This is a genomic window from Streptomyces sp. NPDC002838 (assembly GCF_040295365.1).
Classification (GTDB): domain Bacteria; phylum Actinomycetota; class Actinomycetes; order Streptomycetales; family Streptomycetaceae; genus Streptomyces.
The window spans coordinates 1-92,064 of the sequence record NZ_JBEOVF010000042.1 but is presented as its reverse complement, the minus strand read 5'-3'; the positions used below and the strand labels follow the sequence as shown (position 1 = coordinate 92,064).

General features: G+C 70.9%; 77 protein-coding genes and 1 pseudogene. 44 read left to right on the top strand and 34 right to left on the bottom strand.

Annotation, left to right across the window (positions count from 1 at the left end; all coding sequences use genetic code 11):
* Positions 1–163: 163 nt before the first annotated feature.
* Genes ABT063_RS38340 through ABT063_RS38325 form a run of 4 tightly spaced genes read left to right on the top strand, consistent with a single transcriptional unit; the run spans position 164 to position 2,758 of the window.
* Positions 164–445, top strand: coding sequence for a hypothetical protein (locus ABT063_RS38340; RefSeq protein WP_351065138.1), 282 nt, complete (start codon positions 164–166; stop codon positions 443–445).
* 8 nt (positions 446–453) lie between these two features.
* Positions 454–837: an MMPL family transporter gene (locus ABT063_RS38335; protein WP_351065136.1), complete on the top strand. Its 384-nt coding sequence runs from the start codon at positions 454–456 to the stop codon at positions 835–837.
* A gap of 35 nt (positions 838–872) precedes the next feature.
* Positions 873–2,096 (top strand): sensor histidine kinase, encoded by a 1,224-nt coding sequence (locus tag ABT063_RS38330; RefSeq protein ID WP_351065135.1) that lies wholly within the window; start codon positions 873–875, stop codon positions 2,094–2,096.
* Positions 2,093–2,758: a response regulator transcription factor gene (locus ABT063_RS38325; RefSeq protein ID WP_351065133.1), complete on the top strand. Its 666-nt coding sequence runs from the start codon at positions 2,093–2,095 to the stop codon at positions 2,756–2,758. The genes ABT063_RS38330 and ABT063_RS38325 overlap by 4 nt, the downstream gene beginning before the upstream one ends.
* On the opposite strand, the gene ABT063_RS38320 is transcribed toward ABT063_RS38325, so the two are convergent.
* Together ABT063_RS38320 and ABT063_RS38315 are read right to left on the bottom strand one after the other, a co-directional pair.
* On the bottom strand, positions 2,719–3,003 hold the full coding sequence (locus ABT063_RS38320) for a DUF6332 family protein (protein WP_351065131.1): 285 nt from the start codon (positions 3,001–3,003) through the stop codon (positions 2,719–2,721). The genes ABT063_RS38325 and ABT063_RS38320 overlap by 40 nt on opposite strands.
* A 74-nt stretch (positions 3,004–3,077) precedes the next feature.
* Positions 3,078–4,571: an MFS transporter gene (locus ABT063_RS38315; RefSeq protein WP_351065130.1), complete on the bottom strand. Its 1,494-nt coding sequence runs from the start codon at positions 4,569–4,571 to the stop codon at positions 3,078–3,080.
* Positions 4,572–4,657: 86 nt separating this feature from the next.
* Here ABT063_RS38315 and ABT063_RS38310 point away from each other — a divergent pair, with 86 nt between their 5' ends.
* Positions 4,658–5,050: a MarR family winged helix-turn-helix transcriptional regulator gene (locus ABT063_RS38310; protein ID WP_351065129.1), complete on the top strand. Its 393-nt coding sequence runs from the start codon at positions 4,658–4,660 to the stop codon at positions 5,048–5,050.
* 7 nt (positions 5,051–5,057) lie between these two features.
* On the opposite strand, the gene ABT063_RS38305 is transcribed toward ABT063_RS38310, so the two are convergent.
* Both ABT063_RS38305 and ABT063_RS52420 read right to left on the bottom strand, forming a co-directional pair.
* Positions 5,058–5,798 carry a maleylpyruvate isomerase family mycothiol-dependent enzyme gene (locus tag ABT063_RS38305; protein ID WP_351065127.1) on the bottom strand — a complete coding sequence of 247 codons (741 nt, stop codon included), beginning with the start codon at positions 5,796–5,798 and terminating at the stop codon, positions 5,058–5,060.
* Between the two features lie 160 nt (positions 5,799–5,958).
* Positions 5,959–6,624 carry a Pycsar system effector family protein gene (locus ABT063_RS52420; RefSeq protein WP_502990966.1) on the bottom strand — a complete coding sequence of 222 codons (666 nt, stop codon included), beginning with the start codon at positions 6,622–6,624 and terminating at the stop codon, positions 5,959–5,961.
* A gap of 262 nt (positions 6,625–6,886) precedes the next feature.
* Here ABT063_RS52420 and ABT063_RS38300 point away from each other — a divergent pair, with 262 nt between their 5' ends.
* The 3 genes from ABT063_RS38300 to ABT063_RS38290 all read left to right on the top strand — a co-directional run bounded on the left by ABT063_RS38300 (position 6,887) and on the right by ABT063_RS38290 (position 9,903).
* The gene (locus ABT063_RS38300; RefSeq protein WP_351065125.1) at positions 6,887–8,206 is read left to right on the top strand and encodes a hypothetical protein; all 1,320 of its coding nucleotides are present in this window, start codon (positions 6,887–6,889) and stop codon (positions 8,204–8,206) included.
* A gap of 487 nt (positions 8,207–8,693) precedes the next feature.
* Positions 8,694–9,545 (top strand): phosphotransferase enzyme family protein, encoded by an 852-nt coding sequence (locus tag ABT063_RS38295; RefSeq protein WP_351065123.1) that lies wholly within the window; start codon positions 8,694–8,696, stop codon positions 9,543–9,545.
* A 73-nt stretch (positions 9,546–9,618) separates the two neighbouring features.
* Complete coding sequence (locus tag ABT063_RS38290; protein ID WP_351065147.1) at positions 9,619–9,903, top strand: hypothetical protein; 285 nt, start codon at positions 9,619–9,621, stop codon at positions 9,901–9,903.
* On the opposite strand, the pseudogene ABT063_RS38285 reads toward ABT063_RS38290, so the two are convergent.
* Positions 9,899–10,249 (bottom strand): annotated as a pseudogene (locus ABT063_RS38285) (MFS transporter); the annotation flags it as partial. The gene ABT063_RS38290 and the pseudogene ABT063_RS38285 sit on opposite strands and share 5 nt — an antisense overlap.
* A 486-nt stretch (positions 10,250–10,735) precedes the next feature.
* Here ABT063_RS38285 and ABT063_RS38280 point away from each other — a divergent pair.
* Entirely contained in the window at positions 10,736–10,933 is a 198-nt protein-coding gene (locus ABT063_RS38280; protein WP_351065145.1) for a hypothetical protein, read from the top strand.
* A gap of 168 nt (positions 10,934–11,101) precedes the next feature.
* Entirely contained in the window at positions 11,102–12,580 is a 1,479-nt protein-coding gene (locus ABT063_RS38275) for a glutamate-cysteine ligase family protein (protein WP_351065121.1), read from the top strand.
* Positions 12,581–12,596: 16 nt separating this feature from the next.
* Here the strand turns inward: ABT063_RS38275 and ABT063_RS38270 are convergent, their stop codons facing one another.
* The 3 genes from ABT063_RS38270 to ABT063_RS38260 all read right to left on the bottom strand — a co-directional run bounded on the left by ABT063_RS38270 (position 12,597) and on the right by ABT063_RS38260 (position 16,437).
* Positions 12,597–13,703, bottom strand: coding sequence for a Gfo/Idh/MocA family protein (locus tag ABT063_RS38270; protein WP_351065119.1), 1,107 nt, complete (start codon positions 13,701–13,703; stop codon positions 12,597–12,599).
* Entirely contained in the window at positions 13,673–14,383 is a 711-nt protein-coding gene (locus tag ABT063_RS38265; protein ID WP_351065117.1) for a ThuA domain-containing protein, read from the bottom strand. Before ABT063_RS38265 ends, ABT063_RS38270 begins: the two co-directional genes overlap by 31 nt.
* Positions 14,384–14,529: 146 nt before the next feature.
* On the bottom strand, positions 14,530–16,437 hold the full coding sequence (locus tag ABT063_RS38260) for a helix-turn-helix domain-containing protein (RefSeq protein WP_351065115.1): 1,908 nt from the start codon (positions 16,435–16,437) through the stop codon (positions 14,530–14,532).
* Between the two features lie 150 nt (positions 16,438–16,587).
* Here ABT063_RS38260 and ABT063_RS38255 point away from each other — a divergent pair, with 150 nt between their 5' ends.
* From ABT063_RS38255 to ABT063_RS38240, 4 genes are read left to right on the top strand one after another with little or no spacing between them, the layout of a single operon-like run.
* Positions 16,588–18,345, top strand: a complete 1,758-nt coding sequence (locus tag ABT063_RS38255) for an FAD-dependent oxidoreductase (RefSeq protein ID WP_351065113.1) — start codon at positions 16,588–16,590, stop codon at positions 18,343–18,345.
* A gap of 18 nt (positions 18,346–18,363) precedes the next feature.
* Entirely contained in the window at positions 18,364–19,233 is an 870-nt protein-coding gene (locus tag ABT063_RS38250) for an intradiol ring-cleavage dioxygenase (protein WP_351065111.1), read from the top strand.
* A complete protein-coding gene (locus ABT063_RS38245) occupies positions 19,230–20,300 on the top strand; it encodes a maleylacetate reductase (protein ID WP_351065109.1) in 1,071 nt (356 codons plus the stop codon). Before ABT063_RS38250 ends, ABT063_RS38245 begins: the two co-directional genes overlap by 4 nt.
* 26 nt (positions 20,301–20,326) lie before the next feature.
* A complete protein-coding gene (locus ABT063_RS38240) occupies positions 20,327–21,238 on the top strand; it encodes a YceI family protein (protein WP_351065108.1) in 912 nt (303 codons plus the stop codon).
* Positions 21,239–21,295: 57 nt separating this feature from the next.
* Here the strand turns inward: ABT063_RS38240 and ABT063_RS38235 are convergent, their stop codons facing one another.
* The 7 genes from ABT063_RS38235 to ABT063_RS38205 form a co-directional block, all read right to left on the bottom strand.
* The gene (locus ABT063_RS38235) at positions 21,296–22,303 is read right to left on the bottom strand and encodes a LacI family DNA-binding transcriptional regulator (RefSeq protein ID WP_351065106.1); all 1,008 of its coding nucleotides are present in this window, start codon (positions 22,301–22,303) and stop codon (positions 21,296–21,298) included.
* A gap of 90 nt (positions 22,304–22,393) precedes the next feature.
* Positions 22,394–23,719 (bottom strand): glycoside hydrolase family 27 protein, encoded by a 1,326-nt coding sequence (locus ABT063_RS38230; RefSeq protein ID WP_351065104.1) that lies wholly within the window; start codon positions 23,717–23,719, stop codon positions 22,394–22,396.
* A gap of 35 nt (positions 23,720–23,754) precedes the next feature.
* Positions 23,755–25,284, bottom strand: coding sequence for an alpha-N-arabinofuranosidase (locus ABT063_RS38225; RefSeq protein ID WP_351065103.1), 1,530 nt, complete (start codon positions 25,282–25,284; stop codon positions 23,755–23,757).
* A gap of 87 nt (positions 25,285–25,371) precedes the next feature.
* Positions 25,372–28,425 (bottom strand): alpha-mannosidase, encoded by a 3,054-nt coding sequence (locus ABT063_RS38220; protein ID WP_351065102.1) that lies wholly within the window; start codon positions 28,423–28,425, stop codon positions 25,372–25,374.
* A gap of 27 nt (positions 28,426–28,452) precedes the next feature.
* Entirely contained in the window at positions 28,453–29,349 is an 897-nt protein-coding gene (locus ABT063_RS38215; protein WP_351065101.1) for a carbohydrate ABC transporter permease, read from the bottom strand.
* Positions 29,349–30,278 carry a carbohydrate ABC transporter permease gene (locus ABT063_RS38210; protein WP_351065100.1) on the bottom strand — a complete coding sequence of 310 codons (930 nt, stop codon included), beginning with the start codon at positions 30,276–30,278 and terminating at the stop codon, positions 29,349–29,351. Before ABT063_RS38210 ends, ABT063_RS38215 begins: the two co-directional genes overlap by 1 nt.
* Entirely contained in the window at positions 30,275–31,651 is a 1,377-nt protein-coding gene (locus ABT063_RS38205; protein WP_351065098.1) for an extracellular solute-binding protein, read from the bottom strand. Before ABT063_RS38205 ends, ABT063_RS38210 begins: the two co-directional genes overlap by 4 nt.
* A 306-nt stretch (positions 31,652–31,957) precedes the next feature.
* Here ABT063_RS38205 and ABT063_RS38200 point away from each other — a divergent pair, with 306 nt between their 5' ends.
* A complete protein-coding gene (locus ABT063_RS38200) occupies positions 31,958–33,196 on the top strand; it encodes an ROK family transcriptional regulator (protein ID WP_351065143.1) in 1,239 nt (412 codons plus the stop codon).
* Positions 33,197–33,325: 129 nt separating this feature from the next.
* On the opposite strand, the gene ABT063_RS38195 is transcribed toward ABT063_RS38200, so the two are convergent.
* On the bottom strand, positions 33,326–34,402 hold the full coding sequence (locus ABT063_RS38195) for a glycerophosphodiester phosphodiesterase family protein (protein WP_351065096.1): 1,077 nt from the start codon (positions 34,400–34,402) through the stop codon (positions 33,326–33,328).
* A gap of 393 nt (positions 34,403–34,795) precedes the next feature.
* On the opposite strand from ABT063_RS38195, the gene ABT063_RS52415 reads away from it, so the two are divergent.
* The 3 genes from ABT063_RS52415 (at position 34,796) to ABT063_RS38175 (ending at position 36,756) form a co-directional block, all read left to right on the top strand.
* Complete coding sequence (locus tag ABT063_RS52415; RefSeq protein ID WP_502990965.1) at positions 34,796–35,056, top strand: hypothetical protein; 261 nt, start codon at positions 34,796–34,798, stop codon at positions 35,054–35,056.
* 99 nt (positions 35,057–35,155) lie between these two features.
* Positions 35,156–35,887: an EboA domain-containing protein gene (locus ABT063_RS38180; protein ID WP_351065095.1), complete on the top strand. Its 732-nt coding sequence runs from the start codon at positions 35,156–35,158 to the stop codon at positions 35,885–35,887.
* A complete protein-coding gene (locus ABT063_RS38175) occupies positions 35,887–36,756 on the top strand; it encodes a TatD family hydrolase (protein ID WP_351065093.1) in 870 nt (289 codons plus the stop codon). Before ABT063_RS38180 ends, ABT063_RS38175 begins: the two co-directional genes overlap by 1 nt.
* On the opposite strand, the gene ABT063_RS38170 is transcribed toward ABT063_RS38175, so the two are convergent.
* The 3 genes from ABT063_RS38170 to ABT063_RS38160 all read right to left on the bottom strand — a co-directional run bounded on the left by ABT063_RS38170 (position 36,737) and on the right by ABT063_RS38160 (position 39,084).
* Positions 36,737–37,381, bottom strand: a complete 645-nt coding sequence (locus ABT063_RS38170; protein ID WP_351065091.1) for a four-carbon acid sugar kinase family protein — start codon at positions 37,379–37,381, stop codon at positions 36,737–36,739. The genes ABT063_RS38175 and ABT063_RS38170 overlap by 20 nt on opposite strands.
* 24 nt (positions 37,382–37,405) lie before the next feature.
* Complete coding sequence (locus ABT063_RS38165) at positions 37,406–37,543, bottom strand: hypothetical protein (protein WP_351065090.1); 138 nt, start codon at positions 37,541–37,543, stop codon at positions 37,406–37,408.
* Between the two features lie 320 nt (positions 37,544–37,863).
* On the bottom strand, positions 37,864–39,084 hold the full coding sequence (locus ABT063_RS38160; RefSeq protein ID WP_351065088.1) for an acyl-CoA dehydrogenase family protein: 1,221 nt from the start codon (positions 39,082–39,084) through the stop codon (positions 37,864–37,866).
* 157 nt (positions 39,085–39,241) lie between these two features.
* On the opposite strand from ABT063_RS38160, the gene ABT063_RS38155 reads away from it, so the two are divergent.
* From ABT063_RS38155 to ABT063_RS38125, 7 genes are all read left to right on the top strand, one after another.
* Positions 39,242–40,066, top strand: coding sequence for an enoyl-CoA hydratase/isomerase family protein (locus ABT063_RS38155; RefSeq protein ID WP_351065087.1), 825 nt, complete (start codon positions 39,242–39,244; stop codon positions 40,064–40,066).
* Positions 40,067–40,157: 91 nt separating this feature from the next.
* A complete protein-coding gene (locus tag ABT063_RS38150; RefSeq protein ID WP_351065085.1) occupies positions 40,158–40,790 on the top strand; it encodes a hypothetical protein in 633 nt (210 codons plus the stop codon).
* Positions 40,787–43,360 carry a putative PEP-binding protein gene (locus ABT063_RS38145; RefSeq protein ID WP_351065084.1) on the top strand — a complete coding sequence of 858 codons (2,574 nt, stop codon included), beginning with the start codon at positions 40,787–40,789 and terminating at the stop codon, positions 43,358–43,360. The genes ABT063_RS38150 and ABT063_RS38145 overlap by 4 nt, the downstream gene beginning before the upstream one ends.
* Positions 43,357–44,475: an acyl-CoA dehydrogenase family protein gene (locus ABT063_RS38140; protein ID WP_351065082.1), complete on the top strand. Its 1,119-nt coding sequence runs from the start codon at positions 43,357–43,359 to the stop codon at positions 44,473–44,475. Before ABT063_RS38145 ends, ABT063_RS38140 begins: the two co-directional genes overlap by 4 nt.
* Positions 44,476–44,533: 58 nt before the next feature.
* Positions 44,534–44,953 (top strand): Zn-ribbon domain-containing OB-fold protein, encoded by a 420-nt coding sequence (locus tag ABT063_RS38135; protein WP_351065081.1) that lies wholly within the window; start codon positions 44,534–44,536, stop codon positions 44,951–44,953.
* On the top strand, positions 44,950–46,110 hold the full coding sequence (locus ABT063_RS38130) for a thiolase family protein (RefSeq protein ID WP_351065079.1): 1,161 nt from the start codon (positions 44,950–44,952) through the stop codon (positions 46,108–46,110). Before ABT063_RS38135 ends, ABT063_RS38130 begins: the two co-directional genes overlap by 4 nt.
* Positions 46,111–46,147: 37 nt before the next feature.
* Entirely contained in the window at positions 46,148–46,852 is a 705-nt protein-coding gene (locus tag ABT063_RS38125) for an SDR family NAD(P)-dependent oxidoreductase (RefSeq protein ID WP_351065077.1), read from the top strand.
* Positions 46,853–46,866: 14 nt separating this feature from the next.
* Here ABT063_RS38125 and ABT063_RS38120 read toward each other — a convergent pair whose 3' ends face one another.
* Positions 46,867–47,520 (bottom strand): TetR/AcrR family transcriptional regulator, encoded by a 654-nt coding sequence (locus ABT063_RS38120; RefSeq protein ID WP_351065075.1) that lies wholly within the window; start codon positions 47,518–47,520, stop codon positions 46,867–46,869.
* A gap of 143 nt (positions 47,521–47,663) precedes the next feature.
* Between ABT063_RS38120 and ABT063_RS38115 the strand changes: the two genes are divergently transcribed.
* Positions 47,664–48,275 (top strand): TetR/AcrR family transcriptional regulator, encoded by a 612-nt coding sequence (locus ABT063_RS38115; RefSeq protein WP_351065073.1) that lies wholly within the window; start codon positions 47,664–47,666, stop codon positions 48,273–48,275.
* 16 nt (positions 48,276–48,291) lie between these two features.
* On the opposite strand, the gene ABT063_RS38110 is transcribed toward ABT063_RS38115, so the two are convergent.
* The 4 genes from ABT063_RS38110 to ABT063_RS38095 all read right to left on the bottom strand — a co-directional run bounded on the left by ABT063_RS38110 (position 48,292) and on the right by ABT063_RS38095 (position 52,508).
* Positions 48,292–49,797 carry a dihydrolipoamide acetyltransferase family protein gene (locus tag ABT063_RS38110; RefSeq protein ID WP_351065071.1) on the bottom strand — a complete coding sequence of 502 codons (1,506 nt, stop codon included), beginning with the start codon at positions 49,795–49,797 and terminating at the stop codon, positions 48,292–48,294.
* 4 nt (positions 49,798–49,801) lie between these two features.
* Complete coding sequence (locus tag ABT063_RS38105; RefSeq protein WP_351065070.1) at positions 49,802–50,827, bottom strand: alpha-ketoacid dehydrogenase subunit beta; 1,026 nt, start codon at positions 50,825–50,827, stop codon at positions 49,802–49,804.
* A 5-nt stretch (positions 50,828–50,832) separates the two neighbouring features.
* Positions 50,833–51,771 carry a thiamine pyrophosphate-dependent dehydrogenase E1 component subunit alpha gene (locus ABT063_RS38100; RefSeq protein WP_351065068.1) on the bottom strand — a complete coding sequence of 313 codons (939 nt, stop codon included), beginning with the start codon at positions 51,769–51,771 and terminating at the stop codon, positions 50,833–50,835.
* A gap of 191 nt (positions 51,772–51,962) precedes the next feature.
* Positions 51,963–52,508 carry a VOC family protein gene (locus ABT063_RS38095; protein ID WP_351065066.1) on the bottom strand — a complete coding sequence of 182 codons (546 nt, stop codon included), beginning with the start codon at positions 52,506–52,508 and terminating at the stop codon, positions 51,963–51,965.
* A gap of 245 nt (positions 52,509–52,753) precedes the next feature.
* Between ABT063_RS38095 and ABT063_RS38090 the strand changes: the two genes are divergently transcribed.
* From ABT063_RS38090 to ABT063_RS38075, 4 genes are all read left to right on the top strand, one after another.
* Positions 52,754–54,022 (top strand): aromatic ring-hydroxylating oxygenase subunit alpha, encoded by a 1,269-nt coding sequence (locus ABT063_RS38090; protein WP_351065064.1) that lies wholly within the window; start codon positions 52,754–52,756, stop codon positions 54,020–54,022.
* A complete protein-coding gene (locus ABT063_RS38085) occupies positions 54,019–54,843 on the top strand; it encodes an SDR family NAD(P)-dependent oxidoreductase (protein WP_351065063.1) in 825 nt (274 codons plus the stop codon). Before ABT063_RS38090 ends, ABT063_RS38085 begins: the two co-directional genes overlap by 4 nt.
* A gap of 32 nt (positions 54,844–54,875) precedes the next feature.
* Positions 54,876–56,612 carry a PEP-utilizing enzyme gene (locus ABT063_RS38080; RefSeq protein ID WP_351065062.1) on the top strand — a complete coding sequence of 579 codons (1,737 nt, stop codon included), beginning with the start codon at positions 54,876–54,878 and terminating at the stop codon, positions 56,610–56,612.
* A 73-nt stretch (positions 56,613–56,685) separates the two neighbouring features.
* Positions 56,686–57,000, top strand: coding sequence for a putative quinol monooxygenase (locus tag ABT063_RS38075; protein WP_351065061.1), 315 nt, complete (start codon positions 56,686–56,688; stop codon positions 56,998–57,000).
* An 18-nt stretch (positions 57,001–57,018) separates the two neighbouring features.
* Here the strand turns inward: ABT063_RS38075 and ABT063_RS38070 are convergent, their stop codons facing one another.
* The 4 genes from ABT063_RS38070 to ABT063_RS38055 are packed head-to-tail and all read right to left on the bottom strand — an operon-like array spanning position 57,019 to position 59,993.
* A complete protein-coding gene (locus ABT063_RS38070; RefSeq protein ID WP_351065060.1) occupies positions 57,019–58,050 on the bottom strand; it encodes an NADP-dependent oxidoreductase in 1,032 nt (343 codons plus the stop codon).
* Positions 58,051–58,054: 4 nt separating this feature from the next.
* Positions 58,055–58,270, bottom strand: a complete 216-nt coding sequence (locus tag ABT063_RS38065) for a transposase (protein WP_351065058.1) — start codon at positions 58,268–58,270, stop codon at positions 58,055–58,057.
* A 5-nt stretch (positions 58,271–58,275) separates the two neighbouring features.
* A complete protein-coding gene (locus ABT063_RS38060) occupies positions 58,276–58,602 on the bottom strand; it encodes a 2Fe-2S iron-sulfur cluster-binding protein (RefSeq protein ID WP_351065057.1) in 327 nt (108 codons plus the stop codon).
* A complete protein-coding gene (locus tag ABT063_RS38055; RefSeq protein ID WP_351065056.1) occupies positions 58,587–59,993 on the bottom strand; it encodes an aromatic ring-hydroxylating oxygenase subunit alpha in 1,407 nt (468 codons plus the stop codon). The genes ABT063_RS38060 and ABT063_RS38055 overlap by 16 nt, the downstream gene beginning before the upstream one ends.
* 336 nt (positions 59,994–60,329) lie before the next feature.
* Here ABT063_RS38055 and ABT063_RS38050 point away from each other — a divergent pair, with 336 nt between their 5' ends.
* The 4 genes from ABT063_RS38050 to ABT063_RS38035 are packed head-to-tail and all read left to right on the top strand — an operon-like array spanning position 60,330 to position 65,140.
* Entirely contained in the window at positions 60,330–61,475 is a 1,146-nt protein-coding gene (locus tag ABT063_RS38050) for a sugar ABC transporter substrate-binding protein (RefSeq protein WP_351065054.1), read from the top strand.
* A complete protein-coding gene (locus tag ABT063_RS38045; protein WP_351065052.1) occupies positions 61,472–62,983 on the top strand; it encodes a sugar ABC transporter ATP-binding protein in 1,512 nt (503 codons plus the stop codon). Before ABT063_RS38050 ends, ABT063_RS38045 begins: the two co-directional genes overlap by 4 nt.
* Before the next feature lies 1 nt (position 62,984).
* Positions 62,985–64,094, top strand: a complete 1,110-nt coding sequence (locus ABT063_RS38040) for an ABC transporter permease (protein ID WP_351065051.1) — start codon at positions 62,985–62,987, stop codon at positions 64,092–64,094.
* 2 nt (positions 64,095–64,096) lie between these two features.
* Positions 64,097–65,140 (top strand): NAD(P)-dependent alcohol dehydrogenase, encoded by a 1,044-nt coding sequence (locus ABT063_RS38035; RefSeq protein ID WP_351065142.1) that lies wholly within the window; start codon positions 64,097–64,099, stop codon positions 65,138–65,140.
* Positions 65,141–65,324: 184 nt separating this feature from the next.
* Here ABT063_RS38035 and ABT063_RS38030 read toward each other — a convergent pair whose 3' ends face one another.
* Genes ABT063_RS38030 through ABT063_RS38020 form a run of 3 tightly spaced genes read right to left on the bottom strand, consistent with a single transcriptional unit; the run spans position 65,325 to position 68,155 of the window.
* Positions 65,325–66,110 (bottom strand): ThuA domain-containing protein, encoded by a 786-nt coding sequence (locus ABT063_RS38030; RefSeq protein ID WP_351065049.1) that lies wholly within the window; start codon positions 66,108–66,110, stop codon positions 65,325–65,327.
* A 3-nt stretch (positions 66,111–66,113) separates the two neighbouring features.
* Positions 66,114–66,878: an SDR family NAD(P)-dependent oxidoreductase gene (locus ABT063_RS38025; protein WP_351065047.1), complete on the bottom strand. Its 765-nt coding sequence runs from the start codon at positions 66,876–66,878 to the stop codon at positions 66,114–66,116.
* A 47-nt stretch (positions 66,879–66,925) separates the two neighbouring features.
* Positions 66,926–68,155, bottom strand: coding sequence for an acyl-CoA dehydrogenase family protein (locus ABT063_RS38020; protein WP_351065045.1), 1,230 nt, complete (start codon positions 68,153–68,155; stop codon positions 66,926–66,928).
* A gap of 197 nt (positions 68,156–68,352) precedes the next feature.
* Between ABT063_RS38020 and ABT063_RS38015 the strand changes: the two genes are divergently transcribed.
* The 5 genes from ABT063_RS38015 to ABT063_RS37995 all read left to right on the top strand — a co-directional run bounded on the left by ABT063_RS38015 (position 68,353) and on the right by ABT063_RS37995 (position 81,330).
* Entirely contained in the window at positions 68,353–69,891 is a 1,539-nt protein-coding gene (locus tag ABT063_RS38015; RefSeq protein WP_351065043.1) for an AMP-binding protein, read from the top strand.
* Positions 69,892–69,938: 47 nt separating this feature from the next.
* On the top strand, positions 69,939–70,544 hold the full coding sequence (locus ABT063_RS38010) for a histidine phosphatase family protein (RefSeq protein ID WP_351065041.1): 606 nt from the start codon (positions 69,939–69,941) through the stop codon (positions 70,542–70,544).
* A gap of 38 nt (positions 70,545–70,582) precedes the next feature.
* On the top strand, positions 70,583–71,542 hold the full coding sequence (locus tag ABT063_RS38005) for a PDR/VanB family oxidoreductase (protein WP_351065039.1): 960 nt from the start codon (positions 70,583–70,585) through the stop codon (positions 71,540–71,542).
* 159 nt (positions 71,543–71,701) lie between these two features.
* Positions 71,702–79,840, top strand: coding sequence for a type I polyketide synthase (locus ABT063_RS38000; protein ID WP_351065037.1), 8,139 nt, complete (start codon positions 71,702–71,704; stop codon positions 79,838–79,840).
* Positions 79,841–79,854: 14 nt separating this feature from the next.
* A complete protein-coding gene (locus tag ABT063_RS37995; RefSeq protein WP_351065140.1) occupies positions 79,855–81,330 on the top strand; it encodes an FAD-dependent oxidoreductase in 1,476 nt (491 codons plus the stop codon).
* A gap of 526 nt (positions 81,331–81,856) precedes the next feature.
* On the opposite strand, the gene ABT063_RS37985 is transcribed toward ABT063_RS37995, so the two are convergent.
* On the bottom strand, positions 81,857–82,786 hold the full coding sequence (locus ABT063_RS37985; RefSeq protein ID WP_351065035.1) for an AraC-like ligand-binding domain-containing protein: 930 nt from the start codon (positions 82,784–82,786) through the stop codon (positions 81,857–81,859).
* 1,205 nt (positions 82,787–83,991) lie between these two features.
* On the opposite strand from ABT063_RS37985, the gene ABT063_RS37980 reads away from it, so the two are divergent.
* The 3 genes from ABT063_RS37980 (at position 83,992) to ABT063_RS37970 (ending at position 86,171) form a co-directional block, all read left to right on the top strand.
* A complete protein-coding gene (locus tag ABT063_RS37980) occupies positions 83,992–84,516 on the top strand; it encodes a peptidase inhibitor family I36 protein (protein WP_351065033.1) in 525 nt (174 codons plus the stop codon).
* Positions 84,517–84,576: 60 nt separating this feature from the next.
* On the top strand, positions 84,577–85,503 hold the full coding sequence (locus tag ABT063_RS37975; RefSeq protein ID WP_351065032.1) for a hypothetical protein: 927 nt from the start codon (positions 84,577–84,579) through the stop codon (positions 85,501–85,503).
* 254 nt (positions 85,504–85,757) lie between these two features.
* Entirely contained in the window at positions 85,758–86,171 is a 414-nt protein-coding gene (locus ABT063_RS37970) for a hypothetical protein (protein ID WP_351065030.1), read from the top strand.
* 80 nt (positions 86,172–86,251) lie between these two features.
* Here ABT063_RS37970 and ABT063_RS37965 read toward each other — a convergent pair whose 3' ends face one another.
* Positions 86,252–88,471, bottom strand: a complete 2,220-nt coding sequence (locus tag ABT063_RS37965) for a WD40/YVTN/BNR-like repeat-containing protein (protein WP_351065028.1) — start codon at positions 88,469–88,471, stop codon at positions 86,252–86,254.
* A gap of 189 nt (positions 88,472–88,660) precedes the next feature.
* Between ABT063_RS37965 and htpG the strand changes: the two genes are divergently transcribed.
* Both htpG and ABT063_RS37955 read left to right on the top strand, forming a co-directional pair.
* Entirely contained in the window at positions 88,661–90,559 is a 1,899-nt protein-coding gene (gene htpG, locus ABT063_RS37960) for a molecular chaperone HtpG (RefSeq protein ID WP_351065026.1), read from the top strand.
* Between the two features lie 250 nt (positions 90,560–90,809).
* Entirely contained in the window at positions 90,810–91,481 is a 672-nt protein-coding gene (locus ABT063_RS37955) for a lytic polysaccharide monooxygenase auxiliary activity family 9 protein (RefSeq protein ID WP_351065024.1), read from the top strand.
* Here ABT063_RS37955 and ABT063_RS37950 read toward each other — a convergent pair.
* The coding region (locus ABT063_RS37950; RefSeq protein ID WP_351065022.1) for a hypothetical protein at positions 91,386–92,064 on the bottom strand (679 nt) is incomplete at its 5' end. The genes ABT063_RS37955 and ABT063_RS37950 overlap by 96 nt on opposite strands.

Genomic DNA, 92,064 nt, shown 5'->3' with positions numbered 1-92,064 from the left:
AGTTGCCTACGCGTCACGACCGACTTCCTACCGGATCCGCCTTCCATGCGGATCCGGGTCAGCAAGATTGATCACGACGTCACACAGGCCCTAGGGCACCTACCGGGACGGCCGCCACACCCGAGCCCCCGGCCAGGACCGGCTCACGGCACCCGACGGGCGGGTGCGCCTGGCCGTCGTACCGACACGACAGGCCACGTACGGCGATGTCCCCGCATTCGTCGAACGTATCCGGGACACCCCGGCCCCCGCCGCCGTCCTCGTCGGCGGCTACCCGGGCGAGACCACCGACTTCCGCGCCACGCACCTCGACCGGCTGCCGCTCGCCGTCGGGTTCGTGCTGGTGTCGACGTACGTCATCCTCTTCTCTTCCAGGACGGCCACCTGTCCGGACCCCTCGGCTTCACCCCCACCGGCTCGATCGAGCCGAGCATCCCCGTGCTGATGTTCTGCGTGGCGTACGGACTGTCCATGGACTACGAGGTCTTCCTGCTGGCCCGCATCAAGGAGGAGCACGAGCGGACCGGCGACACCGAGCGCGCGGTCGGCGAGGGCATCCGACGCAGCGCCCCGCTGATCACCGCCGCGGCCGGGATCCTCGCGCTGTCCTTCCTCTCGTACGCCACCGGCGGCGTCGTCTTCCTCAAGGAACTCGGCATCGGCACCGCGCTCACCATCCTGGTCGACGTCACCCTCATCCGGGTCGTCCTGCTCCCGGCGACGATGCGGCTCGCGGGGGCGCGCGATCTGGTGGGCGCCGCAGCGGCTGCGCCGACTGCGCGTCAAGGAGACCGACGTACTTCGCGGGGAGTACGTGTGATCACCGCGCTCGGCTGACGCCGCCGGGGGCCGCGGCGTCTAGCGTGGCTGACATGGACGAGCAGCGCGTACGCGGGGGCCCACCTCACTGGTGGCGGCACGGGCCGCGGTGGTGGAACCGCTGGGACGAGGGGCAGCGCCCTCGGTGGCCTTGGCGCTCCACCGCGCTCCTCACGGTCTTCGTGCTCGTCGGCTCGAACTACGCGGCCGAGCAGCAGGTCGATGAGAAGGCCGCCCTCGACCCCTTCGCGCGCATGCTGCTGCTTGTGGCGGGTGTGGTGCTGCTGTGGCGGCTGCGGTATCCGGTGCCGGCGGTGTTCGGCACGGCGGCGGCCGCCATGCTCTACCTGGGCGCCGGGTACCCGTATGGGCCGATCTTCCTGACCGTGGCCCTGAGCTGCTTCAGCGCCATCGTCGCGGGGCACCGCAGGGCGGCCTGGGCGGCGCTGGGGATGCTCTGGGCCGGGCACGTCCTGGTGGCCCACTGGCTGTACCGGTGGCTGCCGCCGTCCGGGGACGAGGCCGCCGCCTGGGGGCAGGAGGTCGTCGTCGCCACCTGGATGGTGGCGATTCTCGCGGTGTCGGAGCTGGCCCGCACCCGGCGCGAGCAGTGGGCCCGTGAGCGGGCCGAGCGGGCGCAGGCGGCGCGGCGGCGCGCCGACGAGGAGCGGCTGCGCATCGCCCGGGAGCTGCACGACGTCCTGGCGCACAGCATCTCGGTGATCAATGTGCAGGCCGGCGTCGGCCTCGCCCTCCTCGACACCGACCCCGAGCAGGCGCGATCCGCCCTGACCACCATCAAGGCCGCCAGCAAGGAGGCGCTGGGCGAGGTCCGCCAGGTCCTCGACACGCTGCGCACGCCCGGTGACGCGCCGCGCGCGCCGGCGCCCGGCCTGGACCGGCTGCCCGAACTCGTGGAGCAGGCGGCGGGCGCGGGCCTCACGGTCGAGGTGGAGGGGGAGCCGCCCCGCCTGGCTCCCGGGACGGATCTCGCGGCCTTCCGCATCGTCCAGGAGGCGCTCACCAATGTCGTACGGCATTCCGGTTCGCGGCACGCGCGCGTGCACCTCGATCACGGCGACGGGACGACGCTACGGCTCCGTATCGACGACGACGGACCCGCGACCGGCGCCGACGCGGGTGGCAGCGGCAACGGTCTGGCTGGAATGCGGGAGCGGGCCGCCGCGCTGGGTGGCACGATCGAGGCGGGCCCGCGTGCCGACGGAGGATTTCGGGTGCTCGCCGTGCTGCCGCTGAAGGTCAAGGAGGACCGGTGATCCGTGTACTGCTCGCAGACGACCAGTCACTGGTGCGAGCCGGCTTCCGGGCGCTGCTCGACGCGCAGCCGGACATCGAGGTGGCGGGGGAGGCCTCCGACGGCGAGGAGGCGCTGCGCAAGGTGCGTGAACTGCGTCCGGACGTCGTGCTGATGGACATCCGCATGCCGGTGCTGGACGGTCTGGCCGCGACACGCCGGATCACCGAGGACTCCAAGCTGGCGGACGTGAAGGTGGTCATGCTCACCACCTTCGAACTCGACGAGTACGTCTTCGAGGCGATCCGCTCGGGCGCCTCCGGATTCCTGGTCAAGGACACCGAGCCGGAGGAACTCCTGCGTGCCGTGCGGGCGGTGGTCGGGGGCGACGCGCTGCTCTCGCCCGGTGTGACCCGTCGCCTGATCTCCGAGTTCGCGGCCCGCTCCAAGGAGCCCGCGGCCGCCAACGCGCTGGCCGATCTCACCGAGCGGGAACGGGAGGTGATGGCCCTGGTCGGCATCGGCCTGTCCAACGAGGAGATCGCCCGCCGTCTGGTGGTCAGCCCGCTCACCGCGAAGACCCACGTCAGCCGCACGATGGTCAAGCTGGGCGCCCGCGACCGGGCGCAACTCGTCGTGCTGGCCTACGAGTCGGGGCTGGTCCGGCCGGGCTGGCTGGGCTGAGCCGTCCGCCGGAAACGGACCAGGACACTGACGACCCGGGCGAAGAAGAGGACGGGGGCGAGCACGAGACCCGTGCGGAGCAGCAACACCGCAACCGTGTCCGGCAGTTCGAAGAGGAGCGCCGGACCGGCGACCGCCCCGAACACGACCGCCGCCGCGAACAGCGCGCTGCACAGCGCGTATCCGATCTCCACGGTGATCGCGTCCCGCTCGGCCTGACCGCGCCGTCCCCCGTAACCCGTCATACCGGCAGTCTCACAGGCGTGCGCCCGGCGGAGCAAGCGGCTCCGCCGGGCGCACGGTAGAGGAGACGGTCCCCCTAGTCGCGTACGGGCACGCGCTCCGCCTCCGTCTCCTTCACAGTGGACTGGGCGACGACCACGGACTGCTGGGGAGGACGGCCGGTGCGCAGACCCGTGAGCGTGATCAGCAGACCGACCAGGGCTATGCCCGTCACCACGATCAGTCCGGGCCGGTAGCTGTCGAGGACGGCCTGCGGGGTGGCGTTCTCGGGGGCGCCCGCGGTCACCACCGCCGTCACGATCGCGAGGAAGATCGCGCCACCCACCTGCACCGAGGTGTTGAGCAGCCCGGAGACCATGCCCTGCTCGTGGTCGTCGACGCCGTTGGTGGCCTGGATGTTGAGCGACGGGAAGACCAGCGCGCAGGCCGCGCCGATGAGCAGCATCGACGGCAGGATCACGGCGGCGTACACGGGGTCGAGGTCGACCTGCAGGAACAGGGCGTATCCGATGACCATCAGCCCGAAGCCCACCGGGAGGAGCCGCTGGGTGCCGAACCGGTCGACGATCGAGCCCATCTTCGTCGCGGAGAGTGCCACCAGCGCGCCCGCGGGCAGGAAGGCGAGCGCGGTGTGCAGCGCCGACCAGCCGAGCAGCGACTGCATGTACAGGGTGACCAGGAACTGGAAGCTGACGTACGACCCGAAGAAGAGCATCGCGCCGAGCTGGGCGCGGATCTGGGTACCGGAGCGCAGCACGGCGAGCCGGACCAGCGGGCCCGGAGAGCGCCGCTCGATCAGTACGAACACCGTGAGCAGTGCGGCGACGGCGAGGAAGGACAGCAGCGTGCGGGCCGAAGCCCAGCCGACTTCGGGGGCCTGTACGACGGTGAAGACCAGCAGCAGCATCGAGGCGGTGCCGGTGACGGCGCCGGGGATGTCGTAGCCGTTGTGGTCCTTCTCGCGGGCGCTGCGCGGCAGCAGTTTCAGGCCCGCGACCAGGGCGATCAGGGCGATGGGCGCGGGCAGCAGCATGGTCAGGCGCCAACTGGCCTCGGTGAGCAGGCCGGACAGCACCAGACCCATCGAGAAGCCGGTGGCCGCGCAGGTGGTGTAGATGGAGAGTGCGCGGTTGCGCAGCGGGCCCTCCGGGAAGGTCGTGGTGATGATCGACAGGCCGGCGGGGGCGGTGAAGGCCGCGCTCAGGCCCTTGATGAAGCGGCTGGCGATCAGCAGCGGGCCGGAGTCGACGAGTCCGCCGAGCAGCGAGGCGACGGCGAAGACTCCCAGAGCGATCAGGAAGACCTGACGTCGGCCCAGCAGGTCGGCGGTGCGTCCGCCGAGCAGCAACAGGCCGCCGTAGCCCAGGATGTAGCCGCTGACGATCCATTGCAGGGTCGAGGTGGACAGGCCGAGGTCGGCGCCGATGGACGGCAGGGCGACGCCGACCATCGACACGTCCAGCGCGTCCAGGAACATCGCGGCGCACAGCACCAGCAGGGTGCCCCACAGCCGGGGCGTCCAGCGAACCGCCGGGGACGGGGCCGCGGGGGTGGTGAGCGGAGAGGTCATGCCGCAGACACTACATGCGCGCGCATCTGATGCAAGCGCATTTAATTCCGGTGCAACAAAACCGTTTCTCTGCTACGGTGCGCCTCATGGCGGCGAAGAAGGCCGAGCAGACGCTCGTCGATCAGTGGCGGGAGATCCTGGCGCTGCACGCGCGCACCCAGTGCGAACTCGATCGCGCACTGCACCAACACGGCCTGTGCGCCAGCGACTTCGAGGTGCTCGACGTCCTTTCCGAACAACGGCCGGACGGCGTGTGTTCCTACCGCGTCCAGGAGATCTCCGAGCGCGTCCACCTCAGCCAGAGCGCGCTGTCGCGGCTGATCGCCCGGCTGGAGAAGGACGGACTCGTCGAACGCGGCATGTGCGCGGAGGACCGACGGGGCGTCCGGGTCGCGCTCACGGCGAAGGGCCGCGCGCTGCACGGTGACGTACTGCCGGTGCAGCGCGCGGTGTTGACGAGGACGCTCCCCTCGAGCTGAGCCTGACTCAGCTCCAGGTCACGGCGGACTTCTCGCGCCACAGCCCGGCCACCGAGGCGTCCCCGGTCATGCTCGGGAACGGCAGCCGGTTCCACAGCGACAGATACACCCGCGCGGCAGGCCCGGCCACCTCGCAGTCCGCGTCCGTGGCGTCTTCGCGCTCGGTCACCGGCGGCTCCTGCGACAGTCGTACGGTCCACACCGCGCCGTCCGTGTCCGTCGCCCGCACCCGCAGTACCCGTGGCTTCTCGCTGCGCACCCTGCTCTTGGGGCGGGCGTGGAAGCCGCACAGCAGCTCGTCGATGCCGTCGGCGGCGAAGTCGCCGCTGATCTCGCTGGGCCGGCCGCCCCTCGCCGACTCCGCGTCGAACCGGTGCACGGCCGTCTCATGCGCCTGCCGCCGGGCCCAGAACGCCAGCGGTGACGGCGCGGGCAGAAAGTGCCAGCACCGCACGTCGGGCGAGGCCGAGCGCAGGGTCTGGACGAGCTGCCCGTGCCCCTCCCGGAACCAGGCGAGCAACTCGGCGCCGTCGAGGTCGGGCAGGCCCGCGTCCGGGTGGTAGGAGGTGTGCCCCTCGGCGACGAACGCCGCGGCCCACCGGTGCACCATCCCCGTGTGCCGCAACAGGTCCCGCACCTGCCACCCCGGGCAGGTCGGCACCTTGGCCCCGGTCCCGGCCTCCTCGGCGGCCGCGGCCAGCGACCGGCCCTCCCTGTCCAGGATCGATACGTACTCGGCAGTGTCCATGGGGGGAGTGTGCCGGATGGAGTGCGTTCCAGGGGAAGCGAGTTGCGGGCCGCTGTGATGTGCGTCACGGCACTTTCGCCGATCAGTGAGCTCATTGGGGGAACATGCACCGACCGTATGCGTGATGCGCACCGCACATTTCCGTCCCCGCGGGGGATTTCTACGTAACAGACCGGGCTATAGACGCCCAGCCGCACGGCGTCGAGGCGCGTTTCCCCGCTCGTTCCACGGGCGGTTCACCGCCCCCTGCGGAGTGGGCCCTTCTCGCAGTCGCGGTCGTCGGCATCTCGCTGGCCGCACCGCTCGCGACGGTCGCGGCGGCACCCGCGCCGGCCATCGCGTTCTGGCGCAACGCCGTGGCCGGCGTCATCGTCCTCCCCCGGGTGCTCGCCCGGCGGGGCAGCGACCGAGCACGCCGGCGGCCAGGGCAGTCCGACCTGCTGTACTGCGTGCTCGCCGGGGTGTTCCTGGCGGCGAACGCCGACACGACCTCCTCAGGTCCAGCCTGCTCCGCAACAGGATCTACGAACATCCGGAGCTCGCCGCCGCGTGGTACTACCGGTCGGATCGCAGCCAGGGCCACGACGAGCGCCGCGCCGAGGAGGACCCCGGCGCACGCCAACACAGTCACCGGCAGCCAACCAGACCTCAACACGCTCGACAGGGCAGCGGCATCCACGGCCAGCAGACCGCCAGCCACGCCACATAACGTCGTCGCCTTGGTGTCAGCCCGCTGCACTTCCACGAACATCTCCGCTGTCGCATCCCCAAGCTGCCCACAACCCGGGCAGTCGGCCGGAGTGAAACCTCCACGAGTGTCAGGCACATCGGGCTCCTACGGGTCTTCGGTTCTGCGCCGCCGTGTTCTTGCTTCTCACCGTGTGGAACCACATCAACTCCAGGGCCAACTGCAGGGCATCACACGTGCCGACCCGTCACGGTCCCGTCGCACCTGCTGCAGACCGCCTACGGGCGGGTCGTCCGCAGTATGCGATCAATTTCTTCTGGCCCAGGTCGAGTTGGGCATGGGCCCGATGACGGGGCCCCGACGGGACCGCGTGCCACCCGTTCGACGTACCGTGACCCGCATGGTGGCGATCCTGCGGTGTACTCCTGATGAAGAGAAGTTCCTTGCCGACTTTCGACGGCCGAGCCAGTTCGAGGCGGGGTGGGAGTCGGTGGGGGAACGCGAAGCCTGGAAGAGTAGCCACGTTGTCTTGGTCGTGACCGGACAGGCGAGAGGCCGGCCGCTCGTCGAGTACGTCGGGCATGCCAAGAGTGGACGACGAGCGGGGACACTCCGCAAGACAATCGAGGTGACGCAGCTTCATCACATCGTGCCTCCGGTTCCCATGGAGAGGCTGTCCGACCTCGTCCATCCTCGGCATCGAAATGCCGCCGAGCTGTCTGGCACGCTGCCGAAGCGTGCCGGGGAAGAGCTGTTGGACGCGCTCACCACCTGTCGCGCCGATTTGGCCGGTGTCATCGCTCGGCTGCAGGAACAGACAGGTGGCTTCCGCATCCTCAACCGGGTGCGGGAACTGTTCGTGGACGAGCGGGACGCCACAGGGCTGGCGTTTCAACTTGGCGGCTTCGACAGGAGCATCATCGCTCAGGCACGATTTCCAGAAGAGAATGAGGACCGAGTGCCGGTCCTGGCCACTCTGCCGGGTCACCCGGCGCATGAGGACCACCTCGTTTTCCACGACGCGCAACGGTTCTCGGACTGGATCGGCAGCGACGCGGAGCACCTCGCGAAGCGCGTGTTCCGCAAGGGCGACCAGAAACTCTTCATTGCCAATGTCAACCGCCTGCCCGCCGAGGACACGCTGGGGATCGACCTGATCTACCACCATGTGAACCGGGACAGCTTCATTCTCGTGCAGTACAAGAAGATGCAGCAGATGGGGGCGGGCCGCAGCGAGTGGGGGTACCGCCCGGACGCGGACCTGGATGACCAGCTGAAGCGTATGAGACAGGTCGAGGAAGTCTGTTCACGGCTCGATCAGGATCCGCCCCTCGACTACCGTCTTTTCGCTCAGCCTTGCTGGATCAAATTCTGCAAGGCCGAGCAGACCGCACCGAGGGGAGACGCTCTGATCGGCGGCATGTACCTCGCACGCGAGCACGTAGAGTGGCTTCGCGGCCAGCCCGACCTTGCCGCGGGTCCGAGAGGGGGCGAGCTGTTCGGATATCACACAGTGCCCCGCTACTTCGACAACACGACTTTCACCCAACTCGTGCAGGACGGCTGGATCGGCACCCGCGGCAGGGCGAGCGAGATCATCCGGGACCAGATCGAAGCCAGCCTCGACGGTTCTCGTTCCCTCGTCTTCGCCGCCCTCATCGGCGACGAAATGACGCAGGCTGAACGAACCAGAGAGCGTAGAGCTGGCTCAGCAAGCTGACCTTGTACGCGTCCCCCATCGTGCCGCCCTCGCCGGCCACTGCGAACGTGAAACGGGGTACGGTGCAGTACGTCCAGGTCGGTCGCAAACGATGTCATCCAGCCGCGCCAAAGAGCCGGCAGCATCGGGTCGTCAGGCTGAGGCACACCTTCGCGCCCCAGGTCCTTTCACTCGCCATTCCCCTGCGGCCTCCAGGCCCCGGCCACCGCGAGAACGTACCCATGCTGGGTCCTGTGTGGAGAGCTCCACATTCAGCTGCAGTTCTAAGCGCTTCGGATTCTTCGTCAAACTCTTCTACAGACGGCGTCCTGCCTGTCTTTTGCGTTGTTTGACGGTTGTCGGGCTGAGCAGTCGAAGGGGCAGATCGCCGATTCCGTCGCGCCCTGCCCGCCGCGCCATCGCGGCTCTCTACGCCAACTTGGTATGGTGCGCAGGTTCACCGCTTGGAGAGTTATGGCAGCGCTCGGGGGAGAGGGGCCAGGCGACGATGCAGACGTCAGAGGTCCCGCGTGCGGTGGCCGCGGCCATGTCGACCGCCTCATCACTTGGCCTGACAGTCAACGACGTGATCGTTCTTCATGACTCGAACAAGCTCACTCTGCGTCTGCTGCCTTGTGACGTCCTGGCCCGGGTGGCACCTGTAGCGCATCAGGTCGCACAGTTCGAAGTCGAGCTTGCTCAGCGGCTCGCCGAATCCGGGTGCCCTGTGGCTGCTCTCGAGCCTCGAGTGGAGCCACGCGTCTATGAGCGTGATGGCTTCGCGGTCACGCTGTGGACCTACTACGAACCCGTGACACCTCGAGAGGTCTCACCAGCCGACTACGCCGATGCGCTCGAGCGGCTGCACGCCGGCATGCGCAAGCTCGATGTCCCGACGCCGCACTTCACGGATCGAGTCGAGCAGGCTCAACGACTCGTGGCGAACCGCGACCACACTCCGGCGCTCGCCGACGCGGACCGGGAGCTGCTCGGCGACACGTTACGAAGCCTGAGACGAGTGATCGGCGAGCGCGGCGGCGCCGAGCAGCTGCTGCACGGCGAGCCGCACCCGGGCAACGTGCTCACCACGAAGAACGGGTTGCTGTTCATAGACCTTGAGACGTGTTGCCGTGGGCCCGTCGAATTCGACCTCGCCCATGCCCCTGAAGAAGTCAGCGAGCACTATCCGGGTGTCAATCAAGACTTGCTGCGCGAGTGCCGGGTCCTCGTGCTGGCGATGATCACAACGTGGCGCTGGGATCGAGGCGACCAACTCCCAAACGGGCGCCAGCTGGGCACAGAGTGGCTCAGCCAGATCCGAGCAGCACTCGATCGCAACGGCCTGGACACCCATGGCTGATCGCGGACCTTCGAGGCCGTAGCCGGCCGGCTGTTGATGTCGGGGGCCACCCTGATCCTGGCCTTGGCCGGTCGTGGGCGAGATCCAGTCCCGCTGGCGGTTCTCCGCTGCTCCTTTCGCCTTTGCGGGATGGTCCGAACGAGGTCGCCGCTGCCGCAATCAGGGCGGCAGTCACAGCTCCCATGAGTCACAGGAGCGCAGCACTCATGCCACCACCGTGGCCAATCGGCCCAAGTCGAAGGCCTTGCAGCGGGCGGTGGTGTCGATGTTCGGCACCGTTGAGGCGCGCCTGGTCGCTCATGACGCGACGGTGCCCTGTGAGGGAGCCTGCAAAGTCTTTGTGTTTGATGGTTGTTGAGCCCACCGTAGGCGGCGCCGAAGAGCAGCAGGACGGCGCCGAGTGCCAGCGCCGAGTGGGTGAGGGGTGGGAGGGCGACGCTGACGGAAAGGAGGACGCCGCAGATGACGGTCATGGGGTGGCTGCCGTAGCGGCGGCGGAGACGGCCGGTGAGCATCATCGGGATGACCGCGTCGGCGGAGACACCGAGGAGGGCCAGGCCGAGGGCGCTGGCCGAAGCGCCGGTCCGCTGTTTGATCGCGGGGATGCGGACGACCCAGTCCGCGAAGATGAAGCCGTCGAGGGCGAAGAAGACGGTCAGGACTGTGCGCAGCCGGGTGAGGCCATGGCTGTTGTTGCCAGGCACGGCGCTGTACGTCGAGGCTTTGTTTGTTCGGCGGGGTGAGGCGAGCATGGACGAACTGGATTCGGTGTTGGTGCGGATGCTCCAGGAGGATGGTCGGCGCACCAACCGGGACACGTCAGGCCCACAAGCGGCGCAACACCGTCGAGCGGTGCATCAACCGCCTGAAGCAGTGGCGCGGCCTCGCCACCCGCTACGAGAAGCGCTGCCGCACGGCGCGCATGACGCGGTGGTGTTCCGTGCCATGCGCCGTTGCGTGGCTGACTCGGCGATCAACGGTCGTCGTGAGGTGCGGCGGGCGCGGGGCACGGGTGATCCGGCGGCGCGGGATGGTCAGTGCCGCCACTGACCCGGCCGGCGACGGAGCGCCGCCGGTCGCGATCGCCGCGGTGAACCCATCGGTGAAGGCGGCCGGTTCCGCGTAGCTCCCGGCCCTGCCGAACACCAGGGCCGGCACGGCGACACCGAACGCCCCGTCCAACGACCGCGTTGAGGACGGCGGTCTGGGCGCCGGGCATCGCCGTGGACGTAGTCACCGACCCCGACTCGATAGCCGTCTTCCCGAAGATCACCTCCGAACAGGTCACCGGCTTCGCCCTGTCGGAAAGCCGCACCGTCCTCACCGGCGGAGTCGGAGGCATGATCCGCCTTGCCCGGACCAATCCGCGGAACATTCCGCGCCCGTGAGCTCTTCACCCTGCGTCGTACCGACGGGAACGCTCTGTGAGCAGGAAGTCGGTGCACCGTCTGATCGCGCGGGATTCCGGTACCGCGGCTGCGCTGACTGTCCGGGTTCCGCCCGAGGTGCGACGCTGGGAGGAAGAGGTATCTGCCGAGGGGACTCGGGAGGGCACGATGGGACGTGACGTGCCGGCCCTGGTGTTCACGCGGGAGGACCGCCGTCGGTACCGGGAGAAGATGCACACCTGCCTCGATGTGCTTGCGCAGATGTTGCGCGAGTCGGGTTTCGAGAGCGAGCGTCCGCAGGTCGGGCTGGAGATCGAGCTCAACCTGGTGGACGTCGACGGGCTCCCGGCGATGCGGAACACCGAGGTTCTCCAGGCGATCGCCGACCCCGCGTGGTCGAGCGAGCTGGGCCGCTTCAACCTGGAGATCAACATCCCGCCCCGCCGGCTGACCGCCGGTGGCCCCGGTGCCTGGGAGCAGGAGATCCGTGACGCGCTCAATCACGCCGAGGAGCGCGCCTCGGCCGTGGGCGCCCATCTGATCATGATCGGTATTCTGCCGACCCTGGCCGAGGCGGACGTGGGCGAGTCCGCCCTGTCCGGTGATCCGCGCTATCGGCTGCTCAACGAGCAGATCTTCGCGGCGCGTGGTGAGGACCTGCGGATCAAGGTGGACGGCGTGGAGCGCCTGTCGATGTACGCCGACGCCATCACCCCCGAGGCCGCCTGCACCAGCACCCAGTTCCATCTGCAGGTCGATCCGAAGCAGTTCGCGGACTACTGGAACGCGGCCCAGGCCATCGCGGGTGTGCAGATCGCCCTCGCGGCGAACTCGCCCTTCCTCTTCGGCAGGGAGTTGTGGCGCGAGACCCGCATCCCCCTGTTCGAGCAGGCCACCGACACCCGCCCCCAGGAGATCAAGGCCCAGGGAGTACGCCCTCGGGTGTGGTTCGGCGAGCGGTGGATCACCAGCGTCTTCGACCTCTTCGAGGAGAACGTGCGCTACTTCCCGGCGCTGCTGCCGCTGTGCGACGACGAGGACCCGCAGGAGGCGCTCGACCGCGGCGGCGTTCCGCAACTGGGGGAACTGACGCTGCACAACGGCACGATCTACCGGTGGAACCGCCCCGTTTATGCCGTCGCCGGCGGCCTGCCGCATCTGCGCATCGAGAACCGGGTCCTGCCCGCCGGGCCCACTGTGGCCGACATCCTCGCCAACGGCGCCTTCTACTACGGTCTGACCCGTGCCCTGGTGGACGAGGACCGGCCGGTGTGGACCCGGATGTCCTTCTCGGTGGCCGAGGAGAACCTGCACACCGCGGCCCGCGACGGCATCGACGCCCGCCTGTACTGGCCCGGCACGGGCGAAGTGCCGGTCACAGAGCTGGTGTTGCGGCGGCTGCTGCCTCTGGCCCACCGGGGCCTGGAGCTGTCCGGCATGGACGTGGCATGGCGCGAGCCCCTGCTGGGCGTCATCGAGCAGCGCTGTGTCACCGCCCGCAACGGAGCCCTGTGGCAGGCGGAGATGGTCCACCACCTGGAGAAGGCCGTCACCTCCGACCGCCGGGAGGCGCTGCGGCAGATGACCACGACGTACATGGACTACATGCACATGAACGCGCCCGCGCACACGTGGCCCGTGGACTGACCAGTGGAGCGTCCTCCTACTCGCCCCCTCGCCACTCCTCGGCGGCCGTCAGCGGAACGGGAACGGGCGGTGCCGTCGACGTCGTCAGTTCGATGCGTCGCCCCTCGGCCGACGAGCGGAGGAGGGCGCTCATCGCCTCCAGCACGTGCAGGGCGAGATCGCCGTTCGCGCGAGGCGCCCGCTGTCCGTCGGCGGCGATGAAGTCGAGCAGGCCGATGCCCCGTGCGGCGCCGACGTAGCCCGCCGACGGCGGGAGCGTGCGCCAATGTGTGTCGCCGAGTTCGCACAGCCGCACTTCGCCGTCGAAGCGGTTCGGATCCGGAACCGTGAGCGTCCCCGTCTCGCCGTGGACCTCGATCGGCGCCGCCGTCGTGGCCACGCCGTCGAAGCTCGTCGTGATGGTCGTCAGGGCCCCGTCCACGTGCTCGAGCACACCGGAGACATGACTGTCCACCTCGACCGGTATCCGCTCACCCGCGCGCGGGCCGGAACCGATGACACGCTCGGTCCGCAGTCGGCTGGACGCCCCGATCACGGCACGCACCGGACCCAGCAGGTGGACCAACGACGCGAGGTAGTACGGCCCCATGTCCAGCAGGGGGCCACCCCCGGCGGTGTAGTAGAAGTCGGGGTGGGGGTGCCAGCGTTCGTGTCCCGGAGTGACCAGCACGGCCGAGGCGAACAGGGGGCGTCCGATGCTCCCCGCCTCCACAGCCGCCCGCGCAGTCTGGATTCCCGTGCCCAGGACGGTGTCCGGCGCGCACCCCACACCGACCGCTGCCTGAGCGGCGGCCTCCATGACGGCGTGGGCGTCGGAGAGGCCGGCGGCCAGCGGCTTCTCTCCGTAGACGTTCTTGCCGTGGCCGATGGCGCCGAGGGCGATCTCGGCGTGGGCCGCGGGGACGGTGAGGTTCAGCACCGTGTCCACGTCCGGGCTGCTCAGCAACTCCTCGACGGTCAGCGCCTCGACGCCGGGCAGTTCGGCGGCGACCGCGGCCGACCGGGAGGCGTCGAGGTCGGCGACCGCGGTGACGCGCACGGCGGGATGGCCGAGGAGCGTGTCCAGGTACGCGCGGGAGATGACTCCGAGGCCTACGACGCCGATGCGGTGCGCGTCGCCCACAGCATGCCCCTTTCGATGATCGTGCGGACGTTGGGGTTCTCGAGCACGTCGAGGCTGTGCCCCGGCGTCGTCACCACGACGCGACCCGCGCCCCACCGACGGGTCCAGACCGCGGGCGAGCCGACCGGCCGGTGCCAGGGCTGCCACGGCCTGGCGGGGTGGGTGGTGGTGGCCAGGACGTCGATCAGGTCGTCGTGGAGCACCCAGTACTGCTCGGTGTACAGCTCGAAGTCCTCGATGCCCGCGGTGATGGGGTGCTCGCGGCCGAGCTCGGTGATGTTGACGGCGTGCGGCAGGTAGTTGTCCTCCGCCTCCCCCCGACGCTCACACGGCTCCTTGCCCGGGTGGGTCGCGAACTGGCCTCCCACCAGGTGGAGATAGTCGGAGGAGGCGCGGAACGAGTCGGCGATGCCGCCGTGCCAGCCGGTGAAGCCGGTGCCGGCCACGACCGCCGCGCTCAGTCCCGACAGCTGCTCGGCGGTGATCTCCGACATCGTGACGCACTGCACGACGAGGTCGGTGCCGGCCATCTCGGCGGCGTCGGCGTAGACGTCGGTCGACTCCTCGATCCGGACGGCGTATCCGCTGCTTCGAAGGAAGGGCAGGAACAGTTCCGTGGCCTGGATCGGCTGGTGTCCCTCCCATCCGCCTCGGACCACCAGGGCCTTCTTCCGCGTCATCTGGTTCCTTCATGGGGCCGTCGCCCCGGTCTGGTCGGAGGTGTTCAGCTCGCCTTGGCGGTGGGCAGCACCACGGATCACAGGATGCGCCAGTCGCCCGCGCTCAGGAAAGGTCTGCCGACCTGACGAAAGTTTCGTGAACGGGTTCAGCCCCGATAGCCCCGCAGCTTCCGGTACAGCGTGGCGCGGGCGATGCCCAGGGCCGCCGCCGTGCGGGCCTTGTTGCCGCCGTGGAGGTGGAGGGTCTCCAGGATGGCGGCGCGCTCGGCTTGTTCCATCGGGCTGAGCGGCCGGGTCGCGGGGCCCTCACGTACGGGGTCCGGCAGCTCGGTGCGCCGGACGGGACCGGTCGCGCGACGACGTTCGGCCAAAGCCCGGACCAGGTGGGCGAGTTCGGTGATGTTGCCGGGCCATGGATGCTGCTCCAGAGCCCGCAACGCGTCCAGTGTCCAGGTGAGCGGGGGCCGCCCGGGTGCGGGTCTGGGAGTCAGGGCCGTGAGCAACTCCCTGATGTCATCGGGCCGTTCGCGCAGCGCGGGGAGAGTGACCGAGCGTGCCGCCAGGGTGTCCAGGAGCCGTTGGAGGCACGGGCCGGGCGGTGCTCCGGGGGTGTAGGTGGCCAGCAGGGGTACTCCTGGATGCGAGGCGAGCAGCGAGTTGAGGGTCGCTGTGTCGGGTGACGCGAGACGCTCGACATGGCGGATGAGGATTGGGTGACCATTCACCAACTCGTCGACCCAGGTGCGGAGTTCACTTTCCGCCGCGTCGATGATCAACGGGTTCGCGACCAGTTCCCGTGCGAGCGAGGCCTTCCCGGTGCCGCGCTCGCCCACGAGGAGCAGGGGCTCGGGGGACCGGGTCAACTCCACCGCGCGGGCGACCGCATGGCGCCAGGGCACCGATCGCCCGGCCAGTCCCTCGACGGGCCGCGCTGCCGGCGTCACGGTCGTACGAACCACCGGTTCCAGCAGGGCGACCGCGCCGACGACCGAGCCCAGGTGGGGTACCGGGGTGAGGGTCGCGGTGCACCCCGTGCCGTCCGGGAGCCGGACGCGGTACGAGGCCGAGGGCGCCGGGCCGGTCGCCACTTCGGGCCCGTCGGCGGGACCGGATGTCGGATGCGGGTTCGCCGCAGGGGCTTCGGCAGTGCCCGATGCCGAGTCCGGCTCTGCTCCGAGACGTGCGGCAGGATCCGGTGCCGAGCCGCTTCCGGGCCCGGTAGCCGTACCCGAGGCCGCCTCGGACTCCGATGGCGGCCCGTCGCCCGAGGCCCGCAGCAGGGCGACCGCGCCCCGCTCCAGCGCCTCCAGCCCCTCCGGTGACAGCAGCTCTGCCGCGGCCTCGCTGACGAGCCGGTTGCGACCGTCGAGGGCGACGACCGCGCGACCCCGTTCCCCCGCGGCCCGCAGGTACGCGTCCAGCAGCACCCGTTCCGCCGCCCGCGACCGCGCGAGGAGTTCCGCCTCGACGGCGATCGCCGCGGCCTCGGCGAGCGGGGCGCCCGGATGCGGCCCGCACCCGGCGCAGAGTCCGGAGGTCACCGTCACCGTGCCCAGCAGCTGTCCGGTCTCCGGCGCCCGCACCGGCACGCTGACCGCGGAGACGTCCTGCCACAGGTCGAGGAAGTGCTCGGGGCCGTGCACCTCGGCGCGGCGGCCCGTCCGCAGCGCGAGGGCCGCGCTGTTGTGGCCGACCAGTTGCTCGGAGAGGTCCAGGCGCCGGAGGTCGTCCGGCGCGAATCCGGTCACCCACAGGACCCGCGGCCGTTCGTCGGTGAGGACGAGCGCCGACTGCCCGGTGCCGAGAGCCGGGGCGATCCGCTCGAGCACGGGCCGGGCCGCGGTCAGCAGGGGGGACGCGGGAGGTCGTACGGAATGCTCCGGCGCCGGGTCCTTCACGTCGTGCCGTACGCCGAAGAACCGCGCACGCTTCCAGGCGGCGACGACTTCTTCCGGTACCCCGTCGGGCAGTTGCCGCCCAAGGAGGAACAGCTCACGGGCCCTGCGCAGCGAAGCGAGGGCGGGGCGGACGGAGGGGCGCTCTGCGGTGGTCACGACATCGCTCAGCCTACCGGGAGCGGTTGAATACACAACAACCTGTGACGAGTCCGGTGCACTGTCTCGTATTGAGACACCCGACTTCCCGCGTCTCCCTACATGATCTTGAACAGTCGACGCCTGTCCTCATTCCCTGGAGCGTTTCCCGTGCACACCGTCGAGCCCGATGTCGTCACCGACGTACTCATCGTCGGCAGTGGCCCCGCCGGCGCCTCCGCCGCGCTCGCCCTGAGCACCTACGGCGTGCCGAACATCGTCGTCACCCGCTACGCGAGCCTCGCCGACACGCCCCGGGCCCACATCACCAACCAGCGCACCATGGAAGTCCTGCGCGACCTCGGCGTCGAACAGGAGGTCGTCGCGAAGGCCACGCCGCAGCACCTGATGGGCAACACGACCTTCTGCACCAGCCTCGCCGGCGAGGAGCTCGGCCGGGTCCGCTCCTGGGGCAACGACCCGCTCGTGCAGGCCGCGCACGAGCTCGCCAGCCCCACCCGCATGTGCGACATGCCCCAGCACCTCATGGAGCCCGTGCTCGTCGACGCGGCGGTCGCGCGCGGCACGCAGCTGCGCTTCAGCACGGTCTACAAGTCCTTCGTCCAGGACGCCTTCGGTGTGACGGTCACCGTCGAGGACCGGCTGCGCGGCGACGAATACACCATCCGCGCCAAGTACCTCATCGGCGCCGACGGCGGCCGCTCGCAGGTCGCCGAGGACGCCGGACTGCCGATGGGCGGCCAGATGGGGGTGGCCGGCAGCATCAACATCGTCTTCGAAGCGGACCTGTCGAAGTACACCGCCCACCGGCCGTCCACCCTGTACTGGGTGCTCGCCCCGGGCGCCACCGTCGGCGGCATCGGCGCCGGCCTGGTGCGCTGCGTGAGGCCCTGGAACGAGTGGCTGATCGTCTGGGGGTACGACGTCACCGCCGGCGCCCCCGACCTGACCACCGAGTACGCCGAGTCCGTCATCCGCCAACTGGTCGGCGACGACGAGATCCCGGTGACCGTCAAGTCGTCCTCGGCCTGGACCGTCAACGAGATGTACGCGCAGACGTACTCGAGCGGCCGGGTCTTCTGCGCCGGAGACGCCACGCACCGCCACCCGCCGTCCAACGGCCTCGGCTCCAACACCTCCATCCAGGACACCTACAACCTGGCCTGGAAACTCAAGCTCGTCCTCGACGGCACCGCGTCCCCGAAGCTGCTGGACACCTACACCGCCGAACGCGCCCCGATCGGCCGGCAGATCGTCACCCGCGCCAACAAGTCCATCGGCGAGACCGCCCCCGTCTTCGAGGCGCTCGACGGGCTCTCCCCGCAGACCCCCGAACAGCTGTGGGCCAACATCGCCGCCCGCAAGGACGACACCGAGGCGGCTCAGAAGCAGCGTGCGAAGCTGCGCGAGGCAATCGCGTTCAAGGTGTACGAGTTCAACGCGCACGGCGTCGACCTCAACCAGCGCTACGCCTCCGCCGCGATCGTCCCCGACGGCACCCCCGACCCCGGTTTCGACCGCGACCCGGAGCTGTACCACCAACCATCCTCCCGCCCCGGCGCCAAGCTCCCGCACGCCTGGATCACCTCGGGCACCCGCACCCTGTCCACGCTCGACACCGTCGGCCGGGGCCGCTTCACCCTGCTCACCGGCATCGGCGGCGCGGGCTGGCTGCGGGCGGCCGCGGCCCAGGACCTGGGGATCGCCACCGTCGTCATCGGACCCGGCCAGGAGTACGAGGACCCGTACGGGGACTGGGCGCGGCTCAGCGAGGTGGCCGACGGGGGAGCACTCCTCGTACGGCCGGACGGTTACGTCGCTTTCCGGCACGCGACGGCGGCCGCCTCCGACGAGGACGCCGAACGCATGCTGACCGATGCGGTGCGGCGGATCCTCGGGCACGCCTGACCGGAAGGATCCCCGGACATGACCAGCGAATTCACCACCCACCTCACCGAGGCCGTCGTCGACAGCCTCAAGGGCACGCCCGACCCCCGGCTGCGTGAACTGCTCGCCGCCCTCACCCGCCACCTGCACGCCTTCGTCCGCGAGACCGAGCCGACCATGGCGGAGTGGGAGAAGGCCGTCGACTTCCTGACGGCGACCGGGCAGACCTGCACGGACACCCGGCAGGAGTTCGTCCTCCTGTCGGACGTGCTCGGCGTCTCGATGCTCGTCGAGACGATCAACAGCGACGGCCGCGGCGGCGTGACCGAGTCGACGGTTCTCGGCCCCTTCCACATGACCGAGTCCCCGGTCCGTGAACTCGGCGCCGACATCGACCTGGTCGGCGGCGGCGAGCCGTGCGTGGTCAGCGGGCGCGTGCTGTCCCGGGACGGCACCGCGCTGCCCGGCGCGGTCCTCGACGTCTGGCAGGCGAACGCCGAGGGCTACTACGACGTGCAGCAGCCGGAGGTCCAGCCACCGGGCAACGGGCGCGGACTGTTCACGGCGGACGACGAGGGCCGCTTCTGGTTCCGCACCTGCGTACCGAGCCCGTACCCGATCCCCACGGACGGCCCCGTCGGGGACCTCCTCAGGGCGACCGCCCGGCACCCCTACCGCCCGGCCCACATCCACTTCATCGCCTCGGCCGAAGGGCATCCGCCGGTGACCACGCACATCTTCGTGGCGGGCAGCGACCACCTCGACTCGGATGCCGTGTTCGCCGTCAAGGAAAGCCTCGTCCAGGACTTCACCGAGACCGACGACCCGTCCCCGGCACGGGAGTTCGGCGTCCCGAACCCGTTCCGGCACGCGCACTTCGACCTCGTACTCAACCCGGCACGGTCATGAAGGAGTTCGCCTACGAGGCCCGGCCCATGCGGGTCGTCCTGCGGCCCGGCGCCTCGGTCACCGCGACCCCGGACGAGGCCGAACGGCTCGGGCTGCGGCGGCTGTTGGTGGTCAGCGGGCCACGGGGCGCCCGGACGGCCCGGGCCGTCGCGGAAGCGCTGGGCGACGCCTGCGCCGGGCTGCACGCCGAGGCCCGGATGCACGTGCCCGCGGAGGCCGCCGACCGTGCCGTCGAGGCGGCGCGCGCCGCGGACGCCGACGGCTGCGTGGCCGTCGGCGGCGGCTCCGCGATCGGCCTCGGCAAGGTGATCGCGCTGCGCACCGGTCTGCCGCTGGTCGCCGTGCCGTCGACATACGCCGGCTCCGAGATGACGCCCGTCTGGGGCCTGACCGAACACGGCGCCAAGCGCACCGGCCGCGACCCGTCGGTCCTGCCGCGCAGCGTCGTCTACGACCCCGAACTCACCCTGTCGCTCCCGGTGGCCCTGTCCGTGACCAGCGGCATCAACGCGGTGGCGCACGCGGCCGAGGCCCTGTACGCGCCGGACGCCTCACCGCTGGTGTCGCTGATGGCCGAGGAGGGCGCACGGGCCATGGCGGGCGCCCTGCCCGGCGTGGCGGCCGATCCCGGGGACCTGGACGCCCGCGGCCGTGCCCTCTACGGAGCCTGGCTCTGCGGTGCCGCGTTCGGTGCGACCACCATGGGCCTGCACCACAAGCTGTGCCACGTCCTCGGGGGCACCTTCGGCCTGCCGCACGCCGAGACCCACACAGTGGTCCTGCCGTACGTCCTCGCGTACAACGCGCCCGCCGCGCCCGAGGCCATGACGGCGCTCGGCCGAGCCCTGGACACCGACGACGCCCCGCACGCCCTCCGGGAGCTGTCCGGCCGCCTCGGCGCACCCCGCTGCCTGGCAGAACTCGGCCTCGTCGAAGCCGACTTGACGGTCGCGGCACGCGAGGTGACCGGGCAGGCGTACCCCAACCCGCGGCCGATCAGCAGGGCGGGCGTACTGGACGTACTGAGAGCGGCGTACGCGGGCGACCGGCCCCGAACGACATCCTGACCGACGAAAACCGAAAGGTGAACACCATGCCCCTCGGACTGCTCCGGCGGCGACTGAAGAACGCCTCCGGGGGCGCTGCGGGCCTCGCGCTCCCGGTGCCGGCCGGCGCGGGTGTCGTCGTCCGTGAGGTCCTGGACCCGGTGAACCAGCCCCTGGGCGCCGCCGATGTGACGGTGACGGAACTCCGCGGCCACCAGGTCTCGGCACGCGGCACCACGGACCCGTACGGCCTGTTCATGGCCGTCCTGCCGCCGGGCAGCTACAGCCTGCTGATCCTGGCGGAGGGGCTGGAACCGCACCGCGAGACCGTCGAGGTCGTCGCCGATGCCGGCGTGTCCTCGCAGCGCGTCTGGCTCCAGCCGGCCCGGCAGGCCGAACTCCCGGTCCCCGGCACCTGGCTCTTCGACCCGCCGCACACGGCGATCCGCTTCATCGCCAAGCATGTCGGCATGGCCCATGTGCACGGCCGTTTCGAGCGTTTCGAGGGTGGTATCCAGGTCATGCGGGACGTGTCCGATTCCCGCGTCCACGTGCGCATCGACGCATCCAGCATCAACACGGGCAACAACACCCGGGACACGCACCTGCGTTCCGCCGACTTCCTCGACGTCGACAACTTTCCGTACATCGACTTCCGAAGCACCCGCTTCGCCTACCGGGGCGGCAGCAAGTGGTCGCTGCTGGGCACCCTGACCATGCACGGTGTGAGCCGGTCGGTGTCGTTGGCCACGACGTATCTGGGCATGGTCAACGGCGGCTACGGCGAGGAGTTGCGCTGCGCCGCCCTGGCCAAGGCGGAGCTGCACCGCGAGGACTACACGCTCAACTGGCGCTCGATGCTGGCGCGCGGCATCGCGGTGGTCGGTCCGACGGTCCAGCTGGAGCTGGACGTCCAGGCGATGTACCGCACGCACGACACGCCGACGCCGCCGGAGTAGGGGCGGCCCACTCACGCTCGCTCCGTTCCGTCCGGCTTTCGGAGTACGCCGCCGGGCTCAGCCACCCGTCGACTCCCGGATCACGACGGAGAAGTCACCGACGAACTCCTCCCGGTCCGAGCCGGGCTCGGTCTGCTCGATCCGCCTGGCCAGCAGGTCGACCGCCCGCCGTGCCATCACGTCGTGGTCCGGATCGATGGTGGACAGTGAGGGGACGAGGAACTCGCTCTCCTCGACGTTGTCGAAGCCGATCACCTTGACCTGCTCCGGCACCGGTACGCCGGCGTCGGCCAGGCCGCGCAGCACGCCCATGGCCACGGTGTCGGTCACGCAGAACACGCCGTCGAAGTCGAGGCCGCTCTCCACCATCTCCCGGGCGCGCCGGGCACCCGCGCGCATGGTGAGCGTCTCCACGCTCTGCACGAGGGCGGGGTCCACGGGCAGGTCGGCGTTCCGCAGCGCCTGGCGGTAGCCCGTGAAGCGGAGGCTGGAGACGTCGATCTCCTCGCCGACCGGTCCGCGCACGATCGCAATGCGTCGGCAGCCTCGCTCGACCAGGTGGCGGGTGGCCGCCTGGGACGCGTCCACATTGGGCATGGCGACGTGGTCCACGGGACCGCCGAAGATCCGCTCGCCGAGGATGACCACCGGGTAGTCCACCTTGAGCCGCTCGACGTCGGCCGGCCCCATGCCGACGGTGCTGAGGATGAGCCCGTCGTAGAGCCGGTTGCGCGACAGGGACAGCGCGTCCAGCTCGTTCTCCCGCGAGGCGCCGGTCCGCTCGATGCACACCCGGAGGCTGTACCGCTCGGCCGCGGCGATGATGGCGACGGCCAGCCGGCCGTAGTAGGGGCTGTTCACCTCGGGGACGGCGAGACCGATGGTGCCGGTTCGGCCCTTGCGCAGATTGCGGGCCGCCACGTTGACCCGGTAGTCGAGCCGGGCCATCGCTTCGAGGACCTTCTCCCGCGTCGCCTTGCGCACGTTGGGATGGTCATTGATGACGTTCGAGACCGTCATCGCCGAGACTCCCGCGGCCTTCGCCACGTCCTGGATCGTTGCCACGTTCGCCCCTGTTCTGTGGTCCCAGGGCCCACCCGACCCCATTACACCTCAGCCCTGCCCCGCGGGCGCGGGACAGGGTTCCGCCCCCGGTCAGCCGGTGGTGTCGGGCGGTGTGAGGCGGTAGAGGGCCGCGCCGTGGGCGGGGAGGTCGGCGCGCAGGCCGTGGCCGTCGTGCGGGGTGTCGGTGCGGGTCCACAGTTCCCGGACGCGGTCGTCGGGCCGGGCGCCGAGGGAGCCGAGCGGGACGGTGACCTGCTTGGGGCTGTCGGCCAGGGAGAACACGGCGGCGTAGCGGGTACGGCCGTCGGTGTCGCGGGCGGTCCACAGGACGAGGTCCTTCTCGCGGAGGACCTCGCGGTTGTCCCTGCTGTGCCACAGGACGTCGAGCACTTCGTCGTTGGTGAGCAGCTCGATCGTCTCCGTCGGGCTGGTGGGCAGGTCGCCGCCCATCATGAGAGGCGAGCGGGAGATCAGCCACAGCGTCAGCAGGCTGATCTGCTCGGGGCGGGTGAGGGCGCTGAGGCGGTCGTCGCCCCGCTCGGCCCGGATGCCGACGCGGCCCAGAGGCAGCATGTCGGCGTCCGCCCAGCCGCCCGCGGCGGAGCCGCCTGTCGACGCTGTGCCCTGCCATGGGGCCCACCGGGCCATGCGGGCGAACTGGGCCTCCACATCCTCCCACCGGTCCCACAGATCGTCGCAGACGCGCCACATGGTCGCGGTCTCCCGCAGGTGGTCCAGGTGCGCGAGGGAGACGTCGGTGCCGGGGGAGAGGCTCAGCTCGATGGGCCGGCCGCTGCGGGCGATGGCGCGGGCATAGGCGGAGATCTCCCGCTCGTGGTACGGGAAGAGCATGTCGTCGGCCTTGACGAAGTCGACGCCCCACCGGGCGAATTGGGCGACCTGTGCGTCGTAGTACGCCTGGGCGCCCGGATGATCGTGGTTCAGGCCGTAGTTGTCGGTGTTCCAGGGGCATACGGAGCCGGTGTCGGCGATCTCGTCGGCGGTGAAGTCGGTGCCCGCCACGGGCAGCCGGGCGGCCACGGCGCGGCGCGGGATGCCACGCATGATGTGCAGGCCGAAACGCAGACCGAGTCGATGCACGCGGTCGGCCAGCGGTCCGAACCCCGCGCCGCCCGCCGCCGAGGGAAACCGGTTCGGCGCGGGCATCTGGCGGCCGTGGCCGTCGAGGACCAGCGGGGCGTCCGGGTTGTAGCCGTGGGTGCGGGCCGTGGGCTCGTACCACTGGATGTCCACGACCACGGTGTCCCAGCCGTGCCCGAGCATGTGGTCCCGCATGAACGTCGCGTTGGCGAGGACCTCTTCCTCGGTGACGGTGGTGCCGTAGCAGTCCCAGCTGTTCCAGCCCATCGGCGGACGCAGGTGTCGTTCGGGGATCGGTCGTGCGGATCGGGTCATGGGCAGGGCGTGCCATTCCGGTCGGTGGGCGGTGATCAGGCCAGTGCGGCTTGGACGGTGAGGAATGAGTGGGGTGGCAGTGTCAGGGTGATGCCCTGGGCGGTGACCTTGAGGCCGTCGAAGGGGCGCGGAGCGACCGCTCCTGGTGCCTGTGCGGTGTTGTGGGCCTGGAGCTTGTCGGCGGTCAGGAGGCGGGCGGTCGGTTCGCTGATGGAGCGGCCGCGCAGGTCGAGTGTCACCTCGGCGGGCTCTTCGGCGTCGAGGTTGGACAGCGAGATGAGGACGGTTCCGTCCTTGGCGCTGGCCGAGGCGGACAGGGTGTCCAGTTCGGCGTCCCCGACGTGGCGGCGGGCGCCCTCGGTGCGCAGGTGGACGGCGAGTGAGGTGGCGTCCTGGTGGCCCTTGTTCATTTCGAACACGTGGTAGGTCGGGGTCAGGACCAGTGTGTCGCCGTCGGTGAGGAGCATCGCCTGCAGGACGTTGACGGTCTGGGCGATGTTGGCCATGTACAGGCGTGCGGCGTGCTTGTGGAAGATGTCGAAGTGTGTGCTGGCCACGAGGGCGTCGCGCAGGGAGTTCTGCTGGAACAGGAAGCCGGGGTTGGTGCCCGGCTCCACGTCCCACCAGGTGCCCCACTCGTCCAGGACCAGGCCGACCGTGCGGCCGGGGTCGTAGAGGTCCATGACGGTGGAGTGGCCGGTGAGGATGCGGTCGGTCTTCCGGGCGGAGAGCATCGTGCGGTAGTAGTCGTCGGTGTCGAAGTCGGTGGCGCTGCCCTTCGCCTCCCAGGGCCCGGCCAGCGTGTAGTAGTGGACGGACAGGCCCTGGAAGAAGGTGCGCGGGGTGGCCTCGCAGCCGAAGCAGCTGATCTGCTGCATCAGGGTCTCGGTCCATTTGTAGTCGTCGTCGGAGGCGCCGGCGGCGATGCGGTAGAGCTGGTTGTCGCCGTGGTCGCGGCAGTACGTGGCGTACTGGCGGGCCAGGTCGGCGGAGTACTCGGCGCGCATGTTGCCGCCGCAGCCCCAGGTCTCGTTGCCGATGCCCCAGAACTTCACCCGCCACGGCTCGTCGCGGCCGTTGGCCTTGCGCAGCCGGACCATGGGGCTGTCGCCGTCGCGGGTGAGGTATTCCACCCACTCGCTCATCTCCCGCACGGTGCCGGAGCCGACGTTGCCGCTGATGTACGGCTCGGCGCCGAGCAGTTCGCACAGGGCCATGAACTCATGCGTGCCGAAGTGGTTGTTCTCCTCGACGTCGCCCCAGTGGGTGTTGACCATGCGGGGGCGCCGGTCGCGGGGGCCGATGCCGTCCTTCCAGTGGTACTCGTCGGCGAAACAGCCGCCGGGCCAGCGCAGGTTGGGGATGTTCAGGGCACGCAGGGCCTCGACGACGTCGAGGCGGATGCCGCCCTCGTGGGGGATGGGCGAGTCCTCCCCGACCCAGAAGCCGCCGTAGATACAGCGCCCGAGGTGCTCGGCGAAGTGGCCGTAGAGGTGGCGGCTGATCTTCGGCCCTCGATGTCGAGGTTGATGATCGCGGTGGCGTTGGCCACGGAGGTACTCCAAGGGTGGGCGGCTCGGTAGCTTTGTATCGATAAAAAGCTGCCTCCCTCTCACGGGCGTGTCAAGAGAGGTGCGGGAACTGTTTGGTCGTTATGCCGCCACCAGGCGCAGGGTGAGGATCTGGAACGGGCGCAGCCTCAACCGGACCGTGCCCTCGGTGACCTGCTGGCTCGCCGGGTCGTCAAGCGGGCGTTCCAGGAGGTCGGTGGCGGTGGCGGACGCGAGCGGGAACCCGGTCGTGAGGGTGGCGCGGGCACGGACGCCGTGGGCCTCGTAGAGCCGGACGACGACGTCGCCCGACCGGTCGTCGGCGAGCTTCACGGCCTCGATGACCACCCCCTCGTGGTCGACCGAGACCAGCGGAGCGACGGATGTGCTGCCCGGTAGCGCGCGCTCGGGCAGGTTGAGGTGGTAGCCCTCGCGGACGGCGTCGGCGATGTCGGCGCCGATCACCAGGGCGTAGCGGAGCCGATGGGTGCCCTGGTCGGTGTCCGGGTCGGGGAAGCGGGGGGCGCGCAGCAGGGAGAGGCGGACCGTGGTGGTCGTACCGCCGTCGGGGCGCACGGTACGGGTGACGTCGTGGCCGTACGTCGAGTCGTTGACCAGGGCGGCACCCCAGTCGCGTTCACCGACGTGCAGGAAGCGGTGCGCGCAGATCTCGAACTTGGCCGCGTCCCAGCTGGTGTTGGTGTGGGTGGGCCGCTCGACGTGCCCGAAGGGGATCTCGGCGGTGGAGTGCGCGGCGCGTACGTCCAGCGGGAAGGCGGCCTTGAGCAGCTTCTCCCGTTCGTGCCAGTCGACGACGGTGTCGATCACGAGCCGCCGGGAGCCGGCGGGCAGGGTCAGGGTCTGCTCGATCCGGGAGGCCCCGAAGGCTCGGACCACGTGGACGCCGCTGCCGGTCGCGGTGACCGACTCGATGTCGGTGAGGTCGCGGACGGTGTCGCGGTAGAAGACGTCGATGTCCCACGCGTCCCACTGGTTGGGGAAGTCCTGGTGCAGCTGAAGCAGGTTGGCACTCGCGCCGGGCGGCAGCGCTTCGCGGTCGGCTGTGCGGTCGTAGGCGGAGGTGATCAGTCCGCGCCCGTCGACGGTGACCCGGATCAGGCCGTTGTCCAGGACGAAGCCGTCGCCGTCCGGAACCGGGGGCACGTTCCCCTCGCCCGAGTCGGTTCGGAGGCCGGCTCCCAGCGCCGGGACGCCGGCGCGGTCGTGCGGAGCGGCGTTGAAGACGACCGTGCCGTCGCCCGATCCGGCCAGGGTGCGCTGCGCATCCTCGACGATCTGCTCCAGCTCCCGGGCGACGGCGGCGTACGTCTCCTCGGCCTCGCGGTGCACCCAGGCGATCGAGGTGCCCGGCAGGATGTCGTGGAACTGGTGCAGCAGCACCGTCTTCCACAGCCGGTCCAGGGCCTCGTACGGATACGGGTGCCCGTGGCGCACGGCGGCGGTGGCCGCCCACAACTCGGCCTCGCGCAGCAGGTGCTCGCCGCGCCGGTTGCCCTGCTTGGTGGCGAGCTGACTGGTCAGGGTGCCGCGATGGAACTCCAGGTACAGCTCGCCCGACCACACGGGGGCGCCGCCGTTCGCCTCGTACTCCGCGTGCGCGCGGGCGAAGAAGGTGGCGGGCCTCTCCAGAGCGACCCGGGCCGAGCCCTCCAGGTCGGCCAGGCGCGCGGCGCGGGCCAGCATCTCCCGGGTCGGGCCGCCGCCTCCGTCGCCGTAGCCGAAGGGGACGAGGGAGTGGCTGGCGGCGCCCTTGTCCTGGAAGTTGCGCACCGTGTGGGCGATGTCGGCGCCGGACAGGTCGCCGTTGTAGGAGTCGACGGGCGGGAAGTGGCTGAAGATCCGGGTGCCGTCGATGCCCTCCCACCAGAAGGTGTGGTGGGGGAACTTGTTGGTGGTGTTCCAGGAGATCTTCTGGGTGAGGAACCAGCGCACTCCGGCCAGCTTCATCAGCTGTGGCAGCGCCGCGTTGTAGCCGAAGGTGTCCGGCAGCCACATCTCCTCCGTCTCGACGCCGAACTCCTCGAGGTAGAAGCGCTTGCCGTGGACGAACTGCCTCACCAGCGACTCGCCGCCGGTGAGGTTGGTGTCGGGCTCCACCCACAGACTGCCCGTGGGCAGGAACTGGCCTGCCTTCGCCTTCTCCTGGGCGCGGGCGTACACCTCGGGCCGGTGCTCCTTGAGCCAGGCGAGCTGCTGGGCCTGGGACATCACGAACCGGAACTCCGGGTGATCGTCCATCAGTTGGGTGACGTTGGAGACGGTCCGGGCGACCTTGCGCACCGTTTCGCGCAGCGGCCACAGCCAGGCCGTGTCGATGTGCGCGTGCCCCACCGCCGAGATCCGGTGGGCGCCGGCACTCGCGGGCGCCGCCAGCGCCGGGGCCAGGGCCGCCCGGGCCGCCACCGCACTTGCGCCGGGGTTCTGCAGGTCGACCGCGTCCAGGGCGCGTTCGACCGCCCGCAGTATCTGCCAGCGGCGCGGGGAGTCCACCGGCAGCTCGTGCATGAGCTGGCCCAACACGTCCAGGTCCTGCACGAGTTCGTACACGTCCCGGTCCACCACGGCTAGGTCGAGGCGCCGCAGCCGGTACAGCGGTTCACCGGGATCGGCCGCCGGGTCGCCGAGCCAGGGCGCCTGTCCGCCGACCGACGTGGGACCGAAGGTGAGCTCGTCCGGGCCGGTGTGCATGACGACCGGGTTGGCGGCGGCCTCGATGTACCGGACGAACTCCTCGCCGCCCACGGCCGATTCGGTGACCGGAAGCCAGGTGTTGCGCGGGTTGAGCGCCTTCACCGCGGTGCCGTCGGCCCGGAGGACCAGGCCCTCGGCGGAGAAGCCGGGGGAGTGGGTGGCGAACCCCAGATCCAGTACGGCCTCGACGGGCAGCCCGGCCCACTCGGCGGGGATCGTACCGCTGACCCGGAACCAGCTCGTCGACCAGGCCGGCCCCCACCGGTCGCCCACCCGCGCGGGGCGGTAGGGCGCGGTCAGGCCGTCACGGACCGGCACGGGTTCGCCGGGAACGTTCCAGATCTCTGCCTGGAGGGGGACCGACCGGGTGTGCACGGCCGGCCGGATGCGTTCGTTCAGCACCCGGGCGAGCCGCCGCTCGGTGACTTCGCGGTCGTAGTGCATGGATGTCTTCTCCGAGGGTGTGGGGGGTCAGCCCTTGAGCGCGCCGCCGAGCGCGAAGCCGCCGCCGAGCCTGCGGGACAGCAGCAGGTAGAGCATCACGACGGGCAGGGAGTACAGGATCGAGAACGCCGACAGCTGCCCGTACTGGGTCTGGTCGTGCGCGCTGAGGAAGGTGAACACGCTGACGGACGCCGGGAGTTTCTCCGGGGACAGCAGCAGGATGAAGGGGACGAAGAAGTTTCCCCACATGCCGATGAAGGTGAAGATGGTGACCACGGTGACGCCCGATCGCATCAGCGGCAGGATGACTCGCCACAGCACCTGAAGGGTGTTCGCGCCGTCGATCCGGGCGGCCTCCTCCAGCACGATCGGCACACTGTCCATGAAGCTCTTCATCAGCCAGATCCCGAACGGCAGCGCGGAGGCCGCCAGGAACAGCGTCGTACCGGGCATCGAGTCGATGAGGTTCACCTGCACGAACATGCTGTAGACCGGGATCATCACGGCGGTGATGGGCAGGCCGGTGGAGAACAGGATCGTGTACAGGAACGGCCGGCGCAGCCGGGAGCGGTACCGGGACAGCGGATAGGCGGCCAGCACCGACACCACCACCGTCACCGCCGTCGCGAAGCCGCACAGCAGCAGGCTGTTGAGCAGCGGACGGTAGGTGGTGTCGACGTTGAGGATCGCGTCGAAGTTGTCGAGCGTGAGCGCCGACGGCCACGTCAGCCGGAAGCTGTTGGTGTCGCTGACCGAGGCCAGCAGCATCCACAGCAGCGGCAGGACGTACATCAGCGACACCGCCAGCAGGACGGCGTTGACCGCGATACGGCCGGGAAGCGAGCGGCGCCGCCGCGAGACCGGCGGTGCGGTGGTCGTGCTCCGTCGGTCGGACGCGGTACGTGGGGACGCGAGCACGGCCATCAGTCGTCCTCCAGTTTGAGCAGCCGGATGTACACGACGGAGAACAGGGCGCCGACCACCAGCAGGACCAGGGCGATGGCGGTGCCGTAGCCGATCAGGCTGTTCTGGAAGGCCTGCTGGTACATGAAGATCGGCAGGGTCTCGCTCTTGTTGCCCGGTCCGCCGCGGGTCATGGTGTAGATCAGACCGAAGACGGAGAGCGTCTGGAGCGTGATCAGCATCAGGTTGGTCATGATCGACCGGCGGATGACCGGCAGCACCACCCGCCACAGCCGCTGCCAGGGGCCGGCCCCGTCCATCTCGGCCGCCTCGACCAGCTCCTGCGGCACGTCGTTGAGAGCGGCGGAGAAGACCATCATCGAAAACGCCGTGCCCCGCCAGACGTTGGCCAGGCACACCGCCAGGATCGGCATGGTGTAGAGCCAGTTCTGCCCCGGCAAGTGAAGGGCGTCCAGGATCGAGTTGAGCGAGCCCTGGTCGTAGAAGAACGCGTACATCAGATAGCCGGCGACCACCTCGGGCAGCACCCACGCGGCGATGACGGCACCGTTCGTGAGCGCCCGCACCGGCTTGGTGGCCTTCTCCATCAGCACGGCCAGTGCCAGCCCGAGGGTGTTCTGGCCGATGACGGCGGAGCCGAGCACGAACGCCAGGGTCAGCCATACGGCGTTGAGGAAGTCGGCGTCCCCGAAGGCCCGGGTGAAGTTGTCCAGCCCCACGAAGCGCGTGCCCATCGCACCGGTGAGCTGCATGTCGGTGAACGCGTAGTACACGCAGTACGCGATCGGCCCGGCCAGGAACACGGCCAGCAGCACCAGCGACGGCAGCACCGGCAGGCCGCGCATCAGGGACCGTACGGCGGCGGGCGGCGCCCCGCCCGGCCGACGCTGGTCACCGGCCTTGCGGGGCGCCGAGGTCAGCGCGGTCATGAGGTGCCCTTGACGGTCTTGTCACCGCCCACGGCGGCCTTCACATCGCTGTCGTACGTGGCGGCGGCCTCGTCGACGGACGCCTGGCCCGTGGTCACCGACTCCATGGCCTTCTGGATCGCGGTCGAGACCTGGTTGTAGGCGGGCAGGCCGGGCCGGTAGTGGGTGTCGGCCACCAGTTCCGTGAAGAACTTGTTGGTCGGTACGGCGTTCAGATACGCCGGGTCGGTGGCGACATCCGTACGGACCGCGATGGTGGCGTTGCGCGCGTTCCACTCCGCGGAGTTGGCCTTCGTCTGCAGGGTGGTGAGGAACTTCCACGCCAGGTCCGGGTTCTTGGCCTTGGCCGGGATCGACCAGGCCCAGCCGCCGGACATGCTGGTCCTGCCGGGCGCCTGGCCGTTCTGGGTGGGCATCGCGGCGGTGCCGATCACGGTCTTCCAGTCGCTCCACGGCTTGGCACTGTTCGGGCCCCAGTTGTTGGGCATCCAGGAGCCGTCGATGTCCATCGCGAGCTTGCCCTGGGGGATCAGCTCCGTGCCGACGGTGGTGCCGAAGTTGGCGCCGAGTGCCTGGTCCTTGGCCGGGCCGAGGCCCTGGCTGTAGACGGTGTGGACGAAGTTCAGCGAGTCCTTGAAGGCCTTGCTGCCCACGACCCACTTCTTCTGGCTCGCGTCGTAGAGGGACTTGTCGCCGGCCGGAGTGCCGTACAGCAGCATCTCGAAGCCCTGCATGGAGGAGGCCTCGCCGCCCGCCGTGCCGGTGTAGAGGTTCAGCGGAGTGACGTCGGGCAGCTCGGCCTTGATCTTCCGGGCGGCGCCGAGGACGTCGTCCCACGTCTTCGGCTGCCAGGGCACGGGTATTCCGGCCTTCTCGAAGAGCTGCTTGTTGTACCAGATCCCGCGGGTGTCGGTGTTGTCCGGGACGCCGTACGTCTTGCCGTCCGAGGCGCCGCGTACCGCGCCCTTGGCGGCGGAGGCGAACTTCGACCAGTCGGCCCACTTGGCGAGGTAGGTGTCGAGGGGCTTGAGGTAGCCGCTCGCGATGTCGGAGTTGATCAGCGCGGTGTCCTCGTAGACCAGGTCGGGGGCGGTCGCGGGGGACCGCATCATGAGCTGGATCTTGGTGTAGTAGTCGTTCTCGGAGGCGGTGACCGGGACGAGGGTCACCTTGGTGCCCGGGTTGGCCTGGGTGAACTGCTTCACCATCGAGGCGAGGAAGGTGGCCTGGAGTTTGTTGGTGCTGTCCAGGTTCTGCCAGTAGACGACCTTGATCGACTTGGCGGAGCTCCCTGAGGAGCCCGAACCGCAGCCGGTGGCGACGAGGGCGGTGGCGGCGGTGAGGGCTGCGGCAGCGATGAGTCTCGAACGCACAGTGGTTCCTCCGGAATGCGAAACCTGAGGGAAAGCCGCGACGAATTTGCGGGCCGCGGGCAGCTCGGACGAGGCGCTCCACTCGGCGCCACCCCGCGCGACCTGGCCTGTTCGGCCCGGCTTGGTGCGCCAGCTAAATCCAATTGATGGATTAAGTCAACGCTTCTGATGTGTAGACTTTGGTCACGAACCGCCGTTCGATCCCGGCGCCGCGCCCCCGGCCACGTCGGTGCCGGCGCCGGTGACCGGGGAAGAACCGGGCGACAGCGGAAGGCATGAGGTGCGGTAGGTGACCGACAGGTGACGATGCTCGGTGGGACCAACCTGCCGCGGGTGGGCGGCTACAACCAGGCTGTTGTGCTGGACGCCATCCGGACCAGGGGCCCGGTGAGCCGGGTCGAACTGGCCGCGCTCACCGGCCTGACCAACCAGACCGTCTCGAACGTCGTCCGCAAGCTCCTCGACGCCGGCCTGGTGAGGGAGTCCGGCCACGCCCCCTCCAACGGCGGCAAGCGCCGCACCCTCCTGTCACCCCGTCCCGACGGCGCCTACGCGCTCGGTGTGCACCTCGACCCCGACGCGGCCGTCATCGTCCTGGTCGACCTGGCCGGCGAGGCGGTCATGACCCGTCGGCTCCGGCTCACCATGCCGAATGAGCCCGCCGACGTCGTGGACCGGGTGGCCCGCGCCGCCCTGCGGCTCGTCGACCGGTCCGCCGTGGACCCCGACCGGCTGCTGGGCCTGGGCGTCGCCGCGCCCGGTCCGATCGACGGTTCGACCGGCGCCGTCGTCTTCCCGCCGAATCTGCCCGGCTGGGACCGCGTGCCGCTCACGAAGATGTTCGCCGAGGCCACCGAGATGCCGGTCGCGCTGGACAACGACGCCACCGCCGCCGCCATCGGCGAACGCTGGATCGGCGGCGAGACCAGGGCGGGCAGCTTCCTGTTCGTCTACCTGGGCACCGGCGTCGGCGCCGGCATCGTCCTCAACAACACCGTGCTGCACGGTGATTCGGGCAATGCCGGGGAGTTCGGCCACATGGCCGTCGAACCGGGCGACCGCGTCTGCCACTGCGGCGGCACGAGCTGCCTCGGCCCGTACTGCAGCCCGGCCGCGATCATCGACGACCTGCTGCGCCGCCACGGACGGACCGTGGCCGACCGCATCGGCCTGAGCTGCACGCCCGAGGCCCGCCACGAGGACTGGAGACGCCTGCGGCGGGCCGCCCGCAGCGGCGACCCGGAGGCCCGTGACGTCGTACGCCACGCCGCCCGCCGCATCGGCCAGGCCGTCCGGGGCGCCGTCAGCCTGCTCGACGTAAGCCGCGTCGTCCTCGGCGGCGAGGCGCTGCGGGGTATCGAGCCCCTGCTGTGCGAGGAGATCGACGCGGCCGTCAACAGCACGTCCGTCGCCCGCGCCATCCGCCCCATCGCCATCGAGCAGAGCGTCATCGGTGAAACCGTCGGCGCGGTCGGTGCCGCGTCACTCGTGCTGCACGGCAACTACACGCCCGGCTGGCGCATGCTCACCGACGCCTCCGGCTGAACGCGGACGGGGAAGCCGGTAGCACTCGCCGGTTCGACGCGGTCGGCGTACGCCTCGCTCGCATGCTCATGGCACGGACACGTCGGCGTGGCCTGGCACCGCACGCCGCACACCGTTGCGTCGCCGGTGTCAGCGGGGGTGATAGGGCTTGGGCAGGCGCATGCCGCGGTCGGCCATGATCTGCCGGACGCGGTCGGGATAGTTGGTGATGATGCCGTCGACGCCCATGTCCATGAGCGCCTCGACGGTGGCCGGATCGTCGCAGGTCCACGGGATGACCTTCAGGCCCCTGGCGTGTGCCTCGGAGATCATCTTCCGGTCGGGGTAGAAGCGGAAGCCGGGATCGCCGACCTTGCCGCTCTGCGGGAATCCGTAGTTGGGGGAGAGGGCCCTGACGCCGGGGACGGTGGCGGCCGCCTTGACGAAGTCGCCGCCGTGGTCGTCGGCGTCGATCCCACCGAGCCACGGGGAGGCGCCGTCCTTGCCCACCTGCAGGAAGTCGTAGTTCGTGAGGGCGACCAGCGGCCACTTGGGGGCCAGCTTGTGCATCGCCTTCAACGCGCCCCAGTCGAAGGACTGGATGGTGACCTGGTCCTCGATGCCCGACGCGCGGATCTCCTCGTAGACCCGGCGTACGAACAGCTCGCGCGGGGCGGTCTGTTCGGGCGCGCCCGCCTCGACCTTCGTCTCGACGTTCAGTTTCACCTGCTTGGCGCGGTAGTTCTTCACCAGGTTCAGGACGTCCTTCAGCTCGACCATCCGGAAACCCTTGATCACCTCCTGCTCGGGGAAACCGGGCAGCTGCTGGTAACCGCAGTCCATGGTCTTGACCTGAGCCAGCGTCAGATCCTTGATGTACTTTCCGACGTACGGGTACATCGGGTCGCCCGGCGTGACCGGTGCCGTGTCACGGCACTTCTGGGCGCTGACCTGCCGGTCGTGGGTGACGACCACCTTCTCGTCCTTGGTGATCTGGGTGTCCAGCTCCAGGGTGGACACCCCGAGCCGCATCGCCTTGCCGAATCCCTCAAGGGACTCCTCGGTTGTCATGCCGATGCCGCCGCGGTGGGCCTGCAGATCGAAGTGGGCCTTCCGGGGCGGCATGCCAAGGCCGTCGTACGTCGTCGCATGAGCGGTCGCCGGAAGGGCGGACAGCGTGAACACCGGGGCCAGCGCCAGGCCGGCGAGGACATGCCTTGAGGACATCGACACCTCACTCGTGTGGGGTTGGGGCGATCCCTGACGCTAGTTCGGCTGCGGACGGGTTCAACCGCCTGGACATGATGAGGCCGTGAATGCCTGCGGAACGCCTCTCGGAACCATGCACGGGTCGGCCGCCGGCCCTTGTTCGTTCGGCACGCCGGACACACGGTTTCTTCACGCGAATGAGGGCGGTGAGGTATCTGAAGATTAAAATGTTGGGCGTAGGGTCCGATCATGCACGGCCCGAACGACTCCCGTGTCGGGACATCCCGGCCCCGTCATCGCCACGATGGCGTCGTCCGTAGCCCTCTACTGGGCGGGTATGGCGCTCAGCGACTACGCGGACGCGACCGTCGACGCGGTGGAGCGCCCCGAACGCCCCTGCCCTCCGGACGCGTGGCCCGCCGCACCGCGCTGGCCACCGCATGCGGGCTCGCCGCCGCGGGCTGTGCGGAAGTCCTGGGCCTCGCCCGAGAGCACGGCGTGGCCCTGGGGTTCGAGCCCGAGCCGCTGCCTGTGCTCGACTGTGTCGGGCCGGCGGCGCCGCGTCTGGTGAACGTGCAGATCGAGGACATGAAGCGCGGTGTGCACGAGCACCTCGAAGTCGGTGCGGGCGAGATCGACTTCCCGCCCGTCCTGGCCGCCGAGCCGTTCTGACGCGGAAACGTTCCTGCATCCCGACTCCGGCGAGTACCGCCAACCCCCACCCCCGTACGGCCGCCGCCGTACGCGCATCCCGAACAGGAGGTATGCGCGTTGGACCCACGCATCCATGCCGCCCTCGACCGGCATCTCACCCCCGAGGCACAGCGCTGGCTGGCCGATGCCGTCGCCCGCGTCGGCCAGGACCCGGCAGCCGTGCGTCCCGTCTTCCCGGCCGTCGGCCGGCGCTGCGGGCGCGGACCACTCGTCGACGGCTGGACCGTGGCGGACGCCGCCCGCGCCCGGCTGCTCGCCGCCCTGCCGCTGCGCGGAGCAGCGCTCGCCGACGAGATCACCGCCCTCCACCGGTACGGCGACGCCGCCGAGCAGCGCGCGGTGCTGCGGTCGCTGGCCCTGCTGGAGGACGCGGACGCCTCGTTCGCCGACCTCGGAGTGCCCCTCGTGCGCGCGGCGCTGCGGGGCAACGACACGGACCTGACCGAGGCGGCCCTCGGCCCGTACGCCGCACGCCACCTGGACTACGACGGATACCGGCGCGCCGTACTGAAGTGCGTCTTCTGCGGCATCCCCCTCGACCGGGTCGCGGGCCTGCCGGAGCGCGCCGACTGCGAACTCGCCCGCATGCTGGCCGACTTCGCCCACGAGCGGGTCGCCGCCGGCCGTGACGTCCCCGCCGACGTGTGGCCGGTCGTCCGCGCCCACCCCGGCACGCTGGAGGCCTCCGGGCTGCCCGCGGAAGCCCACTCACCCGTGCCCGACCGCCGCGCCGCCGCCGCACGGGCCCTCGCCGCCTACTCCGCCCCCGCCCCCGCAGGAGCCGCGTGATGCGCATCTTCGACCCCCACATCCACATGACCTCACGCACCACCGACGACTACGAGGCGATGTACGCGGCCGGCGTACGGGCGGTGGTCGAACCGTCGTTCTGGCTCGGCCAGCCGCGCACCTCGGTGGACAGCTTCACCGACTACTTCGACGCGCTGCTCGGCTGGGAGCCGTACCGCGCCGCTCAGTTCGGCATCCAGCACCGCTGCACCATCGCCCTCAACCCGAAGGAGGCCAACGACCCGCGCTGCGCAGGCGTGCTGGACGTACTGCCGCGCTACCTGGCCAAGGACCGGGTGGTGGCCGTCGGCGAGATCGGCTACGACTCCATGACCCCCGAGGAGGACGAGGCGCTGGCGCGCCAGCTGGAACTCGCCGTCGAGCACGAGCTGCCGGTGCTGGTGCACACCCCGCACCGCGACAAGGCGGTCGGCACCCGCCGCACGCTTGACGTGGTCCGCGAGTCCGGCATCCCGCCCGAGCATGTCCTCGTCGACCATCTCAACGAACTCACCGTGGCCATGGTCGCCGACAGCGGCTGCTGGATGGGCTTCTCCGTCTACCCGGACATCAAGCTGACCGAGGACCGCGTGGTGCGGATCCTCAAGGAGCACGGCACCGAGCGGATGCTCGTCAACTCGGCCGCCGACTGGGGCCGCAGCGACCCCCTCAAGACCCGCACGACCGCGGACGCGATGCTCGCCGCGGGCTTCGACGACGACACCGTCGACCAGGTCATGTGGCGCAACCCGGTGGCCTTCTACGGGCAGAGCAGCCGGCTGGACCTCGAGGAGGTCAAGCCGGAGGACGCCAGGCCGGACGACACGGCCCTGTTCGAGGGCGACTCGGTCAAGCGCGGCGGAGAGTGAACCCGTAATCCTCGACGAACACCGCCCCGACCTGACCCTGGTCCAGTACGCGTTCGAGGGGCGCGCGATCCACGGGGTGCGGGAGCTGCCCGTGGCCTGGTGATGTCCCGGAGTCGGGCAGCGCGGAGCTGCGGTAGCCGAACGTCGCGTTGCGTGCGAACTCGCTCTCGCCGACCGGCAGCAGTCCGCCGTCCGGCGTACGCATCCAGTGGTACGAGTCGATCGTGATCCGTCCCGCCTCGATGTACGCGGGGACGAGCACCACACCGTCCGGGGCACCGGCCCCCACGGCGGCGAGCTCCCGGGCCAGGACGTCGGTCTCCAGGGGGAAGTGGCCGCGCAGCGTCGAGTCGCCGCGACTGGCCAGCACATAGCCGGTGCCCTCGGCGGTGGAGGCTTCGTGCAGCGCCCGCACCACGTCCCGGTTGCGGACCGCGGCGTCCTCGGGGGAGAGGCTGCGGGTGTTGGTGAGTACGAGGAAGGCGCCGCCGTCCTGGCGCAGTGCCCAGCGCAGGTCGTCGACGGTCCAGGAGGTGAGGACCGGAACATCGGCGACGGTCTGGGTGCCGGTCGGGTCGTCGTCGAGGACGACCAGACGCGGTCCGCCGGCGATCCGGGCGGCCACCAATGACAGCGGGTGAGGGGCGCGTCAATACCCCGGGAAGGACACGCATCGGGCCGCGGTCGCACCCGTGTGGTCAGGAAACGCCCGGACGACCTCGTGGATCTGCGCCACGTCGTCGTCCGTCGGGCCGAAGTGGGCGACCACACTGAGGAGTTCGCGCACATTCAGCAGGGGCCTGCCTGGCGGAGGAGGCTGAGCCATCCGTCGGTGTGCCGGCCGAACCGGTCCCCCTACCGTGTGCAGCCGTGCCACGGCCGGACAGCAGCTCCGCCACCCGCGCCGAGACGGTCCCGTCGGTGAGGGTCAGCCTCCAGACGTCGTTGACCGCCCCTCCGGAAAGCGGCTCCGCCTCGACCAGATCCGCGACGACGGCGCTGGGCAGGCTCTTCCAGCCCGGATCGCGGTCGCTCACGCCGCCTCGCCTTCCGAGAACAGTTCCGACAGGGCCTCCCACGAGGGAGGCCGTGCGGGAACCGATGCTGTCACGCGCCGGAAGCGGCCTCCGGGCGGGGCTGCCGGTACGGCTTCACCGCGCGGCGCGCGATGGCGAACCGGTGCGTCTCCGACGGGCCGTCGTAGATCCGGAACGGCCGCACCTCCCGCAGCAGACGCGCCAGCGGGGCGTCGGCGGCCGAGATGCCGAGCGCTCCGCAGATCTGCACCGCCCGGTCGACCACCCGGTTCACCGCCTCCGCCACGAAGGTCTTGGACACCGACGTGAGCTGCGAGGCGGCGGCCGAGCCCGTGTCCAGCTCCCAGGCGGTGCGCAGGATCAGGGCGCGGCTCGCCTCGATGTCGATCTCGGAGTCGGCCAGCATCTGCTGCACCATGCCGAGGTCTCCCAGCACGGAGCCGAACGCCGTCCGGCTGCCCGCCCGCTCCAGTGCGACGTCCTGGGCGCGACGGGCGGCTCCCAGCCAGCGCATGCAGTGCGTCATACGAGCCGGGCCCAGCCGGACCTGGGCGTTCTCGAAGCCGCGGTCGACCGCGCCGAGCACCTGCTCCTCGCCGACCACGCACTCCTCGAAGACGATCTCGCTGTGCCCGGCGAAGAGCCCCTCGTCCAGGGTCTCGATGTCCCGGACGATGCGCATGCCGGGGGTGTCGGCGTCGACCAGGAACATGGTGGCGCCGCCCGGGTCGCCCGGGTTGCCGGAGGTGCGGGCCATGACGATGGCGAAGGCGGCTCCGTTGGCCCCGCTGATGAACCACTTGCGCCCGTCGATGCGCCACCCGCCGGGGACCCGGGTCGCCGTCGTCCGCAGGGAGCGAGGGTCGGCGCCCGCTCCCGGAGCCGGTTCGGTCATCGCGAAGCAGGAGCGGGACTGGCCTGCGGCGAGCGGGCGCAGATAGCGCTCGTTCTGCTCCTCGGTGGCCACCTTCTCCAGCAGATGCATGTTGCCCTCGTCCGGGGCCGCGCAGTTCAGCGCCAGCGGACCCAGCAGCGAGTACCCGGCGGCCTCGAACACCACCGCCTGTCCGCGCAGGTCGAGCCCGTGCCCGCCCCACCGCACCGGCACATGCGGCGCGAAGACACCTGCCTCGCGGGCACCTTTCTGCAGGGTTTCCCGCAGGGGCTCCGGAGCGTCGTGCACGGACCCGCCGCACTCGCGCTCGGCCGGGATCACCACCTCGCGCACGAACTCCGCGGTGGCCGCGGCGAGTCGGGCGACAGGCGGATCGACATCGAACTGGATGGGCACGGTTCCTCCCGCCGAAGGGCTCCGGGCATCGGCGCCCGTCGCGTTCTAGAAACTGTACAGCGTCTTCAGTATCTTGCTGAGTGGCGCCGGATCCGAGGAGCGCTTGATCCGAGGAACGCTCGACCGGAGCGGCCCTCGACGACGGAAGAAGACCCCCATGAGCACGAAGCCGGTCCGGGTCGTCCGCCATCCCGACGGAGTCGTCGAGTTGAGGCTGGACGATCCCGGAAGAGGCAACGCCCTGGACCTCCCGACGGCCGAGGCGCTGCGCGACGCGACCGCCGAGGTGACCGCCGACCCAGGCGGCGCGGTCCTGCTGCGGGCGGCCGGCGCGACCTTCTGCGTGGGCGGTGACCTGCGCGCCTTCGCCGGCCGGGGCGAGGAGACGGGCGCCTATGTGCACGCCGTGGCGACCGCGGCGCACACGGCGGTGCGGGCTCTGTACGAGCTGCCCGTACCGTTGGTCACGGCCGTGCGCGGCGCCGCCGCGGGCGGCGGGATCGGTCTGGCCCTGGTCGGCGACATCGTCCTGGCCGCACGGTCGGCGCGCTTCCGGCTGGCGTACACGGCGATGGGGCTCACCCCGGACTGCGGAGCCACCTGGCTCCTGCCGCGCCTGGTGGGCCCGCGTCTGGCGACGGACCTGGTCCTCAGCAACCGGGTTCTGACGGGCGACGAGGCCGAGCGGCTCGGTCTGGTCTCCCGGGCCGTCGAGGACGACGAAGTGGACGAGAGTGCGTACCGGACGGCCGCCGAACTGGCAGGTGGAGCGGGTGAGGCGCTGTGTGCCGCGAAGCGCCTGCTGCGTGACGGTGCCGAGGGCGGGCTGAGCCGTCACCTGGACGAGGAGGCGCGGCTGATCACCGGCCTGGCGGGGAGCGACGAGGCGCAGGCGCGGATGGCCGCGTTCCTGGCCCCGCAGGCTCGTGCACGGGTGGGCAGAAGCCAGTCCGCGCCAAGCAGTCCGGAAAGTGTTTCTTGATTACCTCTTCACTAACACCTCCGCCTGAGCGTAACCTCCGGGCAACACAGAACTGAGGACCGGGCGACAGCACCGGGGAAATGGTGTGGCGATGCAATCTGCTGCCGTGGGCCGGACGGACGCTCTCGACGAGAACCTCACCGAAGCCGTCGTCGACCTCGTTCTGCGTGGGATGTGGCGCGGCAGGCCCGAGTCGGACCACCGCCCCCTGGTGGACGCCGGCCTCGCCATGGTGAAGGGCCCGATGGTGCTGCCGACCGAGCCCGCCAGGGTGGCCGCGTCCCGGATCCTGCGTGTTCCCGCCGGTTCCGAACAGGAGCAGCGGATCACCGCCGCCTACGAGGCCTTCCTGCCCATCAACAGGACGCTGCGCGAAGTGTGCACGGCCTGGCAGTGCCGTCCCGACGGCACGGTCAACGACCACAGCGACAGTGTCTACGACGCCGGGGTGCGCGAGTCGCTGGAGGATGTGCACGAGGCCATCCAGCCCGTACTGCGCAGGCTGGACGGGCTGCCGTCGGGCAGCGGGCACTATGTCACGGCCCTGGAGGAGGCCCTCGACCGCTTCGACGACGGCGCGGTGGAGTGGCTGGCCTCGCCCCTGTGCGACTCGTACCACACCGTGTGGATGCGGCTGCACCAGGAGCTGCTGCTGGTTCTGGGGATCAGCCGGGCGCAGGACGAGGCGCTCGAAGAGGAACTGGTCACCAGGAGCCGAGGTTGAGCATCACCGACCGCCACTCCGGCACACTCGCACAGACGCACACCCCCAGCCACGCCCTGGTGCCCTACGGCCAGGGACGGATCCGAGGGCTGGACGCCGGTGAACTGGGCACGCACGGCATCGCCATGGACCGGCTGGTGGCCCTCGGACTCCCAGTGGTGCCCGGACTGACGGTGCCGGCGGGCTCGGGCGCGTCGCTGTGCGAGCCGGGTACCGCCCGCGCCGCCCTGGACCTTGTGGAGCAACTGTCGGGACGGCGGATCGGCGACCGGAGCCGGCCGCTGCTGCTGCGTCTGTCGGCGAGCGCGTCGACCGAGGTCGCCGGGCTGCCGCCGGAACTCGCCTGCATCGGTATCACCCCGGCCGACGCCGACGGCATCCGTGCCGTCATCGGCCGCGACGATGTGCTGTACGAGGTATGGGCGGCCACCGTCCGAATGATCGCAGAGTACGCCCTTGACGTGCCCGCACCGGAGCTCGACGACGCATCGCTTGACACCCCTGATCCCAGGGCCCGCGTCGACGCACTGCTCGCGACGGTCGCCCGGCATGCCGAGCGGCAGTACCCCGACGACCCGGCCGAGCAGCTCGCGCTGGCCGCTCGGGCGGTGCTGGGGCGGTGGGCCTCACCCCGGGCCAGGCGATCCCGCAAAGCCCAGCGGCTCCCCGCGGAGCTGGGCATCGCACTGCATGTCCAGGCCGTGCGCATCGGGCCATGGGACCACTCCGGCTTCGGCACGGCGGTCAGCCGGCACCCCGACAGCGGCCGTTTCTCGCCGCAGGGCTCCTTTTTCCGGGGCGTACGCCGCAGCGCGCCGCCCCCGCGCACGGGCGAGCCGCTGGAGAAGCTGGGCGGGAGTTCCGCGCTGCTTGAGCACTCGCTGCTCACCCTCGAACGTCATCTGCACGCCCCGGTCACCGTCGACTTCGAGGTGCGCGACGGCGAGATCTCGCTGCTGGCCGCCTCGGCGCAGAGCCGCCCGCCGCTACGTGCGGCGGTGTGCCTCGCTGCGGACCTGGCCGGGGACGGAGCACTCGACCGGGAAGAAGCCGTACGGCGGATCAGCCCCGCGCAGGTGCAGGAACTGCTGCACCCCCAGCTCCGGCTGACCGGCGGCGAGCAGCTCCTGGTGAAGGGACTGCCCGCCTCCCCGGGGGCGGCGACCGGCGCGATCGTCCTGTCGAGCGAACGTTCCCTCGAACTGGCCGCGGACGGCACGCAGGTCGTGCTCGTGGCCCATGAGACGACCCCGGCCGACGTGCCCGGCATGCTGGCCGCCGTCGCCGTACTGACCGGCAGCGGCGGTATCGCCTCGCACGCCGCCGTGGTGGCGCGGGGCGCGGGCAAACCCGCCGTGTGCGGCGCCGAGGGACTGCGCGCCGACCGGGCCGCCGGCACCGTACGGATCGGGGACCGGCTGCTGAGCGAGGGCGACCCCGTCTCGCTGGACGGCCGTACCGGCGCCGTCTACGCGGGGACGCTGAGCGTCAGTGTCGCCGGACCGCCGCCCGAACTGTCCACCCTCCTGGAGTGGGCGGACGGCATGCGCCGGCTGGGCGTGCGGGCCAACGCCGACACCGCCGCGGAGGTGAGCACCGCCGTCGCCCTGGGCGCGGAGGGGGTGGGGCTGTGCCGTACGGAGCACCAGTTCCTCGGCGACCGGCTGCCGCTGATCCGCCGGGTGATCCTGGCCGCCGACGCCGCTGCCCGTGATGAGGCGCTGTCGGCACTGGAACAGGCCCAGCACGAGGACTTCAGGGCCCTGCTGGCCGCGGTGGGGGACCGGCCGGTGACCGTACGCCTGCTGGACGCCCCGCTGCACGAGTTCCTGCCCGCCGCCGGGCAGGCCCAGGACGCCGCCGAGGAGCAGCGGGCCGCCGCGCTGCGTGAGGCGAACCCGATGCTCGGGCTGCGCGGGGTGCGGCTGGCGCTGCTGCACGAGCGGCTCTACCCGGCGCAGGCCGAGGCGCTCTTCACCGCTTGGGCCGATGTGGCTGCCACCGGAGTCCGGCCCGAGCTGGAGGTCATGATCCCGCTCGTCAGCCTGCCGGAGGAACTGGCCGCCGCGGCCGCGTACGTACGGGGTGCCGCCGAGGCGGTCGCCGCCCGCACCGGCGTGGAGGTCCCGTACCGGCTCGGCACGATGATCGAGACACCGCGGGCCGCGCTGCTGGCCGGCGAACTCGCCGAACACGCCGAGTTCTTCTCCTTCGGCACCAACGACCTCACCCAGCTCACCTACGGATTCTCCCGGGACGACGTCGAGCGTCAGGTGCTCGCCTCGTACCAGGAACGCGGGTTCCTGACGGCCAGCCCGTTCGCCCGGCTCGATCCGCACGGGGTCGGCGCGCTGATCGCCCTGGCGGTGGAGCGGGCGCGGAGCGTACGCCCCGGCATCAAGCTGGGCGTGTGCGGCGAGCACGGCGGAGACCCGCAGTCCATCGCCTTCTGCGACGAGCTGGGCCTCGACTACGTCTCCTGCTCCGCGCACCGCGTGCCGGTCGCCCGGATGGCGGCGGCGCACAGTGCCGTGCGGGAGCGGTACGACGACAGCGGGAGCACACGATGACGAGCACCGTGACCGACGGCACGGCCCTGTCGGACGCCGAACTGGACGACCTGCGCGAGACCGTACGGTCGGTGTGCGCCGACGCCGGCGGCACCGCCGCGGTACGTCGGCTGTCCGAGCGATCTCCGGGTATCGACGCCAAGTTGTGGGACACCCTTGGCCGGCAGATCGGCCTCGCGGCCCTCGGTCTGCCCGAGGCGGCCGGAGGCATCGGCGGCCTCGCCGAGATCGCCGCGGTCTGCGAGGAGCTGGGCCGGACCCTGACGCCGGTGCCCCTGCTGTCCTCCACCGTGCTGGCCGGGCAGGTCCTGGCCGGCTGCGGCACGGCCGACCGGGCCCTGGCGGAGCTGGCCGAGGGCAAGGTGCACGCCCTGGCGGTGGCCGCGCCCGACGGGGTGTGGCGGCCGGACGCGGTGCCGGTGGCCGTCACCTGGCGGGGCGGCGTCCCGCTGCTCGACGGCACCGCCCCCTTCGTACTGGACGGCGCCGACGCCGAACGTCTGGTCGTCGCCGCCATCGGCGCCGACGGCCTGGACCTCTTCCTCGCCGACCCGAGCGAGCCCGGGGTCACGGTCCGCCCAGTGCCCACCCTGGACCTCAGCCGCGGACAGGCGGTGGTCTCCTTCTCCGGCGCCCGTGCCCGGCCCCTGACCGCCGGCGGCGAGGGCGCGGACATCGTGAGCCGTGCCCTGGACGTTTCCCTGGTGGCCCTGGCCGCCGAGCAACTCGGCGGCGCGCAGGCCGCGTTGGACATGACGGTGGCCCATGTACGGGAGCGCACCCAGTTCGGCAGGGCGATCGGCGGTTTCCAGGCGATCAAGCACACCTGTGCCGACATGCTGCTCCAGGTCGAAGCCGCGCGGTCCGCGGTGGTGCGCGCCGTCCGGGCGGCCGACACACCCGAGACGCTGGCCGAAGCGGCGGCGGTGGCGCAGACATGGTGCGGCGAGGCGTTCGTGTTCGTCGCCGCCGAGTGCGTCCAACTGCACGGCGGCATGGGCTTCACCTGGGAGCACGACGCGCACCTGTACTTCCGGCGCGCCCAGTCCGACGCCGTCCTGCTGGGCGGCGCCGCGCACCACCGGGAACGACTGGCCGGGTTGCTCGGCTGGTGACTGCCCTCGCGGCCACAGCACCACCGCACGACGACCGTGCAGAAAAGGGCAGGACGGCATGATCACCAGACTCATCGACGAGGGCCTGTTCGAGAGCGCGCATCCACCACGCCTCACCGGTGCACGCTGCTCCGGGTGCGCCACCGTGGTCTTCCCCAGGCAGGACTCGTGCCCCAAGTGCTCGGACGGAGCCATGTCCGCGCACGTGCTGCCGGTGAGCGGGCGGGTGTGGTCGTGGACGCTGCAGGCGTTCCGCCCCAAGTCGCCGTACCGGCCGCCGACCGGGGGCTACCAGCCGTACCACGTGGGCTATGTCGACCTCGGCGAGGTGCTGGTCGAGGCACGACTGGAGGTTCACCGCACAGAGATACGGATCGGGCTTCCGGTCCGGCTCACCACAGTGCCCGCGTACCAGGACGAGGACGGAACCGACGTGCTGACCTTCGCGTTCGGCCCGGACCCGGAAGAGGACCGATGACCAGGGCGAGGTCCGACGAGGTCTATGTCGTCGGCTGCGGCATGCATCCCTTCGGCCGCGACGAGACCGTCACCGGGATGGACATGGCCGAGCGGGCGGTACGCGAGGCCCTGGCCGACGCCGGCACGGCATGGGAGGACATCGGGTACGCGGCCGGCGGCTCCGACGTGTCCGGCAAGCCCGACACGCTGGTGGGCCGTCTGGGCCTGACCGGTGTGCCGTTCGTCAACGTGCAGAACGGCTGCGCGACCGGTGCCTCGACGGTGCTCGCCGTGGCCAACGCACTGCGCGCGGGCGAGGCCTCGCTCGGCCTGGCCGTGGGCTTCGACAAGCACGAGCGGGGCGCCTTCAACGTCTCCGCGGCCCGCTACGGACTGCCCGACTGGTACGCCGAGACCGGCATGATGCTCACGACCCAGTTCTTCGCCCTGAAGACCCAGCGGTACCTGTACGACCACGGGATCTCCGAGCGGGCGCTGGCGAAGGTGGCCGCGCGGGCCTTCCGCAACGGCTCCCAGCACCCCCTGGCATGGCGGCGCAAGGAGCTGACGGAACAGGAGATCCTCGACTCCCCCGAGGTCAGTCCGCCCCTCACCCAGTACATGTTCTGCTCACCGGGGCAGGGCGCGGTGGCCCTGGTCCTGGCGCTCGGCGACCGTGCCTTCGACCTGTGCGAGCGGCCGGTCAAGCTGGCCTCGTTGGCCTTCAGGACCAGACGGTTCGGCTCGTTCGAGGTGTTCTCGCCCTGGCTGCCGCCGGGACCGCACCGCAGCCCGAGTGTCGACGCCGCGGAGGCCGTCTTCCGCACCGCGGGTCTACGGCCCGCGGACGTCCAGGTCGCCCAGTTGCAGGACACCGACAGCGGATCGGAACTGATCCACCTGGCGGAGACCGGACTGTGCGGCCACGGCGAGCAGGAGGAACTCCTCGCCGGCGGGGACACCGACCCCACGGGCCGCGTCCCGGTCAACACCGACGGCGGCTGCCTGGCCGGCGGCGAACCCGTCGGCGCCTCGGGGCTGCGCCAGTTCCACGAGGTCGTACGGCAGTTGCAGGGCAGGGCACCAGGAGCGCAGGTCCCCGGCGCTCCCCGGGTCGGCTTCACCCACGTCTACGGGGCACCCGGGATCAGCGCCTGCTCGGTGCTGACGGTCTGAAATCGGCGCCGACGGTTCGAGAGGAAGCAGGAACACCATGCGACACGACAACAGAACCGCGCTGGTCACCGGCGGAGCGCGCGGAATCGGCCTGGAGATCTGCCGACAGCTCGCGGACCAGGGGCTGCGGGTCCTGGTGGGGGCACGAAGACTCGAGGCGGCCGAGGAGGCCTGCCGCGCCATCGGTCCGGCGGCGCTGCCGCTGACCCTGGACGTGACCTCCGCGAAGAGCGTCGCCGAAGCAGTGCGGGAGGCCGGAGAGCTGACCGGCGGGATCGACGTCCTGGTGAACAACGCGGGCGTGTCCCTGGACGGTGAGCTACGGCCCCCGTACGTCGACGAGGAACTCCTGCGCACGACCCTGGACACGAACCTCACGGGTGCCTGGCGCATGGCGGAAGCGGTCGTGCCGGGCATGGTGGAGGCCGGCTACGGACGGGTCGTCAACGTCACCAGTTCCTACGGTTCGCTCGCGCTGATGGACTCCGGCCGCCACCCGGCCTACCGGATCTCCAAGACCGCCCTCAACGCCCTGACCCGGATGCTCGCGGCCGAACTGGCGGGCACCGGCGTGCTGGTCAACGCCGCCGACCCGGGCTGGACACGGAGCGGCATGGGCGGTCCGTCCGCACCGCGCGGTCCGGAGGTCGGCGCGGACACCCCGGTCTGGCTGGCGACCCTGCCCGAGGGCGACGGGACGACGGGCGGGCTGTTCGCCGAACGCGAGCCCCTGCCCTGGTGAACCGCCTCAGGCTCTCAGGCGGACGCGGAGGTCGGCTTCTGCTCGGCGGCGACGATCCGCAGCGCCAGCGACCTGACCGCCTCCTGCACGGACCGGGAGGGCAGCTGTGACAGTGGCCCGCCTTCCGCTCGCAGCGCGGTGACCAGGATGGTCGTACTGATCAGCGTGCGGACCGCGAGCGCCTGCGCCGCGTGCCGTGACTTGGCCGCCCGGGGACTGCGCGTGGTGCTCTCCGGCAGGTAGTCGTACGCCCGCTGGATGTGCCGCTGCTCGAACTCGTCCCGCAGCAGCTTGACGTTGCCGTTGGCCGAGGCGATCTGCACCTGGTACAGCCGGGCCTCTTCCGGGTTCCGCTCCACCCAGTCCCACACCGCGTCGATGACCCGCAGCAGACCCTCCGCACTACCCGGCTCGGTCTCCGGCCGGGCCGCCTCCACCACCGCGTTCAGCTGGTCGAAGACCCGCCGCATGGCGAGTTCGAGCAGCTCCTCCTTGCCGTCGAAGTGGTAGTAGACGGCCGTGGGTACGACCTGGGCCTCGTCCGCGATGTCCTGGATGCTGGTCTCCGCGAATCCATTGCGGCCGAACACCCGTACGGCGGCGGTGATGATGTGCTGCCGTCGCGAGGGTCGGTGGGCGGGCTGCTTGCCGTTCTGCGTGGTGGCCATCATGCTCCCTGGCGGCTGCCGTGACCCCGCGTCCGTGGGCCCTGTCCACTGCCCATGCTATCCAGTAACTCCGCCGGGCCGATGACATAATTCCTGCTACGTATGTGCAGTGGGAGGACGAAGACCCCGGCATACTTGACACCATGACGACATCCGGAGCCCGCGCCGCCCACCGTCCTTCGCGCAAGCAGTGGGTGATCGAAGCGGCCACGGAACTGTTCGCCACCCAGTCGCCGGACGAGGTGACGGTGGCCGACATCGCCGCTCGTGCGGAGATGACCTCGGCAGCGGTGTACTACCACTTCTCCTCCAAGGACAAGGTCCTGGTGGAAGGGATGCGGGTGTTCGCCACCGCGCTGCGCGAAGAGCTGCACGCGCTCACGGAGGCCCACGCGCCCGGCTCGCCCGTCGGACCGGCCGTCACCGCGCTGGTGGCCTGGCTGGGCGAACACCGGTCCGCCGCCACCGTGTTCTTCACCTCCTCGGCCGGCATGAGCCAGGAGGCGGAGGCGCTGCGCCACGAGAGCCGGACGCAGTTGCTGGAGGAACTGGTCCGGCTGATCCGCAAGGCCCGCGAGTCGGCCTCCGACGCGGAGGCGGCGGTCGTCGCCCTGGGCCTGCTGTCGCTGCTGGAGACCGCGGCGATCTCGCAGGTCCGCGGGGACGACGTCTACCGCTCGCTCGGACACCGCTCCTTCGTCCGCGAGGTCGGCCGCCTCGCCGAGCGGATCGCCGACCCGGCGGCGGCCGAATAGCCCCGCCACCAGGAGATCAGACCAGCAACCGGAGAGGCTTGCGCAGCAACTCACCGACCGTGCGCAGATACTCGGCCGCCGGTGCCCCGTCGACGGCACGATGGTCGAAGGTGAGACTCAGGGTGAGTACCTGCGTCCGCGACGGCCGCTCGTCCACCCATTCGACACCGTCCCTGAGCCTGCCCACACCGAGAATGGCGACATTGCCGGGGTTGATCACGGGGGTGAAGAAGTCGACGCCGTATCCGCCCAGCGAGGTGACGGTGAAGGTGGCCCCTTCCAGCTGGACCGGGGAGATCCGCCCCGCGCGCGCGGCCTCGGCCAAGGCCCTCGACCGGCGGGCTATCTCGGGCAGCGGCAGCTCCGCCACGTCCTCGATCACCGGGACCATCAGGCCGCCCGGAACGGCCACCGCGAATCCGAGGTGGATGTCGCCGAGCAGATGGATGCCGTCCTCCCGCACCGTCGCGTTGAGCGGCGGGTGTTCGCGCAGGGCCAGGGCGGCGGCCTTCAGCAGGAAGTCGTTGAGGCTGGGCACCGGCAGGTCGCTGTCCGCCCATTCCTCCTTGAGCCGGGCCCGCAAGGACACGACCGCGTCCATCCGCACCTCGTAGCCATGCGTCAGCTGCGCCATCTCCTGGAGGCTGGCGTGCATCCGGCGGGCGATGGTGCCGCGCATGCCGGTGAGCGGGATGACATCCCCCGCCTGAGGAGCGGTGCCCGAGCGGAGGGCGGGGCGGGTGGCCGCTGGTACGGACGTGCCGTTGACGGCGTCGAGGTCGGATCTGCGGATCCGGCCGCCCGCACCGGTGGCCCGTACCGTCGAGAGGTCGATGCCCCGCTCCTTCGCCAGCCGGCGGACCAGGGGCGAGACGGGGATGACGGAATCGCCGGGCACGACGGAGGGCGCCGGTGCCACCGGCGCGGCGGCAGCGGCGGCAGTGGCGGCGAGGAAGTCCTCCACGTCCTCGGAGACGATCCGGCCTCCGGGCCCTGTGCCGCGTACGGCGGTGATGTCCACGCCGGCCTCGGCCGCCACCCGCCGGGCGTTCGGGGAGGCCAGGAGCCGCCCCCCGGCGCCGGTAGGAGCCGCCGGGACATTGAGGCCGGTGGCGCTGTCATGACCACCGGTGCCATGGAGGCCCGCCGGCCCGTGAGAAGAGGACCCCGCGGGCGAGGCACCCCCGGGCGCGGGCACCAGGGCGCCTGCGGCCTCCGGCGCCGGTGCGCCGTTCGACCCGGGCCCGGCCGGCATCGGCGTACCCGCCGGGCCCGGTGGCTGCTCGCCGTCGGCCAGCAGCCAGCCGATGAGCGCCCCCGCCGGGACGGTGGCCCCGGCCGGGACGACGGGGTGGAACACTCCACCGGCCTCCGCCTCGACGTCGACGTCGACCTTGTCGGTGGCCAGCCGCAGCAGCGCGTCACCTTCGGAGACGGCGGTGCCGGTGGGCACCAGCCACTCGTCGATCGTGCCCTCCTGCATCGTCAGGCCGATCTTCGGCAGCAGAACCTCGACCGCCACTTCGTCACGACCTTTCCAGGAGTCGGCGGCATCCCTGGGCGATGCGGGCGCGATCGGGTACGTAGGCCTTCTCCAGCACCGGGGAGAACGGCACGGGGGAGAAGGGGGCGCCGATGCGCAGGACCGGCGCGTCCAGGTAGTCGAAGGCCGCGTCCTGGATCTGGGCGGCGATCTCCCCGCCGAGCCCGCCGAAGGTGACGGCCTCGTGCACCACGAGGACCCGGTTGGTACGGCGTACGGAGGCGATCATGGTCTCGGTGTCCAGGGGCTGGACGGTGCGGGGGTCGATCACCTCGATCTCGACGCCCTCGGCGGCGAGTTCGTCGGCCGCCGCGAGCGCCTCGCCCACCATGCGGCCCAGCGCGATGACGGTGACGTCGGAGCCCTGGCGCGCGGTGTGGGCCTGGCCGAGCGGGATGCCGTAGATCGGCTCGGGCACCTCGCCCTTGCTGCCCAGCAGGACCTTGTTGAGCATGACGACGACCGGATTGTCGTCCCGGATCGCCGAGACGGTCAGGCCCTTGGCGGTGTACGCGTCGCACGGCATGACGACCTTGAGGCCGGGCACATGCGCGAGCCAGGCCTCCAGGCTCTGGCTGTGCTGGGCGGCGGCGCCCAGACCGGCGCCCGAGGCGGTCGTGATGGTGAGCGGCACCGAGAGGGCGCCGCCGAACATGTACTTCATCTTGGCGGCCTGGTTGACGATCTGGTCCAGGCAGACGCCGATGAAGTCCATGAACATCAGATCGACGACGGGGCGCAGCCCCCGGGCCGCGGCCCCCACGCCGAGGCCGACCAGGGCGGCCTCGGAGATCGGTGTGTCGATCATGCGGCGCGGGCCGAACTCGTCGAGCAGGTTGTCGAACATGCGGAAGACGCCGCCGTAACCGGCCACGTCCTCGCCGGCGACGAAGACGTTCTCGTCCTCGCGCATGGCCTGCGCCAGTCCTTCGTTGAAGGCCTTGACGTAAGTGAGTTTGCGGGCCGTGGCGTCCGGGGCGGCGGCGGGTGCTTCGGTGATGGTGGTCATGGTGGTCACCCCGAGTAGACGTTGAGCAGGAGGTCGGCGGTGTCGGGCAGCGGGCTGGCCTCGGCGTACGCGATGGCGTCGGCGATCTCGTCCCGGGTGCGCTGCCAGGTGTCGTCCAGCTCCGCGCGGGTGACGGTGCCGTCCGCGACGACGCGGGCCTCCAGCAGGTCGATCGGGTCGCGGGCCTTCCACTCCTCGACCTCCGCGTCCGAGCGGTAGGGATGGCGCAGTCCCTTGACGCCTTGGTGGTCGTAGAAGCGGTAGGTCTTGGCCTCGATCATCATCGGGCCCTCGCCGGACCGGGCGCGTGCGACCGCCTCGGCGGCGGCGTGGTGGACGGCGGCCGCGTCCATGCCGTCGACGATCACGCTGGGCATGCCGTACGACGCCGCCCGGTCGGCGACGTCGGTGATCAGCATGTGCTTCGACTGGGGGGTGAACTCGGCGTAGCCGTTGTTCTCGCAGATGAACAGCACCGGCAGGCGCAGTACGGCGGCCATGTTGGCGGCCTCGTGGAAGGTGCCGATGTTGGTGGCGCCGTCGCCGAAGAAGGAGACGGCGACGCTGTCCTCGCCCTTGTACTGGGCGGCGAACGCGGCGCCGACGGCGATCGGGATGCCGGCGCCGACGATGCCGTTCGCGCCGAGCATGCCGAGGCTGAGGTCGTTGATGTGCATGCTGCCGCCGCGTCCCAGGCAGGCTCCGGTGACCCGGCCGTACAGCTCGGCGTACATGTGCCTGAAGCTGACGCCCTTGGCGACGGCGTGGCCGTGTCCGCGGTGGGTGGAGGTGATCTGGTCGTCGTCGCGAAGGGCCGCCATCACCCCCGCGGCCACGGCTTCCTGGCCGACGTACAGGTGCAGGAAGCCCGGCAGCTTGCCGGCCTCCATGAGTTTGCCCGCCTCGGTCTCGAACAGCCGGATGCGCACCATGCGCTCGTGCAAGTCACGTATGACCTGCGCTGATGTCTGATGCGTGACCTTCGCTGCTGCCTGGCGTGTGACCTTCGCGGCCGACTTCTGCGGTGCCTTTTGAACCATCGTCCGCCCCTTCGCCCCGAGCGAGGTTTTCAATCGATCGGACTTTGTTGTGCCGGTCTACAGTAACCAGCAGGGGCACCTTACTGAAGAGGTTCTCAAATTACTACGGGCCGGGCTCGATCGGCCTCCGGATCGCCGCCCCGCCCGTCCGCCAGCTCGACGACATTGCCCTCCGGATCCGCCCAGAAGCTGATCCGTCGACCCCGCGCCGCCACGACGACCGGGGATGACAGCGGCCGAGCGCCGGCAGCCGGCAGTACGGCGACGACCGGCGCGATGTCCTCCAGGTGGAACGTGAGATAGGACAAGCCGCGGTGGGCGGTCAGCGGCACGGCCGGCGGGGCGGGTGCGGGTACGGCACTCGCCCGAGGCCGTACCAGCTTGATCCGCCCCCCGGAGGACGTCCCGGAGGCCGCCCCGACGGGCACCTGGAGCCATACGACCAGAAGCGGCCCGCCCAGCCCGGCAGGGCCGCCGATCGACTGGGGGATGCGCGACCGGTGCACCGGAACGCAGCCGAGCGCCTCGCGATAGAAGCGCTCCATCAGTTCCAGGTCGCGCACCACGACACCGGCCTCGAAGGGTTGCGTCATCGCCGCCCCCAGGGCGGCCCTGGCCGGATCGGGCGCGTCATGGGTCACCGGACCACCTTCCGTCGGGCCATCACTCACCGCACTCCCGCAGCTGGAGCCGATCCCTAGAAAGATCGAGTCGGGTCAGGGTTACCCTCGCAGCAGATAGCGAAGATGACCTGCGGAATGTCGTGCAGCCGACTTCTGCACTTTCTATTGACACACAACACTAACTCCTGTTGTTGTGGCGAGCGCAGCGGAGCTGTAGCACCAGAACCCTTCACCAGCTCGCGGCTGGGAGGATTGAGGACATCGTGGTCCAGATCAATTCACCGGAGATCCGAGCGGCAGGCGACGAGCGTCCCCTGCCGCCGCCCGCCCCGGAATACCACTCATGGATCGGCCAGAACCACGCCACCGATGCCGCGAGCGCGGCCATGCGGCAGGACGCGGCCGAGCTCGCCGAGCGTGTCATCGAGCACTATCGCAACAACACGACCCATGAGGCCGAGGAGCAGTGGACGGAACCCGTCGACAACTACCTCGACGCCGACCGCTGGCTGCGGGAGATGGATGCCGTCCACCGGAGCGTTCCGCTCCCCCTCGCCATGTCGTGCGAGCTTCCCGGACCCGGCACCTACAAAGCGCTGGACGTGCTCGGCATGCCGATCCTGATCACCCGGGACCGCAAGGGCGTCGTGCACGCGATGATCAACGCCTGCCGGCACCGTGGCGCCGAACTCGTCGAGCCGGGCTGCGGCGTGGCGAAGCGCATCACCTGCCCGTACCACGCCTGGTCGTACGACCTTTCGGGCGAACTGCGCGGCGTGTACGCCGAGAAGACCTTCGGTGACGTACCGCGCGAGAAGCGCAGCCTGGTACAGCTCCCCGTGGGTGAGCGCGCCGGCATCGTCTTCGTATCACTGGACCCCTCAGCCGAGCACGACCTGGACGCCTGGCTGGGCGATCTGCAGCCACTGCTGGAGGGGCTCCGCTTCGCGGACTGCCACCACTACGGCACCCGCGAGCTGACCAGCCCCAACTGGAAGGTCACCCTCGACGGGTACCTGGAGACCTACCACTTCGCCTCGCTGCATACGAAGACGGTCTTCGAGACGAACTTCTCCAACATGATGGCCCACGACACCTGGGGCCCCCACCAGCGCCTCGGCGCCGCCCTGCGGCCCGTCGCCGACGTGGTGGACCTGCCGCCGGACAAGCGTGACCCCGGCGACGTGGTCGGAGCCATCTACTGGCTCTTCCCCGGCCTGGCCATCGCCGGCACCTGGCGCAACAAGATCGCTGTCTCCATCGTCATCCCCCGAACGGCCACCGAATCGGTGACCCAGCAGATCATCCTGCTGCGCGAGCCGGCCGTCACCGAGGAGGAGCGGCACGCCGCCGACCAGTTCGGCGAGTGGTTCTACGAGGTGGTCCGCGACGAGGACTACGCGACCACCTACGGAGTGCAGCGGGGACTCAAGGCCCTCGCGGGGACCGACTTCGTCTTCGGACGCAACGAGCCCGGACTCCAGCATTTCCACCGCACCATCCACCGCCTCCTGGACGAAGCGTCCAGATGACGAACTCTCAGAACTCGCAGGAGAACAGCATGGTGGCTACGGGCAGCCTCGACGGACGTGTCGCGGTGATCACGGGCAGCACGCGCAGCATCGGCCGCGCCATCGCCGAGGCCTTTCTGGCCGACGGCGCGACGGTCGTGATCAGCGGCCGTTCGGAGCTCAAGGGCAAGCAGGCCCTGGAGGAGATGGGCGCCGGGGACCGGGCCGTCTTCCACCACTGCGACGCGAACAGCCAGGAGGACATCGAGGGGCTGGCGGACTTCGCCGCGGAGCGTTTCGGTCGTCTCGACATCTGGGTCAACAACGTCGGCGGCACCTCGGGCTTCGCCCCCGTCCACGAGCTCAGCGACGAGGCTTGGCACAACGCTCTCAACCTGAACCTCAACGCCTACTTCTACGGCACCCGCCGGGCCCTGCCGAACATGCTCGCGGGCGGTTGGGGGCGCGTCATCAACATCTCCTCCGTCGAGGGCAAGCAGGCCAACAAGCCGGCGATCAGCCACTACATCACCAACAAGCACGCCATCCACGGCCTGACCAAGGCGACCGCCTTCGAGTACGGCACCCAGGGCATCACCTGCAACGCCATCTGCCCCGGCGCCGTCGACACCGACCTGATGCGGGCCGCGGGCCCCGCCGCGGCCGAGGCCGAGGGCATCTCGTACGAGGAGTGGCTGGGCCGCTTCGCCGAGCACGCCGCCACCAAGCAGATCACCACCGTGGAGCAGATCGCGGGGGTCGCCTCGCTGCTCGCGAGCGACGCCGGTGCGGGCATCACGGGCACGCTGATCAGCGTCGACGGCGGAACGGCGCAGTGGTGAGCGAGGGAACGGACGGCGGGAGACCCATCTCCATGAAGCACTGGATCACCGACTGGCAGCGCAGCGAGCGACTGCCCCACTACACCCGGGCCAACGCGGGCGAGACCCTGCCGGAGCCGGCCAGTCCGCTGGGCTGGTCCCTGATCTGGGGGCGAGGTCTGCAGGGCTGGCGCCGCGGCTTCATCGAGTTCGGCATCTACCGCGGTGACGAGATCACCGGCGACCGGCCTCCGTTCGTGGGAATCTTCGGCGGTTACTTCTACCTCAACCTGTCGCACCTGAGGCTGTTCGGCATCCGCATGGGGCAGACCGCGGACGACATCGACGCGGCCTTCGTCGGCCAGCGCTCCGACACGCCGGTGTACGTACCGCATCCCGACGACCAGGACCCGGAACTGACGGCCAAGGCCGGGGGAACGCTCCAGCGGATGCTCGGCCAGGCCGACTACCCGGAGGGCGACACCGACCGGGAGCGGCTGCGCCGGATCCGCCGCGAGCGACCCGGTCTGGCGTCCCTGTCCGACGCCGAGCTGGTGGCGTACGCCCGCTCTTTGCTGGACGAAGTCGAGACGACCTTCCAACGGCATGTCGAGACCTCCCTGCCCGCGTCGGTCGGACCGGCGATCCTCGGCCCGCTGTGCGCGAGCGTGGACCGTCCGGGAACCATGCTGGACCTCATCAGCGGTTTCGGTGATGTCGATTCGGCCTCCCCGTCGACCGGGCTGTGGACGTTGTCCCGGCAGGTGGTGGCCTCGGCCGAGCTGACCGCGCTGTTCGACCAGGGTCCGGCCGCCGTGGAGCGGGCGCTCGACGGGGCGAGTGGGGACGTGAAGGCGTTCCGCGACTCCTTCGAGGAGTTCCTGGCCGCCTCCGGCGACCGCGGGCCCAACGAGTGGGACATCCACGCGCTGTCCTGGGAGGCCTCGCCCGTCCAGGCGCTGGCCCTGGTCGACCGGATCCGGCACAGCGCCGACGACGACTCGCCCGCCGAACGTCACCGCCGGCTGACGGAGCGGCGCGAGCAGCTCGCCTCGGAGATCCGGGCCCTGCTCCCCGAGGACGCGCAGCCGATGTTCGACGCCGGAATGCACGCCTCCCAGGTGTGGATCCCGGCCCGCGAGCGGACCAAGGCGAACTGTGTGACCGTCATCAACGAGATCCGGATGGCGGTACGTGAACTCGGCCGCCGCGGCGTCGAGGCGGGGCGCTTCGCCCGGCCGGAGGACGTGATGATGCTGCTGGACACCGAACTCGACGACTATGTCGCCGACCCGGAGTCCTTCGGCCCCGTCATCGCGCAGCGCCTGAAGGAGTACGCCGGGCTGCGCGAGCTGGAGCCGCCGTTCTTCGTCGCCGGTGACGCGGAGACCGAGATCGACACCTGGCCGCGGCGCGCCGAGGAGCGGACCGAGGCCGCGATCGAGGGCGATGTGCTCAGCGGAGTGGGCGGCAGCCAGGGGACGTACACCGGCAAGGTCCGCGTCGTCACCGACCCGGCCTCCTGCGAGGCGCTCGAGCCGGGAGAGGTACTCGTCGCGCCGATCACCGACGCGGCCTGGACCCCGCTGTTCCTGGTCGCCGGAGCCGCCGTCGTGGACGTGGGCGCGCTCAACAGCCACGCCGTCGTGGTCTGCCGCGAGCTCGGCATCCCGGCCGTCATCTCCGTCGAGAGCGGCACGCGGCGGCTGCGCGACGGCATGGTGATCACGGTCGACGGCGACAAGGGAACGGTCTCCGTGGACAGCGTCCCGGCGGCGCTCGTCATCTGAAACCGCCGCGGGCCCGTCGCTCCCCCTGACCGGGGCGACGGGCCCGCGCGCATGACCCGAGGAGAGGACCACCGTGTCAGAGGAAGTCATCGTCGCCGGCTGGATGGACTACGAGCCGGGCGACCGCAACGCGATGCTGGGGCATCTGGTCGAACTGGGGCGCCGGACCCTCGAAGAGGAGCCCGGCTGTCTGGACTACGCGATGACCGCGGACCCGAGCGACGAGCGGCGGATCCGCGTGTACGAGCGGTGGGCCTCGCAGCAGGCCCTCGACGACCACTTCACGACCCCGCACATCAAGGACTTCCGGGCTGCCGTGGCCGGGCTGACCCGGGTGGGGGTCTCCTTGCAGGTCCACAGCGTGGCCGCGTCACGCCCCATGCGCTGACGGCGAAGCCTCCGCCGCTTACGCGGAATCGCCCAGCCGGACCAGCATCTTGCCGACGTTGCCGCCGTCCAGCAGGGACAGCAGCGCCCCCGCGGCGTTGTCCAGACCGTCCACGACGGTCTCACGGGCGGTGATCCGGCCCGAACCGAGCCAGCTCGCGACCCGCTGCTCGAACTCCGGCCGCAGGTCGTCGTGGTCGCGGACGATGAAGCCGCTCAGGGTCAGCCGCTTGAGGACCGCCTGGATCAGCTGGTTGATGTCGACGAACCGCCGCTCCCCGCCGAACTGCGACATCATGCCGCACAGGGCGACCCGGCCCCCGGCCCGCAACGCGTGCAGGGCGGCGGCGAGTTGTTCCCCGCCCACGTTGTCGAAGTAGACGTCTATGCCGTCGGGCGCCATCCGGGTCAGCGCTTCGCGCACCGGCTCGGCGCGGTAGTCCGCGGCGGCGTCGTAGCCGAACTCCTTCACCAGCAGGGCGCACTTGTCCGGCCCTCCGGCGGTCCCGACGACCCGCTCCGCGCCCAGCAGCCGGGCGAACTGGCCGGCGGCGCTGCCCACGGCCCCGGCCGCCGCCGACACGAAGACGGTGTCGCCCGGGCGCAGCGCGGCGATCCGGGCCAGCCCGACGTACGCGGTGAAGCCGGTCTGCCCGAGCAGCCCCAACCAGGTGGGCAGCGGGGCGAGTCCGGGGTCGATGCGACCGGCGCCATCGGTGTCCGCCGGGTCCAGTACGGCCCACTCCCGCCAGCCCAGCTGGTGGCGCACATACGCACCCGCCGGCACGGAGGCGCAGCGGCTCTCCTCCACGACGCCCAGTGCCCGGCCGTCGAGCGGCGATCCGGGCGTGAAGTTGTGCGTGTAGTGCTTCTCGGTGCTCTCCAGCCGCCCGCGCATGGACGGGTCGACGCTCATGTAGAGGTTGCGGACGAGCAGTTGGCCCTCACTGAGGGACGGGAGCGGGCGCTCCTCGACGGCGAAGTCACCGGGGACCGGTTCTCCCTCGGGCCGACGCACCAGACAGACCACCCGGGTCGTACGGGGTGTCACGGGGTCACTCCTCCGGCTGCCGGGCGACGCGCCGGCGGGCGAGGCGGCCCACCCAGCCGGCCATCTGGAGGTCGGCGTGGCGCAGTTCGCCCGACTGCCACCGGGCCTGGAAGTCGAAGGTGCCCTGAGCTCCGGTCTTCGGGTCGGTCACCTCGACCAGACCGTCCTCGGTGAGCCGGTACACATGCCCGGTCAGCGGATGGATCACTTGCTTGGACATGGGGCTCACTCCTGCACTCGGCGGCGTACGCCGCGCTTGGTCACGGTCACCGGGCCCTCGACCCGGAGCCGGCAGGCGAGCCGGGTCAGGCCGTCCACGGGTCTGCGCAGGGCTTCGATGCCCTCGCGTTCCAGCGGGTCCACGGGGGAACAGTTCTCGGTGCCCTCCTCGACCGCCACGAAGCAGGTACGGCAGGTTCCCTTGCCACCGCAGACAGTGGGCCAGCGGTATCCGAGCCGCTGGGCGGCGCTGAACAGGTCTTCGCCGTCGAGGACTTCGAGTTCGACGCCGGAAGGCCGGACCGCCACGCGGTGGGTCACTTGGTCATCCACCGGTCGAGCGTCTGGTTGAAGTGGCGGATGCGGCTCTCCTGGTAGTTGGCCAGGGTGATGCCCGGCTTGCGCATCGCCTTCAGCCCCTGCTGGACGTAGGGGAGGTTCTCGCAGTCCTGGTCGAAGACGGGCCCGAGGACACCGAGTTCGGGGATGTCCGCGAAGAGCATCTCCTCCGGCACCCAGCGGATCTTGGCCGGGGGCGGCATCTCGCCGGGCTTCTTCGGGGCCGACATGAAGATGATCTCGGCGGTGCAGGAATCGGGGTCGAGACCGTTGGGCTTGAACCGGTAGATGATGTTGGACTTGGCGCCGCCCCAGGGGTTGAAGTTGGGGAACAGCAGGTAGTTGATGGCGTCCAGCAGTTCGGTGTCGGCGGTCCGGGAGAAGTCCTGCTGCGAGGTGGCCGCCAGCTGGGCGCGCATCCGCTCGGCGAGGACCTGGCGGGCGGTGCCGCCGGCCGGGATCGGGGGCATTTCCTCCCCGTCCGACATCACCAGGTCACGGCCCTGGGCCGCCGCGTAGAACGCACGCGAGTCGTAGAACGTCTCCAGCACGTCCTCCTCCGTGACGGAGTCCGCCACGTGGGGACTGGGGGCACCCTGGATGTTGATCATCCGGTTCCAGTTGGGCTGGTCCGCCATGACGTCGTACTGGGAGTTGGCGTCGGCGAGCCAGGGCAGCATCTGCGGGTGGGTCGCGATCACGTGGAAGGACTCGATGAACGCGTCCTGGGCGACCTTCCAGTTGCAGGGCAGCACCTTGGCGATGTGCAGCGACTTGTAGCGGTCCTCCAGCGGCCAGATGTAGTACTCGTCGAAGGTGCCGCGGTAGCTCTCGAAGGACTCCGCGTACGGGTCCATGTTGATGAAGACGAAGCCGCGCCAGGTGGCCACCTGGGCCTCGGGGAGTGAGAACTTCTCCGGGGTGACATGCGGGAAGTCCCAGGCGCAGGGCGGGGTCTGCATGGTGCCGTCGAGGTTCCAGGCGAAACCGTGGAAGGAACAGCGGAACTCGCCGACGTTGCCGCCACTGGTGCGCAGCTTGCGGCCGCGGTGCAGGCACACGTTGACGTACGCGCGGATCTCGTCGGGGGCCGTCCGTACGACGATCAGCGAGTCGTTGCCGATCTCGTAGACCTCGTGGTCGCCGACCTCCGGGATCTCGCTCTCCAGGCACGCGAACTGCCACACGCGCCGCCAGACCTGCTCCATCTCGCGTTCCGCCCACGCAGGGGAGACGAAGCGCGCGGAGTCGATGTCCTCGCTGCCGATGTAGTCGTTCCTGTCGTACCTCAGTGCGGCGGGAACGGGGCGGCTGTCCTGGTCGAGGTAGTCCTGGACGCTGGGCCCGGGGCACCGCGCGGTGACCGACTCCGACGTTTCGTCCATCATCTCTCCTCTGGCAGAAACTTTAGAGTGAGTGTAGTTAGCAGGTGCGGCCGGGGCAACACTCGCGGCGTCGCTCAGAGACCGCATTCGCCGAGGTAGTCGAGAGAATGTGCCAGCAAGTCTTGAATTTATCGTGACCGACCTCTCCCCAAGCCTGCCGCGCCGTGTCACACTCCGACGCACTTGAGGCTGTAGTGCCTCATAAGTTTCTTGGTCGAGGCGGAGCCTTCACGCCCCGGCCGCAGCGCCGCGCGGTCATACCGACGGCCCGCGCCGTACCCCACGACGGCGGTGTACACAGCCTTCTTCACCCTCCATGCGTGGGAGTACTCAACGATGAGTTCCAGACCCGCTCGCGCGGTCCGCCGCGCCCTCACCGCGATCATCCCCGTCACCGCCCTGCTCGCCCTGACGGCGTGCGGCACGGACGCGACTCCGGCCGCCGCCGACGTGTCCCAGGCGCCGGCGTCCGACAGCCCCGGCCTGGCGGCCGCCCGGGCGGCCGTGGCGAAGTACTCCGAGCGCCCGGCCCGGATCCCCGTCACCGAGCCGGTGGGCAAGAAGATCCCCGAGGGCAAGAAGATCGACTTCATTCTCTGCGGCGTCCAGTCCTGCAAGGACCTCGCCGACTTCTTCACGGCCGCCGCCGAGGAACTCGGCTGGACGGTGAATCAGATCGCCACGCAGGGCACGCCGGAGTCGGTCCAGGCCGCCTACGAGCAGGCCCTGCGCGACAAGCCGGACGCCGTCGTCGCCTCGGGCTTCCCGCGCGCGGTCTACGCCAAGCAGCTGGCGCGGCTCAAGGCGGCGGGCATCCCCGTCATCCAGTCGAACGCCGACGACGTGGTGGGCGACGGCATCTCCCTGCTGAAGAACGGGCCGAAGGACGTCGGCATCCAGGGCGAGATGATCGCCTCGTGGGTGGTGTCGGACAGCGGTGCCAAGGCCGACACCGTGTACTTCGATCTTCCGGCCTACACGATCCTCAAGCCGGTCAAGGACGGGTTCGCGGCCAAGTACCAGCAATGGTGCGAGGGCTGTGCGCTCGACAGCGTCGACGTGCCGATCACGGCGGTCGGCAAGGACATGCCGGACCGCGTGGTGTCGTACCTCAGGTCGCACCCGAAGGTGACCCACGTCGTCTTCTCCCTGGGCCTGCTCAACGTGGGCGTCCCGGCGGCGCTGAAGACCGCCGGCATCACCGGCAAGCACCTCGTCGTCAACGTCGGTGACGCGCAGAGCTACCAGTACATCCAGGGCGGCCTCACCGACGGCGCGATGGCGCTGAACTCCCACGAGACGGCGTGGCTCCAGGCCGACGCGCTCGCCCGCCACTTCACCGGCCAGTCCATGGACGTGGACCAGAAGGCGGTGCTGCCCAACATGCTGGTCACCAAGGACAACCTCCCGTCCGCCGACGGCGACTTCCCGCTCGTCGAGGACTACCAGGCGCAGTTCAAGGCGCTCTGGGGGCTGAGTTGACCCGGCCGGTGCTGCGGGTGGCCGCCCTGTCGAAGAGGTTCGGCGGAACCCAGGCGCTGCGGGACGTCGATCTGGAGGTCGCACCCGGCGAGATCCACGCGCTGATCGGGCCCAACGGTTCCGGCAAGTCCACCCTCATCAAGATCCTCGCCGGCTACCACCACGCCGACCCCGGGGCGGTCGCCGAACTGGACGGCGAGCCGTTCGACCTGAGCCAGGTCGCCGCCTCCCGGCACGACCGGCTCCGCTTCGTCCACCAGGAACTGGGACTGGTGGGCGAGCTGAGCGCCACCGACAACCTCGCGCTCAGCCGTGGCTTCGCCCGTACCGCCTTCGGCAACATCCGCTGGCCGGAGATGGAGCGGCGGACGACCGCGCTGGTGGAACGGTTCGGCCTCGGCATCGACGTACGCCGGCCCCTGGCCCTGGCCTCTCCCGTCCAGCGCGCGGTGGTGGCCATCGCCGCCGCGCTGCAGGGCTGGGAGGGCCGGCGCGGTGTCCTGGTACTCGACGAGCCGACCGCCGTGCTGCCGCCCGGTGAGGTCGCCCGGCTCTTCGACATCGTGCGGGAGATCCGCGACGCCGGCGCCGGCGTCCTGTACGTCTCGCACCGGATGGACGAGATCTTCGCGCTCGCCGACCGGGTCACCGTGATCCGCGGCGGGCGACGGATCGCCACCCTCCCTGTCGCCGACCTCACTCCGCGCTCGCTGGCGGAGCTGATGGCGGGCGAGGAGACGGAGACCGACCACCGGCCGGTTTCTGCCCCCGGTCCCGCAGAGGCCGTACTGGAGGTCCGCGACCTGTGGGCAGGCCCTCTGCGCGGAATCGGCTTCGACCTGGCCAGGGGCGAGCGCCTGGGCATCACCGGCCTCGTCGGCTCCGGCCACGAGATCGTTCCGTACGCGGTGTGCGGGGCCCACGCGGGGCCGGTGCGCGGCAGGCTGCGGCTGCCGGAGCGCACCGAGCGGTGGGTCGACATGCGCGACGCGGGCCGGCTGGGCCTCCCCCTGGTCCCCGCGGACCGGACGGGAGAGGGCGTGATCGGCGACTTCTCGGTGGGGGAGAACCTCACCCTTCCCCTCCTCGACCGACTCCGCGCCCGCCTCGGCCGGCTGCACCGAGGGCGGGAGGACGCGCTTGCCGAGGAATGGATCCAACGGGTCGGGGTGCGCACGGCCGGCCGCGGAGCCCGGATCACCACACTGAGCGGCGGCAACCAGCAGAAGGTCGTGATGGCCCGCTGCCTGGCCCGGCGCCCGCCGGTGCTGGTGCTGTGCGAACCCACGGCCGGAGTCGACATCGGCACCCGCCTGCAGCTGTACGACCTGATCGAGCGCCAGGCCGACGAGGGCATGGGCGTCATCGTGTCCTCCTCCGACACGCAGGACCTGCTCGCGCTGTGCACCCGCGTCCTCGTGGTGAGGGACGGCCGGGTCGTACGGGAGATCGGCGGCCGGGACATCACCGAGCCCGCGCTCGTCCATGCCATGGAAGGAACGGAGTGACATGACATCCACCCCGACACGGGCTGCGGGACTCCGTCCGGCCGCACCACCACCGGAACCAGTCAGGCCCGCGCTCGCCCTGGGCGCGTGGGGCCGACGGACAGCGGCGGCCCTGTCCTTCCGGAACATCGGCGCCGTCTACGTGTGGCTGGTCATCGTCGCGCTCTTCACCGTCTGGGCGCCGGAGACGTTCCCGACCGCCACCACGGTCAAGCAGATCCTGAACGGCAACGCCGTGGCCGGACTCGTCGCCCTCAGCGTCGTACTGCCGCTGGCCGCGCGCGTCTTCGACCTGTCGGTCGCCTACACCATGTCGCTCACCAGCGTGCTGACCGCCTACTTCATGGTCACCGCGGACCTGGGACCCGGCGTGGCGATCGCCCTGGCGATGGCGGCCGCGCTGCTGATCGGGGTGGTCAACGGCATCGTGGTGGTGGCGCTGCGGGTCGACTCGTTCATCGCCACCCTGGCCACGGGGGCGCTGATCCAGTCCTCGATCACCATGGTCACGAACGACAGCTCCATCACCGGTGTACAGCTTCTGGCCGAGCCGTTCTCGAGCATCGCCCAGCTGGACGTCGGCGGCATCACGCTGCCGGTGCTGTATCTCCTGCTCGCCGCGGCGGCCATCTGGTTCCTGCTGGAACACACCGCCACCGGACGCCGTTTGTACGCGACCGGCTTCAACGCCGACGCGGCACGCCTGCAAGGGGTGCGCACCGACCGGCTGCGCTTCCTGACCCTGGTGGCGTCCGCGCTGCTCTCCGGATGCGCCGGGATCGTCTTCGCGTCCTCGGTGGGATCCGGATCGCCGACCGCCGGCACGCCGTACCTGCTGTCGGCCTACGCGGCGGCCTTCGTCGGGGCGACCCAGCTGCGCGCGGGCCGCTTCAACGCCTGGGGCACCGTCCTCGCGGTGCTGCTGCTCGGCACCGGCATCACCGGACTCGGGCTCGCCACCAGCGCGCAGTGGGCCGCGAGTCTGTTCACCGGCTCGGTCCTCATCGTCGCGCTGGTCCTCACGGGTGGGCGGATCGCGCTACCGGCGGTTCTGCGCCGCCGGAAGTCGCCGCCCGCCGACCCTGTAGCCACCTCTGACAAGGAGGTCTGATGATGAAAGCGGTTCAGTACCGGGCGGTGGGTGCCGGGCCCGAGGTGGTCGAGGTTCCGATGCCCGAACCAGGCCCGGGCCAGGTGCTGCTGAAGGTGACGGCCGCGGGGCTGTGCCACTCCGACCTCGCGGTCATGAGCTGGCCCGAGGACCTTTTCCCCTACCCGCTGCCGCTGACGCTCGGTCACGAGGGCGTCGGCACCGTCGCCGCTCTGGGCAGCGGTGTCACCGAGGTGGCGGAGGGCGACGAGGTGGCGGTGTACGGCCCGTGGGGCTGCGGCCGCTGCCGCACATGCGCCGAGGGCAGGGAGAACTACTGCCCGCACGCCGCCGGGCTCGGCATCATGCCTCCCGGTCTGGGTTCTCCCGGTGCCCTCGCCGAGTACATGGTGGTGGACTCGCCCCGCCACCTGGTGCCCTTGGGCGGACTGGACCCGGTGCAGGCGGCACCGCTCACCGACGCCGGGCTGACGCCGTATCACGCGATCAGGCAGGTGCTGCCGAAGCTGGTGCCGGGCAGTACGGCGCTGGTGATCGGTGTCGGGGGCCTCGGGCATCTCGCCGTACAGCTGCTGCGTGCGCTGACTCCCGCTCGCGTCCTCGCCGTTGATGTGAGCAAGGAGAAGCTGGAGCTGGCGCACGCCGTCGGTGCGCACGAGGTGCTGCTCTCCGACGACGAGGCGGCGGCACGGGTACGGGAGCTCACCGGCGGCACCGGGGCGGAAGTGGTGCTGGACTTCGTGGGGGCCGAGGCGACCTTGGCGGTGGCCGCCGCGTCGGTGGCGGTGGCGGGGGAGGTGACCGTCGTCGGCATCGGGGGTGGCACCCTGGCGGTCGGATTCGGCGGTGGTGTGCCGTTCGGGGTGTCCGCGTCGGCGCCCTACTGGGGGAGCCGAGTCGAGCTCATCGACGTCGTCGGGCTCGCGCGGCAGGGGCTTGTCTCCTCCCACGTGGAGACGTTCTCGATCGAGGACGCGCCGTCGGCGTACGAGCGCCTGCACGCGGGGGAGATCAACGGCCGTGCGGTGGTGCTGCCGCACGGGTGAGGCGGGGTGCGGGCGTGGTCTTTTTTCGCCCCCGCCGCCCCTACCCGTCCCGTCCTTCTGGGGCTCCGCCCCAGACCCCGCCATGGGGCTCCGCCCCCTGGACCCCCGCTCCTCAAACGCCGGAGGGGCTGATTTTCAGCGGGGGTCTGGGGGCGCAGCCCTCTGGGCGGCACCCCGGGTTCGCTCAGTTGCCCACCGGGCTTCGGCCGGCCACGACCCTCTCCACACACCGCCCCAGCACCGTCACGAACTCCGTCGTCCCCCAGGGCCCACGGTCCACCCGCCCGGTGTCATCCACACCGAGGTCCTGCACGTCGTAGCGCCCTCGGCAGTGACCGAGGGTGAAGCAGCACACCTCCCCCAAGCCGTGCCGCTTCAGATACAGCACAGGCCGGGGCGCGTCGTCGAGCGCCGCCGTGTCGCCCTCGGCGAAACCCCGGCACGGCCCCGTGTACTCGGCGTGCAGCAGCACCTCCAGCTCCCCGTGCAGCTCACAGACGTAGAGCTCGTCGGTGACCGTGAACGGCTCGATCCCGGCGACCAGCGGATGGTCGGGCCGGGTGACCCGGACCTCGTACGGCTCGATCGGCGGGTGGGCGAGAAACTGGCTGCCCAGCACCTCGGCCAGCTCCCCGAGGAGCCGCGGGGTGGTGAACACCCGTGGCCCGCCGGGGGCCGGCGCCTCGATCACCGCGTTGGTGCCGTGCAGGGCGAGCCAGCGCCCGCCCCGCTCGACGAACCGGGCCAGCGCGGCCCGCTGCGCCGGGCGGGGCCGGACGTCGCAGGTGTACGTGACCAGCAGGTCGGCCTGCTCCAGCGCATCGACACAGTCGTAGTCCTGGTGGACGGTGGTGCGCACCCGCGGATGATCACCGAGCAGTTCCAGCAGCCGGAGCCGCGCGTAGTCGAAGTCGTGCCACCGACCACCGCAGACCAGTACGGCGTCCAGGCGGCCGGCCGGGCCCGCCACGGCTCAGTACTGGACGCGGGTCAGCAGCCCGCCGTCCACCACGAGGTTGACGCCGACGCAGAAGGAGCCGGTCCGCCCGAGCAGGAACGCCACCGCCGCGGCCACGTCCTCCGCGGTGCCGTAGCGGCCGATCGGGAGCTTGGCGAGGACCTCCTCGTAGACCTCCGGGCGGCTGGTGCGGATGGTCTCCCAGGCGCCGCCGGGGAAGTCGATCGGGCCGGGGGAGACTGTGTTGACGCGGATGCCCTTCGGAGCGAGCGCGTGCGCGAGGGCGGAAGCGTGCTGGACGACGGCGGCCTTCATGGCGGAGTAGGAGTTGGCTCCGGCGGGGCGGGCGGTATCGGAGGCGTTGGTGGTGCCGATGGCCACGACGGCTGCCCGGTCGGAGGCGTCCAGGTAGGGCATGGCCGCCTCGACCAGCCCGGCGAACGGCATCAGGTCACCGCGCAGGCTGGCCTCCCACGACTGGGGACCCTTGACGTTGCCCGCCGAGACATTGGACACCAGCAGGTCCAGACCGCCGAGTTCGCCGGCCGCCCGCTCAACGAAGCCCGCGAGCGCGGCCGGGTCGGTGACGTCGACCGGCTCGGCGAACACCGTCGCCCCCTCGCCACGCAACTCGGCGGCGGCCTTGGCCAGCGCCTCCTCACCCCGGGCGCACAGCGCCAGCGCGCAGCCCTCCGCGGCCAGGGTTCCCGCGATCGCCCGGCCGATACCCCGGCTCGCACCGGTCACCAGCGCCTTGGCACCTGTCAGTCCCAGATCCATCGATGTCACTCCTTTGTGATGCTGTGATGGCCGTAGCGGCCGGTGTGTCAGTTGCCGGGGAGCTGTGAGAACGGCACCCGGTCCACCCGTGGTTCCGGCGGCAGTTTCAGTACGCGCTCGCCGATGAGGTTGCGCTGGATCTGGTCGGTGCCACCGGCCAGCCGGTAGCCGGGGGCGCCCAGCAGGTGCTGGGTCCAGGCGAACGTGCCCGGCTCCCCGGTGTCGGCGCTGATCCGGGCGCCCATCAGCTCGGCGGCGACCTGCCCGGTGCGGCTCAGCAGGTCGGAGGCCATGAGTTTGGTCAGGGACGCCTCGGGGCCCGGTCGGCCGCCGGTGGCGCTCGCCCTGGCGACGCGGTCCACGGTGGCGGCACGCAGCGCGGTGCGTACGTACAGGTCGGCGAGTTGCTGGCGGACCAGCGGATCCTCCGCGCGGCCGAGCGAGCGCGCCAGGGCGAGCACGTCCGAGAAGGTGCCGCCCTTGCGCCGGTTGCCGGTGCCGGAGGCGGTCCGTTCGAAGGCGAGGGTGGTGGTGGCGACCTCCCACCCCTGCCCGGGGCGCCCGATCCGCAGCCGGTCCGGAACACGTACGCCGCTGAGGAACACCTCGTTGAACGAGGCACCGCCACTCATCTGGCGGATGGGGCGCACCTCCACACCGGGGGCGTCCATCGGGACCAGGAACGCCGTGATGCCGGCCTGCTTCACGACGTCCGGATCGGTGCGGGCGAGCAGCAGGCCGTAGTCGGCGAACTGGGCTCCCGAGGTCCACACCTTCTGACCGTCGATCACCCAGTCCTCGCCCTCCCGCCGGGCACGCGTGCGCAGCGCGGCGAGGTCGGACCCGGCGCCGGGCTCGCTGAAGAGCTGGCAGGCCAGCCGGTCCGTACGCAGGAACGCCCGGGCGTGGTCGTGACGCTGCTCGGCCGTCCCGAACAGGGAGACCGCCATCGCGACCAGGCGCACGGTGACGCTGATCAGCTCCGTGGAGGGCGGCACCTCGAAGGCCGACTCCTCCTGGGCGAAGGCCGCCACGTGGGCGGCGGTCAGGCCCGCTCCGCCTTTGTCCCCGGGGAGGGTCAGGGCCTGGTACCCGGCGTCGAAGCGGGCGCGCTGGTAGACGCGGCAGCGTTCCAGCAGCAGGCGTTCCTCGCCCTCGGGGAGGTTGTGGAAGACGGCGAGGTCACCCGTGGCCTCGGCTTCCCGGGCCGGTTCGAGCACGGTGGCCAGCCACTGCCGGACCTGTGTGCGCCATGCGTCCAGATCGGGCTGGGACATGGCTCCTCCTCAAGAGCAGTTACCAGATGACGGTTTCAGTAACAGGGAGCGGGATGTGCGGCCCCTTGCCCGCCAAAGCCATGGGCGGATGCTTCCGGCTCGGATCAGAGTGTTCCGTACTTTCTTGATAAACGCTACAGTCTCGGCATCGACTCTCCCACGCACCGGGAGGGGCCCGAGGAGCCGCCGGAGGAGCCATGTCTCTGCTACCACTCGACCGTCGTGCCCAGGAGACGCCCCACGAGCCCGCTCTCGTCGACGATCAGGACGTGCTGACCTGGTCGCAGCTCGCCGACCAGGTCGCGCGGGCGGCGGCACGGCTGCTGGAGATCGCACCCGGCCCCGAGGACCGGGTCGCCGTCCTCGGCGACAACGCGATCCCCACCCTGGTGGCCCATCTGGCCGGGCTGCGCGCCGGTGTGGGAACCGTCGCCACCTCCCGGCACCTGATGGTGGGCGAACTGGTCGACCAGATCATCGACGCGGGTGTGACGGGGATCGTCTCCGGACCCGCCGGCGCGGTCACAGCCCTGGAGGCGGCCCGCGAACTGGGCCTGCCGGTCGTGATGCACGGAACCCCGGCGATCGGGCACGCCTTCGACTGGGACCTGTGGCTGGCGGCGGCGCCCCCGGAGTGGACCTGTCCCACGGGCCGGGCCGCCCGCCCGCCCCTCGTCTACACCTCCGGAACCACCGGCCGGGCGCGCGGCACCGAGGTGCGGTGGGTGGGCGGTCCGGTAGCCGACAGTGCCGCCTACGTGGCCGCGATGGCCGAACGGCCCGGATTCCCGCCGGGACCGCACCTGGTGTGCGGCCCGCTGCAGCACAACGCGCCGCTGACGTCGCTGCGGCACCTGGCGGCCGGTCAGCAGGTGGTCGTACTCGGCGGATACGACGCGGAGGCCTTCCTGCGCCGCGTCGAGGAGTGGCGGGTCACCTCCACGGTCATGGTGCCCACCCACTTCCAACGCCTGCTCGCCCTGCCGGAAGAGGTCCGTGGCCGGTACGACGTCTCCAGCCTCCTCCAGGTCTCCCACACCGGGTCCGCGTGCCCGCCGGACGTGAAGCGGACCATGATCGAGTGGTTCGGCCCGGTGCTGACCGAGTCGTACGGCGCCAGCGAGGCGGGCACCGTGGCACGCATCAGCAGCACCGAGTGGCTGGCGCATCCGGGTTCGGTCGGGCGCGTCCAGCCCCCCTTCGAGGTCCTGGTGACCGACGACGACGGCCGTCCGCTGCCGCCCGGCGAGCTCGGCCTGCTGGCGTTCCAGGCACCCGAGGGCAGGGGAGTGCGCTACCACGCGGACCCGGACAAGACCAAGGCCGCCTATCTCGCGCCGGGCGTCTTCACGCTCGGCGACATCGGCTACGTCGACGCAGACGGCTACATCTTCATCACCGACCGGGCCGCCGACGTCGTGGTCTCCGGCGGGGTCAATCTGTACCCGGCCGAGAGCGAGGCGGTACTGCGCCGGCACCCGGCGGTCGCCGAGGTCGCGGTCATCGGAGTGCCCCATCCGGACTTCGGCGAGTCGCTGCGCGCGCTCGTCGTGGCCGCCGGGGACGAGCAGTCGGCCGAGGAGCTGGACCGGTTCTGCCGCGACCGGCTGGCCGCCTACAAGTGCCCCAGGTCCTACGAGTTCGTCCCGCGCCTGCTGCGCAACGCGATGGGCAAGCTCGACAAACGCGCGATGCGCCGCCCCTACTGGCGCTCCGAGCGGACCATCGCCGGCTGAGCCACGGAAGAACCCGCGCCCGCCACCCGTACATACGAAGGATCGCCATGACTGAACTCCTCCTCATCCGGCACGGCCTCCCCCTGGCGGGCGTCTACGACCCGGGGCTGTCGCCGGAGGGCACCGCCCAGGCCGAACGCCTCGCCGCCTGGCTCGTGCACGAGGACCTCGACGCCCTCTACACCAGCCCCTTCCAGCGGGCCCGCGAGACGGTGGTGCCGCTGGAGCGGCTCACCGGCATGACCGCCACCGTCCTCGACGACCTGCGCGAGTGGGACACCGACGTCTCGCAGCCCTACACGCCGCCGGAGCAGATCCGCGCCGACGACCCCCGGTCGGTGGCGCTGTCCGAGGGACGGTACGAGGACTTCGTGCCCGACCTGGACTGGGACGCCTTCCGGGCACGGGCGGCGCGGGCCATGGACACCATCCTGGACGCCCATCCCGGCGGCCGTGTCGCGGTCGTGTGCCACGGCGGTATCACCAACACCTACCTGGCGACGGTGCTCGGCCTTTCCCGCATGTTCTGGTTCCACCCCGACTACACCTCGGTCAGCCGGGTGCGACGGCTGCCGGGCGGGCGCGTCGTTCCGCACTCGGTCAACGAGACGGCCCACATGGCCGCCGAGCGCGCCATCGACGCCGTCGCCTGACCTGCCCGCATCCCCGTACGAGACCAGGTTGACCCACCATGACCGACCAGCTGCCCCTGGACGAGCAGACCCTCGCCGTGGCGACCCGTACCCGCGTCGCCGACGGCGTCGTCTCCCTCACCCTGCGCCGCCAGGACGGCCGACCCCTCCCGTCCTGGACCGCGGGAGCGCACATCGATCTGCTCCTGGAGGGCGGCCTGATCCGCCAGTACTCGCTGTGCGGGGACCCTGCCGACCGGGACGCCTGGCGGATCGCCGTCCTGCGCGAGCCGCAGGGCCGCGGCGGCTCCGCGTACGTCCACGACTACCTCCCGGCAGGCACCGCCGTACGCGTCCGCGGGCCGCGGAACAACTTTCCGCTGCGGCCGGCCGCCCGCCATCTGTTCATCGCCGGCGGCGTCGGCATCACACCGATCCTGCCGATGGTCGAGGCGGCCGAGGCCGCGGGGGCCGACTGGCGTCTGCTGTACGGCGGCCGCACCCGCACCTCCATGGCGTTCCTGGACCGCCTCACGCCCTACGGCGACCGGGTGCTCGTCCGCCCGCAGGACGAGTACGGCCTGCTGGACCTCGCCGCCTTCCTCGGCTCACCCGAGGAAGGCACCCTGGTGCACGCCTGCGGCCCCGAACCGCTGCTCCGGGCGGCGCGGGAACAATGCGCCGACTGGCCGGCCGGCACGCTGGGCGTCGAGCGGTTCGCCCCGGTGCGGGAAACCGGAGCCCGCTCCGCCGAGGCCTTCGAGGTGGTGCTCGCCCGCGCCGGGCTCACTCTCACCGTGCCGCCCGACCGCTCGGTGCTGGAAACCGTGGAGGAGGCCGGCGTCGACGTCGACTTCTCCTGCCGCGAGGGCACCTGCGGCACCTGCGAGACCGACGTACTCGACGGCACGCCCGACCACCGCGACTCCCTGCTGAGCGAGGACGAGCGGGCCACCGGCGACACCATGCTCATCTGCGTCTCCCGCTCCTGCGGACCCCGCCTTGTCCTCGACCTGTGACGGGCCGACTGATTCGCCCGGCCGGGGAACACGACCCGTCGGACCGGCCGTCGGCAAGTTCGATCTTTCCCGGCTTTTCGCGCCTTCCTCGGCACTAGGCTCGACGCCGGTGTACCGCAAGGGGTTTGGCCTGCGGCCGAGCGCCGGGAAGGCAGGGATATGAGGCACGACGAGCTGGTCCGGCCGTTACCGGAGTTACTGAGGAGGCACGCCGAGCTGTCGGGGGAGCGGGTCGCGTTCTCCGACTCCTCACGGAGCGTCACCTACGCCGAGCTGGAGCGGCGCACCGGCAGGCTGGCCGGGCATCTCGCCCGGACGGGCCTCGGCCGCGGCGACCGGGTCGCGATCTGCCTGGGCAACCGCGTGGAGCTGGTGGAGAGTTGCCTGGCCACCGTACGGGCGGGGGTGGTCGGCGTCCTCCTCAACCCGCGCTCCTCCGACGCCGAACTCGCCCATTTCCTGCGGGACAGCGGAGCTTCGGTCCTCGTCACCGACGCCGCGCATCTGGCGCAACTCAGGCGTCTGGGGCCCGAGTACGACCGTCTGGGCGTCCTGCTCACCGGTTCCGGCCCCGTTCCGGCGGACGCCCCCGACAGCACCGTCCTCTTCCGGACCGCCGTCGGCGACGACGGGTCCGCGGACCCCGGTGGGCCGCCCGGCGAGGGCCTCGGGCTCGACGACCCCGCCTGGATGCTCTACACCTCCGGAACCACCCACCGTCCCAAAGGAGTACTGTTCACGCAGCGCGCCGCACTGTGGTCGCCTGCGGCGGTCTACGCCCCCATCTTCGGGCTCTCGTCCGAGGACCGGGTCCTCTGGCCGCTGCCGCTGTTCCACTCCTTCGGGCACTCCCTCGCGATCCTGGGCGTCACCGCCGTCGGCGCGAGCGCCCGGATCACCGGCGACCACCTTCCGCCCGGTGGCCTGTGGCAGGAGCTCCACTCGCCGCCCGAAGAACTCGGCGGCCCCTTCACGGTGCTGGCGGGCGTTCCCACGACGTATCACCGGCTGATGTCCTCGGCCGGCAAGGCCCCGTCGTCCTCCCGCCCGGCGCTGCGGCTGTGTGTCGTGGCGGGCGCACCGTGTCCCCCGTCGCTGCGCACCGCGGTCGAGGAGACCATGGGGGCGCCGCTGCTGAACGCGTACGGCAGTACCGAGACCTGCGGCATGATCGCGGTGAGCCCTCCGGACGGGCCCAGGGTCGACGGCTCCTGCGGACCGCCGGTGCCGGGCACGGACGTTCGGGTCGTCGATCCGAGCGGTGGCAACGATGTCGCGGACGGCGACGAGGGCGAGATCTGGGTGCGCGGGCCGGGGCTCATGACTGGGTACCACAACCAGCCCGAGGCGACGGCCGCCGCGCTGCTGGACGGCTGGTACCGCACCGGCGACCTCGGCCGCCGCGTCGAGTACGGCCACCTCACCCTCACCGGCCGGGTCAGCGAGCTGATCATCCGCGGCGGCGAGAACATCCACCCCACGGAGATCGAACAGGCCCTGCTGCGCTGTCCCGGCGTGAGTGACGCCGTGGTCGTGGGCCGGCCGCACGACGTCCTCGGCGAGGTCCCGGTGGCCTTCGTCGTACCGGGCCCCGACGGGATCGACCCGCGGCGGGTGCTGGCCGAGTGCCGCACCCGGTTGTCCGACTACAAGGTGCCCGTCGAGATCCACGAGATCGCCGCCGTCCCACGCACCGCCTCCGGCAAGATCGCCCGCCATGCGGTCGTCCCGGGAGTGGCCCGTCCCGCATCCGACGCCCGGTCCGCCCCGCCCCCGGCGGCCGACGCCTCCCTGCGCGAGCGGCTGCTGACCCTGGCGCGGGAGGAGCAGGAACGCGTCCTGCGCGACACGGTGCTCGCCGAGACGGCCGCGGTCCGCGGACGCGCACCGGACGACCCGCTCGACTCGTTCGACGCGGACAGCCCCTTCACCGATCTCGGGCTGACCTCCGTGGGCGCCGTCACGCTGATCGACCGGCTGGGCGCGGCGACCGGCGTGGATCTGCCGACGACGCTGGTCTTCGACCACCCGACCCCGTCCGACGTGGCCGGGTACCTGCGTGCCGCCCTCTTCGACCCGGCGGCCGGGCATCGCACCTCCGCCGCGCGGTCGGTTCCCGGACGGCCCGGCGAGGATCCGGTGGTGATCGTCGCGATGGGCTGCCGCTACCCCGGCGACGTCCACTCTCCCGAGGAACTGTGGCAGCTGCTGTCGGAGGGCAGGGACGCGATCTCGGAGTTCCCCACCGACCGGGGCTGGGACCTGGACCGCCTTTACGACACCGACCCTGACCGCCTCGGCACCTCGTACACCCGCAGCGGTGGATTCCTGCACCGGGCCGCGGAGTTCGATGCCGGCCTGTTCGGGATCTCGCCCCGGGAGGCACTGGCCACGGACCCGCAGCAGCGGCTCCTCCTCGAGACCTCCTGGGAGGTGTGGGAACGGGCCGGCATCGCCCCGGCTTCGCTGCGCGAGAGCGACACGGGCGTGTTCGTCGGCGTGATGCACTCCGACTACTCCTCCCGCTTCCACCGCACCCACGATCTGGAGGCGCACCTGGGTCTGGGCTCGGCCCGCAGCGTGGCCTCCGGCCGGATCTCCTACGTGTACGGCCTGCGCGGTCCGGCGATCACGATCGACACCGCGTGCTCGTCCTCGCTGGTGGCGCTGCACATGGCGGCCCGAGCGCTGCGCTCGGGCGAGTGCTCCCTGGCCCTGGCCGGCGGGGTCACCGTGATGTCGACGCCGAAGCCGTTCATCGCCTTCAGCCGACAGCGCGGCCTGGCACCCGACGGCCGCTGCAAGTCGTTCTCGGCGGCGGCCGACGGCACCGCCTGGGGCGAGGGCGTGGGCCTGGTACTGCTGGAGCGGCTGTCCGACGCGCGGCGAAACGGCCACCCCGTGCTGGCCGTGCTGCGCGGTTCCGCCGTCAACTCCGACGGCGCGTCCAACGGACTGACCGCACCCCACGGACCGGCACAGGAACGGCTGGTCACGCGGGCGCTGGCCGACGCGGGGCTGCGCGCCGGCGACGTGGACGCGGTGGAGGCGCACGGTACGGGCACCACGCTGGGCGACCCCATCGAGGCGCGGGCGCTGCTGGCCACGTACGGGCAGGACCGCGAACGCCCCCTGTGGCTGGGGTCGGTGAAGTCGAACATCGGGCACACCCAGGCGGCGGCCGGGGTCGCCGGGGTCATCAAGATGGTGCAGGCCATGCGGCACGGGGAGCTGCCCCGGACATTGCACGCCGATCAGCCCTCGCCGCACGTGGACTGGTCCTCCGGCCGGATCGAACTGCTGACCGCGGCCCGGCCGTGGCCGTCGGCGGACCGGCCGCGGCGCGCCGGCGTGTCGGCCTTCGGGATCAGCGGGACCAACGCGCACGTGATCCTGGAAGAGCCCCCGCCGACTCCCGGGACACAGACCCCTCGGAGCTCCCGCGAAGACGCGGTGAGCTCCCCGCTCCCCGTGCCCTGGCCGCTCTCCGGAGCCGACGAAGGCGCCCTGCGCGCCCAGGCACGACGGCTCGCGGCCCATCTGGCGGACCGGCCCGGCCTGTCGTCCGCCGACATCGCCTTCTCCCTGGCGGTGTCGAGGCCCACCCTGACCCACAGGGCGATGATCCCGGCCGGCGACCGGGCACGGATGCTCCAGGCGCTGCGAGCGCTCGCCGAGGGCACAGCAGCGGGAACCGTGCGGGGCCTGGCGGACACCGGCATCCGTACGGCGTTCCTGTTCACCGGCCAGGGCGCGCAGCGAGCCCGCATGGGAGCCGAACTCACCGCCGTGTTCCCCGTGTTCGCCGCGGCCTTCGACGAGGTCTGCCGGGAACTGGACGACCGTCTCGAACACCCGCTGCGTACGGTGACGGAGGCCGAGCCGGGTTCACCGGAGGCGGCTCTGCTCGACCGTACCGACTTCACCCAGGCCGCCCTCTTCGCCTTCGAGGTGGCCCTGTTCCGGCTGTTGGAGTCCTGGGGGCTGCGAGCCGACCACCTGGCCGGTCACTCCGTGGGGGAGCTGGCGGCGGCCCATGTCGCCGGCGTCCTGGATCTGCCCGATGCGGCGGCACTCGTCGCGGCCCGCGGCCGGCTGATGCAGGCGCTGCCCGACGGCGGTGCGATGGTGGCCCTGGACGCGACCGAGGACGAAGTCCTCGCCGCGCTGCCGGACGCCGGGGACCGGGTGGCGATCGCCTCCGTGAACGGGCCGCGCTCCGTGGTGATCTCCGGCGCGCGGGACGCGGTACTCGCCGTCGCGGCCGGGTTCGCGGCGCGTGGCCGCAGGACCGTACGACTGCGGGTGCGCCACGCCTTCCACTCCCCCCTCGTGGAACCCATGCTCGACGAATTCCGCGCGGTAGCCCGGGAGTTGACCTTCCGGCCGCCACGGATCCCGGTGGTCTCCGCCGTGTCGGGCCGGCAGGCCGATGCGGGGGAGCTGTGTTCCCCGGAGTACTGGGTGCGGCACGCGCGGCTGCCGGTGCGGTTCGCCGACGCCGTGCGGTGGCTCGGGGACAACGGGGTCGCGGCCTTCCTGGAGCTCGGTCCGGGCCCCGTGCTCACCGCGGCGGCCGAGGACTGCCTGGCCGACGGGGACGGTTCCTTCGCCGCGCGGGGCGGACCCGTCCTCGCCGCGGCCACGCGCGGCGGCGAGCGGGAACCGGAGACGCTGCTGTCCGCCGTGGCCCGGCTCCAGGTGCGCGGGGCGCGCGTCGACTGGTCCGCGGTGTTCGCGGGCACCGGCGCGCGACGCGTGGACCTGCCGACGTACGCCTTCCAGCGGCAGCGGTACTGGCTGGACGCCCCGCCCCTCGGCTCGGCCGCGGCCGCGGGGGAACACCCGCTGCTGGGCCCGGCGTTCGCCGTGCCGGGCACCGGCCGGACGGTGCTGACCGGGCAGTTGTCCACCGTGACCCAGCCGTGGCTCGCCGACCATGTGATCGGCGGGACGGTCCTCGTGCCCGCGACGGTGTTCCTGGAGATGGCGGCCCGGGCGGGCGACGAGGTGGGCCGCGCCACCGTGGACGAACTCGTGGTCCTGTCGCCGCTCACCCTGCCCGGCACCGCACGGGTACGCGTCCAGGTCGTGGTCGGCGAGACGGACGACTCCGGGCGGCGACCGGTCGACATCTACTCCCGGTCCGACGAGTCCGACGAGTCCGACGATTCCGACGCATCCGCGGCAGACGACGCCGAGGCCGCCTGGACCCGGCACGTCACCGGGCTGCTGGGCCGAGCGACCGAGGAGCCCGGGACCGGGCCTGCGGAGCCCGAGCCGGGGCAGTGGCCGCCGCGGGGCGCCGCCGAGGTGGACCTCACCGGCGCGTACGACACCCTCGCGGACGCCGGTCTCGCCTATGGGCCCGCGTTCCAGGGTGTCCGGGCGGTGTGGCGGCGCGGCGACGAACTCTTCGCGGAGGTCCGGCTGCCCGAGTCGCAGGCGGCGGAGGCCGGCCGGTTCGGCCTCCACCCAGCGCTGTTCGACGCCGCGTCGCACGCCTCGCTGCTCGCCGCGCCCGAACCCGAGCCGGGCCGCCCGGCCCGGGTGCCGTTCGCGTGGAACGGTGTGCGCCTGCACGCCGCCGGAGCGTCGCAGCTGCGGGTGCGGGTGACCTCGGTCGGCCCGGACACGGTCTCGCTCACCCTCACCGACCCGATGGGGCGTCCGGTGGCCCGGGTGGACTCCCTGGCCATTCGGGAACTCCCGGCCGGGCAGGCGAGTCCGGCGGACGACGTCGTACGACGAGCCCTGCTGCGCCCCGACTGGATCGGCGCGGAACTGCCCGACCACACGGACGCCGTGCGCTGGGCGGTACTCGGCCCGGACGAGCTGAACCTCGGCGGGGTCCTCCCCGGCATCGGGAGGACGGACGATCCGGCCGACCCCGAGTGCGTGGTCGTCACCGCCCTCGGCCCGCCGGCGGACGCCGATCCGCTGCCCGCCGTACACGCGCTGACCGGCAGGGTGCTGCGGGCGCTGCAGCACTGGCAGGACGATCCGCGCACGGCGGGGGCGCGACTCGTGGTGGTGACGCGGGACGCCACCGCGCCGGTGCCCGACCTGGCCGGCGCCGCGGTCTGGGGGCTGGTGCGCAGCGCGCAGTCGGAACTGCCCGGACGCCTCGTCCTGGCCGACGTGGACGGACGGCCCGAATCCCTGCGGCTGCTCCCCGCCGCGGTGGCCGGCGGGGAGCCCCAACTGAGCATCCGCGCCGGACAGGTGACGGTGCCACGACTGACCGCGTCCTTCGGCGGGGGCATGGATCCCGGCTCCGTCCGCCCCGCCTTCGGTCCGGACGGCACAGTGCTGATCACGGGAGGCACCGGGGCACTGGGTGCGGAAGTCGCCCGGCACCTCGTCTCCCGCCACGGCGTACGGCATCTGCTGCTGACCGGGCGCCGTGGCCCGCAGGCACCGGGCGCCGAAGAACTGCGCGGCTCCCTGCAGGAGTTGGGTGCCGAGATCGGGATCGTCGCCTGTGACGCGGCCGACCGCGTCGCTCTGACCGAGGTGATCAAGAACTGCGAGCCTCCACTGACCGGTGTGGTACACGCGGCGGGGGTGCTCGACGACGGCGTGCTGGCCGCGCTGACTCCCGAGCGGATGGCGACCGTACTGCGGCCCAAGGCGGACGCGGCCTGGCATCTGCACCAGCTGACCCGGGACCTGGATCTGTCGGCGTTCGTCCTGTTCTCCTCGGCCTCGGGCCTGCTGGGCCGGGCCGGCCAGGGCAACTACGCGGCGGCGAACTCCGTTCTCGACGCCCTCGCCCGCCAACGCACCGCACAGGGGCTGCCCGCGGTCTCCCTGGCCTGGGGCCCGTGGGAGCACGGCGAAGGCATGGCGGCACCACCGGGGTCCCGTGACGGCGGCGGGTTCCCGGGCCTGTCCACGGAGCAGGGTCTGGCGCTGTTCGACGCGGCGCTGGGCGCGGACGTGCCCGTGCTGGCGCCGATCCTGCTGGACCGGGCCGCCCTTCGGTCCGCCGGACAGCCCCTGCCACCGCTGCTGCGAGGCCTGGTGCGTCCGGCCCGGCCGACCGCCTCGGGCGGCGGAACCTCCGCGCCCGGCCCGGAGCAGCCCTTGCAGCCGGGGGCCTGGCGGACGCTGCTCGCCGGGCTGCCGGCCGGCGAACGGGAGGCGGCGCTCACGCGGCTGCTGCGCGCCGACGTGGCCGCGGTCCTCGGATATCCGCACGCCGACGCGCTGCCCACCGGCAAGGCCCTCGCCGACCTGGGTTTCGACTCCCTCACCGCGGTCCAGATCCGCAACCGGCTGAGCCTGGCCCTGAAACTCAGGCTGTCCGCGGCCGTGGTGTTCGAGCACCCCACGGCGGAGGATCTGGCCCGCCGTCTGCTCGGCCTGCTGGACGACTCCCTGCCTGCCTCGGAGGCGGAACGGCCCGCCCCGGATGGGGAACGGCCCGTGCACACCCTCTCCTCGCTGTTCGGGAAGGTCAGCGGCAGCGGCCGTCCGGTGGCCGCGATGCACCTGCTGGTCACCGCGTCCTGGGCCCTGCCGACCTTCACCGCCGCACAAGCGCGCGAGCACGCCCTGCCGCCGATCCGCCGCGCCGGCGGGCGCCGGGGCACCGGTCGGCCGACCGTCGTCTATTTCCCGGCCTACCACCCGTCGTACGCGTCCGAAGGCGGCGAGTACCCGCGCTTCCACTCGTGCTTCCAGGGCGACCTGGACGTGGTGGAGTTCCCCCATCCCGGCATCGGTGGGGGCGCCGCCGTGCCGGAGGACCCTGCCGCACTGGCCCGTACGCATGCCGAGACCGTGCTGCGGCACGTCGGCGACAGGCCCTTCGTGATCGTCGGACGGTCCGCGGGCGGCAACATCGCCCATGAGGTGACCAGTTGCCTGGAGAGCATCGGTACCGCACCCACCGGCCTCGTGCTGATCGACACGTACCACGTCAACGAGGACACCATGGACAAGGATTGGCTGCTGTCCCTGGGCGCCCCGGTCTCCCGGAACCTCGCAGAGCCCGTCGTCACCGGGGTCGACGACAGCGCCCTGGCCGCGATCGGCGCCTACTACCGCGTCTTCCTCGGCTGGGATCCCGAGCCGGTCGACACCCCCACGCTCCTGGTCCGCCCGCTGGAGCCCACCCCGGCCATGGCGGCCGCCGAGGACGGGGACGGCTGGCGGACGTCCTGGCCGGTGCCGCACGACGTCGTGGACGTCCCCGGCGACCATCTGACGATGATGCGGGAGCACGCCGAGACCACGGCGTCGGCGATCCGTACGTGGATCGACGCACGCACGACGGAAGGAGACCGGTGAGTCACTCGAAGGACATGGAGGAGTACGACGTCATCGTCGTCGGAGGCGGTCCGGCCGGGGCGACCGTCTCGGCGGCGGTCGCCCTGAAGGGTCACCGTGTCCTCCTCGTCGAGCGGCACACGTTCCCGAGATACCAGATCGGCGAGTCGCTGCTCCCCTCCACCGTGCACGGCGTGTGCCGCATCCTGGGCGTCGAGGACGAGGTCGCCGCGGCGGGCTTCAAGCCGAAGCGCGGCGGAACCTTCCGCTGGGGACGCGGCCGGGACCCGTGGCAGTTCTCGTTCGCGCTGTCGCCCCGGCTGGCCGATCCGACCTCGTTCGCCTACCAGGTCGAGCGGTCCCGGTTCGACGCGATCCTCCTGGACAACGCCCGCCGGGTCGGCGTCGATGTACGGGAGGGCTGCCGGGTCACCGGCGTGCTCGCCGACGAGGAGCGGGTCCGCGGCGTCCGCTGGACCGGCCCCGACGGAGAGACCCGCGAGGCCGGGGCCCGGTACGTCGTGGACGCCTCCGGCAACGGCAGCAGGATCCACTCGCACGTCGGCGGGAAGCGGACGTACTCCGACTTCTTCCGGAACATGGCGGTCTTCGGCTACTTCGCCGGAGGCGAGCGGCTTCCCGCGCCGAACGACGGCAACATCTTCTGCGCCGCCTTCGACGAGGGCTGGATCTGGTACATCCCGCTGCGGGACGACCTGACGAGCGTCGGCGCGGTGGTGAGCCAGGACAACGCCGCGGCGATCCAGCGGGACCCGGCGGCCGCCTGGCGCCGCCTGATCGAAGCCTGTCCCGAGGTCCGGGACCTCCTCGGGGGAGTCCCCCGGGCGACCGAGGCGCCGTACGACGAGGTCCGGGTCCGCAGGGACTGGTCGTACTGGAAGTCCCGGCTGTGGCGGCCCGGCATGGTGCTGGTCGGTGACGCGGCCTGCTTCGTCGATCCGGTGCTGTCCTCCGGCGTGCACCTCGCCACCTACGGCGCCCTCCTCGCCGCGCGGTCGATCAACAGCGGTCTCGCGGGAGTGCTGGACGAGGGCCGCCTGTTCGACGAGTTCGAGGCCCGTTACCGGCACGAATACGGCCTGTTCTACGAGTTCCTGGTCTCCTTCTACGACCTGCACCAGGACGAGCGGTCGTACTTCTGGAAGGCGCGCAAGATCACCAACGTCGGCGCGACCGAACTCGAGGCGTTCGTCGAGCTGGTGGGCGGCCTGGCGTCCGGCGACGCGTCGCTCACCGGGCCCGGGGCCGCGGGCGCGCACCTGACCGCCGCCTCCTCCGACTTCGACCGGGCCGTGGGCCGTCTTCCCGGCTCCGACGGGCTGCGCAACCCGCTCATGGAGTCCGCCACCGTACGCCAGGTGTTCCAGGAAGGCGCGATCCTGCAGGAACGGGGCATGTTCGGCGGACCCCTGGAGGAGGAGCAACCCGTGCGGGCCGGAGGCCTGGTGGCCTCTGAGGACGGCCTTGCCTGGGTGGATCCGGGCCGGTGATCCCCCCCCCGAGACAGGGAAGCCGGCGGGTGGTCAGCCGATGTGCGGACACTGGCAGGCGGTGTAGCGGCCGGAGGGCGTCCGCGTGAGTCCGGGGCGTTCCCGGGCACAGCGTTCGCGGGCGTAAGGACATCGGGTGCGGAACGCGCAACCCGGTCGGCTTGTCCACCGGGTTGGGCACTTCCCCGGTGAGGACGATGCGTTCCCGGCGCGGTACGTCCGCCACGGGGGTGCCGTCGTCGATGTCCGGGACCGCGGACAGCAGCGCCCGCGTGCCCGGATGGGCGGGGGCGTCGTACAGCGCTTCGGTCTCGGCGAGTCCGACGATCTCGCCGAGGTACATGACGGCGATCCGATCCGACACGTGACGGACCACGCCGAGGTCATGGGCGAACCATTCGACGCGCGTGCTGTTCCCTCAAGCGCAGAGATCGACGGTCGCTGGCCAGCGCCTGAGCGGCCCCGCAGCCCAGCTCGGGTGGCCAGTCTGCGGACCCTCTCTCGAAGCGATCCACACCCCGGCCACTTAGCCGTCCTGTTGCCCGCGGCGTAGGTCGCTGACGGTTTCGCCGAACTCCCGTTTCAACGCCCTGCCGAGGTGCTTGGTGTCGAGCACTCCCCACCGTGCCGCGATCGCGGCCGTGGAGCGGTCTGCGAAGGCGGGGTCAAGCAGGTCTCGGCGGATCCGTAGCAGGCGTTCGTGCCGGACCCAGGCGGCGAAGGTCAGGTCACTGCCTCTGAAAAGCGCATGGAGGTGGCGGACCGAGATGTGGTGCCGACGTGCGACTCGTTCCGCACCGAGCAGGGGGTCGCCAAGGTGGGCCAGTACATAGACGCGGATACGATCGACAAGGTCGCTGGCGACGGAGGCCCGCTCGGGAGTGGTGTCGACGAAAGCGGCGAGCAGGAGCGCGGTGAGCGCGTCGGCCAGATACGTGCGCGCCACACCCTGACGGGGGAGGTCCTCGTCCATCCCGGACAGTGCGCAGCGGAGGAGCCTGCCGATACCGTCCTGAGCGGATATGGGGAGTGCCGTGCGCCGGCCTATGGAGTCCGCCTGCTTGCCGAGACTCGCACGGGGAACACAGAGCACGGTCATATCGCTGGGCTCGGCACCGATGATCCGGTAGGGCCGGGTGTTGTCACAGGCGAACAGTTCACCCGGTTTCAGTGCGGTGGTCCGATCGTCCTGGGTCACCGCGACCGGGCCGCAGCGGTGCAGCGTGAGGTGCATCCACTCCACGTCGGTGGAGGTGATGCTACGGGTGTCCCGTGTCACCGTCGCGGCAGCGGCTTGGATGCGGGCCACAATCACTGACCCGATGGCTACGTGGTCGACCACGGCCTGGAACGCCGGTGGGCCAGGATCCGTGACCCGCAGCGAACCGAACAAGGACGAGATCGCTGCCTCGAACGACTCTGTTCCACTTAAACGGAAACCCTTGCTCTCCGTCATGCCGGTGCACCCCCAGCTGCCCCCGCTCGCACGGGCACTCTACTGCCGCGTTGTGCACGAACTGGCGAGCCCCGATGCACGCAATGGTCCCAGGAAGTCGGGGATCGCACCTACGGTCATCGACCGGGGCAACCACGCATGAACACCGAAGGCTTCGAGCCTCCGAAGCCTGCAACCACGGGGGAAAGTATGCGACGCGCGATCCTGCCCACGGCTGTCCTCGCCGTGTTGGCCGTCGGGTGTTCGCGCTTCGTACGCCAAGCCCGCTCTCGCGCTGCGGCCAACCGGTCCGGACGTCTGCGGCAACCCGCATCAGCACTTCAGGAGAGGAACGAGATGGGAAAGATCCTCCGCGGCCCGCCATTGTGCATCAAGGGCTTGCACTTCGACGGCGACCGCCGTGCCGAGGCGTCCGCGGTGGCGTTCGCCCGTAGTGCGTTGCTTGCAACCAGTCGCGCGCAGAGCTGAAAATGTGGGTGGAGGCCATCGAAGACCTGGCCGGCATCTCGCCCTTGCTTGTTTGTGGTGCTGGTTCCGGTGCGGTTCGGCCGTCCGATGCGGCGAGCAGGCCGATGGCGCCGACCACGTCACGCGGTGACGTAGCGACTTGCGGCTTGTGGTCCAAGATTGCCTGTTGGGCCGCGGTGAGCTGAAGGACTCTGACCTCCCAATCGACTTTGACGATCAGTATGGCGCCAATGCGCACGACTGCGTCCTTGGTTGGCTGAAGGGAAGTGAGGACCGGTCCCACGTTCTGCATCATGGTCGCGGTGATGGTCGCGTCCTCGGCCAGAACAAGCGTTGGTCAGCGATGTGTGCGGCAGTCAAGGCACCGCGCGCCGCTTGACCGGACCCAGGTCCACCACCGATCGGTCCGCGCCCCGTAACTCCATCCCGTGCGCTGAGCTGCCGCCCGCGCCAGCTGGCCCGCGCTGACCAGTGAAGCAAGGCCTAGGGAAGGTTCCTGCCCACATTCACGTCACACCGTGTGAACGACGGGCCTCCTGGCATCGAGGCGAATCGCGCGCCCGGTACCTGCACAGGCCGGCCGCGTGGACAACCAGCAATCGGTGCCGGACACCGCAGCGCGTCGGCGGCAGGAAGTACGCACGGCCGTCGCCAAAAGCCGAGTGCGCCCGCACCGGCGTCCTTGCCGCCACCGCCCTCAGCCACGACCGGCACCACCACACAACAAAGGAGAACCAGTGATCAAGAACAGACTCGCCACCGCTGTGGCGGCCGTGGGCGTCGCCGCCCTGACCTTAACCGCCATACCCGGCGCCGCGCAGGCGTCCGACCTCGACCGGGAGTTCTCGTCGCCGGTTGCCGCCGAGGCCGCCGCTGCGGATCCCGGGCAGAGGAGCGGCTCGTCCGATGTGTCGCCGCAGGCCTGGACCGACTGTCCGCAGACGTACTTCTGCGTCTGGGTCGACGGCAACTACCAAGGGCCCAGGGGCCAGTTCCGCGACACCAATCCCGATTGGGGCAGCTTCTACCAGTCCGCTTGTCAGTCGGGCACCTGGTCCAATTGCGCCTCGTCGGGCTTCAACAACGGCACGAGCGGCATGGGCGTCGTTGTCTGGGATGAACCGGGTCACTACGTCCATTCACGCTGCCTCCCGAAGGGCTGGCGCCACCCCTACTTCACCCAGGTGTACTGGGGCAACAGCTCGGCGAACATCAACGACAAGATCTCCAGCAACGAGTGGAGCTGGAACTGCCACTACTGAACAGTCCCGACCGGCGAACAGATGACTGGCAGGCTGATCATGAACCACCCTTCGCCACGGATGACCGTCCGTGAAACGGCAACCGTTCTCTCCGTGATCGCGTTGGCCGCAGTCCTGATCTGCGTCGCCGGATGCGCCGCGGGCCCGGCTTCCCGGCCGGACCCCGCGGCGCCCTCGGCGCGGACACTCGAGCGCGCGGCCGCCGTACTCACCAACGACGCCACCACGCTGCGGCAGCGCTGGCGGCTGTTCAACGCCCAGCAACTGCTGGATCAGCGGTGCATGCGGAAACTGGGCCTGCGGTACCTGATCACGAGCGCGGGCCCGGAGCCGCCGTCCGGAGTCACCACGGCCGACGTGCTCGGATCCGGCTCATCGCCCGGCTACGGGGTGCCCCTCAAGAAGGGCGGCGGAGTCTCGGGCGAACCCGCGCAGGACCAGTACGTGCGTTCCCTGCCCTCCGCCGAACAGGACCGCTACGTCACCGCTCTCAACGGGCCGGCCGACCAGGCGGCCCCCCTGACACTGCCCAGTGGCGACAAGGGGTCCTACGCCACCGGCGGCTGCACGGCCCGGACACAGGCCCACCTGTACGGCAGTGTTCGCGCCGCGTTCGAAGACGTCCTCGTACCGCAGGACGTGAACGAACTCTTCAACAGCTACCTGGCCCACGACCGGCAGTATCAGACGGCACTTGGCCGGTGGCAGCGGTGCATGGTGACGGACGGAAGAAAGGCGCAGACCCCCGCGGCCTTGATCCAGTCGCTGAAGGCCAAGGCCGCCCAAGGAATGAGCCCCGCCTCACTCGACCGCCACCAGCGCGCGGCCGCCACGGCGGACCGGCGCTGCGACGCCAAGAGCGGCCTGCGCGCCACGCTCGCGGCCCGGCGTGAAGCCTTCCTGCGGCAGCAGCCCCAAACGACGCTGTCGCGGCTTGAGGGCGTGTGGCAGCTCAGGCAGCAGGCGCTCCGGCGAGCAGCCTTGTAGAGGGTGTTCGGCCCGGCCGAGAAGCGACGATGAATCCCGGCGGGGCCGAACCTGCCCGAATCCTGCGGCGCCCGTACTGTGCCCGTTCGGCGAGTGCGGCGGTGCCGAGCGCAAGGCAGCCGGAGGGCATCGGGCAACCGGCGAGGCCGCTGCGTCATTCGGCCGGTTTGATCAGCTGGCCGACATGGGGCGACACAGCGACTCCCGCTGGGCCTGCGGCTGTGGCGGACGGGCCGTGGTGGCGTTGGCGCAGGGTGAGGTTTTCGGAGGCATGGTGGCCGCGACAGCTGCTCGACGCCGACGTCCCGAGGACCTCGAACCCATGCGGGAGGCCCTGGCCGCGCACCTGTCCGCGCGCACTCCCCGGGAGGAACAGGCCGCCGACAGCGCGTTCCACCGGAGCATCTGCGGCCACCCACAATCCGCAGATCGCCCTGCTCAGCCGGGAGCTGCTGACCCCGATCGGCCTCGGCTTCCCGATCGAGCCGTGGGGCAAGGGCGAGCGGTCCCACTTCCATCGGGCCGGTGAGGGGCACGCGGCCCTGTACGAGGCCATCGCGGCGGGCGAGCCCGAGCGAGCGGAGGAGATCGCCCGGGACCCCTTCTTGATCAGTGCCGACATGATCCGCGACGTACTGGCCCGCGTGCGGGCCGCGGAACCGTCCTGAGGGCCGCAGACCGCTTCGGTTCGCGGAACAGCCGCCCGGCACTGGTCGGCGCCGGGCGGCTGCGTGGTACTCGACACGACTCAGACAGTGGTCAGTTCGTAGAAGCCCCTGCCGAACGTAGCGGCCACCAGACGGTGGTGTCCCGCGTCGTACTCGATGTCGTCGACCGGCACCTGCGGCATGCCGCGTCCGAGGCGCAGCCAGCGGCCGCCGCCCGTGAGGCTGGTGAACACGCCCTGGTCGGTGGCGAGGTACAGCAGGCCGCCCCGCGCGACGACCAGGTCGTTGACGGGCGCCGCCGGGAGGTTGCCCGACAGGTTCCGCCAGTGCCTGCCTCCGTCGGTGCTGCCGTAGACGTGGGGGAGGGGGGAGCCGGAGCGGTAGGCCGAGTGGGTGGTCCAGACCCGGTTCGGGTTCTTCGGGTCCACCACCACGCGGGTCACCCAGGGGCGTCCCTCGGCCAGCTTCGTCCAGGTCGCCCCGAGGTTCCTGGTGACCCAGACGCGGCCGTCGTCCGTGCCGGCGTACACGGTGCGTCCGTCGCCCGCCGGGGCGATCGAGGTGATGGTGCCGTAGTTCGCGTAGAGCGGGTCGGAGCCGGGCCCGCCGGACAGGTCGGGGCTGATGGCCTGCCAGGTATCGCCGCCGTCCGTGGAGCGGTTGACGACCTCGGAGCCGTAGTAGAGGACCTTCGGATCGCGCGGGTCGAACTCCATCGGCGTGAACCAGTTGCGGCGCTGATACGTCGTCCGGTCGGCGAAGTAGGTGAGCGTGTCGCCGCCGTCGGTGGAGCGGAAACAGTTGCCGTACTGGTAGCAGGCGAAGACGTTGTTCACGTCGGTCGGGTTGATCAGGTTCTCCTCGCCGTCGCCGCCGAGGTACTCGTTGAACTTCTCCCCGCCCCAGGAGCGCAGCGAGCCGTTGTCCTGGGCGCCGCCGGAGACGCGGGTGGTGTCCTGCGGGCTGATCGCCGCGCTGTAGAGCTGGGTGTACGGCTGGTGGCGGGACTTGACCCAGCCGCCGTCGCCGCCGGAGTCGGAGCGGTAGACGCCGCCGTCGTTGCCGAGGTAGACCCGGCCGGGGCGGCGCGGGTCCCACACCATGGCGTGGTGGTCGACGTGCATGCTCGTGTCGTCGGCCGTCCAGGTGCCGCCGCCGTCCTTCGTGGTCAGCAGGGCGACCCCGGCCACGTGCACGTGCTCGGTGTCCCGGGGGTCGATCCACACCTTGCCGAACCACCAGCCGAAGCTGGACTGCGAGGCGGTGAGGGCCTGGTTGTCCGGTGTGCGGGTCCAGTTGTCGCCGCCGTCGGTGGAGCCGTAGAAGCCCTCGAAGGAGCCGCCCGCCTTGTTCACGATCGCGTAGAGCCGGTCGCCGGCGACGCCCAGGCCGATGCGTCCCACGTCCGCGCCCTGCGCGGGCAGGCCGCCGCCGAGCCGTTGCCAGGACTCGCCGCCGTCCGTGGAGCGGAAGACGCCGGAGCCCACACCGCCGTACGTCCGCAGATCGGGGCGGCGGCGTTTGTCCCACAGCACCGCGTACATGCGGTCGCCGTCCAGCACGATCTCGGTGGCGCCGGTGAACTCGTTGGCGCCGGCGAGGATCCGCTCCCAGGTGGCGCCGCCGTCCTCCGAGCGGTACACGCCCCGGTCGCCGCCGCCGTTGTACAGCGATCCGGCCGCGGCGACATAGATACGGCGGGGGTTGGCGGGGTCGATGGTGATGGCGCTGATCGCGCCGGAGTCGCGCAGGCCGATCGGCGTCCAGGTCCGGCCCCCGTCCTTGCTGCGGTACATCCCCGTGCCCTCGTACGTGATGCTCCCGCCGCCCGGATTGGGCTCACCGGTGCCCACGTACAGGGTGCCGTCCGGTGCCGTGGCGACCGCGCCCATGGCCTGCGTGAAGCTGTCGGGCCACACCGAGTGGAACGTGCCCCCGGCGTCGGTGCTGCGCCACAGCCCGCCGCTCGCGGCCGCCGCGTAGAGGGTGTCGGCGCGCTTCGGGTCGAGCGCGAGGGAGACGATCCGGCCGCCGATGTTGGTGGGGCCGACGCCCTTCCAGCGACCGCCGACGGTGGGCAGTTCCCGGGCCTGCGCCGCCGCGAGATCGTGAGCGTGGCGGGGGATCGACTCTCCCGGCACGGTCTTCTGGAGGTAGCGGTACTCCGCCGGCGCGGACGGCCCGCGCACCGGACGGTACACGTCCGTCGGTGGGGGAGGCGGTGCGGCGGCCGCCGGTGCCGTGAGGAGCGCGGCACCCGTGACTGCGGCGAGAACCAGCGAAAGCAGACCTCTGCCCATGAAAACCCCGTAACCCTTCCGTCACCCTGGCCACTTCGGACGCAACGACGGTACGCGAGAGGGGAGTTGAGCAGAAGAGGACCGCCAGCCGCTTCCGGAAGCCGGTGACTCCGCCCCGACTTGGTGTTTTACAGTGACTGGGCGCCATTTCCGGCGACGACTCAGGGACCTGTGAGGTACACGCGAACCATGTCGACCGAAACGTTTGAGTTCCAAGTAGAGGCCCGTCAGCTCCTGCAGCTGATGATCCACTCGGTCTACTCGAACAAGGATGTCTTCCTGCGCGAGCTCGTCTCCAACGCCTCCGACGCGCTGGACAAGCTGCGTCTCGCGGCGCTGAGGGACGACACGCTCGACGCCGATGTGTCCGACCTGCACGTCGAGATCGAGATCGACAAGAACGCCCGCACCCTCACCGTGCGGGACAACGGCATCGGGATGTCGTACGACGAGGTCGGGCAACTCATCGGCACCATCGCCAACTCGGGCACGGCCAAGTTCCTGAAGGAACTGCGGGAGGCCCAGGAGGCGGGCGGAGCCGAGGGGCTCATCGGCCAGTTCGGCGTCGGCTTCTACGCCGGCTTCATGGTGGCCGACGAGGTGACCCTGGTGACCAGGCGCGCCGGGGAGAGCCAGGGCACCCGCTGGACGTCACGCGGTGAGGGCACGTACACGCTGGAGAGGGCCGACGACGCGCCGCAGGGCACCGCCGTCACGCTGCACCTCAAGCCGGCGGACCCCGAGAACCAGCTCCACGACTACACCTCGGCCTGGAAGATCAAGGAGATCGTCAAGCGGTACTCGGACTTCATCACCTGGCCGATCCGGCTCGTCCCGGAATCGGGCGACGGGGACACCGCATCCGAACCCGAGACGCTGAACTCGATGAAGGCCCTGTGGGCGCGCTCGCGCGAGGAGGTGTCCGACGACGAGTACCACGAGCTGTACAAGCACATCGGCCACGACTGGCGCGAGCCGCTGGAGACGATCCGCCTCCAGGCGGAGGGCACCTTCGAGTACCAGGCGCTGCTGTTCGTCCCGTCGCACGCGCCGCACGACCTGTTCACGCAGGGCGGCCGGCGCGGGGTGCAGCTGTATGTGAAGCGTGTCTTCATCATGGACGACTGCGAGGCGCTGCTGCCGCCGTACCTCCGCTTCGTCAAGGGAGTCGTCGACGCGCAGGACCTCTCGCTCAACGTGTCCCGCGAGATCCTCCAGCAGGATCGCCACATCCGGATGATGCAGCGCCGGCTGACCAAGAAGGTCCTGTCCACGGTCAAGGACATGATGACGTCCGCCCCGGACCGCTACACCACGTTCTGGCGGGAGTTCGGCGCCGTCCTGAAGGAGGGACTGGTCACCGACACCGAGAACCGCGACGCCCTCCTCGCCGTCTCGTCGTTCGCGACCACGCACGGCGACGACGAGCCGACCACGCTGAAGCAGTACGTGGAGCGGATGAAGGACGGCCAGGACGACATCTACTACCTCACCGGCGAGTCCCGGCAGAGCATCGAGAACTCCCCGCACATGGAGGCGTTCCGGGCCAAGGGCATCGAGGTTCTGCTGCTCACCGACTCCGTCGACGAGGTGTGGGTCGACGCCGTGGGCGAGTACGAGGGCAAGCGGCTGCGGTCCGTCGCCAAGGGTGAGATCGACCTCGGCACCGAGGGGGACGAGAAGGCCGACGGCGAGCGGGAGAAGCAGACCGAGGAGTATGCGGGGCTGCTCGGCTGGATGAAGGAGCACCTGGACGAGGACATCAAGGACGTGCGCCTGTCGTCGCGTCTCACCGTCTCCCCGGCCTGCGTCGTCTCGGACGCGCACGACCTCACCCCGGCGCTCGAGAACATGTACCGCGCGATGGGCCAGGAGGTGCCGCGCGCCAAGCGGATCCTCGAACTCAACCCCGACCATCTGCTGGTGAAGGGCCTGAACCAGGCGTACAAGGAAAGCGAGGACCGCACGCGGCTCACCGAGACCGCCGAACTGCTCCACGGCCTGGCGGTCCTGGCCGAGGGCGGTCAGCCCAAGGAACCCGCACGGTTCGTCAAGCTGGTGGCCGAGCGCCTGGAGCGCACGCTGTAGCCGCGACAGGCGCGCGGTAGAGCGACGATTCGGGGCGCCCGCTCGTTCAGGGCGCCCCGACCCCTTGTACCGACGACAGCGGGCACACGTCGAACGAGTCGAACGCGCCAACGGGGTCCCGAAAGTGGCGCAATCGAGTGTTGCAGCCCTGTTTCGGGGGGCGCAGGTTGGAAGTGCGGGAGCGCTCCCATGCGCGACTCGCACCCAACCCGTACCCGCCGTCTCGGTAGGCAGGAGACCGTGATTTGTCATGAGCAGATCAAATAGGACCAAGGGGGTCCGCCCTCGCCCGACACTCGCTCTGAGCGTGCTCGCCGCAGTGCTGCTCTGCCTGATCCCCTGGAGCGGCACCGCTGCCGCCCACGGCTCGGTCGTCGACCCGGCATCCCGCAACTACGGCTGCTGGCTCCGATGGGGATCCGACTTCCAGAATCCGGCCATGGCGCAGGAAGACCCCATGTGCTGGCAGGCGTGGCAGGACAACCCGAACGCCATGTGGAACTGGAACGGGCTGTACCGCAACGGCTCCGGCGGCAACTTCGAGGCGGTCGTCCCCGACGGGCAGCTGTGCAGCGGCGGCCGGACGGAAGGTGGCCGGTACAACTCCCTGGACGCCGTGGGCTCCTGGAAGACGACGGACGTCGGCAGCGACTTCACCGTGCGCCTGTACGACCAGGCCAGCCATGGCGCCGACTACTTCCTCGTCTATGTCACCCGCCAGGGCTTCGATCCCGCAACCCAGCCACTGACCTGGGACGACCTCCAGCTGGTCGCCAGGACCGGCCATTACGCCCCCAGCCAGAACTACTCGATCGACGTGAGCACGTCAGGCCTCAGTGGCCGCCATGTCGTCTACACGATCTGGCAGGCGTCGCACATGGACCAGACCTACTTCCTGTGCAGCGACGTGAACTTCCGCTGAGCCATCGCTGCCGTCGGCGGAAAAACCGCAAACCTGCACACCGTTCACCGATAAGTCGAGGAGAACCTGAACGGTAGTCACAGTTGTGCCGCCGCCCGGCGTTTTGGTGGGGGAGTGTCCGTCTTGGAAACCTCTTGGCAACGCCTGAAGGTGCAGCGTGGCGGCAATTAACGTGAAGGAGTTGGTGAATTCGGTGACCGCGGTTTCACACTCGTGAAGCGAAATGCCGGAACACCCTCCGCATCGACGGCGGGCGACTGGCCGTCTCCTCTTCGACGTGCTTCGATCCTGCGCATGGCGCGAGCCGCCCGGAACGGGTTCCCGTTTCGGGAATCGGGCGAAGACCGCCGTAGAGAATTTCTTATGCGAAAGGAACCGCGCGTCATGAACTTCATTCCTCAGGTGGAAACGGCCGAGATGTCCGACGTCGACCTCGACAACGTCTCCGGAGGTATGGCGGGCGGCGGCTCCGGCGGTCTCCTTCTCGACCACGTTCGACGTCGCCGTCAACCAGTCGCTGGCCGTGCTGAGCCGTGCCGGCGCCTCGGACGCCGAACCGCGCTCCGTGCTCCGGCTCGCATGC

Bases quoted from the DNA above. Each gene is read 5' to 3' on its own strand.
- ABT063_RS38055 (WP_351065056.1), bottom strand. From the start codon at position 59,993: ATGGACGAAACGTCGGAGTCGGTCACCGCGCGGTGCCCCGGGCCCAGC.
- ABT063_RS38200 (WP_351065143.1), top strand. From the start codon at position 31,958: ATGCTCGGTGGGACCAACCTGCCGCGGGTGGGCGGCTACAACCAGGCT.
- ABT063_RS38230 (WP_351065104.1), bottom strand. From the start codon at position 23,719: ATGACCCGATCCGCACGACCGATCCCCGAACGACACCTGCGTCCGCCG.
- ABT063_RS38105 (WP_351065070.1), bottom strand. From the start codon at position 50,827: ATGACCACCATCACCGAAGCACCCGCCGCCGCCCCGGACGCCACGGCC.
- ABT063_RS38080 (WP_351065062.1), top strand. From the start codon at position 54,876: ATGAAGCACTGGATCACCGACTGGCAGCGCAGCGAGCGACTGCCCCAC.
- ABT063_RS37985 (WP_351065035.1), bottom strand. From the start codon at position 82,786: ATGACGGAGAGCAAGGGTTTCCGTTTAAGTGGAACAGAGTCGTTCGAG.
- ABT063_RS38305 (WP_351065127.1), bottom strand. From the start codon at position 5,798: ATGGACACTGCCGAGTACGTATCGATCCTGGACAGGGAGGGCCGGTCG.
- ABT063_RS38035 (WP_351065142.1), top strand. From the start codon at position 64,097: ATGAAAGCGGTTCAGTACCGGGCGGTGGGTGCCGGGCCCGAGGTGGTC.
- ABT063_RS38020 (WP_351065045.1), bottom strand. From the start codon at position 68,155: ATGTCCCAGCCCGATCTGGACGCATGGCGCACACAGGTCCGGCAGTGG.
- ABT063_RS38295 (WP_351065123.1), top strand. From the start codon at position 8,694: ATGCAGACGTCAGAGGTCCCGCGTGCGGTGGCCGCGGCCATGTCGACC.
- ABT063_RS37955 (WP_351065024.1), top strand. From the start codon at position 90,810: ATGAGCAGATCAAATAGGACCAAGGGGGTCCGCCCTCGCCCGACACTC.
- ABT063_RS37975 (WP_351065032.1), top strand. From the start codon at position 84,577: ATGACCGTCCGTGAAACGGCAACCGTTCTCTCCGTGATCGCGTTGGCC.
- ABT063_RS38310 (WP_351065129.1), top strand. From the start codon at position 4,658: ATGGCGGCGAAGAAGGCCGAGCAGACGCTCGTCGATCAGTGGCGGGAG.
- ABT063_RS38220 (WP_351065102.1), bottom strand. From the start codon at position 28,425: ATGCACTACGACCGCGAAGTCACCGAGCGGCGGCTCGCCCGGGTGCTG.
- ABT063_RS38050 (WP_351065054.1), top strand. From the start codon at position 60,330: ATGAGTTCCAGACCCGCTCGCGCGGTCCGCCGCGCCCTCACCGCGATC.
- ABT063_RS38315 (WP_351065130.1), bottom strand. From the start codon at position 4,571: ATGACCTCTCCGCTCACCACCCCCGCGGCCCCGTCCCCGGCGGTTCGC.
- ABT063_RS38245 (WP_351065109.1), top strand. From the start codon at position 19,230: ATGAAGGAGTTCGCCTACGAGGCCCGGCCCATGCGGGTCGTCCTGCGG.
- ABT063_RS38040 (WP_351065051.1), top strand. From the start codon at position 62,985: ATGACATCCACCCCGACACGGGCTGCGGGACTCCGTCCGGCCGCACCA.
- ABT063_RS38130 (WP_351065079.1), top strand. From the start codon at position 44,950: ATGACCAGGGCGAGGTCCGACGAGGTCTATGTCGTCGGCTGCGGCATG.
- ABT063_RS38135 (WP_351065081.1), top strand. From the start codon at position 44,534: ATGATCACCAGACTCATCGACGAGGGCCTGTTCGAGAGCGCGCATCCA.
- ABT063_RS38085 (WP_351065063.1), top strand. From the start codon at position 54,019: ATGACGAACTCTCAGAACTCGCAGGAGAACAGCATGGTGGCTACGGGC.
- ABT063_RS38015 (WP_351065043.1), top strand. From the start codon at position 68,353: ATGTCTCTGCTACCACTCGACCGTCGTGCCCAGGAGACGCCCCACGAG.
- htpG (WP_351065026.1), top strand. From the start codon at position 88,661: ATGTCGACCGAAACGTTTGAGTTCCAAGTAGAGGCCCGTCAGCTCCTG.
- ABT063_RS38155 (WP_351065087.1), top strand. From the start codon at position 39,242: ATGAGCACGAAGCCGGTCCGGGTCGTCCGCCATCCCGACGGAGTCGTC.
- ABT063_RS38150 (WP_351065085.1), top strand. From the start codon at position 40,158: ATGCAATCTGCTGCCGTGGGCCGGACGGACGCTCTCGACGAGAACCTC.
- ABT063_RS38025 (WP_351065047.1), bottom strand. From the start codon at position 66,878: ATGGATCTGGGACTGACAGGTGCCAAGGCGCTGGTGACCGGTGCGAGC.
- ABT063_RS38010 (WP_351065041.1), top strand. From the start codon at position 69,939: ATGACTGAACTCCTCCTCATCCGGCACGGCCTCCCCCTGGCGGGCGTC.
- ABT063_RS38065 (WP_351065058.1), bottom strand. From the start codon at position 58,270: ATGTCCAAGCAAGTGATCCATCCGCTGACCGGGCATGTGTACCGGCTC.
- ABT063_RS38250 (WP_351065111.1), top strand. From the start codon at position 18,364: ATGACCAGCGAATTCACCACCCACCTCACCGAGGCCGTCGTCGACAGC.
- ABT063_RS37995 (WP_351065140.1), top strand. From the start codon at position 79,855: ATGGAGGAGTACGACGTCATCGTCGTCGGAGGCGGTCCGGCCGGGGCG.
- ABT063_RS38320 (WP_351065131.1), bottom strand. From the start codon at position 3,003: ATGACGGGTTACGGGGGACGGCGCGGTCAGGCCGAGCGGGACGCGATC.
- ABT063_RS38275 (WP_351065121.1), top strand. From the start codon at position 11,102: ATGGGACGTGACGTGCCGGCCCTGGTGTTCACGCGGGAGGACCGCCGT.
- ABT063_RS37965 (WP_351065028.1), bottom strand. From the start codon at position 88,471: ATGGGCAGAGGTCTGCTTTCGCTGGTTCTCGCCGCAGTCACGGGTGCC.
- ABT063_RS38210 (WP_351065100.1), bottom strand. From the start codon at position 30,278: ATGACCGCGCTGACCTCGGCGCCCCGCAAGGCCGGTGACCAGCGTCGG.
- ABT063_RS38215 (WP_351065101.1), bottom strand. From the start codon at position 29,349: ATGGCCGTGCTCGCGTCCCCACGTACCGCGTCCGACCGACGGAGCACG.
- ABT063_RS38175 (WP_351065093.1), top strand. From the start codon at position 35,887: ATGCGCATCTTCGACCCCCACATCCACATGACCTCACGCACCACCGAC.
- ABT063_RS38115 (WP_351065073.1), top strand. From the start codon at position 47,664: ATGACGACATCCGGAGCCCGCGCCGCCCACCGTCCTTCGCGCAAGCAG.
- ABT063_RS38000 (WP_351065037.1), top strand. From the start codon at position 71,702: ATGAGGCACGACGAGCTGGTCCGGCCGTTACCGGAGTTACTGAGGAGG.
- ABT063_RS38265 (WP_351065117.1), bottom strand. From the start codon at position 14,383: ATGACGCGGAAGAAGGCCCTGGTGGTCCGAGGCGGATGGGAGGGACAC.
- ABT063_RS38125 (WP_351065077.1), top strand. From the start codon at position 46,148: ATGCGACACGACAACAGAACCGCGCTGGTCACCGGCGGAGCGCGCGGA.
- ABT063_RS38140 (WP_351065082.1), top strand. From the start codon at position 43,357: ATGACGAGCACCGTGACCGACGGCACGGCCCTGTCGGACGCCGAACTG.
- ABT063_RS38195 (WP_351065096.1), bottom strand. From the start codon at position 34,402: ATGTCCTCAAGGCATGTCCTCGCCGGCCTGGCGCTGGCCCCGGTGTTC.
- ABT063_RS38005 (WP_351065039.1), top strand. From the start codon at position 70,583: ATGACCGACCAGCTGCCCCTGGACGAGCAGACCCTCGCCGTGGCGACC.
- ABT063_RS38300 (WP_351065125.1), top strand. From the start codon at position 6,887: ATGGTGGCGATCCTGCGGTGTACTCCTGATGAAGAGAAGTTCCTTGCC.
- ABT063_RS38330 (WP_351065135.1), top strand. From the start codon at position 873: ATGGACGAGCAGCGCGTACGCGGGGGCCCACCTCACTGGTGGCGGCAC.
- ABT063_RS38120 (WP_351065075.1), bottom strand. From the start codon at position 47,520: ATGGCCACCACGCAGAACGGCAAGCAGCCCGCCCACCGACCCTCGCGA.
- ABT063_RS38240 (WP_351065108.1), top strand. From the start codon at position 20,327: ATGCCCCTCGGACTGCTCCGGCGGCGACTGAAGAACGCCTCCGGGGGC.